The sequence below is a fragment of the Catonella morbi ATCC 51271 genome (genome assembly GCF_000160035.2).
In the GTDB taxonomy this organism is placed as follows: Bacteria; Bacillota; Clostridia; order Lachnospirales; family Lachnospiraceae; genus Catonella; species Catonella morbi.
Genome location: NZ_KI535368.1, coordinates 1 through 115,343 on the forward strand (window position 1 = coordinate 1; position 115,343 = coordinate 115,343).

Consider the following 115,343-nt stretch of genomic DNA (forward strand, 5'->3'; position numbering starts at 1 on the left):
AAGAATTAGCAGCCTGGGAGGTAGAGCGAAATATTTTTGCAGCAAAGGTCAATTGGCAATTTCGAACTGTTGATGCCAGAGTAAAATTGAATTCATTGTATCCTAAGTTCACAACAGCTTCCAGATAGGAAGTTGTTGTAATACTAAATATCAATGTGCCAGTACACTAGTTACTAATAGTGGGATGAATTTATATCTAGGGGCAGGATTTTCGGTTTATTCATATAATAGAGAGGGAGAGTCTTTGCCTCTGGGTGATTCAATTAATGAGCAATTGATTGAAATGTTTAGTTTGGATAAAAGTAGAAATTTAATACTTAGTAAGACTTGTCAGAAAATAAAAAAGGATAATGAAGATGGACTAAACAGAGTACTTAAGGATAAGTATACAGTAAATAAGTATAACCCAAATTATTGCTATATTACAGACCTGCCAATTAAAAATATAATAACGATTAATATTGATGACTTATTAGAAAAAGTGTATGCAGATAAATCGTCTAGAACATCTTTGAATGACACAAAAATATATGGTTCTATTGAGGTGAATGATGCTGTCAACTTATATAAATTACATGGTTCTGTAACATATCCAATTGAATATAAGATGTCATTTACGGAAAAAGAGTTAACTGACTTGTTTCTTCGTGAAAAAAACTATTTGAAACTGTTTCGTTTAAGATATCTTCCGCACCAACTATTTTTTGGGGTGTTAGTATGTCGGATAATAATACTCTTGACATAATTTGTAACAGTGAGGCCTTTGCAAAAGGAAAAACTCAAAAATGGATAGTGGTATACCCAAGCGAAGAAAATAAACAATATATCGAGGATTATGAAGAGCAAGGCTTCAATATAATTGAAGCTGATACGATGGATTTAATAGAATACTTGCATAAAATGCCTTTCACTAAAAAGAATATAAGTTCATCTAATTTGAAATATGAGGACCATTTCCCAAAGAATTATGTTTCAGAAAAATTAAAGAAATTTAGTGTAAGAAGACCAGTTGTAGATTTTTTTTCTGGTGCAGAGCCACAAATTTCGGATATACTATCAAACAATGTTTGTCGTATATCGTATTTTAATGAAGTTGTTAATCGGATAATCACTAATGATACGGTATTAATAACAGGTATTCCGGGATGTGGTAAGTCAACATTGTTGCTTCAACTCGCTTTCTCAGATGAAATAGATGGAAAAAAATTTTGGTTCAGTAATATTACAAAACAGGAAGCAGAAAGACTTAAGCAATTATTAATTAATGAAAAACAACAAGTTTTTGTTTTCATAGATAATTTATCCAACAATATGGATGCATTTAAACAGCTTAGGGATTCAACAAGTATTAATCTTGTCGTAGCAGAAAGAACGCTAAATTTTGATTACATAAAGCGCTCATTTAATATAGATTCGCATGAAATTATTGATATAAGCAATCTTTGTCAAGAAGATATACAACTTATTTGCAAATCTATGAATAGACCCAGCGTAGATGCATTAAAACTATCATCAAGCAATGAGAATGTATCACTACTTGAAATAGTATTTTATGCTGTGACAGATACGTTGATTGTTGATAGAATCAATGTATATATCAATGACTTGAGAATGTTTGAAGACGATAAATTAAACATAGATTTACTAGAATTGTTTACATTGATTAATTACACAAGTTATTGTGGTGTGCCTTGTTCAATGGATATGTTGATTTTTTATTTTGAAGAAGACATCAATGAATATAAGGATATTTTATATGCACTGGAAAAGATGACTAAAATTATTGTAGAAGCTGATAGTGAGAATGAGGATTTTGAGTGTCAAGACTATTTGGTTATGAGAAGTAAATTATTTGCAGAGAAATCGATTAAACTAATCGATAAAATAACGATGAAAAAGGTTTTGAATCAATTTTGGGATAATATTAATCCTCATATTATTTATAGATTTGATGTCATGAAGCGAAAAGCTTATGATACAGATATTACAACTAAAATCTTTAATGTAAAGGAGGGGCAGGAGTTTTATGAAAAAATCATTTCTATAGATAAAACTCCATTCGTTAAGCATCAATATGCAATTTTTTTACTAAGGAAAAAGAAATTTGACTTGGCATGGAATGAGATAGATTAAGCTTATACAGAGAGTAAAAAGAAAGTATTTACAATTGCAAACACACATGCTGTAATTCTTTTCGAAATGAATATTGAAGCGGAAGCTTCAAATGAAGAGGAAAGTAAAATACTTAAGGAAACAATGCAAAAATCATTTAAAACTCTTGAGTATTGCATAAATCAGGATGCAAGGATAAATTATCATACATTTGTTTATGCCAAGAACACTATACGTTATTATGAAAAATTTGATAGAGATAAATATTTGGATTCCTATGTGGAGAGCTCATTAGATCAATTAAAAGATATTTTAAGCCGAGATGAATGTATTCCTGCTAAAATGAGGCGAGAATTAATAGAATGTCAAAATAAATTACAAGCAATAAGATCTTAACTCTTGATAATACTTGACCACAAAACAAAATGCTAAATGGCTGATAGATATAACAGAGTTTGTCATTCCTGCAGAAAAGGCATATATCTCTATGATAGTATGTTATCTTGTTGAAAACATAGGGCGTGAGAGTAAAATCTTTCGCCCTATTTCGTTGAAAATAAAGAAAAAAGAAGATATAAACTGTTGTATTCGTGCGTACTAAATACTATAATGTAAGCGCAATTACAACAAAAGAGGGGAACACAATGAATTATGTAAAAAATAAAAGAAAAAATAAGTAAAACAGGTGGAGTTATTACAAACAAAGAACTTAAAAAGTATAACATTCCTACGATGTATTTAACGCGAATGGTGGAATCGGGCAGCTCATTCGTGTAGACAGAGGAATTTATATAAATTCAAATGGGGATTATGATGAATATTATTTTTTTTCACAATAGAAGTAAAGTCGCTATTTTTTCTTAATATATCCGCACTATATTTCCACGGTTTTACAGACATAATTCCATTGGAAATGGAAGCTACAGTATATAAAGGCTACAATACACATCGTATAAGCGGAAATGTGAGAATCCACTATGTAACAAAAGCAATTTATTATTTGGGTATTACAAAGTGTCAAACTATGTTTGGAAATATAGTAAAAGCCTACGATTTGGAAAGAACAATTTGTGATCTTATAAAAAGTAGAAGTGAAATAGAAGCCGAAGTGTTTTCCAAAACTATTAATAAATATGTTCGTTATGTCAATAAGAATCTTAATAAACTGTATGAGTATTCTAAGAAAATGAAAATATATGAAAAAGTAAAAGAAATATTGGAGGTTGTTTATGAATAAAGACAGGCTAAGAGCGATATGTCAAAAACTGCCAAAAGAAACCGGACTTAGTTTAATGTGATACAAACACACTATTTTCTTAATGTATTAGCAGACTTAAAACTAGAAAAAGACCTTAAAATACGATGGAGTAGCTATCAAAAAAGATTTCGTTATGCAGAAGAAATAAGTTTTGATGAAGCAGTAAATACAGTGATAGAAGTGGTGGAAAATATAAGATAACTACGTGCGTCGGGCATTGAAGCCCACAAACTATACAATTACATAAGAAACTTTATCAGCCTTCCCATCCTTGCCTTTCCCCTCCCATACCTGTATAATATCCATAAAAACAATACCTATGAGGTGATTAATGAAGAAACGAAAACTATTTTGTGAAATTTCTCCATTTACATATGAAATTTCCTTATGGAAAGAAAGAATCAAAAGAAGAATTAGGGATATTAAAAATTCAACTAAATTTGCAAGAGAAAAGCAGGTAGATAAACTCCCTGTCCTAATTTACGAGCATAAATCCTTAATGCGGAGAAGGCTTGGGAATGTAAGGCAGGATTTACAGGAAAATAAAGTTATAAATTTAAGTTTGGCGGCTCCGAAGGTTTCAGGTATTTTGATTAGACCCGGAGAAGTTTTTTCATTTTGGAAACCGGTTGGGAATTGTTCTGAGAAAAAAGGTTATAAAGCCGGACTGACAATTTCTCTTGGAAAAGTTTCAGAGGGAATTGGAGGGGGAATGTGCCAATTTACGAATTTACTGCACTGGATGATACTTCATACACCTCTTACTGTCACCGAGCACCATCATCATGATGGCTTTGATTTGTTTCCGGATTTTGGAAGACAGGTTCCTTTCGGAACCGGAACTTCTGTTTTTTATAATCATATAGATTACCGATTTAAAAATGATACAGACCAAACTTTTCAAGTTCTTGTTTATACAACGGAAGAATACCTCTGCGGTGAGATTCGTGCAGAGAAGGAATTATCTGTGAAATATCATGTTTATATAAAAGATGAAAAGTTTGTACGAGAGGGAGAAGATATTTATAGGGTTGGAAAGGTGTTTAGAAAATGTAATGATAAAAAAACAGGAAAACTTTTGTCTGAACAATTATTGAAGGAAAATCATGCTAAGGTTATGTATGAACTTCCGGAGGAAAAAATCGAAAGATAACTTCTTTAGTAGTAAATCTTTATGAAAATAATAATAATTCTCAAAATCTATTGACAAATGAAATGAAATCTATTATTATTTTAACCAGTTAGTAAAAGCTAACTAAAAATGATTCGGAGAGGTGCTATGAGTTTTGATATTGTAGACATAATAAAGGAGATGGATGCACAATCAGTTTCACTTCAGCTGGCTTTGCAGTGTGCTCCGGTTATTTCGGGAATTAAGATATCCAATCTTTTAACAATACCTGCAAAAAAACTCAGAGAATTATCCGGAATTTTAAAGAAAACCGGACTTTCTTTCAGGGTTGTATATCCCGGAAAAGAAAGGCTCGTAATTTTGGTTTATAGGGAAGATAAGCTTAGGGAATATTTGGAAAGAGATGAAATAAAAGCATTTATTCAGAAATGTAATTATAAAGTCTCCTGTATAAATCAGATATTTCCGCTGTTTGTAAGGCGTTATATGAGATATATGGAGCTGAAACAGGATTTTCCTCATGAACTGGGTCTGCTTCTTGGTTATCCGATAGAAGATGTGGAAGGATTTATTGTAAATAACGGTAAAAATTACTTACACAGCGGATATTGGAAGGTGTATAAAGATGCCGAAACCAAAATCAGGCTGTTCAAGAATTACGAGAAGGTGCAGACAGAGATAGTGCGGTTATTGTATGAAGGACTTGACATAATAAGCATTATCAACAATTACGGCAACATAGATCATTGTGAAGCGGATGAAACTGTTCAGGTGATTTGTGCATAAAAAACAGTGTGAATACACAGAAAGAGGATGTATTATGAGCAAAATAAGTGTAGTTTATTGGTCACAGACAGGAAATACTCAGGCAATGGCTGAGGCGGTTGCTGAGGGAATTAAGGGAGCAGGTGCCGAGGCAGAATTACTTGAGGTTGGAGCTGCTTCTGTAGATGCACTCAAAGCAGAAAAGGCATTTGCACTCGGATGTCCGGCTATGGGTTCTGAAGTTCTTGAAGAGAGTGAGATGGAGCCATTTGTAACTGAGCTTGAGGCACATGTATCAGGCAAGGTTATCGGACTTTTTGGTTCTTATGACTGGGGCGATGGTACCTGGATGAGTGACTGGGTAGAAAGAATGAAGGCAGCAGGCGCAACTGTAGTAGGTGACGAGGGTGTTATCTGCAATCTTGAGCCGGATGCTGAAGGCCTTGAGAAATGCAAAGAGCTTGGAAAGAAGCTTGCACAGGCGTAGAAGTTAAGTAAAACTTATATAAGTCAGAGAGGTGCATTATGAGTGTGGTAATAGTTGGCGGTCACGACCGTATGGTTTGTATGTATAAGAAAATTTGTAAGGAACATAAATGTAAGGCAAAGGTTTTTACACAGATGTCTGCCAATTTAAGTGGTCAGATAGGCTCACCGGATATATTGATACTATTTACGAACACTGTATCACATAAAATGGTGCGCACAGCCTTGGCAGAAGCTGAAAAATGTAAGGCTAATATAATCAGGAGTCACACAAGCAGCGGAACTGCATTAAATGAGATTCTTGATACGGTTATGCCGGCAATGGCATAGATTTAATCGGATAATTACAGATTTTAAGATAGTCATATTTTGAAGGACGGTAGCTTAGGTTGCCGTTCTTTTTTATTCCTTACATTATCAAATTGTAAGAATAATTTAATACATAAATCAGCTAAAAATGATATACTTGCGTATAGATGAAGAAAAAATAATATTTTCAAAAAATAGGAGTATATGTATGAAAGCAAAAGCAAAGATTCTTGTAGTTGATGATGATAAAGAGATAGCAGACCTTGTGGAAATTCACCTTGTAAGTGAAGGCTATGAGGTGAGAAAGGCAAATGATGCCGTTACCGGGCTTGCCATACTGAAATCGGAGGAAGATATTTCACTTGCCATATTGGATATAATGATGCCGGGGATGGATGGACTTTCTATGGTTAAAAAAATTCGTGAGACCAGCCATATACCTGTAATTATGCTTTCTGCCAAGTCAACTGACCTTGATAAAATAGTAGGGCTTGGCAATGGAGCGGATGACTATGTAACCAAGCCTTTCAATCCTCTTGAGCTTACAGCTAGAGTAAAGGCAAATCTCAGAAGGTTTACCGAGTTTAATTCAGGGCAGAAAGCCGGAGTTGATTCCGGGGATGAAATTATAGAAGCAGGTCCTCTTTATATAAACAAGAGTACCAGAGAGGTAAGGACTTATGATAAAGAAGCTAAACTTACCCCTATAGAGTATGATATACTTTGTCTGTTGGCAAGTAATCCGGGACGGGTATTTTCCACTGATGATATTTTTACCAGGGTATGGAATGAAAAAGCCTTTGAAGGAAATAACACAGTTATGGTACATATAAGAAGGCTTAGGGAAAAGATAGAAATGGATGCAAGAAATGCCAAAATAATAAAGACAGTTTGGGGAGTTGGATACAAGATTGAAAAATAAATTATTTCGAAGTGTCAAAATAGAAATCATAACTTATGTAATATTAAGTTTGATACTTTCTCTTATCACAACTATTGCCATAACATTTGGTATATTTGTGCTGAGAGATTTTATTAAAAGAGATGCTATAAAGCATAACGTATCGACTGAGGCCGGCAATATCAAGAGCGGAACAGGTTCAGCAGGTTCAAATTCTTCTACGGACAAAGAAAGTAATCAGGCTATAGGAGAAATTAAAAATCCGGTAAATGGGACTCCCGGAGGAAATTCCATATATCGTTATCAGGAAGAAACAAGGATTAAGCTTACAGAAAACCGCAGATTTGTAGGATTTATAATCTTGGAAGTAATAGCTTGCTTTATCTTCTTTTTTGCAATTTATTTTATCTTTTTTACTAAGAAGATAACTGATTATTTTGAACAGTTAGACAAGGGAATAGAAGAATTTTCCGGAGGGAATTTTGATATTAAATTTGAGATAAGAAATGAAGATGAACTTTCCAATATGGCTCGCAATCTGAACAGGACCACAGGTGAGATAAACCGTATTCTTGCTAAAGAAAGAAATGAGGAGAAGAGTCGTAAGGAATTCATTACCAGTATAGCTCATGACTTGCGTACCCCGTTAACTTCTGTAATCGGTTATCTTCAACTGGTTATGTCCAAGGCTGCTGAGAGCAGAAACAATGAGGAACTTCTGATTAAGAATGAAGAATATATAAGGGTGGCTTATGATAAGGCTATAAGACTTCAGGGGCTTATAGAGGATTTATTTTCATTTACCAAAACAGACTCTACCGAACTCAGGCTTCATCTTGAAGAGATAGACATAGTTAAGCTTATTGAGCAGTTAGCGGATGAGTGTTATCCGAGTCTTCAAGAGGCGGGACTCAGCCTTGAATTTAGAAAAGTCAGCCGAGGTTATGAAGATAGAGGCTGACGGAGAGCTTATGGCAAGAGCCTTGGCAAATCTTCTGACCAATGGTATAAAATACGGTAAGGATGGCAAGAAGCTTATAGTAGAGCTGTATCAGGAAAATGAAAAAAGTGATTTGCATATTCGTATAATCAATTATGGAAGGCTCATTCCTAAGAAGGATATAGAGCATATTTTTGATAAGTTTTACAGGGTTGAAGATTCCAGATCCGTTGAAACAGGAGGAACGGGGTTAGGACTTGCAATTACCAAAAATATAGTCAGCCTTCATGGCGGAGATATTAATGTGAAAAGCGACTTATACGGTACGGTCTTTGAAATAATTTTACCGGTAAAATAGGGAGGATTAGCATGAAGAATGGATTATTTTGGGCATTATCCCTATTTTTTCTTTTTGCAAATTTTGCTCATCCTGCAGAACTTCAGAGCTCTTATCATAAATCAGTTATTGCAAAAGCTACGCCTTTCAAAGAAACTTCATCACTTGGAGAGCTCGATATAGAGTATGGAATTAACGGATATATACGCATTTCCTCACTTGTAAGAGTAAGGGTTACATTAAAAAAAGCAAAGAAAGACTTTAAGGGCACTGTTCACCTTAGGTATTATTCGGTAGGAGAGGATCTGTCTTCCTACAGCAGTGAAATAAACATTAAAAAGGGAGAAGATACAACAGTTTATTTCTATCCTTTTTTAAATACGGTAGATCCCGGATTTACAATAGCTATTTTGGATAATAATGGCAAAGAAGTGGAGAGCTTCGAGGAAAATATAGGGGAAGAGAATGTAGACAGCAGTTCAGAATTGGTAGTTGCAAGTTTTCTTCCGAAAGATAAGATGTTTTCTCTCATCGGTGAAAAGGATTTTAAGGTTAAACGTATTTATTTAAGTGAAAATCAAACAGATGGTGACTATAGGAGCTTATCTTCCTTTGATTTGGTTATTCTTCCGGATAATTATAAAACTGAGTTAAAGTCTGAGACTGTTGAAATTTTGAAGGAAAGGGAGAGACAGGGGGGAGTAAACCTCCTTGAGAAAGATATAGAGAATTTTAACCTGAACAGGTTGTATCTGGGAAGGGAAGACAGAGCAGAGTGGACTTGGAAGACGGAAAGAATCCTGATTCCCGTATTAGAGAATCTTAATATAAAGACAGGAAGATATATAGTTATTATTTTTATTTATATAATAGTTGTAAGCCCGATTACTTATTTTCTTCTTGCAAGAAGAAAAAGAAAGTTAGAGTATTGGATTTTTGTTCCTGTATGGTCGGTTATTTTTACAGCTATAATTTATATGGTGAGTGCAGACAGCCGTATTGATGGAATGTACATGAATTATGTGTCGGTACTGGACCTCAGAAAAGACAGAGGAATCGAAGATGTGGCTTTATCAATAACAAGTTCTTCCAATACACCTTATAAACTTGAGATAAACAATGGATACAAGGTAGAAAGCCTGTATGGCAGTTTTTCAAAATTTGTGGGAAAAAATGATGAAAAGGTAAAATATAATATAGAAAGTAAAGACAACGGAGCAGACATAAATGTGATGGAGACCAGTGTCTTTGACACGCTTTTTATAAAGGCGAGAGGAGAGTCCGGAATAATCCTGGACAGTGCAGGAAAAATATACAGGGATGAGGCTGCAGTTAAGGGAGAATTTAACAATAAGCTTGGAGTGAACTTAAAAAAGGTTTTCGCCGTATATGATGATGAGATTATATATATCGGTGATGTGGCAAATGGTGAAAGTAAAATATTTGATTCAGATATAAACGGTGTATTTTTAAATGATCTTACTGCGAGTTTACAGGATTCTGTGTTTATGAATAAAATATTTAATTTTTCTTATGAAGGGGAGAATGCTAAAATTCAGACTTTACTTACAACAGTTTTAGATAAAACCTCAGTATCCGGTGGTAAGAAGCCGGCGTTTATTGCATTGGCAGACGGAAGGCTGAAAGGAGAGTTTACCTCTGATGTGAGCACTGTAAACGGTTATACCATACTTGTATTGCCGGCGGATAAAGGTACTGATTCTGATAATTTTGTAAATTCAATAGGGAAACTTCCTATGTCTATCGGAGAAAACAGCTATAGTTTTTCAAACAGTGCCTTATTAAATAAAAATTCTGTTGATATAAGTTATGAGACGGATAAAAACAGGAGAGTAAAAAGTCTTATGTTACTTTCTTTATTCAAGGAAGAGTTAAATCCGTGTAAGGTCTATATATTTAATCCCAAAAAGGGGGGTTATGATGTTGTTTTTAAACCGGATAAAGACTTTATCAAAAAATCCAGAGAGTATATAAACAGCGGGGGAAATATAGCTTTTGACAGAGGAGAAAATCAGGTGTTTTATATGAGTCCCGACTATGTGGAAAATGGGAAAATAATTCTGCGCTATGAGGTTGAACAGTCAGCTTATGATGAAATGTCAGCTTTTTCGATACCTAATATACCTAAGATATCAATGGAGTATGAATGATGATTGAGATAGAGAACTTGACCAAGAGCTTTGGAAAAACTAAGGCTTTAGATGGTTTTTCGCTCAAAATAGAAGATAATGAAATTTATGGTTTTGTAGGGCAAAACGGAGCAGGAAAAACTACAACAATGAGAATAATATCAGGGCTTATTCCTGCTGACTCAGGCAAAGTAATTATAAATGGGTTAGATGCGGGATGTGAAGTGGAGAAAGTCAGAAGTAAGATAGGCTATGTCCCGGATTTTTTCGGAGTGTATGACAATCTGAAAGTCATTGAGTATATAGAGTTCTTTGCTGCCGCGTATAATATGACGGGAAGAGAGGCAGAAAGAGAGTGTCTGAGGCTTTTAGAAGAGCTGGGGCTTAGTGACAAGACAGACTTTTTTGTAGATGATCTTTCAAGAGGACAGAAGCAAAGGCTGGGACTTGCACGCGCTCTGATACATAATCCGGATATTTTAGTCTTGGATGAGCCTACTTCAGGGATGGATCCGAAGGGAAGAGTTGAAACAAGAAATCTTCTTAAAAGGCTCAATGCACAAGGAAGAACCATATTAATAAGCTCTCATATTCTGCATGAGATTTCGGAACTTGTTACCGGTCTTGCGATTATTGAAAAGGGCAAGGTAGTTATGAGCGGAAGTATAGACAGTATAGAAAGAACTATGCACGTAGAAAATCCTATCATAATGAAGGTAAATAAAGGGGCGAATATTGCGGCTGAAGTTTTGAAAGAAGATGAGGCTGTGCTCAATCTTACAATAACCGAGGCTGATGAATTCTATATAAGTTACAGCGGCTCTGAGGAAGATGAGGGATATTTGCTAAAAAGAATGGTGGAAGCGGGAGTGCTGGTTTCTTCTTTTAGTAGGCGCGGACATGATTTGGAATCTGTATTTATTAAGATTATGGAGTAGAGATGAAGAAATATAAAACCAATGCTGTATATATAAAAGAACTGAAACAATCTGTGAGAAGTCTTAAATTCCCTGCTACTGTGGGACTTTATTGTTTTATTTTGGCAGTTATAGGGCTTTTCACTCTGGTTGCAATGTCTGCTTCAGGTTATACCCTGTATAATTCTTATACAATCAAGCAGGATTTTGTAATATTTTGTTCAATACTTTTTGGCTTGGAATTCAGTCTGGTAATCTTTGTGGTGCCTGCTATTACAGGAGGGGCAATTTCGAGTGAAAAAGACCATGGTACTCTTGATATACTTATTGCCACCTCACTCGGAACTCCGAGAATAATTATAGGAAAGCTTTTATCGGCAATAAGCAAGCTTATGCTGTATGTAATTTCAAGTCTTCCCATACTTGCTCTTGTCTTTACCATGGGAGGTGCAAGCCTTGCCACTCTTGTCAAATATATTTTACTTATAATATTAACAGCTATATATATAGGAAGTTTTGGAATTCTTATGTCGGTTATTTACAGAAAAACAAGTACTGCTACCGCAATTACTTATATATGGGTTATGTTTATAACACTGGGAACTATATTTATTACTCTCATAAGTAATATGTTGTCTTTGACAGATAACAGATTTTTAAACCCGATATTTTTGTTAAATCCCGTAGTTACTCTCTTTGCGCTGCTGGATGTTCAGATAGGACTGCCTGATGTAATAGGCAATTACATAGAGTTTCAAAATAATACCGATTTCCTGATGAAGAACTGGTTCAGTATCAGCCTTATAACTCAGGCAGTAATTACAATAATAAATATAAGCCTTGCAAACCATATATTAAATCCTTTTAGATGCGGAGCGAGGAAATAAGGCGTAAAAACCTTTTTGAAAGCTTCACTTCTTTAAGTCTGTTTTCATACTCGGTTTTGTTTAAGGTGTCTATATAATTAAGCTCATATTTTCTTTTAAATCCGCCGTCCATAAGGAGGCGGACAGCTTTATTATAAGCTATGGCCGCTGTTACCTCGTCTGTGTAGCGGCCGACTATTACTGAGCCTTTAATATGTATTTTAACCACATATGATGGCTTCGGAAATTGCTTTTCCAGTCTTACACCGGTGTAGCGGTTTATTATTTTAAGATTTTCATATCGAAAATCAAGATTGTCCCCATTTAAGAAAATATAATCTTTTCCGGCTACGGCAAAGCTTCTTATCCCGTAGCGGTGTAAAATATTAGCCTGCATACCGTAATCTGCCACGAAAAAATGCCTCCCTCTTCTTATAATTTTATGGTTGGAATAATAGAAAAGATCTTCTGCAGAAAACTTCATAACCTCTGTGGGAGACAGATAATACTCAAAAAATTTTCTTCTTAAATATATCGGGTTTTTAATATAAAGCCCATTATCACGAAAATTAATTATAGTTATCCATTTTTCGAAATTCAGGTTCATTGCAGCTTCATAATCATCAAGAGATTTCTGACTCTTATCCGAAACTAATTCCAAAGCCTCGCTATAGGCGGAATTGGCAGTCTCCATCTTCTCAAAGCTTCCCAGACTTATGTGCTTGGATCTATATGTAAAAGAAGCTACGAAGCGGTCTCTCCCTTTGGAATCAACTCTTTTATATACACCTTTTAATAAATGTTCCAATTTTATGCTCCCCTTTAGGTAAACTTTCAAAAACATAGTATCATGCTTTAAAATTGCTGTCAAAGGAAAACAAAAAAATCAACCTTAAAAATATACAAAATTATACAGTGGTAGCATTAAAAAATTGTACAGAATTCATGTAGACAAAATTTTTAGCCATATAATTGTTCACCGAAGCCCCCAAATATGCCATTATTGTTGACAAGACAGATTTTGGTGGTTATACTTACGAACATAGGTTATGTAATAATTTTGTAATATATTTGAAATATCTACATAAACTATTAAATGTAATATGAACTTAAAATTTTAGGAGAGTGTAATGAAGAAAGCATTTAGAGTATTCTTCTTAGGAGCCGCAACAGTCTGTCTATCCTTCAGTATGTTGCTGCCTGCCAACTTATACAGTGCAAAGGCAGACAGTCCGCAGACAGAGGCAACTTTGAAGATTTCTGAGGAAAAGAGTGAGGAAGTACCTTCTCAGGAGTTGCAATCTGAAGAAGAGAATAATAAGGCGGAAGAAGCAAAAAAGGCTGAAGAAGAAGCAAGGAAAATAGCTGAAGAAGAGGCTAAAAGAGAGGAAGCAAAGAAGGAAGCGGCTAAAAGAGCCGAAGAGGAAAAAAAGGCTGAAGAAGCTAAGAAAAAAGCCGAAGAGGCTAAGAAAAAAGCTGAGGAAGCCAAGAAAAAAGCCGAAGAGGCTAAGAAAAAAACCGAAGCTGATAAAAATGCATATAATATCAAAATGACTGATAAGGACAAGGAAAATCTCTACCGTCTTGTACAGTCCGAAGTTGGTTATATGGATGAGAAAAGTAAGCTTTTTGTGGCAAGTGTTGTACTTAACAGAGTTAAGAACAAGAGTTTCCCAAATACAGTAACAGGAGTGGTAATGGCCCACAATCCGAGAACGGGAGTTTACCAGTTCTCACCTGTTAAGCCGGGTGGAAGATTTTGGAAATGTCAGGCTACCAAGGAAACAAAGAAGGCTGTAGACAAGGTTCTGAAAAATGGTGATTATTCAAAGGGAGCAATTGCTTTTGTAGCAAAAAGATATACTACGGCGAGAGCATCTTCGTGGTTCGACAATACCCTTCATCATTTGTTCCATCATAACGGACAGGATTATTACAAATACAGATAAAAGTTCATATTTATTATTTTATGTAAAGAGCTTCCCCTCAAATTGAGGCGGAAGCTTTTCGTATTGTGCGGGAAGTTTATACGGAATTACAGGTGAATAAAAGTCAATAAAGATATTACTTAAGATTATCTTACAATAATTTAAAACAAGTGATAAGAAACATATTTTATGTTATACTGATATAGTGTATCTTTATATAAGAGAGAAATTTGTGAGGTAAAAAATGAAACTGAGAGGAAGAATAGGAGTATCATTTATGGTGGTAATGGTAATACCGCTGATTCTTATCAATGTATCATTTTTTATGATAATAAAGACGAGATTTTCTATGGATGGTGATAAGTCTGCCGGTGAAAAAACGGGGATGATAGCATCCATAGCTAACCCTATGAGTTATATAAGCAGAATAATAGCGGATGATTATAATGAACTTGAGCTATGCCTTAAGAATTCTCCGGATTGTCTGGATGATAAGGTGTATCTGGAAAAATTTTCAGAGAAAATAAGTAAAAAGTATTCATATATTTACATTACAAAGGATAATAAGCTGATTTACGGTAAAAATATGAAGCTTTATAATAAAATTGGCTATGAATTTCCGGCCTACACCTATGAAATCGGAGAAAGCAGGGGATACTTTGAGGATGACAGTTTTCAGGTAATAGTGAGGTATTTGGGAAGATCTGAGAAAGGAATGGAAGTTTTCTTTGTCACAGATATCTCAGAATTGGAAGCAGATTCTAAGTCAGTCTGGGGACAGCTTATGGCAAGCTTTGTGGTTATTATGTTGCTTACGGGACTTTTGCTTTCCTACTGGTTGTATACAAGTATAGCCAAACCTATAAACAGCCTGAGAAATTCTACAAAGCATATAATTGCGGGAGATTTGGACACAGAAGTAACCGGGCATAAGAAGGATGAAATAGGTGAGCTCTCAGCTGATTTTAATAATATGAGAAGGCATATCAAAGAGCTTTTGAAGGATAATCTTAAAAAAAAGCAGAATATGAAGGAAATGATAGTGAATATTTCACATGACTTAAAAACTCCGCTTACAGTAATTAAAGGTTATACAGAAGGGCTCAGAGAGGGAGTCGCCAATACCCCCGAAAAGCAGGATAAATATTTGAGCATAATTTATTCTAAGGCTGTAGAAATGAACAGTCTTATAGATGAACTTTCAACCTATGCCAAAATTGACATGGATGAGATATCATATAATTTTATTACATTAGACATAAATGAGTATCTGGAAGAAGGATTTGAAGAAATAAGGACTGATTTGGAAATAAATGACTTTGAAGTATATTTCCATCCTTATGAAGGAAAGCTGGAAGTAATAGCGGATGCGGACCAGCTCAAACGTGTTATCAATAATCTCGTTTCCAACTCTAAAAAATATGCGGCAAATGACAGAAAAGGAAGAATTGACATAAGAGTGAGTCCGAAATCTGATTTTGTAAAAATTGAGCTGGAGGACAACGGTATAGGTATTCCTAAGGACAGTCTCGCAAAAATTTTTGAAAGAATGTACAGGGGAGATGAATCAAGAAATTCAAAGATAGGAGGAAGCGGTCTCGGTCTTGCCATTGTAAAAAAAATAATTGAAGACCATAACGGCAGGGTTTGGGCAGAAAGCACAGAAGGTCAGGGCACTAAGATAATTATACTTTTAAGAAATGCAGAGTTTACAACTTCTAAAGAAATTTTGAATAAAAAGGAACAAAACAGAAGCAATAAGTTGTTCATGAGATTATAGGATGTAAAATTCCGTTTTATACCGGAGAGGAGAAAAATGAGTAAAATATTGATAATAGAAGATGAAGAAGCAATAGCGGAAATTGAGAAAGACTATCTGGAACTTTCGGATTTTGAAGTGGTTATAGAGGGAAACGGTGAAAAAGGTCTTGAAAAGGCACTTAAAGAAGACTTTGATTTAATTCTTTTAGATGTGATGCTTCCGGGAAAAGACGGTTTTGAAATATGCAAAGAAATAAGAAAAGAGAAAAAAATTCCTATTTTAATGGTGTCGGCTAAAAAAGATGATATAGATAAAATAAGGGGACTCGGACTCGGAGCAGATGACTATTTATCAAAACCCTTCAGTCCGAGTGAGCTTGTGGCAAGGGTTAAAGCCCACCTTGCAAGATATGAAAGGCTGGTTAATTCTTCAGATGAAAAAAACAGTTTCATTACTGTAAGAGGAATCAGAATAGACCGTACGGCAAGGAGAATTTTTGTAAATGATGAAGAAAAAAGCTTCACGACAAAGGAGTTTGACCTGCTTACATTTTTAGCGGATAATCCAAACCATGTATACTCTAAAGAAGAACTCTTCAGGGAGGTATGGGGAATGGAATCGGTAGGAGATATAGCTACAGTAACAGTACATATCAAGAAAATCAGAGAAAAAATAGAAGAGGACACAACAAATCCGCAGTATATTGAAACTATCTGGGGAGTTGGATACAGGTTTAAGCTATGATGACAGATATACCTATACTGTATGAAGATGAAGATATAATAGTCTGTGTAAAACCTGTGGGAATCCTCTCTCAGGGTGACAAAGACGGCAATAAAGACCTTGTAAGGGAACTAAAAAAGCATCTGGTAATATCTGCAAGAAAAAATAAGCAAAGTATCGGTAAAGAACCATATATAGCAGTAGTGCACCGTCTTGACAGAAATGTAAGGGGAATAATGGTTTATGCAAAGACAGGGAGGGCTGCAGCGGGACTTTCAAAACAAATTGCTGAAAACAAGCTCACCAAGAGATATATGGCAGTTGTAAGTTTTACCCCTGAGAGATGTACACCTGAGATAAATGTGGAAAAGAAGAGAATTGACTATATTGCGGCAGATAAAGTGAAAAATATTTCTACTATAGCAGAGAAAGAAAGTAAAGGGGCGGAAAGGGCAGAGCTTAATTATAAGGTGATAAAAACAGCAGGTAATAAGGCTTTGGTTCAGGTTGACCTTATAACAGGCAGACATCATCAGATAAGACTTCAGCTTTCGCAGATATTTAACGGAATAGTCGGTGATACAAAATATAACGATGATTATAAGCTTACAGATGGATGGAAAGATCCGGCACTTGAGGCGGTAGAACTGTCATTTGTCCATCCGGTAAGCGGTGAAAAACTAAGTTTTGCCATTCAGCCTAAAGGAAAAGAGTTTGGAGAGATTTAATGCAGAAAATTATTTATAAGCTGATAATTGCCATACTTTTATTTATATTATCGGCAGGATATTTTATAAGCAATATCAAGGAGACTTCATATACAGGCAAGATAGAGACTACCGAGATGTCTGATGCAAGTTTTCCCACTGTCAGTATGCTCAGGGGAGATAAAGAAATTAATCTGCTTCACGGCTATGGACAGGAAGTTGACAGTTTTGGCATAAGACAGGAAATCACTCCTTTGGAAAATAACAAAAGGATAGATTTTCTGATTAATGTTTATAACAACAGTATATCCAGAATAGAATATGAAGTTAAGGATAAAACAGATAATGTCATTATAGCAAGCGGAGAAGCAGATGCTCCGGCTACGGATGAAGCAGGTAAGAAAAGAGTTTCACTAAAGCTTGATACAGAACTGTCCCGTGGCAGTGAATTTGTTCTTAAACTAAGGCTAATCAATGAAGACGGAAGAAAGTTCATATTCTTTACTACTGTTAAATTTACCAAAGGCGATAAATTTACGGAGAACTATAATTTTGTAAAGAAATTTTTCGAAGCAACCCTAAGCAAGACTGATGAAAAGGCTATAAAACCTTATCTTGAGACTAATGGAAGTATGGATAACATGAGCTTTAACTATGTAAATATTCATTCTTCATATGATGTTGTAACCTGGGGGAAGATATCTTTGGAACATCTTACAACTCCGGTTATAACCGTAACCGAAAATTCGGAAAATACATCGGGAATAGTATATAAATACATAGCTAAGACAGCCGGAGAAGTTCCTAATTATTATTTTGTGAAGGAATATTACAGGGTGAACAGAGTTGAAAATGTGACTTATTTACTGGCATTTGAAAGACGGGTAGAAGAAATCTACAATCCCGAAAAAACATCGGTTTCCAAAAGTCAGTTAAAGCTTGGTATTACGGCTAATATAGGTAATGACTGTAAGCTTGATAAAGAGAATAAGTATATTGCATTTTCAAGAGAAAGAGACCTATGGTATTATGAAACCGAAGAAAATAAAATGAGAAGAATATTCTCGTTTTTAGGAGAGGATTTTTCGGATGAAAGAACTTATTATGATAACCATTCTATTAAGGTATTAAGAATAGAGGATACCGGAGACCTGTATTTTATTGTATACGGGTATATGAACCGTGGAGTGTATGAGGGTAAAACCGGTATTATACTCTATAAGTACTTAAGAGGGGATGACAGAATAGAAGAACAGGCATATATACCGGTAAATCTTCCGGCACAGTTTTTTAAGGGAAGTTTGTCTGATTTCAGTTTTGTAAGTTCAGAGAGCTTTTTCTATTTTTCTTTGTATGACAAGATATACTCCTATAGTCTTATAAAGAGAAAACTGTCTGTTATGTCGGATAATGTTTCGGGAGATTCTTATCTGGCACTTTCTGAGAACAACCATATAGTATGGCAGGAAACTCCGGATGTAACCAAGGTAAAGAAACTTATAGTTATGGATCTTGAGACCAGAAAAACAACGGAGATAGAAGCCGAGAAGAAGACCGTATTACGGTTGCTTGGTAAGATTTCAGGAAACTTCGTCTATGGAGAGGCTTATGAGAAAGATATAATAAACGGCAAGGACGGAAATATAATCATTCCTTACAAGAAGCTGATAATTTCTGATGTGAACGGAAAAATTCTGAAAAAATATGCTAAAAAGAATATTTATATCACAGGAATTAATGTAGTAAATGATATTATTGAGCTTGAAAGGGTGAAGAAACAGGGGGGCAGGTTAACAAGAATTAAGACTGACCATATACTTAATAATATTGCAAAGTCAAATAAGGAAGTTACGGTGGTCGACCGAAGAACAGATAAATATTTAACAGAATATTATCTTACTCTTCCTTACGGGCTAAAGCTTGAGAAATCGCCTGAAGTAAGCAGTTCTACCCTAAATACTGTGATAACCAGGGATTTAACCATTAGGCTGGGTGAAGACGGTAAGGAAAATAAATACAAATACTTTGCCAATGTATCGGGTGATTTTTCGGCCTCATCCTATAAAGCTGCGGATATGATAAAACTTGCGGACAAAGGTATGGGATATGTACTCGATATGACAGGAAATCTTGTATGGGAACGTGGCAGGATAAATACATCCGCAAAGGTGGAAGATGTGGATGTAGACTATATTTATGAAGAAGATGACAGTATACATTCTGCAATAAGGCTTTTCCTGACCTCTAAGGGAATATATATTTCCACTGAAGACTTGTATAAAAGTAATGATATAATAGATATACTCAAGTCTCAGCCGGAACTGACTCCTATCAATCTTTCGGGTGTGGACTTCGACGATATACTTTACTATATAGGCAGAGGAAATCCTGTAATTGCGATAAAGGATGATAATAAAGCTGTATTAATTGTGGCTTATACACCTCAGAATATTGAGGTTATGGATGTAAAGACCGGTAAAAAGAGCTTGATGGGTAAAAAAGAAGCAGAAAATATATTTAAGGAAGCGGGAAATATATTTATATCTGCTTTAGACTAGGAGGTTTTTTATGTATGATATAATTATCGTGGGTGCAGGTTATGCCGGTGCGGTTTCGGCTAGAAGGCTCGCAGAAAAAGGCAAGAGGGTTCTTGTAATAGAGGAAAGAACTCATATCGGAGGCAATGCCTATGATGAACTTGATGAACAGGGAGTGCTGATACATACCTATGGTCCGCATATTTTCCACACAAAGAATAAAACCGTCTACGATTTTCTGGGACGGTTTACTGAGTGGGTTCCCTATCATCACAAGGTAGTAGGAAATATATACGGTAAATTTATCCCGATTCCTTTCAATCTAAACAGCATAAGAATGGTATATGAAAAGGAAAAGGCTGAGAATCTTATAGAAAAACTGATAAAGGCATATGGAAGGGAGACTTCTATCCCGATTCTTAAACTTCGTGAAAATGATGATAAAGATATAAGGGAGCTTGCTGATTACGTGTATGAAAATGTCTTTGTTAAATACACCGGAAAGCAGTGGGGAGTGAAGCCTAATGAAATAGATGAGGTGGTTACGGCCAGAGTTCCTGTTATTTTGACTGAGAAAGACGGATATTTTACGGATGAATATCAGGCTATGCCGGGAAGCGGTTACACTAAGCTTTTTGAAAACATGCTTGCTCATCCCAATATTGACATAAGGCTCAGTACTTCCGCCAAAGACTGCCTTAAATTTGAAGATGGCAGGATATTATTTGAGTGTACAGAGTTTAACGGAGAGGTTATTTTCACGGGAATGACAGATGAACTCTTTGACCGCTGTTTCGGAGCTTTGCCTTACAGGTCATTAAGGTTTGAGTTCAGTTATCATAATACAGATTCTTATCAGCCTGAGGCAGTTGTAAACTATACGGTTAATGAGGACTTTACCAGAATAACCGAGTTTAAGAAGATGACGGGGCAAAAGGTGAAGGGTACGACTATAATGAAGGAGTATTCCCTTAACTTTGTGCCGGGTACAGGACTTTTACCTTATTACGCTATCTTAAATGATGAGAATAAAGCTTTGTATGAGAAATATGCAAAACTTGCGGCAGATTACAAGAATCTTCATCTGCTGGGAAGACTTGCGGAATATAAATACTACAATATGGATGCAATTACAGAGAAAGCCTTAGAGCTTTGTGAAAGGATGGTATAATGAAAGTTTTAAGTGTTGCAATACCTTGCTATAATTCAGCGGAATATATGAGCCATGCCATAGATACTCTTCTTACCGGTGGGGAAGACATAGAGATTATAGTGGTAGATGACGGTTCGACAAAGGATAATACCTTAGAAATAGCTAAGGATTATGAGAAAAAGTTTCCTACTATAGTTAAAGCCATACATCAGGAAAACGGAGGACATGGACAGGCGGTAAATACAGGGCTTGAGAATGCTACGGGAGTGTTTTTTAAGGTAGTGGATTCTGATGACTGGGTGGATACAGAGGCTCTTGCCAAGGTTATGGATTTGCTTCGCTCGGTAATAAGAGGAAATAAAGCTTTAGATATGCTTATTTGCAACTATGTATATGAGAAGGTCGGTGAAGAACCGAGTACGATGAGATATACGGGCTGTCTGCCGGAGAATAAGTTCTTTACCTGGTCGGATGTGGGTAAAATCAGAAACTCCCAGTATATACTTATGCATTCGGTATTTTACAGGACAAGCCTGCTTAAAGAGATAGGACTGAGGCTTCCTGAGCATACCTTCTATGTGGATAATATTTTTGTATATACACCTCTTCCTTATGTTAAAACCATGTATTATATGGATGTGGATTTTTACAGGTATTTCATAGGCAGAGAAGACCAGTCGGTAAATGAAAAGGTAATGATAAGCAGGATAGAACAGCAGATTAAAGTTACTAAAATCATGATAGATTCACATGACTTGTCAAAAATAAAAGAGCCAAGACTTAAAAGGTATATGACCAATTACCTTGCGATGATGATGACTATATGTACGGTTTTCCTTATTAAATCAGGTAAAGCGGAGAATCTCGAAAAGAAGAAGGAAATATGGAGATATCTTAAAAAAGAAAATCCTAAGATGAACCGAATGATTAAGCATACATTATTGGGAGCTATTATGGGTATGCCGGGTAAGGGCGGCAGAAAGATAATAATCTGGGGTTATGAAGTAGCAAGAAAAGTGTATAAGTTTAATTGATGAGGGAAAATGATGACAACCAGAGAAGAAGCCATAGCTTATGGGCTTACATTTTCGGATGCATATATGGAGATGCCTTTTAAGGATACAAACTGGCAGTTAATCAGAGTTAAAGAGAGTAAAAAAGCTTTTCTTTGGGTATATGAAAGAGAAGGTTATATAAATCTCAATGTAAAAGTCTCTCCTGAGTGGAGAGATTTCTGGAGAAAGGCGTTTAAGTCAGTTATAGCGGGATGGCATCAGAATAAAGAACATTGGAACACAATTATTTTAGACGGTTCTATTCCGGAAAAAGATATTAAGACTATGATAGCGGAGAGCTATGCCTTGATTACAGACTCTCCGACTAAGCGTATATATAAGGCTGTGAAGAAAATTCCCAAGGGAAAGGTAGCCACCTATGCGCAGATAGCAGAAATGGCAGGGGACAGAAAGATGGCAAGGGCAGTAGGCAATGCTCTTCACAAGAATCCCGATCCCGAGGCTATTCCCTGCTTCAGGGTAGTAAATTCCAAGGGGGAATGCTCAGGCTCTTTTGCCTTCGGAGGATTAGACGAACAGGCTAAAAGACTTAGGGAAGACGGGATTGAGGTAGTAAACAATAAGGTAAACTTGGAAAAATACGGGATGAAAAATTAGGTATTTAAGTCATATAACCGGGGAGTTTTTAATGAGATTTTTTCATATTTCAGATTTGCACATAGGTCTAAAACTTATGAATAAAGATTTAAGTGAAGATCAACGATATATTTTGAATGAAATAGTAAAAGAAGTGGGTTTAAAAAAGCCTGATGCAATAGTCATAGCAGGTGATATTTACAACAATGCGGTACCTTCGTCAGATGCAATAGAAATCTTTGATAAATTTATATCAAAGTTGGTTGCGGCAGCGCCTGCTATGTCTGTAATGGTGATAAGCGGCAATCATGACAGTGCCGTGCGTATCAACCAGTTCAGAGAGGTACTTTCAGGACATAACCTGCATCTGATAGGACTTCCGCCAAGAACAGCCGATGAATTTATTGAAAAAGCGGAATTTTGTGATGAATATGGGAAGGTAAATTTTTACCTTCTTCCTTTTGTGCGCCCGTCATTTGTAAGAAATGTATTCGGACTTGAGGAAAATGAAAACAATCTCTCTTATGATGAGGCTGTCCGCAGGTTGATTGACAGAGAAAATATAGATGAAAACGAGAGAAATGTATTGGTAAGCCATCAGTATTATGTGCCTGTCGGGAAAAATCCTGAAGAAGTAGACAGGATGGATTCGGAAATCATAACAGTCGGGAATATAGATATGGTTGAGGCTGAGGTATTGCAAAAGTTTGATTATGCGGCTTTAGGGCATATTCATAAGCCCCTTAAAGTGCTTGGAGACTGCCATAGATACTGCGGAACTCCGCTTGCCTGCTCGGTAAGCGAGGCAGGACAGACTAAGGGCATAGTTATGGTAGAGCTTCTTGAAAAAGGCAGAATAAATACTGAAATTATACCGCTTAAACCTCTGAGAGAAGTGAGGGTAGTAAAGGGAAGCCTTGATGAAGTCTTAGACAAGGCATCTGATGACTATGTAACTGTTATTTTGACAGATGAGGCGGCTGATACAGATACAGGTGACAGAATAAGAGATAAGTTCCCTAATTTACTTGAAATAAGGAAAGAAGTTGTAATTAGGAGAGAGTATGAGGCTTTAACTAAGATTTCGGATGAACTGAGTGAAATAGATAATTGCAGGATATTCTTAAATGAATTAAATGATAAAGAGGAGAGTCTCTTGACTGATATTATAAATGGGCTGAAGGGGGTGTAGCAGATGAGACCTAAGAAACTTGTTATGCAGGCCTTTGGCTCTTACGGCAAAAATACTGAGATTGATTTTACAAAGTCGAAACAGCATTTATTTCTGATTACAGGAGATACGGGAGCAGGGAAAACCACTATATTTGATGCCATTGTTTTTGCACTTTTCGGAGAAGCAAGCTCGGGATATAACAAAAAGTCGGGAGAAGAACTTCAAAGTCAGTTTGTGGATTATGGAAATGAACCCTTTGTAGAATTTACTTTTACGGAAAAAGTGGGAAGTACAGAAGAAGAATATAAGGTCAGGAGAATTCCCAAACATATAAGGCCTTACAAAAAGGGACGAGAGGGTTATACAGATGAAAAGGAGAAGGTTTCGCTTTTTTTCCCGGATAATACCGAATATTCACAGAACTTAAAAGAAACCAACTCTAAAATAGAAGAAATAATCAAACTTACCAAGAATCAGTTTATGCAGGTTTCAATGATAGCACAGGGTGAGTTTATGGAAGTGCTCAGAGGAAGTGATAAACAGGCTATATTCAGAAAGCTTTTCAATACTGAAATATATCAGAATATAATTAAGGAATTAAAGCTTAAAAGTGATGATAAAAAGACCTTGCTTAAGGAATTTACCTCTCAGTGTAAACTGCTTATAAGCGGAATCAGAGTGCCTGAAGCTATGAGGGAAGGTTATAATTTCTTTGATACTAAAAAGGAGACAGATATAACAGATATTGAAAAAGCAAGGCTTAGTCTTTTTAATCTTTGTAAAGAGTTGAACAAAATAATAAAAACTAAAGAGACAGAAGATAAGGAACTTTTTGCAAAGAGAGATAAAAAAACAAGGGAACTGGCTGAAGGAGAACAGCTTTTAGGGCTATTTGCGGAGCTTGAGAAGGCTGAGCTTGAAGTTAAGGAACTTGAATCAAAAAAAGAAGAGATAGTAAAACTCACAAAACTGGCTAAAGATATAGAGGCTGCGTATGAAATTAATAACTGTCATACCGGCTTTGTTGAAGCGGATAAAAGTTTTTTGGAAGCTGCAACTGAATTAAAGTTAAAAAAATCAAAATTACCGGAACTTACTCTTAATTACGAAGATTTGTGTAAAAAGGAAGAAGTTGCGAAGATGGGATATTCTACGGCAGTAGAAGAGTTTAACAGGATATCCGAAAAAGTCAGAAAGAATCTGGAAAGCTTTAATAATATTGAGGCCAGAAAAAAAGATAAAACAGGAAAAGAGGCGGAAAGAGAAAAGGCTGCAAAGGAGAGAGAAGAGGCTAAGCTAAGACTTGAGAATTTTGAAAGCCTTGAACAGTCATGGAATGAGGCTGTAAAAGAACTTTCTGTCTTTGAAAAAATGTATTCTGTGGCAGAAAATAAAGTGCACAGTTGTGAAAAGGCTGACAACGAGCTTAAGGCTTTAACAGAAGCTGTCAGGGAATTAGCACTGGAGAAAAATAAGCTGAAAAAGTATCAAAATGCTTATGAAGTTGAATTTAACAGGTTTAAGTCAGCAGAAGATGAACTTATTTCCAAACGAAGGCTTTTTTATGATTTGAGGGCAGGGATAATAGCAAGAGATTTACTGAAAGAGGGAGAGCCTTGTCCGGTGTGCGGCTCTGTTTCCCATCCTTCTCCCTGTAAGCTTACAGAGGGAGAAGATGAGATAACCAAGGAAGAAGTGGATAAACTTGAAGAAAGGGTATCGGGACTTAAAGATAAAGTAAATACCGGACTTTCTAAACTTGAAGGCTGTAAGATAAAGATAACAGAGAGAGAAGGATACTTAACAGCAGATAAGAAAAAACTGATAAGACTTATAAATGAAGAACTTTTTGCGTTTGAATGCGAAACTTCAGGTGAGGATAACACTGATTTAGAAAAATTAGGGGCTGGAATTAAACTATTCTCGGATAAACATCAAAAAGAGCTTAGTGAACTGGATATTAAAATAAAAGAGATAAAATCCATAGAAGAAAAGCTCTCTACAGCGGGAGAGAAGAAAAACCTTCTAAGGCAGGCTGAGGAGGCAGCAAGAGAAAAAGAGGCGGAGACAGCCAAAGAGCTTTCCGGCATAGATTCGGTTATAAAAGAGCTTGAAGCAGGACTTGAATATAATACCAAGGAAGAAGCTCTTGAGGCAGAGGCTGTTAAAGAGAGAGAAAAAATAAAAACGGAGACCGTATACAAAGAGTTTGAAAATAAGGCTAAAGAGGCAAAGAGTCTTAAAGAACGTACGGAAACCCTTATAGTAAAGCTTGAAGCTGACCTTCCTTTGCTTGAAAAGACCGTGGAGACTAAGAGGCTTGAATATGCCAATACTATGGAAAATAAGAATCTATCTGAAAATGAATGGCAAGACATTGTAAAAGAGCATAAAAAAATTGAAAAAGATGAATTTCAGAGTATAATCAATACATACGCAGGTAATAAAACAGCCTCTGAGAATATGGTCATAAAAATGAAGGAAGCCACCAAAGATAAGGTAAAACCGGATGTATCGGAATTACAAAAAGAATTTGAGTCGGTGGAAGAGGCTTATAAGAACTTACATACAGAGCTTGAAGAAATGAGGGCTGAATACAAAACAGATGAAGATATTCTTAAAAAACTGGATTCGGCACTTGCAGAAAGAGGGGCTGCGTCAGAGGAATACGGCATTATAAATAATCTCTATGCTAAGCTTTCAGGTAATGTGAGCGGTGCAAGAATGGACATAGAAACCTTTGTGCAGAGAAAGTATCTTGAAAAAATATTGGTTTCTGCGAATAAAAGGTTTGCCAATATGTCAGCAGGTCAGTTCGAACTTAGAACCTATGGACTTGAAAAGGCCGGTGAAGGAAAGAACAGGGGACTTGACCTTATGGTATACTCTGCACTTAACGGAAAATGCAGGGATGTGCGAACTCTTTCGGGCGGAGAGTCCTTTATGGCTGCTCTATCTCTGGCACTTGGAATGGCAGACCGGATTCAGGAAAGAAGCGGTGCGGTCAATCTTGAAATGATGTTTGTGGATGAAGGCTTTGGAACTCTGGATGACAATTCCAGAAATCAGGCTGTAAAGATACTTAAAAATATGGCCGGCGGTTCAAAGCTTATCGGAATCATTTCACATGTAAGTGAATTAAAACAGGAAATAGAAGAACAGCTTATTGTCACCAAAGATGAAAATGGAAGCAGGGCAAGATGGCAGTTAAGTTAAGGAGGTATTATGGGGAAATATTTGATGGCACTTGACCAGGGAACCACAAGTTCAAGAAGTATAATATTTGATAAAAACGGTAATATAGTTTCTATGGCACAGAAGGAGTTTACGCAGATTTATCCCGAACCCGGATGGGTAGAGCATAACCCGATAGAAATCTGGTCCTCTCAGTTTGCAACAGCTATAGAAGCTATGGTTAATGTGGGGGCAACCTATGAAGATATTGGGGCAATAGGCATAACCAACCAAAGGGAGACAACTGTAGTCTGGGACAAAGAAACAGGAGAACCCGTCTGCAATGCCATTGTATGGCAGTGCAGACGTACTGCTCATCTTATAGACAGAATAGTTAAAGAAGGAAATGGATATTATATCAGAGAAGCTACCGGGCTGGTGCCGGATGCATATTTTTCCGCAAGTAAGGTTGCTTGGATACTGGATAACATAAGAGGGGCAAGACAAAAAGCGGAGGAAGGCAAGCTGCTTTTTGGAACCATAGACACCTGGCTTATCTGGAATCTTTCCGGCAAGAAAGTACATGTAACCGACTATAGCAATGCTTCAAGGACAATGCTTTATAATATACATAAGCTGGAATGGGATAAGCAGATTCTTAAAATATTTGACATTCCTGAGAGCATGCTTCCTGAAGTAAAGCCAAGCTCCTGTATATATGGGGAAACCAATCATGCGCTATTTGGAGGGGGTATACCTATAGCAGGGGCGGCAGGAGACCAGCAGGCCGCACTTTTTGGACAATGCTGTTTTGATAAGGGAGATGTCAAGAATACTTTCGGTACCGGAAGTTTCATACTTATGAATACGGGAAACGAAGCCATACATTCAAAAGCAGGGCTTTTGACTACCATAGCCGCAAGTACAAGCGATGTACCTGAGTATGCACTTGAAGGAAGTGTGTTTGTGGCAGGAGCTTCCGTACAGTGGCTGAGGGATGGATTAAGGATGATAAAAACTTCGGCACAATCCGAAGAATATGCAGAAGCCGTAGAAGATACTGAAGGAGTTTATGTTGTACCTGCTTTTACAGGTATGGGTGCTCCGTACTGGAATCAATATGCCAGAGGTTCTATATTTGGACTTACCAGAGGAATAACAAAAGAACATCTTATAAGAGCTACTCTGGAGTCAATAGCATATCAGTCCTGCGATGTATTTAGGGCAATGGAGGAGGATGCCGGAGTAAAAATCAAGGGGCTTAAAGTAGATGGAGGAGCTTCTGCCAATAACTTTCTTATGCAGTTTCAGGCTGATATAATGGATACTTTTGTAAGAAGACCGCATTGTGTAGAAACTACTGCACTTGGTGCAGCTTATCTTGCGGGCTTGGCTACAGGTTATTATGAAAGCAAGGATGAAATAAGGAAAAACTGGCAGTTAGGAAGGCTTTTTGAACCTGATATGGAAGGTGAAAAAAGGGAGAAGAAGCTTAAAGGCTGGAAAAGGGCTGTGAAATGTACTCTTGACTGGGCTAATGAAGAGTAGTAAAATAATAGTTTATGAAATATTAACAGATTAAGGAAATAAAATATATGAAAAGAGCGGGTGTGCTTTCTGTAATCTCCGGATTTTCGGGAGTAGGAAAGGGAACTATAGTTAAGAAGTTAGTTGAGAAGGAAGGCTATGCTTTGTCTGTATCGGCTACTTCCAGAGCTCCGAGACAGGGAGAAGTACATGGAAGAGAATATTTCTTTTTGACAAGAGAAGAATTCCATAGTATGATAGAGAATAATGGTCTTATAGAATGGGCTGAGTATGTCAGCAATTTCTATGGTACTCCGAGAGAATATGTAGAAGAAAGACTTGCCGGGGGGGAAGATGTTATCCTTGAGATAGAGCCGCAGGGTGCACTTAAGGTTAAAGCGCAGTATCCCGAAGCGGTACTGATTTTTATCGTACCTCCCAATGTAAAAGAGCTTGAAAACAGACTCATAGGCAGAGGGACAGAAGAAACTGAGATCATAAAGAAAAGGCTTAAGAGGGCGGCAGAGGAGACAGCGTTTATTGAAAACTATGAGTACATTGTGATAAATGATGACCTTGAGGATGCCGTAAGTGATATTCACCATATTATTCAGGCGGCTTCTCACAAGAGAGAAAGACTCGGAGAATTTGTAGATATTCTGACCGATGACCTGAAGAAGAGCTTTTAGTTAAGTACCTGAGAGTAATGTTAGTAAAAATAGAAAGGAATAATAATCATTATGATGTTACATCCATCTTATTCAGACCTTATGGAAGTTGCCAACAAAGATGTGGAAGAGGGCGAGAACAAATTAGTAAACAGCCGTTATTCCATAGTACTTGCCACAGCAAGGAGAGCAAGACAGATAATATCGGGCTCAGAGCCTTATGTCGCAGCCGATGAAAAGAGCAAGCCTCTTTCGGTAGCTGTAGATGAGCTTTATCATGAGAAAGTTAAGATTGTTGGCGGAGAAGAAGCGGAAGAAGAGAAATAAGTATTGCCCAAATTAATTGGGTTAACCGGAAGAGGGCTGTTGCAGAAGGAATTATCCGAAATGCGACTGCCCTTTGTGTTTGTTAAGACATTGTAAGCCTGCTTTGGGGTATTTACAGGGAATGGGGTGGTTAAGTGTATGCCGAGGTTGTAATCGGAATTTCTGTAGATAAATTGGATAAGACCTTTTGTTACAGGGTGCCTGAGCATTTGGGTGATGCAGAGAATCTCATAGGTGCTGAGGTTATAGTGCCTTTTGGGATGGGAAACAGGGAAACAAAGGCCTATGTAGTGGAAATAAAAGAAGATACTGAGGTGGATAAGCATCTCATTAAAGATATTTTAATGAAATCCGAAAATTCGGTTAATATAGAAACTAAACTTATAGAGCTGGCTTGTTGGTTAAAAAATAATTACGGCGGAAGTATGAACGAGGCTCTGCGCTCTGTACTTCAGGCACCTAAGAAGGTTAATCATATAAAGGCAAGAACAGTATCGCTTTTAACGGACAGAGATGAAGCGGCAGAAAAGCTGAAAGAGTTTGAAAGAAAAAAATACTCCTTAAAGACTAAAATTTTAGCGAAGGCTATAGAAGGTGAATTTAGTTATGAAAACTTTATAAAAAATGAAAAGTCTGCCGCCTCTGCTTTTAAATCTCTGGTTAAGGATGGGATAATAGAGATAAAAGAGGAGCTGTTATATAGAAAACCTGTAAAAATAAGTGATAAGAATACCGGTAAGGCAGAGCTTGGTGAGGAGCAGAAAAGAGCGGTTGATAAGGTAGTAAATGATTATAAATCGGGTATTATGGGCAGGTATCTTCTGTTTGGAATAACAGGAAGCGGCAAGACGGAAGTATATATGGAAATAATGGAGGAAGTTATCCGGTCGGGCAGACAGGTAATCTTCCTGATTCCTGAGATTGCTCTCAGTTTTCAAATGGTGGAAAGACTTTCTGCAAGATTTGGAGAGAGAATATCTGTAATGAATTCCAAAATGTCACAGGGAGAGCGCTATGATCAGTATTTAAGAGCTAAAAACGGGGATATAGATATTATAGTAGGGCCAAGATCTGCCCTATTTACACCGTTTTCGAACCTTGGGCTTATAATAGTGGATGAGGAGCATGAAGGAAGCTACAAAAGTTCCAAGACTCCCAGATATCATGCGAGGGAAACAGCCCTATACAGAGCGGGAAAAGAAAATGCGGCAGTCATACTTGGTTCTGCAACACCCAGCCTTGAAGCGGTAAAGCTTGCATCGGATAAAAAAATAGAAGTGCTTATGCTTACTGAACGTCCGGCAGGAGCCTTGCTTCCCGAGATAGAAGTGGTTGATCTCAGAGAAGAACTGAGGGCGGGCAACAAATCTATTATAAGTAAAAAACTTTCAGAGCTTATCAAGGACAGGCTTGCAAAAAAAGAGCAGACAATATTATTTATCAACAGAAGAGGCTATGCAGGCTTTGTTTCCTGCAGAAGTTGCGGAGAGGCTGTCAAATGCCCTCATTGTGATGTGAGTCTTACCTTTCACAGACCTGACAGATTAATCTGCCATTATTGCGGTTATGAAGAGAAGATGCCGGATAAGTGCCCTAAATGCGAGTCTCCGTATATAAGTACCTTTGGGCTTGGTACTGAAAAAGTTGAAGAAATAGTAAAAAATGACTTTCCCGTAGCGAGAGTTCTTAGGATGGATGGGGATACAACTACAGGAAAATATGGACATGAGGCTATTATTGAGAAATTTAAGAAGGGAGAGGCGGATATCCTCATCGGCACACAGATGATAGTTAAGGGGCATGACTTTGAAAAGGTGACATTGGTAGGGATTCTTGCCGCAGATTTATCGCTGTTTTTGGGAGATTTCAGGGCGGCAGAGACTACTTATGAGCTTCTTGTACAGGCAGCAGGAAGAGCGGGGAGAGGAAGATACAGAGGAGAAGTGGTTATCCAGACCTATAAGCCCGAGCATTATGCAATTCAGTCGGCAGCCACAGGTAATTACAAGGAATTTTATACCAAAGAAATACATTACAGAAAGCTTGGCGAATATCCGCCGGAGAAGCATCTGTTAGGAATTATCCTCTATTCGGTAAAACCTGAAGAGGTAACAAGGGCGGGAGAAGTACTTGCAGGCTATTTAAAAGGTGAAAAATCGGAAGAAGTAACTGTAAACGGTCCTGTTTGGGCGGCTATACCCAAGATAAGGGATATATACAGAAAGATAATTTACCTGAAATCAAGCGTCAGAAATGAGTTGGTCAGGGCTAAAAACCAGGTTGAAATATACACAAAAGAAAATCCTCATTTTAATAAAGTAAGTGTACAGTTTGATTTTGAGCCACAGGGAAATCCATAAACTTTACAGAAGATAGGATATAATGGTATAATAGTAAGAATAATTTTATATAAAAGTGTGTGCAAACACACACTTTACGCGCGAGCGGTGCCGTTAGGCAAAAGAAAGTTGAAACTAAAGCAATAAATTACAAGATATAATGGAGGAGTAATGGCGCTTAGAAACATAAGAATTGTCGGAGATGAAATCCTTAACAAAAGAGCAAGAGAGATAAAAGAAAATTCCGATAAGATACAGACTTTAATAGATGATATGCTTGAGACTATGTATGATGCTGACGGAGTAGGACTTGCGGCACCACAGGTAGGTGTACTTAAAAGACTTTTTGTAATTGACTGCTCGGAAGACAGAAATGAGCCCTTTGTTTTCATCAACCCTGAAATTCTTGAAACAAGCGGGGAGCAGACAGGAAGCGAAGGCTGTCTCAGTGTGCCGGGCAAAGCAGGTATAGTTACCAGACCTGAATATGTGAAAATGAAAGCGCTTAACAGAGAGTTTGAAGAGTACATCATAGAAGGAGAAGGGCTTTTTGCAAGAGCAATGGTACATGAAAACGAGCATTTAGACGGACATATATATACAGAAAAAGTTATAGGAAATGTGTATAATGCGGGAGATGCCGAGGCTGAAAGAGAAGCGGAGATAGCAGCAGGACTTCCTGTGGAAGAGGAGAATTAATGAAAGTAATTTTTATGGGAACACCTGATTTTGCGGCAGCTTCCCTTGAAGCACTTATAGACTCGGAGCATGAAATACTTGCTGTAGTGACCCAGCCGGATAAGCCTAAAGGAAGGAAAGGAGAGCTTACGCCTCCGACGGTTAAGACTATTGCTGTAGAAAAGGGTATAAAAGTCTATCAGCCCGTAAAGGTAAGAGAACCCGAATTTGTAGAAATTATCAGAGATTATAAGCCGGATGTAATTGTTGTAATTGCCTTTGGACAGATTATACCGGAGAGCATACTTGAAATTCCGAAATATGGCTGCGTAAATATACATGGATCCTTACTTCCCAAGTACAGGGGGGCTGCTCCTATTCAGTGGGCGGTGCTTGACGGCGAGAAAGAAAGCGGAGTTACTTCCATGCTTATGGACAAAGGAATTGATACCGGAGACATCCTTCTAAAAAAATCAATTAAGTTAGCGGAGGATGAGACTTCGGGCAGTCTTTTTGATAAATTGATGGCATTAGGGGCAGAAACACTTTTAGAAACACTTGAAGGTCTTGAAAAAGGCAGTATAACACCTGAAAAACAGGGTGACAGCCCTACCGATTATGCCAAAATGCTTACAAAGGATATGGGGCTTATAGACTTTACAAGGACAGCAGCAGAACTTGACTGCTTTGTAAGAGGAATGAACCCTTGGCCAAGTGCATATACTACTCTGGGCGGTAAGACCTTAAAAATATGGAGAGCAAAGCCGGTGGCTGAAAAGGGAAAGGCAGGAAGCGTGCTGAGGGTTGGTAAAGACAGCTTTGTTGTGGGTTGCGGAGAAAATGCTCTGGAAATCTTTGAAGTTCAACTTGAGGGTAAGAAGAGAATGCCTGCCGGAGATTTTCTTAAAGGAACTCATATTGAGGCGGGTAAGGAGTTTGGAGGCGGATTTGGCGGTAAATGAAAGAGAAATAGTGCTTGATATGTTTCTGTCGTTAAAAGACGGTAAGCCTGGTCATATAGTACTTAAGGACACTCTTGATAACTATCTTTACCTTGATAAAGCTTCAAGAGGCTTTATAACAAGGCTTTATGAGGGAAGTATTGAAAAAATGATTTACCTTGACTTTGTGATAAACAGTTTTTCAAAAACTCCCGTAAAAAAGCTGAAGCCGATTATAAAAATACTTATGGAAACTGCAGTCTATCAGATATTTTTTATGGACAGGGTTCCGGACAGTGCAGCTATAAATGAGGCGGTAAAACTGGCTAAAAAGCGTGGACTTGCAGGACTTTCGGGCTTTGTAAACGGAGTACTGAGAAATATAGCAAGGAATAGAGAAAACATCGCTCTTCCTGATAAAGATAAGGAATATATCAGATACCTTGAAGTAAAATACTCTATGCCAAAGGAAGTTACAGAGCATTTTATAAAAGAATACGGCAATGTGCAGGCTGAAGAAATTTTAGAAGCTTTTGAAAAAAAGCAGCCCATTGTTGCAAGGGTTAATGGGACAAGGCTTACAAGAGAAGAACTTGTAAAGAAACTGACTGAGGAAGATGTGAAGGTAAGTACGGATACGGTATTTCCCGAAAGCCTTAAAATATTGGAGCTTGACAGCCTGAACTTTTTGGAAAGCTTTGAAAACGGAGACTTTGTTATCCAGGATGAGAGTTCACAGTTCATTGGGAAAATAGCAGAACTTCCGCAAAATGCAAAGGTACTTGACATCTGTGCCGCGCCGGGAGGCAAGACCTTACTTATGGCAGAAAAGCCTGAAGCAGAGAGGATTACAGCCTGTGATATTTCTGAAAAAAAGACCGGTTTGATAGAAGAAAATATAAACAGGATGGGTATTAAAAAGGTAATTACAATGGTAAATGATGCCACTGTATTTAATAAGAAATTTGAGGAAGATTTTGACCTGGTAATTTGTGACCTGCCTTGCTCGGGACTCGGTGTTATTGGCAGAAAGCGTGATATAAAATACAATATTACCGGGAATAAAATAAAAGAACTTGCGAAGCTTCAGCGTGAAATCTTAGAAAATGCCGGGAAATATGTAAAAAAAGGCGGATATCTTATATTCTCCACCTGTACAATGAGTAAACTTGAAAATGAAGAAAATTTTAAGTTCATTTCAGAATTTTCCGGCTTTTCACCTGTGGATTTTTCGGATAAAATAAAGGATAGTGTAGTAAGATACAAAGCAGGCGGCAGACTTATATCGGAAGCGGAAAAAGGCTATATAAGACTGCTTCCGGGAGAGCTTGGTACAGATGGATTTTTTATTTCAGAATTTATGAGGGAAGAATAGTTTGACAGAGGTAAGAAATGATATTGTAAGCCTGAATTTTGATGAGCTGGCAAGTCTTATAAAAGAGCTTGGTGAACCGGCATTCAGGACAAAACAGATTTATGAGTGGATACATAAGAAGCTGGTTAAAGGCTATGATGAGATGACAAATGTCCCGTTGGCACTTAGGAATAAACTGAGTGAAAGATTACCCTTTCCCGAACTTACGGAAGTGGCAAGGAAGGATTCGGCTTCCGGTGATACCTCTAAATTTGTGTTTAAGCTCTATGATGGTTATGTTATAGAAAGTGTGCTTATGAAATACAGGTATGGCAATTCTGTCTGTATTTCATCCCAGGTAGGCTGCAGGATGGGATGTACCTTCTGCGCATCAACTCTTTTAGGGCTGTCAAGGCAGCTTGCTCCTTCTGAAATGCTCTCTCAAATCTATACAATTCAGAGAGAAACAGGCGAAAGAGTGAGTAATGTAGTTGTAATGGGCACAGGTGAGCCGCTGGATAATTTTGATAATCTTATCAAGTTTATAGAGCTTTTAACTGATGAAAAAGGATTAAACATAAGTCAGAGAAACATAACTGTTTCTACCTGCGGATTGACTGAAAATATAAAAAGATTGGCAGACAAAAAATTTGCAATCACACTTGCAATTTCCCTTCATGCACCTACGGATGAGGACAGAAAAAGAATAATGCCGATAGCTAATAAGTATACAATATCCGAGATTATGGAGGCTACGGACTATTATTTTGATAAGACCGGAAGAAGAATTTCATACGAATACAGCCTGATAGACGGGGAAAATGATACACCGGAAAATGCAGAAAAACTGGCGGTCTTATTAAAAGGAAAGAACTGTCATGTCAATTTAATTCCGGTTAATCCTATTAAAGAAAGAACCTATAGGAGTTCAACACCTAAGGGAGTAATCAGGTTTAAAAAAATACTTGAAAATAGAGGAATAAATGTTACTATTAGAGAAGAGATGGGGCAGGATATAGATGCAGCCTGCGGACAACTTCGTAAAGAGTATATGGAAAATACTGAGTGAGAGGCGGTTTATGAATAGACACAGTTTACAGTGTTATATATGTATAGAAGGGAGATTGCACAGATGAAATCATTTTCTGAAACCAGAGCAGGAAAAAACAGAAGTGTAAATCAGGATTGTTTTCTATGTGAAGAAGAGGCAGTGGGAGAGCTTCCCAATCTGTTCATTGTGGCAGATGGACTGGGAGGCCACAATGGGGGGGATTTTGCCTCAAAATTTTGCGTAGAAAATGTGAAGGATTATATTCTTAATAATAGGGGAGGTTCAATAATTTCTACCATAAGGTCAGCAATAAAAGCTGCTAATGAAGGAATTAGGGAGAAAACCAAGACAAATGAAGAACTGAAAGGCTGTGGCACTACAGTTGTATTGGCAACGATTAAGGATGGTATTTTATATATTGCCAATGTCGGTGATTCAAGGCTCTATGTGGTTCAAAAGGGAAGATTGACTCAGATTACAGAGGACCATTCTGTGGTTGAAGAGATGGTTAAGAGCGGAATAATTAAAAAAGAAGAAGCGAGGTTTAATCCGCATAAGAATAAGGTTACAAGGGCTTTGGGTGCGGAACCGGATGTTGAAGCAGATTTTTTTGAGGTTCAGCTTGAAAAGGGAGACAGAGTTTTCCTTTGCTCAGACGGAGTTTCCAATATGATGGACGAAAGAAATATAGAAGAAATAGCCGCAGCTGACAAAGAATTGTCAGAAATTTGTAGTATACTTATAGAAACTGCTGTGCGTAATGGCGGAAAAGATGATGCAACAGTAGTAATGATAGAGGTGTAATATGTTAAATAAAGGCAAATTGATAGGTGGGCGTTATGAAATAATCAGTTTAGTAGGCTCAGGCGGAATGGCTGATGTTTATAACGCAGTGGATAACAGACTTAGCAGACAGGTAGCAATAAAGGTTCTTAAAGAAGAATACAGCTCCGACAAGAATTTTGTTATGAAGTTCAGAGCTGAGGCTCAGTCCGCGGCGGGACTTTCTCATCCTAATATAGTTAATGTATATGATGTAGGAGAAGATGAAGGCCTGCATTATATAGTCATGGAACTTGTTGAAGGCATAACTCTTAAGAAATTTATTGAGAGAAAAGGCAAACTGGAACTTAAAGAAGCTGTAGGGATAGCGATTCAGATAGCCCAGGGTATGGAAGCTGCCCATGCAAACCATATCATTCACAGGGATATTAAGCCGCAGAATATCATTATTTCCAAAGAAGGCAAGGTAAAAGTAACTGACTTTGGTATAGCCAAGGCAGCAACTTCCAATACTATTGCAGCCGGTCAGGCGGTCGGCTCTGTTCACTATATTTCTCCGGAACAGGCAAGAGGAGGATATTCGGATGAGAAGAGCGATATATATTCTTTGGGTGTTACCCTTTATGAAATGATATCGGGTAAGATGCCGTTTGCTGCGGATAATACGGTTTCGGTTGCACTTTTACATATAAATGAGGAAGCCGTACCGCTTAGAGAACTTGATCCTGAGATACCTGCAAGCATTGAAAAAATAGTTCAGAAATGTATGCAGAAGAAGCCTGAACGCAGATACCTTACCGCAACTGAGCTTATAGCGGATTTAAGGAAGGCAGTTTCCGAACCGGAAGGAGACTATGTAGATTTTAATCAGGCAGTTGTTACGGATTCTCCTACAATTAATATTTCGGGAGAGGAGTTGGAGACTATTAAAAAAGGAAGATACAATACTGACAGAAATAACAGAACGAATGAGAAGGTAAGAAAGCGTGAACCGCGTGAGGTAAGGGAAGTTCCGGAGGATGAAGAAGAATCTATGGATCCTAAGATGGAAAAACTTATTCTTTTCGGAGGAATTGCAGCTATTGTTATACTTGCAATAGTAGTAATCGTGCTTTTGATGAAGGGATTTAATCTGTTTAGCAATGGCGGGGATAGTTCGTCTTCCGGCAAAACAGCTTCAAGTCATACAGCATCCTCTTCCTCAATAGCTTCTGAAACGTCTTCAAAGACTGACAAGGTAAAAGTTCCTGAAGTTAAGGGACATACTCTCACGGAAGCCATGGCTATTCTCGCTGATGCAGGAATTACTAACTATAAATCCAAGTATGAGAGTTCAAAAGATGTTGAAAAAGAAAAGGTTATGGATGTAACACCTGCTGAGGGTACTGAGATTAAAAAAGATGATAAGGTTCTTATCATTGTAAGTAAGGGTGATGACAGTCAGACTGTACCTGATGTAAAAAATATATCAAAGGAAACCGCAACCTCAACTCTTGAAGACATGAAATTTGTTGTAAATACACAGGAAAAACCAAGCGAAACAGTTGAGAAGGGAAAAGTAATCGATACTATCCCGACAGCAGGTACTGAGGTTAAAGAGGGAGATACTGTAACTATTGTAGTAAGTAGCGGCCCTGAAAATAAGAAAGAACTTGTTCCGAATGTGCTTGGAAAGTCTGAGGCAGATGCTACTACAATACTTAACAATTCAGGTTTTAAGGTGTCTATAGCTTATAAGGAAGATGACAGCGCAGAAAAAGGTAATGTAATAAGCCAGAGTATTGCGGGAGGCAATGAGGCAGATAGGGGAACTACGATAGTTTTAAGCATAAGTAAAGGACCTAAGCCTGTTACCTACACATATTCTGCTTCACTTACAATAGATGAAAGTCCTTTTGCAGAGGCCGGAGAAAGCGGCGATATAGTAGTTAAGATGGATCAGGATGGCAAGACTAAGACTGTATATTCAGGAACTGTAAGTGATGAAGACTTCCCGCTTCAGATTGATGATATTACCAGTTCAAGTGAAAGCGAAGCGGTATGCTATCTCTTAGTAAACGGTGAAGTTTATGACGGTAAAGTATGGCGTATCACAAACTGGAGTAAGGCTGAAAACTAATGGAAGGCAGAATAATTAAAGCTATTGCGGGTTTCTATTATGTCCATAACGGTGAAGATGTTTATGAGTGCAGAGCCAGAGGAGTTTTCAGAAATAAGGGAATTAAGCCTCTGGTTGGAGATATTGCAGAAGTTGAAATACTGGACGGTGAGAATAAGAAGGGTAATCTGACAGAAATAAAAGAAAGAAATTCTTTTCTCATCCGTCCTGCTGTTGCCAATCCGGATCAGGCTCTTATAATATTTGCCGGCGCAAAACCCGAGCCAAACCTTAACTTGCTTGATAAATTTTTAACCATGATGGAAATTAAGAATATTCCGGTGGCTATTGCGATAAGCAAAAGTGATTTAACTGATGAAGATAAGATTAAGGAGCTTACTTCAGTTTATTCTAAATATTACAAGGTGATTGAAATAAGCGTGAAAGAAGAAAAAGGACTTGATGAACTTAAAGATTTCCTAAAGGGGAAGTTTACAGTACTTGCAGGTCCTTCAGGTGTAGGCAAATCTACGCTTACAAACTACCTTGCACCTGAAGCCGACATGGAGACAGGTGAAATAAGCAGGAAGATAGAAAGAGGTAAACAGACAACCAGACATGCCGAGCTTTTTTACATAGGACAAGGCGGTTATATCTGTGATACACCGGGATTTGGAAGTTTGGAGCTCTTTGATGTGGACAAAATAGAACTGAAGGACTATTTTCCTGAGTTTGCGGAATACACGGAAGACTGTAAGTTTAACGGATGTATACATATAGGAGAAAGGGACTGCGGTGTGAAGAAAGCCCTGGCAGAAGGAAAAATTTCCGAAAGCAGATATAGGAATTACCGATTGATTTATGAGGAATTAGCAAACAGGAGGGAGTATTAAAATGGAATACATACTTTCGCCATCAATACTTGCGGCTGATTTTGGAAAGCTGGCCGAGCAGATTAAAATTACAGAGGAAAATGGTGCGAAATATCTTCATTTAGATGTAATGGATGGCGCCTTTGTACCAAGCATATCCTTCGGAATGCCCGTAATTAAGAGTCTTAGGAAGTACAGCGGACAGGTGTTTGACGTGCATCTTATGATAGAAAGTCCTGAAAGATATCTTGAGGATTTTAAGGCTGCAGGCGCAGATATAATCACGGTTCATGCTGAGGCTACAAAGCATTTGCACAGGACAGTAACAAGGATTAAAGAATTGGGGCTTAAAGCAGGAGTTTCTCTTAATCCGGCTACTCCTCTTTCAGCTATAGAACTTGTGCTTTCGGAAGTGGATATGGTGCTTATTATGAGTGTCAATCCCGGCTTTGGCGGACAGAAGTTCATACCGTTTACTTTGGATAAGATTAGAAAATTAAGAGAAATGTCTCCCGATATTGATATAGAGGTAGACGGAGGCGTAAATAAGGATAACGTGGCTGAGCTTGTAAAGGCAGGTGCCAATGTATTGGTTGCCGGAACGGCTGTTTTCGGCGGGGACATAGCAGAAAACACAAAGCTTATGATTGAGAGGATGCATGAAGAAGGTACTTATAATAACAGGGGGCAGAACTGATACGGACTTTGTGGCAGAGGCTTATAAAGAATATTCGCCGGATGTGGTTATAGTGGCGGACAGAGGGGTGATGGCTGCTAAGGAGCTAGATATCATACCTGATTATATAGTCGGAGACTTTGACAGTGGTGACACTACAGTAGTAGAATATTTTAAATCTCAATTTGAAGTCTATGGAAAGCCAATGGTCAGAACTTTTAATCCCGAAAAGGATGAGACTGACACGGAGCTTGCAATTTCTCTTGCACTGACCTTGAATCCAAAGGAAATTGTTCTGCTTGGTGCCACCGGAACCAGGCTTGACCATACCATGGCAAATATAGAGCTTTTGTACAGGATAACAGAAAGCGGAGTAAGAGCAAGAATTATAGATGAATATAATGTTATAAGTATTCATGATAAAGAAATCACTTTGAAACGTGATAAAGCGTTCGGCGAATATTTTTCTTTAATACCGTTTACTGACAATGTAAAGGGGCTGAATATAAGAGGAGCTAAATACGAAGTTGAAAACTATATTTTAAGTTCGGGCAGCAGTCTGGGAGTAAGTAATGAATTTATGAAGAACACTGTAAAAATAAGCTTTGACAGCGGAATTCTCATACTGTTCCAGACAAGTGATGAACGGCTTGACTTAAGGGGAAAATGTAACTAATGGGGGTGTTATGAAGAAAGACTTGCAGGATATGGTGCACGAGCTGACTTATTATATTGAACTTATAATAGCGGTTATTATGTGTTGTGTCATAGCCATTATGACCTTTAAGCTCCTTACTGTAGCTATTCCTAACTATATAGCAGACGGGGAGATAGAAATCGAAGGCTTCTTGGAAAAGGTAATGATGCTTGCTATCGGACTTGAGTTTGTAAAGATGCTTTGTAAGCATACTCCAAGTACTGTAATAGATGTTCTCTTGTTTGCCATAGCAAGGCAGATGATTGTGGAGCATACTACGACCCTTGAAAATCTGATTGGTATCGTGGCCCTTGCGGGCTTGTTTGCCACAAGAAAGTATTTACTCTGCCATTTTGATGAAATTGAAAAACGGGTGTACAGAGGTAGCCAGAAAACTGCCATTACCAACAGAATGGCAAGGATAAAAATACCTATTGAGGACGGAGAAACTCTTGCAGAGGTAGTTAAAACTACATTGAACAGAGAAGAAAGAACCGTAGCTATAGGTGCCTGTGTGTGGTACAGGGATTTTGCGCTCAGAATAGACAGTATGCATGGAGATAAAATAACCAGAGTAGAGGTAATTAAGTCAGTTTAAGGGTAAAGAAAATGAATATTTTAGATAATTTAAATCCTGAACAAAAAAAAGCAGTGGTGCATGAAAATGGGCCACTGCTCATTTTGGCCGGGGCAGGCTCAGGTAAAACCAGGGTTCTTACCAGGCGTATAGCTTATCTGATTAAGGAATATGGGGTAAGTCCCTGGAATATATTGGCACTTACCTTCACCAACAAGGCAGCAAGAGAAATGAGGGAAAGAGTAGACGAGCTCATAGAAGAAGGTGCAGAAAATATATGGGTTTCAACCTTTCACTCAGCCTGTGTAAAGATGCTTAGAAGATTTATAGACAAGATTGGTTATGACAGGAGTTTTAATATCTACGATACGGACGATACCAAGGCTGTGGTTAAGCAGGTATTGAAAGCTCTCAACATAGACAATAAGGAATTTCCTGAAAAAACCTGTTTGAATGTCATCTCAAATGCTAAAAATGATTTTATAGATGCTGAAGAATTTGCCGTAAATTCAAAGTTTGGTGTGGATAATAACGTCTATGCCAGAGTGTACTCAGAATATGAAAAGCGAATGAAAAATAATAATGCACTTGATTTTGATGATATTTTAGTTAAGACTGTAGAGCTTTTTCAGACAGATAAAGATACTTTGGAATATTATCAGAGGAGATTTCGCTATATTCTTGTGGATGAGTATCAGGATACCAATATAGTTCAGTTTAAGCTTCTGAAACTTCTTGCAAATTATGTAAACGAAGACGGAGAAATAGAGAACAACCTCTGTGTGGTAGGAGATGATGACCAGTCTATATATAAGTTTAGAGGGGCAGATATAAGAAATATTCTTAATTTTGAGAAAATATATCCGAACGCACTTGTAATAAAACTTGAAGAAAATTACCGTTCTACAGGTAATATACTGGAAGCCGCCAATGGTGTTATAAGCAATAACAAAGAGCGTAAGGATAAAAGGCTTTGGACAAGCAAGGAAGGCGGGGCATCTATTTCCTATAAGACCTATGATACAGGTGAGAGGGAGGCAAACGGTGTAGCAAACACTGTCCTGCGTACTGTGAATGAAGGAAAAGCAAAGTATTCGGATATTGCAGTTTTATACCGTACCAATGCCCAGTCCCGTGCAATAGAAGAAAAATTTATTTACAGCAATATTCCGTACAAGTTATATGGGGGTACAAACTTCTACAGCAGAAAAGAAATAAAAGATATACTTGCTTACCTGAAAACTATTAACAACCCTAAAGATGACACTCAGGTCAGACGAATATTAAATGTTCCTAAAAGGGGAATCGGAAGTGCTACAGAGGATAAAATTGCAGATTATGCCTTAGAAAAGGAAATTTCGTTTTTTGAAGCCTGTATGAGGGTACAGTCCATACCGGGACTAAGCAGGGCGGTGGCTAAGGTTGAGAAGTTTGTGGCTTTTATTGGAGCTAAGATAAGAGAATTTAAGGATACCGTCTGTATGAAGGCTGAGGTGGAAGCTCTGATAGAGGAGATAGGCTATATAGAAGAGCTGAAGCTTGAAGGGACTGATGAGGCACAGGGCAGAATTGAAAATATCGAAGAGCTTATAAATAAAGTTGCTATATTTGAGCTGGGAAATCAGGATGCAGGTGATATAAAACTGGGTAATTTTTTAGCTGATGTTTCACTTGCAACGGATGCTGACAATAAGGACAGTGAAAATAAAGATGCCGATAAGGTAACACTTATGACACTTCACTCAGCTAAAGGACTTGAGTTTAAGATAGTTTTTATAGTCGGTATGGAAGAAGGGCTTTTCCCAAGCAGAATGTGTCTTTTTGCAATGGATGAAAGCGAATTGGAGGAAGAAAGAAGGCTTTGCTATGTAGGTATTACAAGGGCAATGGAGAAGCTTTATCTCTCCAATGCCGCATCCAGAATGTTAAGAGGAGATGTACAGTGGAATGCACCGTCAAGATTCATAGGTGAAATTCCGGAACATTTACTTTCTGTAGGCGGAAGTATAGACAATATCAGACAAAAAAGAAACGAGAACTTATATGCCGGAGATAGAAATGCTTTTTCAAAATCCGCCGGCTACCAAACCGGAGGTGCTTCGTCAGACAAAAGAAATATTTTTTCGGGAAACCCTTATATAAGTAAGGGATTTGGCGGCGGAATCGGAGTTTCTGACAGTGTTAATATCGGTGACAGGGTGAGGCATGCAAAGTTTGGTGCAGGGGAAGTAATAGATTTGGTCAGGGAAAATGATGCGGTATCAATTAAATTTGACAATGAAACCTTCGGAATCAGGAAAATGAAATTAGGTATGGCAGGACTTAAAAAAATTAACTGATAATAGTATTATTTTAAAAAATATGATATACTGATTATATCAAATTTGAAAAGGAGAAGAACTATGGATAAGAAAATTGAGGAATTATTAAACACAGCAAAAATTAACGCATTACTACATCCTACAAAGAACGAAGATGCCAAAAAGGATAATCCTTATATTGTAGTTCTCGTCATAGTGGGCGCGATTGCCCTTATTGCAGCTATTGCATATGCGGTATATTACTTTTTTGTTCCGGATAAGCTTGTAGACTTTGAAGATGATTTCGATGATGTTTATGGGGATGAGATTTTCAACGAGCCTGAAGCTGAAGTAGTTGCAGAGTCCGAAGAGGCGGATGAATTATAACGAATGAATAAAAATGATAAGAAGGAATTTGTTGAGGAAGTAGCAAACAGGATCAGATCTTTGGATTATATCAAGATAGAGGATATACCGGGGATTGAGCTGTATATGGATCAGGTTATTAAATTCATGGATGACCATTTTGCATCCCTTAAAAGATACGAGGGAGATAAGATGCTTACTAAAACCATGATTAATAATTATACCAAAAACAAGCTGCTTCCTTCACCTGAAAAGAAGAAGTACGGCAAAGATCATATGCTGCTTCTGATTTTCATATACTATTTTAAAAATGTATTGTCAATAAAGGATATTAATAGCATTCTGACTCCGCTTACAGAAAATTTTTTTGCAGACAGTGATAAAGATTTTTCCCTAAGTGATATTTATGATGAAGTTTTTGAGGTTTGCAAGAGCGCAACAGCTGATATCTCAAGATCGGTTTTGAAGGCATTTGACAGGGCAAAGAACAGTTTTGAAGGTGAAGATGATGAGAAAAAGAAAAAATATCTCAATAATTTTGCCTTCATAGCTTCTCTTTGTTTTGATGTACATGTTAAGAAAACTATAGTTGAAAATATGATAGACAATGGATTATTGGACTTTAAGGATGATACAGGTAAGGAGAGTAGAAAAAAATAGGAAATGAGTAAAGCCGCTAAAATCTGTATTAAGTTATTCCTCATAATAATTATGGTTTTAATTATAGGGATTGCAGGTCTGCTTGCATTTCTTACAATAACCGAATATAAACCCGGAAATATAGAAAAATTACCTATCAACGGGCAGGTTAGTGATGAAGCAGACTTTTCTAAAGATATTAAGTTTATCAGTTGGAATGTAGGATATTGCGGACTGGGAAAGAGTGCAGACTTTTTTATGGATGGCGGGAAAAAAGTTGTAAGTCAGACAAAGTCCGAGGTGGATGAAAATATTGATAAAATAACTGATAAATTAAGACAGCTTGATGCCGATGTAATTTTGTTACAGGAGGTTGACAGAAAGTCTTACCGCAGCTATGACATGGATGAGGAAAAGCTGATTGGCGATAAATTTTCAGATATGATTTCTTCTTTTGCAATTAACCTTAAGGCCTTATTTATACCATATCCGATTCCGCCTATAAGGAATGTGGAAGCGGGGATAATGTCTCTCAGTAAATTAAAGGCAGAAAGTGCGGAAAGAGTAAGCCTGCCGGTTCCATTTAAATGGCCGGAAAGAACCTGCAATTTAAAAAGATGTCTTCTTGTTGAGAAACTTCCTATAAGTGGCAGTGATAAAAAATTGGTTGTTATCAACCTTCATTTAGAAGCCTATGACTCAGGCGAAGGAAAGGTAGCACAGACTAAGGCCTTACTTGATATTATGGAAAAAGAGTATAAAGAAGGAAATTATGTAGTTGCGGGCGGAGATTTTAACCAAAGTTTTTCAAGTGCAGACCTGTCTGAATTCGAGGTAGGCAATAAAGGATTGTGGAAGCCGGGAAGAATTGAAGCGAAAGATTTTGAAGAGAATTTTAATCTTTATATGGATGCTTCTGTTCCGACCTGCCGTTCTTTAGACAGAGCCTATGATAAGGCAGATAATAAGTTTCAATACTATGTTATAGACGGTTTTATAACATCTAAAAATGTAGAAGTAATATCACAGAAGACAATAGGACTTGACTTTGAGAATTCAGATCATAATCCTATAGAGATGGTAATAAGATTAAAATAAAAAACACCACAGAGAATCCATAATAAAAGATTTTCTGTGGTTTTTTAGTAGGATTATGGTGTCAAAAGCATTTGGCACTTGCATCCTATTTAACGATATCTCCATAGCACTCAGGGCGTCTGTCCCTCATAAGTCCCCATTCAAGTCTTGCAGCATTTATTTCATCTAAATCAAAACTGTGTGTAAGTACTGTTTCTTCGGTTCTTCCCGCGGTTTCTGATAAATCACCTGTCATATCAGTGATAAAGGATGAGCCGTAGAAGGTAAGTGAGGAAGATTGATTATTATTTTCTTCACAAGGAATAACCTCCTCTGTACCTATCCTGTTTGCGGCAACTACAGGTATGATATTTGCTGCGGAATGTCCCTGCATGGTTCTGCGCCAATGCCCCATACTATCTGTGTTAAGTACAGGCTCCGAGCCTATAGCTGTAGGGTATAGCAGTACCTCGGCTCCGTTTATGGCAAGACTTCTGGCAGTTTCAGGGAACCATTGATCCCAACAGATACCTACACCTACCTTACCTACACTTGTATCCCAGACCTTTAATCCTGTATTTCCGGGAGTAAAGTAGAATTTTTCCTGATAAAAATGGTCATCCGGGATATGAGTTTTTCTATAGATTCCGAGAAATTTTCCACTGTCAAGGACTGCTACAGTATTATAAAGTACATTTCCATCTTTTTCATAAAAGCTTATTGGGAGTACTGTTTCAGTTTTTTTGCTTAGTTCAAGAAAATGCTTTACAGCATCATTTTCCATTACAGGTTTTGCAAAAGCATAGTAGTCATATCTGCGTTCCTGACAAAAATACTGTCTCTCAAAGAGCTCAGGAAGTAAAATCAGCTTTGCGCCTTTATTTACAGCCTGAAGCACAAGGGCTTCCGCTTTCTCTATACTTTCTTTCGGTTTTGTAGAGCAGCTCATCTGAACTGCGGCAACTGTTAAATTTCTCATTATTTATCCTTTCTGTTCTTTGCGAGAGGAACCTGACCGGTGATACAGTGGATATTGCCACCGCCTACAAGTATGCTTCTTGATTTAACAGGCACAACTTCTCTTTCGGGAAACAGCTTCTTAAGTATTTTTACTGCAACCTCGTCATTTTCATCACCGAATGCAGGTACAAGAACGCTGCCGTTTGTAATGTAAAAGTTTACGTAGCTTGCGGCAAGTCTTTCGCCTATACTTCTTTCTGCTTCCCCTTCCTCAAATTCATAGCCGTCAAGGTCTTCTTTTGTAACTAATATAGGTCTTTTAGGTATTGGCAGCTTATGTATGATGAATTTACGTCCCTTGGCATCGGTTTCATTTTCAAGAAGTTTCAAATCTGCAAGACTCATTTCATATTGTGGATCTGCTTCGTCATCTGTCCAGGCAAGTACAACTTCACCGGGCTTTACAAAAGCACAAACATTATCCACATGTTCATTGGTTTCATCATTATAGATTCCGAAAGGCAGCCAGATTACCTTTTTAGCACCAAGGTAGGTGAGCAGAGTTTCTTCTATTTCGGTTTTTGACAGCTTTGGATTCCTGCCCTTGCTTAAAAGACAGGACTCTGTAACAAGTATGGTTCCCTCTCCGTCTGAATGGATAGAGCCGCCTTCTAAAACGAAGCCTGTGCTATGCAAATCATAATAATTATAATTATATTTATTACAAAATGCGGAAGCCAAAGCATCATCTTTATCATAATCAGAAAACAGACCATCCACATCGCCACCCCAGGCATTGAACACCCAGTCTATACCTCTTACTTCGTTGTCATTTACCACAAAGGTAGGGGTGGTATCTCTTGCCCAGGCATCATCTGTTTCTAAGGTAATGAGCTCTATATTACCTTTCGGAGCAAAGTCATTTTTATCAAAATATTTAGACGGTTCGTCCTTGTGGGCTTCATCACAGATAAGATAAAGTTTTTCGTATTTAATTATATTGTTAATTATCTCCGCAAAAGCAGATTTAGCCTCTTTTGCATCATAAGGGAAGCTTCCCGTCCTCGTAGGCCAAACCATAACAGTTCCTAAGTGGGGTTCATATTCAGCAGGCATATGGAAACCGTCAGAGGAAGGAGTAGTTTGAAGTATCATATATTCTCCTTAAAATATAATTTTTTATAATTTTGGGATTATTGTAACATTTACAGCTGATTATTGCCACCCCAAACAATAAAAATTAAGATAAAAAATGCCATCTCTTTTTAGAATTTGTGAAAATTTTCAAAAAGTTCAGCTATATATAGATGTATGAAGGTTAAATTATTGTGATTTTTTAAAATAAATCCAGACAAAATTTGCGTGTAATACTTGAATATTATGGCTTTTAAGTGTATATTTATAAATAATATCCGAAAACCGGGGGACACAAGATGGGATTTGAAAAGTTTGAAAACCGAATCTGGCTATCTTCTCCTACAATGCATGGTGAAGAACAGACTTTTGTGAAAGAGGCCTTTGACACTAATTGGGTTTCAACTATAGGTAAAAACCTGGATGAACTTGAAAGCGGAGTCTGTAAATATCTTGGCGGCGGCCTGCACTCTGTAGGACTTGCATCGGGAACCGTAGCTCTTCATTTGGCTTATAAACTCGCAGGAGTTAAAACCGGTGACAGGGTATTTTGTTCCGACCTTACCTTTGGTGCAACAGTAAATCCGGTTTCGTATGAAAATGGGGAACAGGTATTTATTGACAGCGAGTATGAAAGCTGGAATATGAGTCCTGTAGCTCTTCGCAAAGCATTTATTAAGTATCCGGATACAAAATGTGTGGTAGTGGCAAACCTTTACGGAGTTCCGGCAAAACTTGATGAGATAAGGGCTATCTGTGATGAATATGGAGCCATACTTATAGAAGACGCAGCTGAGTCATTAGGAGCATCATATAAAGGCAGAAAGACCGGTACTTTTGGACATTATAATGTAATCAGCTTTAACGGTAATAAGATAATAACTACATCAGGCGGAGGAATGCTTATTTCGAAAGATGAAGAAGCCATCAATAAGGCAAAATTCTGGTCTACTCAGGCGAGAGAGCCTTACCCGTGGTATCAGCATGAAGAACTTGGCTATAATTACAGGCTGTCCAATATTCTTGCAGGTATAGGTAGGGGGCAGTTGCTTCATCTGGATGAGCATAAAGAGAAGAAAAAGGAAATTTATGAGCGTTATAAAGAAGGACTTAAGGAGCTTCCGGTAAAAATGAATCCTATACCTGAGGGAGCTGATCCTAATTATTGGTTATCCTGCATTCTCATAGATAAAGAAGCTATGGCACCGCAGGACAGAAGCAGGTTCAAGCCGGATTATTCAGGAAATAAGGTGGGAGGCACCAATGCCTTTGCTGTCAGAGAAGAGGGCTTTTATGATGAGGCTTTAAGCCCGGTAGAAATCAGTAAAAGAGAAAAGTATAAAAATATAGATTTTGGTGATAAAACTTACGTCAGTGAGAAGGGAAAAACCTCTCCTGATGAGATAAGGGAGGTGCTTGCAAAGTATAACGTAGAAAGCCGCCCAATATGGAAGCCGATGCATTTACAGCCTTATTTTAAGAATAAGGATTTTATTACCGAAAAAGGAAGTATAAGGGAAATTGGAGACAATTTTGTGGATGCCGGCTCAGATATTTTTGACAGGGGACTTTGCCTGCCAAGTGATATAAAGATGATTAAGGAAGAACAGGACATTGTAATAGAGCTGATAAAGAGCTGTTTTAACTGAGAAAATAAGGCCAAGTTGGTATTTGCTTGTTGCCATAGTTACGAATTATTTACTTTACAGGATGTAAAATAAATAAATTGTAATTAATAAGTAAGATTAATATTGACTTTATAAGAATTAATGATAAGCTAAAACTAGAAAGACCTACTCGGATCTAATTCTTTAAAATTAACTTAATCTAAAATACCTATTAAAATGAGTATTTCTGAGTGATGTAAATAAGAGTAACTTGGAAACCTGAGATTAAGTAAAAGAGGTGATAATTATAATTAGCTACGATGGATTTTGGAAGGTTTTAAAGGAGAGAGGGATTTCGCAGTATAAACTTATAATGCAGCATGGGGTTAGTAACTCACAGCTTAACCATATAAGAAAAGGCGGACATATAACCACGGCAACAATCAATAAATTGTGTAAGCTGCTTGAGTGTGAAATTGGAGATATTGTAGCTTATATTCCCGATAATGATGAAGATAAGCGGGATGATACAGATGAAGGGATGCAATAAAAGCATCCCTTGTCTGTTTTTAAATATTATATTTCAGGAGTAATCTGCGTTCAGTAAAAATCAAGCTATTGAAATCTGATATTCAAAGAGTTATACTGTAAGTATTTAAAATACACATAAATCTACTAATTATAATGAAATGTAATAAAGGAAAAGGATGTAAGATGACAGAAGAAATTTGTTATATATGCAGAAGAACTGAAAGTAAGGCAGGTAAAATGCTTCATTTACCGCCTAATATAACTATTTGTAACGATTGTATGCAAAAAACGCTTAATGCCTTTAATACCTCTCCCATGTCGGACTATCTTAATATGAGCGGCTTTACTCCCGATATGTTTAACGGTGTTTACGGTACGGATAATGCCGTGATTAAGAAAAATGAAGACGGACAGACAGAAGAAGCTGCTGCATTAAAGACTTCTGATGAGCAGGAAAATGAAGAAGAAAAAGTAGATGATAAGAAAGAAAGCGGAAGACAGAATCCTCCTATGTTCAGTTTCGGCTTTCTTCCTGAAATGTTTCAGGGACAGAGCAATATAAAAAAGAAAACCAAAAAGAAAAAGCCTAAGGCAGAACTTGATTTGAATAATATTCCCGCACCACATATTATTAAGGAAAAGCTTGATGAATATGTTATAGGACAGGAGCTTGCAAAAAAACAGATATCTGTTGCGGTTTATAATCATTATAAGAGAATTTCGGCAGAAAAAACCAAAAAGGAAGAAGATATAGAGATAGAAAAGTCAAATATGCTCATGATCGGACCAACCGGAAGCGGAAAGACATATCTGGTGAAAAACCTTGCAAGACTTTTACAGGTGCCTATAGCAATTACTGACGCAACCACGCTTACAGAGGCGGGGTATATAGGTGATGACGTAGAAAGCGTACTCAGCAAGCTGTTAGCTGACGCAGATAATGATGTAGAGGCCGCAGAGCATGGCATAGTTTTTATAGATGAGATAGACAAGATTGCAAAGAAAAAAAATACTCATAGCAGGGATGTGAGCGGGGAGGCTGTTCAACAGGGGCTTCTTAAGCTTCTTGAAGGCTCGGAGGTAGAGATACCTGTTGGTGCGACCAGTAAGAATGCAATGGTTCCGATGACTACCATTAATACAAGAAATATACTTTTTATTTGCGGCGGAGCCTTCCCCGATCTTAGTGATATAGTAAAGAGAAGGCTGAATAAGCAGGCTGCCATAGGATTTAAATCTGACCTTAAAGATAAGTATGATGATGAGAAAAACATTCTCAGCAAGGTAACTACTGAGGATTTGAGACAGTATGGAATGATACCTGAATTTTTAGGAAGATTACCTATAGTATGTGCAGTTGATGAACTTGATAAGGATATGCTTATAAAAGTGCTTTCAGAGCCTAAGAATGCAATATTGAAGCAGTATGAGAAACTTTTGGAGTTTGATGAAGTCAAGCTTGAATTTTCTGAAGACGCTAAGGAAATTATTGCTGAGAGGGCACTTGAGAGGAAGACGGGGGCGAGAGCACTGAGAGCAATAATCGAGGAGTTTATGCTTGATATTATGTATGAAATTCCTAAGGATAATAATATCGGAAAGGTTATTATAACCAGAGATTACATAGAGGGTAAGGGCAGTCCGGTCATAGAGGTCAGAGTGTAAGACTAAGCTTCACAAATGATGGAAATAATCGCTTTCTAATATTGATTTCTGACAAAATGTAACCGATTTGTAACCAAAATAACTTATAATAATTTCCAAGAACATGGGAGGTATTTATGGGTGTTACCAGTGCCAGAAAGATATATATTTCGGAAGCATTTAGGACTAGTATAATAGCAGTTGATTCGTATAGTAGCATAGATTTCTGTGGTAAGCTGTATAATCCGTTTTATAAGCAATGCGTTCAGATAAAAAGTTTTCAGCAGCTTATAAAAGAGCTGGATACTCTTATGGACGAAATAGGATGCCCTATGAGCAGTATGGAAAAAAGAACCTTTACCAAAAATTCAAATGGGACAGAAAGGCCTATGTTACTCGCTGATGGTTCAGAGGCAGCAAAAGGTAAATTAGCCACCTTTGCCATTAGAATTCAATATAGAAATAATGCAAGTTGGCAAGGTAGAATAAAATGGATTGAAGGAGATGCGGAAGAATGCTTCAGAAGTGTTCTCGAACTCTTTTGGTTGATTGACAGTGCCATGAAGACAGAAGAAAGTGAGGAGACTGAAAATTAATTCATGGCTATAATTAATATCTTGCAAATAATAAACAGATATGATATAATTATATAGTTGTTTATATTAACAGATTGGCAAAATCCAATCGACTAAGTGAGGAAGGTGAATAATTATGAGAGAAGGAATCCATCCGGAATACCATGAGTGCAAAGTTGTATGTAACTGCGGTAATGAGTTTACTACAGGTTCAACGAAAGAGTCTATCCATGTTGAAGTATGCTCAAAGTGCCATCCGTTCTATACAGGACAGCAGAGAGCTGCATCTGCTCGTGGTGCCATTGATAAGTTCAATCGTAGATACGGAATTAAGCAGGACTGATACAAAGTACAAGATCGAGACTGTCGCAATAAGACGAAGGCGTCAACATAACAGGCTGTTATGGAAAGACGGAATCACTGATGCGATGGTCTTATTTTTTTAGGAGGAAGTATGAAAGGTTCCGGGATGGGCGGACAGGCTGTTTTAGAGGGCGTAATGATGAGAAACGGGGGAAAATATGCCGTAGCAGTCCGCAAACCTGATAATGATATAGATGTTGTAATCGGAAATTATGAAAGTATCTCAGAAAAAAATAATTTTTTCAAACTTCCTTTTATCAGAGGGATTGTAAGATTTTTTGAGGAAGTTTATCTGGGACTTAAGCATTTTTCTGCAGCGGGGGAATATTATAACAAGGATGAAGAATCGAATAAAACCGGTGATGATGGCAGAAATTTACAGCTACTGATTGTAATTGCGGTTATTTCGCTTGCGATAGGAATTTTCATAGCCTTACCTTATGTACTTTCAATAGGTATAGGCAAACTTGTAACTTCCGACCTTATGCTTACGATTATTGAGGGTGCTGTAAGACTTGTATTCCTCATTTTATTTGCAATAGGTATTTCTTTACTGCCGGATGTAAAAAGGCTGTATATGTATATAGGTGCAGAACACAAGGTAATGAATTGTGTGGATAAAGGACTTCCCGTTACAGTCTCTAATGTAAGAAAGATGGGCAGAAAAAATTATAACTGCGGAACGGTTTTTGTAATCAATGTAATTATCATCAGTATAGTACTTTTTATGTTTATCAGAGTAGATAATATTTTGCTTCGTGTTTTATTTAGGCTGCTTTTATTCCCGGTTGTTGCGGGACTTACTTATGAAGTAATGAAACTTGCATCCGGGGGGGAGAATTCTTTAGCTGTAATATTTAACTTACCGGGCATATTGGTTCATGGTTTAACAACTGATGAGCCTGCTGACGAAATGATAGAAGTTGCGGTGGAGTCAGCTTTGGCAGTTTGCGGAAATGATAAGCTGATTATAAAAGCTGAAAAAGAAGAGCAGGATGAAACAGAGAATATAGCTGATAAGAAGGTAGAGAAATTAAAGTCCGGTATTAAAAGGGTTAGTAAGGAAAGACTCGCTAGAACAGGTAAGGATATAAAAATTGAAAAGAGTAAAGAACAAAATCCTGTTCCGGTTGTAGACGAGAATAAAGAAATTACTCGGATACCGCCTAAAAAAGCACAGCCTAAACAGATGGTTGAAGATGATGATGATGAAATACTTAATGCCCTTAATCATTTCTTCAACAGTAAAAAAGAAGAAGAAGGTAAGCTTAAAAGAGGCAAGAGAAAATAAATGGACAAGGAAAAATTCAGCTATAAAGGGCTTTTAGACTTTGGGAAAGAAAAGTTAAGACAGTCCGGAGTAAAAGAAGCCGAACTTGATGCCCGGTATATATTGGAAAAGGTGTCAGGGCTTAACAGGGCGGAATACTTTCTGCATTCGGATGATAAAATTGATAATGACAAGACAGAGGAATTCTTGAGGCTTATAGAAAGAAGGAGCGAAAGAATCCCTCTTTCTTATGTAATCGGGACAAGAGATTTTATGGGACTTACCTTCAAGGTAAATGAAAATGTTCTGATACCGGAACAGGAAACGGAACTTCTTGCAGAAGAGGTTATAAAGCACTGTAAGGGGAAAACTGTACTTGATATGTGTACGGGCTCAGGCTGTATAGCCATATCTGTCAGCCTTTTGGGAGAGCCGAGTGAAGTGACGGCTTCCGATATTTCAGATAAGGCTTTAGAGGTGGCAAAAGAAAATGCAGAATTCTTAAATGCTTCTACTGTTAAATTTATAAAGGGAGATTTATTTGAAAATATAACGGGAAGCTTTGATATTATAGTCTCCAACCCTCCATATATAGAAACCCGTGTAATAGAAGAACTTGAACCGGAAGTCAGGGATTATATCCCCAGGCTTGCTTTAGACGGTGATGAGGATGGCTTAAAATTTTATAAAAATATTACGAAAAAAGCCATAAAGTATTTAAATAAAAATGCTAGAATTTTCTATGAAATAGGGTATAATCAAAGTGAAGCCGTAACAGATATTTTACTTGAAAATGGCTTTGAAGAAATTAAGATAATTAAAGATTATTCAGGCTTAGACAGGATAGTTACGGCAAAGTTTGAGGCAAGATAATAGGAGGACGCCATGAAATATAGGGTTGAAAGAGATTCTATGGGGGAGGTAAATGTTCCTGAAAAAGCTCTTTGGGGTGCACAGACAGAACGTTCCCATATAAATTTTAATATAGGAACCGAAACTATGCCGTTACCTGTAATCAAATCTTTTGCAGTACTTAAGAAGGCTGCTGCTGAAGTTAATTTTGAACTGGGTAAATTACCTGCAGAAAAATATGAACTTATTAAGAAGGCCTGTGATGAAATATATAAGGGAAAACATGATAAAGAATTTCCTTTGAAAGTATGGCAGACCGGCTCCGGTACACAGAGCAATATGAACATAAATGAGGTTATTGCGGCAAGAGGAAATATGTTAGCCGGAAAAAGGCTATTACATCCGAATGATGATGTAAATATGTCGCAGAGCTCCAATGATACTTTTCCCACAGCAATGCATATATCGGCAGTAACAGAGATTAAAAAGATTCTGTTGCCTAATATTGAAAAACTGATAACTACTTTTGAATATCTTGAAAAAGAAAATGATGACATAGTAAAAAGCGGAAGAACACATCTCCAGGACGCTACACCTATCAAGTTTTCACAGGAAATAAGCGGATGGAGATTTATGCTGATAAACAGCCTTGAACAGATTAAGGCTTCTATGAAAAGCATATATAAACTGGCATTAGGCGGGACTGCCGTAGGTACCGGGATTAACGCACCTAAAAACTTTGATAAACTGGTAGCCAAAAAGATAGCCGATATCACAGATGAGCCCTTTGTTACATCGGAAAATAAATTTCATGCCCTTACTTCAAAAGATGCACTTGTTGCCTGTCATGGAGCCATAAAAGGACTTGCGGCCAATATGATGAAGATAGCCAATGATGTAAGGTGGCTGGCTTCAGGCCCCAGACTCGGACTTTCTGAAATTTATATACCGGAGAATGAACCGGGCAGCTCTATTATGCCGGGTAAGGTAAATCCTACTCAGTGTGAAGCGGTTACCATGGTGGCGGTTCAGGTTATGGGAAATGATGTGGCGGTGGGAATGGCCGCTTCTCAAGGAAACTTTGAATTGAATGTATTTATGCCGGTACTCATCTATAACTTTTTACAGTCGGTGAGGCTTCTTGGCGATGCGATTAACTCGTTTAACAATAATTGTGCGGTAGGCATACGTCCTAACCGCGAAAAGATGCACGATAATCTGCATAATTCACTTATGTTAGTTACCTGTATCTCTCCATATATAGGCTATGATAATGCGGCAGCTGTTGCCAAAAAAGCTTACAATGAGGGTATAAGCCTTAAAAAAGCCTGTCTGGAACTTGGATTTATGGATGAAGACAGCTTTGATGAAGTATTTAAACCAGAAGAACTGGTTTAGAAAGATAGAGAATGGGTATAAGTAGTTAGTGAAAAAGGAGAAAAATATCATGGATTACGGAAAGGTTTCGCTGGAAAAACATGCAGAGTGGAGGGGTAAAATAGAAATAAAAGTAAGGGCTGAAGTAGACAGTTCGGAAGCTCTCAGTCTTGCTTATACACCGGGAGTTGCCACACCTTGCCTTGAAATACAAAAAGATGTGAATAAGTCCTTTGATTTAACAAGAAGATGGAATACAGTTGCAGTAGTTACAGACGGCACAGCAGTTCTGGGACTTGGAGACATAGGTCCGGAAGCCGGTATGCCGGTTATGGAAGGGAAATGTGCATTATTTAAAGCCTTTGGTGATGTAGATGCCATTCCTCTTTGTGTGAGAAGTAAAGATACGGATGAGATAGTAAGGACAATAGAGTTGCTTGCCGGTTCTTTTGGCGGAGTGAACCTGGAGGATATTTCCGCACCGCGTTGTTTTGAAATCGAAGAAAAGCTTAAGAAGTGTACAGATATTCCTATTTTCCATGATGACCAGCATGGAACAGCGGTAGTAACCCTTGCAGGGGTTATCAATGCGCTTAAAGTTGTCGATAAAAATATAGAAGATGTAAAAATAGTAACATCGGGTGCAGGTGCGGCAGGTATAGCAATTATTAAGCTGCTTATGGCGATGGGGCTTAAAAATGTAATAATGACAGACAGAAAAGGAGCTATTTATAAGGGAAGAGAAGGACTCAATCCTATTAAGGAAGAAATGGCTGCCATTACCAACTTTAATATGGAAAAGGGTAGTCTTGCCGATGTAATTAAGGGAGCGGATATTTTCATAGGAGTTTCCGCGCCGGGTACACTTACAAAAGAAATGGTAAGAAGTATGGCAAAAGATGCCATTATATTTGCCTGTGCCAACCCTACTCCTGAAATTTTCCCTGATGAGGCGAAGGAAGCAGGAGCAAGAGTTGTATCAACAGGCCGTTCTGATTTTCCGAATCAGGTAAACAATGTACTCTGCTTCCCGGGAATATTCAGAGGAGCACTTGATGTAAGAGCAAGTGAGATAAATGATAAAATGAAGATAGCGGCCGCAAAAGCAATAGCAGGACTTGTATCGGATGAAGAACTTAACGAAGAATACATACTTCCAAAGGCCTTTGATATGAGGGTTAGGGATGCGGTTGCAAAGGCTACCGCAGAAGCGGCAAAAAAATCAGGAGTAAGCAGAATATAACAGCTTTTACAGATAATAAGGATTAAATCCGGATGATTTCGAATAATCCGGTAAATGCTATAATTTAACAATTAGGAAGGGAAATTAATGTTTGAAAGTATTGAGACCTTAGCAGGGAGATATAAGGAAGTAACAGATGAACTGGCTTCGGGAATGGCAGCAGCCGATCCGAATAAATTCAGAAACCTGATGAAGGAGCAGTCGGATTTACAGCCGATAGTTGAGAAATACAAGGCATATAAAGCAAATAATGAGCAGATTGAAGACTGCCTGAGAATGATATCTGAAGAAAGCGATCCTGAGCTTAAAGAGCTTGCAAGGGAGGAGCTTGCAGAGGCAAAGGCGGCTGTACCCGAGTTTGAGAAAGAGCTGAAGGTGCTTCTGCTTCCAAAAGATAAAAATGATGACAAGAATGTAATTGTGGAAATTCGTGCAGGTACGGGCGGAGATGAGGCTGCAATCTTTGCATCTGAACTTTATCGCATGTATTGTAAATATGCTGAAAATAACCGTTGGAAGCCTGAAATTTTAAGTTTCAATGAAAATGGTTTGGGCGGATTTAAGGAAGTCACCTTCCTTATAAATGGCAAGGGAGCCTTCTCTAAGCTGAAGTATGAAAGCGGAACACATAGAGTACAGCGTGTACCGGTAACTGAATCAAACGGAAAGCTTCAGACCTCTGCGGCTACGGTGGCAATTTTACCGGAGGCTGAGGAAGTGGATGTAAACATAGATCCGAATGACATCAAATTTGATGTGTTCAGGGCTTCCGGAAACGGTGGACAGTGTGTCAATACTACTGATTCTGCGGTTCGTCTTACCCATATCCCTACAGGAATAGTAATTTCCTGCCAGGATGAAAAATCACAGCTTAAGAATAAAGATAAGGCTATGAAGGTGCTTCGTTCGAGATTATATGAACTTGAATGTGAAAAGGCTCATGCTGAAGAAGCTGCTAACAGAAAGAGCCAGGTAGGAAGCGGAGACCGTTCAGAGAAAATCCGTACTTATAATTTCCCGCAGGGAAGAGTTACCGATCATAGAATTAAGTTTACCACTCATAATATAGACGGAGTTATGGGAGGTGATCTTACCGAGATTATTGAAAATCTTATAGTTGCAGACCAGACAGAAAAGCTTGCGGCTATGGGAGAAGTGTAAAATAATAAGTAGGGTATATGTTGGAAGTAAAATAATTTTATTTCATGATACCTATATAAAAACAGGCTGATAATTAAAGGAGAGTTTCCCTTTCATTATCAGCCGTTTTGAATTTCAGACTACTGTGGAAGTTCAGTGAAAGTAAAATTATTTTCTTTAACATCAAAGCCTAAGCCGTACTTTTTACGAGGTTCAACTTCGACTTCGAGTTTAACAGGTCCAAAGATTTCATTAACTGTTTTATGTAAAATTCCCGGTCTTGAGGTGGTAGCCGAAGCTTCTACTGTATGTGTACCTGCGGTTACGGCATAGGCAAGACTTAAACCTTCATTAAACCAGTCAGCATGTCTGACACCGTCAATAGTGTGTATCTTAAGTTCCACAGTCTTTATACCTGACTGAGTAGTTCCGCAATATATAAGTGCAGCATCGGGATTTTGCTCTATCAATGTTTTCTTTCTGTTTTTTGCATATTTTGAATAAAATGTAAATAATAACAGATAAAATAATAAAAGCCCTGCTACAAAATAGCTCCAGGTAGGAAGCCCTTTTAACATAGTTACTAACTCGTTCATTTTGTTTCTCCTCTTTCAGTTTTATTTTTTAGTTTCAAGTTTAACAGCTTTTTGATTATCTCCGGTAAGCTTTAAGTCTTCTAAAAGTTCCGTATACTTGGTATAGCCTAAAAATGAGCAGTCATAATACTCGGTTTTTGTTCCGTCATTTACAGTAAGATTAAAATCATCATGATTAACTATTTTTGATGAGAAGCCACACTCATCAATGTTATAAGTGTTGGATGATTTCTTTGTAATGAAAGTAACCGTATTGCCGTCTACTATTATCTTCATTTTCATTTGTGAAAGAAATGAGAACAACATAAATAAGAAAACCAAAGCCGCAATACTGATAGAAATTGTAGCATTTCCCGATGACACTATCCAGGCGATGACAAGAACCGCTGCTACACCAAAGAGATAAATCACTGCATTGTAAATAAGTGCGAATGGCCTGCTTTTGTAAATCTTCATTATTGTAATTCCTCCCTGTTCAATGAAAATAGTTTACCATAAATGAGCTTTTCATACAATAGCTCCGGTTTAGTTAATAATTTTTTAATTATTTTTATTATTTTTTTGTTACAGTTCAGGTAAGTAGTTATTCTGACATGAAAAAGCGATTGGATTCTGCCCAATCGCTTTTTACCTTTTGTTATATATAATTCGTTGTTCAACTAAAAATACAGTTTTTCGCTTAATTCTATAACTTTACCTCCTTTTATTTTTATCACAAAATATCTGTTCTCTAAAAGGTCATTATCCTTTTTAGTCGCATCTACAAATTCACTCCAGCTGTTAAATACATATTTTCTGTCTTCATTCTTGGTATAAACTTGACTGACATCACAAATATGGACCTTTGCATCACTCGCAACCTCTAAATTTCCTTTTACTCCGAGCTCTTCCATATAAAAACCCGAAGGCATCTTACTCTCCGGTATCTTAAGCCTCTCAATCTCTTTTTTATCCTCTTCTTCAAAGCCGTTTAGAAGAATAACCTCTTCATAAGACAGGTTTGATGATGTCACTTTTTTCAAATTAATTGTTTTCGTTTCTTCCTTTTCGTCATTGTTTTTGTTATCCGCATTTACCGAACTTCCTGAGCTTACGGTATTTGCTGTGTTCTCTGGATTTTCTTTGTCTCCTTTATTATTAAAAAGAACGAAGTAAGCAGAGACTGCCACTATAACAACAACTGTAACTAAAGAAATTACATATATTTTTTTATCTTTTTTTATCATAGCTATTTATGTTTATAGAATTTTGCGCTTATACTGCCACCAGACCTGTAAACTGTATCTTTACTTTGATGTGCCCCATGCTGAGTATATTTAATCGTTGAACCATCTCCATATGTTACCAAAGCAACATGAGACACTTTTGTCCAATACATTATACAACCTGCATTCACTTTAGATTCATTTTTTACAAGAGAAAAATAGCCTTTTTTAGTCATATAAGGTACAACACCACCATTTTTATTGTAACCGGTTCTAAACCAGTTCTTTCCAGCCCAACCGCCCCAGTGTTTTGAACCGTACCAATCTCCTGGTTCATCCTTAGGAATTCCGCCTGCTCTCAAGGCTTTTGAGACAAAATTTGCACAATCTGTCCCTGATACCTCTTTAGACGGATACTCTTGATCTGCAAATGCATTTTTGCGAGCCCAGTCTCTGGCAGCTATTCTATCATAAGAGACATCAATCTTATTAGGTGATGCTGATTTGTATTTATCAAGTAAAAGTTCTCTTGCTGAATTCATCAATGATTCATAGCCTTCTTCAAATAATGCAGATTCATCTTCAATCTGATTTAATTCATCAGCAGGAATAAGTTCGGTTTCTTCACCATCAACTCTGTAATAACAATCTTCCAATGAATAATTACGCTTCAAGCTTCTGTAATTTGAGTCAGCTACCTTATATGCATATGTGAATGTTGTCCTGTCAGGTACCAAATAGCACTCGCTCTCCACATCTTTAATCTCTTCATAAATCTCTTTTTCTAACGAAGACCTTAAATAATAATTATCCTCATATGCTTTTAAAGCCTCTGCTTCCCCTTTGAAGTATGGGCTATCCTTAGGATGTCTTGTCAATGTCATATCAACAAGAACATCAATTCCTATATAATCTACATCATCCTTTGTAAAATTAAATGTTTTAAATTCGAAGTTCTCAAATTCATATAATTCCCCGTAATCATTGTAGATTTGTTGTAATATAGGCTCAAACATTTCCTGCCTTGGAGCTGCAAATCCGGTATTGTCTATGCTCTCTGCAAATACCGGGCCGGCACAATCCATTGATAGCACTACTGCTACTATTAATATCAATGAAGTTAATTTCTTATTCATAACAACACCTCCGTTTCATAATGTTGAAAGTACTTACACTTATCAGCATTAAAATAAACACTGATATCACTGTTTTAGTCTCCGTTCCTATACCTCTGAGGATTCATAATTTTCATAATAATCATCTCCTTTGTTTCTTTCTTTTATCCTAATATTCAATTCTATTACTATCTTTTTTTTTTGAGTATAGCATTTTTTACTAAGAAAAGCAATCAACAGTTATTGTTGATTTGTTGATTTTGCGATAAAGTTTGTTATTTTTTGTGTTCAGATAAGGAGTTATTCTAATATGAAATTATTGCAGATATTTATTTTCATCGTTTTATTGTTTCAACCACACTTAGAATCCAGCAGTACATTTCAATTCCTGCCTTTATTTCTCAGGCATTTCATCGACTACTTTAGGAAGCCTCAGTTCATTGAAAATTCAAGAAAATTTGACAAAAATAAGCCATTTCTGACAGACAATAAAATTGACTAAAATTAATACAAAATAAGGGATGTATTTTAGAATAGGTTATGCGATTAACCTATTGTAAATTAAAGAAAGCAGAGGTATTATTTTTATAAGAAGAATTATAGGAGATAAGAAATTGGGCAGAATAAGAATAAAGGATATAGCTGAGGAATTAGGGCTTAGTACAGCGACTGTTTCAAATGTTATACATGGTAAAACTTCCAAGGTTTCCCGGGAGACTGTAAAAAGAGTTCAGGAGCTGATTGAAAAAAGAGGGTATATACCCAGTATGGCGGGAATTTTACTTGCAAGAAATAATTCAAGAATAATAGGAGTTGTTATTAACCGGCATACGAAGTATGAAGGAAGTTTACTTTCAGATAATTTTATAAGCAGTTCTCTGAATGAGCTGTCAGTGCAGATAGAGAAAGCCGGGTATTTTATGATGATTAAAACATCCGATTCATATGAAGAAATAGTCAAGTTTGCGTCTATGTGGAATATGGAGGGGCTGATAATTATAGGTTTTTGTGAAAGTGATTATAAAAATCTCAGAGAGAGTATGCACATTCCTTTTGTAGTATATGACGGATACTTTGAAAGTTATGATAATATATGTAATTTGATAATTGATAATTTTGGCGGTGGATTTAAAATGGGTGAATATCTTTACAAAATGGGTCATAGAAAGATTGTATGTCTTTCAGATAACTATATTTGCATGGATAAGGAAAGAATAGATGGTCTTATGGCAGGATTAAAGAATGGAAGTGCTAAGCTTGTTAAAATACCGCTTCACAGGACGGAAAGACTGAGATTTTATGAGGAGAATTTTAAAGAAATTATGGAAAAATATACAGCAGCCTTTGCAGTATCAGATGAATATGCTATAGAATTTATGCATTTTTTACAGAAAAAGCAGATTAATATACCGGAAGATTTTTCGATAGCAGGATTTGACGGCGGTATACTGGGAGAAAAAGTTTATCCTGAGCTTACTTCAATAAAGCAGGATATGCGGGAAAGAGCAGAAATGGCAATAGAAGCATTGACTGCGCTGAAAGAAGGCAGAGAAGTTAAAAATGAGCAGAAACTTATGGTAGAGTTAATAGAGAGGGATAGTGTGAAGCGGATAGAATAATATTGACAAAACTTATACCACAGAACAGGATGGACAGGATTTCGTAGGAGATAATGTATGAATTCAGAAAAAAGAAAATTATATAGCAATATATTAAAGATAGCTTTGCCGGTGACCTTACAGGCACTTTTACAGGCTTCGTTCAGCGTGGTGGATCAGCTTATGATAGGGCATCTGGGAGGACAAAGTATAGCTGCCATAGGTCTGGCGGGGAAATTTATTTCTATATATACAGTGCTTTTGGGAGCGATAACAACAGCTGCAGGTATAATGCTTTCCCAATATCTTGGTCAGAAAAATGAAGAAAATGTAAGTAAAAGTTTTTATATGAATCTTCTTTACTGCATAGCGATAGGGTTCATATTTACTTTTATATGTATTATTACCGGAAAAGAGATAATGTATCTTTATAATAAGGATAATCTTACAATCGCCAATGCAACGAATTATTTAAAAATATTTGCTTTTTCTCTCATTCCTATGGCACTTATGGGTATGGCTTCAGTAATGTTAAGATGTATGGAAGAGACAGTCTATCCGCTCGTAGCAGGTATTGTCTCTGTAGTATTAAATACAGGACTGAATTATTTACTTATATCAGGACATATGGGATTTCCTGCTCTGGGAGTATCCGGGGCAGCTGCTGCGAGTGTAATATCACAGTGTATAGGTTTATTGCTCATACTGTTATATTTCATAAAAGGGCTTAAAAAGCATAAAATAAGGCTAAAAATCAATTTTGGATTTGATGCTAAAATGAGAAAACTTTATTTTAGCATAGTGGCACCGATTCTTATCTGTGAATTTTTATGGAGTCTCGGTGAAAATGTATATGGAGGAGTCTATGGAAATATGGGAACTGAGCCTCTTGCTGCAATGACAATTACATTTTCGATTCAGGGACTGATGATAGGTGCTTTAAGCGGACTTGCACAGGCAGCCGGCATAATTATAGGAAGACTTCTTGGAAACGAAGAATATGATGTGGCATACAGTCGTTCAAAAACTATTATGAAAATGGGATTATTAGGTTCGTTATTATTGTCGGTATTGCTTATTTTGTTAGGGCATTCATACACAGAACTTTACAATGTAAGTGAAGAAACGAAAACATCTGCATATATGATATTGTTTGCATTTGCAATAATTTCACCTGTAAAGGTGCAGAATATGATATTGGGCGGAGGTATAATAAGGAGCGGAGGTAAGACAAAGTATATAATGTGGGTAGATATTATAGGTACATGGATTTTCGGAGTTCCTCTTGCATTTATCTCAGCCTTTATACTTAAACTATCAATTCCCTACGTATATTTTATATTATCTCTGGAAGAAATTGTAAGACTAATTATAACTCTTATATTATTTAACAGTAAGAAATGGATGCAAAAAATAGAGTAGTAATATGCTCCCTTCTAAGTGGAAAGTGAACTTTATTATTTCACTTGTCTACCCGGAAGGGAGCATATTAATAGACACAACTTGGTTGCTGTTTTCTGAATTATTTTAAATAACGCAGAAAAGCTGAATTTATAATTAATACATTGACAAATATCAATCGAAATGTTATTATGCGTGGTGTGTTTATTTAAAAATATGTCATATAAATGGACTAAAATGAAAAAACTTGTGATGTATATATATTTGGCATATTTTAACATTATGAAAGGGGTAAATATGAAAAAAAATAATTTCAAAAATAGTGTTTTGGCAGCAGTATTGGCTATGGCTGTAGTTTTAAGCCTGTTTGCAAATGGTGCTGTCAATGTTTCTGCGTATTATACCGATTTAAGAGAGTATGAGGTTCAGAATCTGATAAATGTGGCAGGACACGAAGTACAGGTTAATACCGCCGCTGAGGCATCAAGATTTAATGAAGAATTTGCGAATAAGATAGAGAAAGTTAAAAAGCAGGTCTATACAGAGAAAGGTTCTGCTAACAGTAATTTAGAAATAATCCGTTCAAATCTGAAGGATCCTGTAACAGGTGAAACAATCAAAGAAGAAGTAAGGGATACCGAAAGACCTTTTGAAAAAGGTGAATATGTTTTTGATGACGGAGGTGTCTGGGAAAACGTATCTTCAGGTGATATGGGAAATTCTTATGAACCGCCGATTACAAAGATGTTCGCTTTAAAGAACAAAAAGACAGCTGAGATAATTAATGCATTTTGTGTAGATTTAGGAACTTATATTAAAAATAATGCAGAATACTTGCAGGGATATCTTGAGAGTCCGCTCTATGGAAAGATTCAGGAAAATGCCGATAAAATAAGAACTGTAGTTGCAACAGATGATAACTTTCTTTATGATAAATTACTTGAGAAGTATGGTTCAGACAATGATATAACCGGTGAATCTAACAGAAAGTGGATTGTAGTAAGAGCAAAACAGTTGCTGATTTGGAAATATATCCATCAGGGAGAAAGATTTACCAATAATGCCGGTTTCCATATGATAAAGTTTTTAGACCCTTCCAGTTCGTCTTCACATAATAAAGATTTTAAGCTGGGAAGCAGCGTGAAGAATTCAGAGGCTGTAAGTTTTCTTATGGATGAACTTGAAAAACGTCCTATTATACCTGCAATTGAAGAAACCGATAAGCCGGTTTTGAGTATAAGCAATCTTATAAATGATATTGAAGCCGGAACCAACTATGTTAGTTTCGATTATAAAGTAACAGGAAATGCAGATTCTCAAGTACTTGTATATTATATAGGAGATGATAAATACAGTAAGGAAGGGCTTGAAGCTATAGGGGCTCAGTTTGAGACAGCAGGCAATCACGTAAATATAATGATTCCCGGCAGCGTGACTAACGGCAAAAAATTTGCGGTTAAACTCTCGGCAGAAAAATATGTAGAGAAGCATAATATGCTTATTTCCAAAAGCGGAAGAAAATTCTCGCAGTCACTTGTATCAGCCAAACCGTTGAAAAGTAAAGTTGCTTATGAGATTAAGGAAACAGTCGGAACCCTCATAAGAGAAGAAAAGTTTGATTTAACATTAATGAAAGTTGACAGTGCTAAACTTAATGGCGGAAATGTAAATGAAGGTCTTGAGGGTGCGGTATTTACATTAAAGAATTATGATGCAAGTATTGTTGCAGCAAATAAGAAAACCGGAGCAGACGGCAAGGTTAAATTTGATGGTTTAAAAGAGGGAGCATACCTGCTTACTGAAGTAGAAGCGCCTAAAAACTATCATAAACTTACAAACGAGATTAAGATAATAGTAGAATTTGATGGTACAGTCAGAGCACTTGTAAACGGTACTATGTACTCAAGCAATCATCAGCTGCTTCCGATACCTAATAATATGCTTGATAAACCGCTTCCGGGCGGTAATAAACCTACCGGAAAGCTTGAAACTACAGTAAGTGTTGAAGGCAAAACAGGTGAAGAGGGGAAGGCTTTACTTCTTCAGGCAGATAATATATCAGAAGTAAAGAAAGTAAAGGATACTATAAAATATTCAGGACTTGCCGGCGGTAAAGTATATACCGTAAAAGGAAGCTTAAACAGAATAGAAAATGACAGAGTTGTAGAATCGGTAGCGGAAGGAACAATAACTCAGACTGCTGATGCATCAGGAACGGGCGAATGGATTATGGAATTTGAGATAGAAGGAAAACTTGCCTATGATGCTAAGTATGTAGTATATGAAGAAGCTGTTTCTAAAGATTTACTGGTAGACAGCGATGATGACGGAATATCTGATAAAGTACATACGGTAGAACATAAAGATCCTAAGGATACTGCTCAGACTGTTCTGACTAAGAAACCGAGCGGTTTTGTAAGAATAATTACGAAAGACAAAGATACAGAGAAAAATACCGGCGGCTCTAAGTTTGAAATATATAAAAAAGGCGGAGATGGCAAGCCGGGTGAGTTTGTAAAAGAAATAAATATTCCTGAAGGAGGAAACAAAATTGAACTTCCGGTAGGAGAATATATAGTTGTAGAAAAAACTGCTCCTAACGGTTATAAAATTACAGAAAATGAAGCTGACAGAAAGCATTCGGTTAAGCTGGAAAAGAATCATACTAATGATGCTCCTTATGAGATCATAGTACGTCATAAGAAGATACCGTATGTTCCGGTGTTCCCGACACCAACGACTCCGACAACACCGACGACACCAACAACACCGACGACTCCGACAACACCGACAAATCCTCAAAAACCTACTGAAAATGAAACCCCGAATTCGAACAAGTCTAATGAACCGGGTAAAATTGTGAAGGTGGATGAAGATAATACGCCTCAAGGTAAATATAAAAAGAGAAAAGATAAAAAAGAATCTGCGGTAAATAATAAAGCTGCTGAGCAGGATAAATCTAAAAAGATAAAACAAAAAAACAAGATAAAATCTGTTGTAGCTGACAATAAAGCTGCAAAGCAGAGTGAGGCTAAAAAAGGAAAACAAAAGAATAACAAAGAATACATTATAGCTGACGATGCTACCCCACAAGGCGCAAAAGCAGCCGTTCATACTAAAAAGAAGCTTCCAAAAACAGGCGGAAGCAATGAAACAGTATATTTTTTGGGTGGTGCAATGCTTATTCTTTTAGCGATTGGTATGGTAGTTAAAAGAAAGGAAAACGGTATTCGCTAATTCCCGAGTTTTCAAAAAGATGAATCAAATTATAATCTAATAAAAGATCGCATTATACAAAAGTATCTTATTGTATAATGCGGTTTTTTTGTTTAATAGGAAATTTCTTCGAAATTTCCTATTAAACAAAAATCTCTCCGAGGAATGCTCAGCTCGCGGAAGGGAAGTTTGTCTTGCGGCACCGCTCGTGCGCGAAGTGTGTGCGGGCACACACTATTTATTGGGATGTAAGTATCGAAAGTATAAAAACTCTTAGAAGTTTTATAAGAATTTTACATGGGAAGTATAAGAAAAAAATTATAAAAAAATATGAGAATGGGTTGCAAATTTGATTTTAGCTTGGTATAATTGCGAATGGATTGCAAAATCTAAAAAATTAACTATATGACTTGATGAAAGGAAAACGATGATGAATAAGAAAAGACTGTTATTTATGCTTTGCGGTATGCTTATGATTCCTTCTGCACCACTTAATGTGATGGCTATGGAGAAGGAAGATATAAAGATAGAAGCGGTTCAGACAGTGGACGTACTAAACACGGCACTTGTAAATAATAATTCAGGTGAAAATGAAGGAGAACTGACAGGAATTGTTGCTGTAAAAGAAAAATCCTCCTCAAAAGTCAAAAAGAAAAAGAAGAATAAAAAGAAAAATAATAAGAAAAATAACAGGAAGAAAATCTCAGGAAAGAAAAAGGGGAAAAAGCAGAAAGATAAGAAGGCTGATAAAGTTAAGAAAAATAAGAAAGATAAAAAGAATAAAAAAGATAAAAAGAAAGATATGGACAAGAAAAAAGATATAGATATCAAGGAAGAAGATGTCAACAAACTTCCAGAAACCGACAAATACAAACCCGGACTTAAAGAAGATGAAAAAGATAACCAAAATAATAATCAAAATAACGGAGGGGGTGAAATTATTCCTCCGGGTGGAGGACAGACAGAAACTTTATCAAAAGACTACGCGGTTCTTTGTGATTATACCGATAAAAAAGGAAATCTCAGATTTCAAGCCGGAAAGAATGTGATTTTACCTGAAAAAGGATATATAGGACTTAAAGCAAACGGAGAGAATACCGGTAAAGAGACAGAGATAAACTGGAGCGGAAGTTCCCTTCAAAATATAAAGAATGGTGTTAAGGGAAGCTATACTCTGACTGCCGTTCCAAAGGAAAACATAATAATTGGCGGAAAAGATTACGGAATGGTCAAATTCGTTGTAAACATAATAGTGGAGTAAGTGAGGGTATAGTAAAATGACTAAAAAGGATAAAAAAAGATTATTGTCTTTGATTATGGCTGTAACTCTTTGCATTTCAGGCATAAACTATAGGGAAGATGCAAAGGCGGCAAATACAGCTTTGCCTGAAAACAATATTTCAGAAAACAAGGCGAAAACAAAGAATGAAGCTTCTGATTTAGCTAAAGAGGAAGACAAGAAAGTAAGAGTAATTGTACAGCTTGAAAAAGACTCTATAATAGATGAAGCTAATGAAAGAAACGTAGATTATTCAGCTCTCAGTGATGGGTTCATAGAAGAGAAGAAAAGGGAACTTAAGTCAGAGCAGGATGAGGTAGTATCAAAAATAGAAAAGAGTAAAATTGATGCAGATACCTCAGATATAAGAAACTATGATACTGTCTTAAACGGTATAGCCCTAAGCGTAAAGGCAAAAGATATTGATAAGCTGGAGGATATAAAGGGTGTAAAATCCGTTTATGTGTCAGAAGAATTTGAAAGACCTTTACTCAGTTCGTCAAGTGAGATGACAGGTTCAGGTTATGCCAATGATTCGGGATACAAGGGAGAAGGTACGGTTGTAGCGGTTATAGACTCGGGTATAGACTATAACCATAAAGCTTTCAGACTGGACAATGAAGCTCGTGCAAAGCTTTCAGAAACTGATGTGAACAGGCTGATTGCTGAAAAAGGATTAGACGGAAGATATTATACTTCTAAGATACCTTATGGCTATAATTATTATGACTTTAATACCAATCTTTATGACAGTTACGGTGTAATGCATGGCATGCATGTATCGGGAATAGTGGGAGCAAATGATAATGAAAAAGATATTTACGGAGTAGCTCCCAATGCTCAGATACTTGCGCTTAAGGTATTTTCGGATGATTTACAGTATCCGACCACATTTACAGATATATGGCTTAAAGCACTTGATGATGCGGTGAGCTTAGGAGCAGATGCGGTAAATATGAGTCTCGGCTCATCTGCGGGATTTTCGGTAGAAGGAGAAAAATATCCTGAAACAGAAATGTTTGAGAAGGCAAGGAAGGCAGGAATAGTAGTAGCCGTAGCAGCCGGAAATGACGGCACTATAACTGATGGCAATACCTATGGGGTAAAGCCTCTTGAAGGAAATTATGATACCGCCCTCATAGCCAACCCTGCTCTTGATGAGGATTCATTTGCGGTAGCTTCGATGGATAATCTGACAAAATATTCACGCTCAATAGGCTGGAAAGATAAGCGTGAGGGTGAAATAAGAGAGCAGGCGGATGTTACACCCGGAAGTAATGCTCCTGCTGATAAGATTACCGGAAAATGGATAGAAGTACCGGCAGGTAAAGAGGATGATCCTTTAATTAAGGCTAACCTTAAGGGGAATTTTGCCGTAATGGAACTTATTTCAGATGCAGCCGAGAAAAAGGCTTTTGTCGCAAGGCTTAAAAAGATAGTGGCATTGGAGCCTTCAGCAATAGTATTTTACAATCCGGTTTCAGATTCTGAAAGAATAGGCGGGAGAATAAGCCTTGGTGAGGATGCAGGAAATATTACCATAGTTAGGATTAAACGCAGTACCTACTTAAAGATAAACAGAGCCAATCTTTCATCAATGAGATTTACGGCTGACATTTTTATGGAAGAAACACCTTACAACAATCCTACGGCAGGGAAACTTTCATACTTCTCCTCTTGGGGACCTACTCCTGACCTTAGAATAAAGCCTGAAATAACTGCGCCTGGCGGTGGCATATACTCTACCGCGGAGGATAACAAGTACCAGAATATGTCCGGAACTTCTATGGCTTCACCACAGGTAGCTGGCGCAAGTGCAGTAATAAAGCAGTATATAAGAGAAAAAGATATCAAAGTGGAAAATACCGCTGATTTTACAAAGCTTTTACTTATGAATACAGCAAAACCTGTACTTTATAAAGAAGACACACCGTATTTTGTAAGACAGCAGGGTAGTGGAGCTCTTGACCTTAAAAATGCCCTTAACACTGCTGTTGTAGTAAAGGCAGAGGGTACGAATGATGATAAGGCAGACGGAAAGCTTGAAATAAAAGAAATAGGTGAAAAGAAATTTAAGGCAAAACTTACCTTAGAAAACTTCGGCAATGAAGCCAAGACTTATAAGGTGCATACAAAGGCAGTATATGAGCCTATTTCTAATGGATATAGGTCTGAAACACCTGAGAGAGTTGATTTTAATCAGAGTTTTGAAGGGAGAGAAGTTACTGTAGCGGGACAGTCAAAAGAAACTTTAGAACTTGACTTTGATTACTCTGGCGCGGATGAAATTAAAATAAATAACTTTATAGAGGGATTTATAGAGCTTGACGAAGTGGCTAAAGCGGGAACTTCTGTAAGGGATATTTCAGAGGATGATGAAGACTTTACACCGGAGGAAGCCGATGGTGTTGCCGCAGGTAAAAGCACTCTCACTGTTCCATTTTTAGGTTTTTACGGTGATTGGGAGAGTGAAAAGGCTATAGATGCCTTTCAGGTAAAGGAAGTGGGTGGAGAAAAAAGAGATGTTCAGTTTTATGTAAACAAAGAGGCTGAATCTACCTCATCAATGTTTATGACAAGTGCTACCCTGAGACTTCCTGTAGTAGACAATACTCTTTATTTTTCACCTTCAAGTACCTACCATAGGGATGTGGCAGTAAGACTTGCTCCTCTCAGAAATATGGAAGAAATTGAGTATTCCGTTTTGGATGAAAATACAGGTAAAGTGCTTCGTACCATAGGTAAATCTCTTAAAGTAAGGAAGCTTAACAGTCTTAGAAGAAACAGAAGCTTCAATATAATGCCTGATTCCTGGTGGGATGGAAGGATAGACGGAAAGCTTGCGTCAGAAGATGTAAATTATGTATATCAGATAAAGGCTAAGCTAAACAGTAAAACTTCGGGCGGTGGAAATACAGAGCAGATTTATAAATATAAGCTAAAGGTAGACAATACTGCACCTGAACTTAGCGATAAGATAGAGTTGACCCCTGTAGCAGGAAAGAATAGGATTAAAAGGTTAAAATTTAAGGTAAAGGATACCGGCAGCGGAATTGAGCAGGTTTATCTTAATTCATTAAAATTTGTGGGTGAAGATAATAAGAATAATTCGAACGTTCCTTCTTTGCCTCCGGGAGTGGATCTCACCCCTCCTGGTAAAAAGAAGCCTTTAGCTGTAGGCAATGAATCCTTTACCGACAATAAGAATAAGCCTAAGATAAATGGGCTGACTGAGGACGACTTAAAGCTTGGCAAGCCTAAATTTGGCAAATATCTGCTCTTAAACTTTGTGGATACAGATACAAAGGATGGTAAGACTCTTCCTAAAATAATAGACGGGAAACTTACTGTAACAGAGGATATGATTCCTGCTGATTCTACAGAAAGTGCCCAGATATTTGTAAACAGGAACGGAAACCGCAATAAGGAGATTGAAATAGACAGCTGTTATCTGGCTGATTCTTCACATATTTACATTACTGTTAAAGATTATCTGAGTAATCAGAGAAGCACAGCAGTAAAAACGGGAGAAAATGAAAACTATAATTCCGTAAGCTTTTTGAATTTTTACAATTCAATGAAGGACAGAGGGGTGAAAGCATATGCTGACGGAAACCTTATGTCGGATTATAAGTATGATACACTTAAGAAAAAGGTTGACTTAAAGCTTGTTATGCCTGATGATTCTTACCACATAAGTATGCTTTACATAAAAGAAGGTCATTCTGTTAAGTACCTGATAAGAGACAGCAGGGTTCAGGCAGGGATGAGAAAGGAATTTAAATATTCTTACGATAAGACTGAGAGGGCTGTAAGCTTTACCATAGATCCTCTAAAGAGCGGTAAGGAAATAGTAACAGGTTTTGCCAAGGGAGCTATGCCTGAAGATGTGGAAGAGAAGGATATAAAAGTAAATCTTTCTAAGGCAGGGCTTGATAATTTTAAGGAAATAAAACTTGATAATAAAGACGTCACACTTGGAGCTGACAAGACGATACCGACAAAGAGCGGTTATGTAAAACTTGACCTTAGATTTAAGCCGGGAGTACAGGCTGTGGTTAAGGGAGTTACTCTTCATAAAAAGAGTGGGGGCAATATAGTTCTTCCTCTTAAAGGGGCTATGGATCTTGACACAGGAGCCGAGGGTTATAGCTTTAAAAAAGGATTTTCAGTTCAGATACATTATACTTTAACGGAAGATACCGATATTGAAATAGTTTATGAGGGAAGTGAAGCAGACAGGCTTGGCAGGCCGTTTGGCAATGACCTGTTTGAAGACGGGTATAACGGCAAGAATAATACCAAGACAAAATATCCTGTAGTTTTCCTTGAAAGTCCCGCACTTATGGCTGTCATTCCTTCAAATAATGACAGAACTGTAAAAATAGAAGGTTTTATAGGAAATGTTAAGGCTGATGACAAAGTAAAGCAGATAGAAGTAAAACTTGTTAATAAAAACGGTAAGACCTTGGGAAAAACTATAACCTTGACCGGTGATGAAATTACTGCAAAGCAGATGAAATATGCCTACGGTGGGGCTTCGCCTTACACAGGACTTGGTTATCATTTTTCGGTTACACTTCCTGTACATGAGTTCTGCGTGAATATAAGAGTTGAGGCTGTGACTGAGAAGGGAGAAAAGGCAAGCATAGTAAGAAGAGCCTTCTATGATTTGACCGATCCGGTAATAAGTTATGAAGTAGTAGGAAGAGAGCTTGATTCGGAGTCTGTCACAATAAAGATACATTCCTCCGATGATTCTTTAAGACTTAAGCTTTATAACGGAGATTCTCTGATTGACATAGTGGATAAAACCAACAAAACCATGGCAGAGGGTGGAGTCACTCTTGATAAGGAGATAACCATTCCTCTTAAAATAGGACAGAATAAGATAAATATAAGGGCTGTGGATTTGGCGAATTTTAAGGCAGAGAAGGAAATAAATATTTACAGAACAAAGTAGGCTGTAATTTGAGAACTTTTATTACTATATATAAGTTCTTTATCAATAATGAAAGAAAAAGAACGGTGTGTCCAAAACGGATATGCCGTTTCTTTGTATGATGTACAAAATATAAGCATTTTTAAAGCTAGCAAATACTTTAGATTATAGTATAATTTGATGTGGGTGTCAAAAGTATTTCACTCAACGATTTTTAATTGAATTTGGTAAATTTTAGTACTCTGACAACTGAATAAATCTATGTTTAACTGCCTGTTTGTGGTATAATAAGTATATCAAAAATACTTATTTAATGAGGTGTTACAATGTCATTTGTGTTAAACGGCTGCCAGCAGATTTCCCTTTTTGACTCCCTTGGTTTCCTGTCCGAGCGCAAGCAGAGAATACTGGATAAATCATGGGCGAAAACATTTTCTAAGCATATATTCACTAAGATAGATGAGATGATATTTGCACCGCTTTACAGTGATAAAAGGAATTCACGCCCCAATGCCCCTGTTAATGTTATTGTGGGTGCCCTCATAATAAAAGAGCTTAACGGCCTTAGTGATGACAAATCATTGAGGAATGCGAGTTTGATTTCAGATACCAGTATGCACTCCATACCACAAGCTTTAAGAATCAGCCACTCAGTGACCGCACATTCAGCAGGTTCAGGGAGAGGAACGCCGCATACGAGCTCACCACCGGCAGAGATCTTATCCACGAATGTATCAGTGCTCTGTCTGAAGAGATAAGAAGATACATGGACATTGAACCTACACTAAAAAGGATGGACAGCATGATGATAGGTTCAAACATCCGCCAGATGGGACGGGTTGAACTACTGTACACCTGCCTCTCAAACCTTGTGCATGAAGTGTCAAAGGATGGAAACGATGCCCTGCTTGACGGACTTAATGATTATAATAATCCGGACAACAGAAACCGCGTAATATATCATGACAGGTCTACAGCACAAAGCGAAAAGCTGCAAAAGATAATAGATGATGCTGTTTCATTCCTCCCAAAATGCAAAGAAGGGTATGAACACACCGATGACTATCAGCTGCTTTTGAGGGCAATAAATGAGCAGACAAAAACATTATCCTTTTAATAACAGACCTTCTTGACCGCAAACCTAAAGAGATTCTCGGAAAGTTCAAACTTGATGAAACAGGATTTGCTATAAACAGCTGTCCTGCGGGGAATAGTCCTAAAAGCGGTTCTTACATTAAACAGACAGATTCAATAAGGGTTTCTTTCCACCGGAATCAATGTGAGGGCTGCCCATACAGAGAGCAGTGCAGTCCGGAGCTGAAGAAGCGGACGGCCTGTATGCTTATTCCGTTAAAATCAAGAAGACGTGTTCTTCAGTCGGCTGATATGTCTGATGAAGATAAAAGAATGTTTATTACCCGTATAAGGAATGGCATTGAAACTGTTCCATCAGTCATCAGAAACAAATATCTGGTGGATAAGATGCCTGTAAGAGGAAAGCTAAAGACAAAGCTGTTCTTTGGCTTTAAAATTGTTGCCCTAAATATCAGTAAACTGATACGTTTTATAAGAGGGGAGCTAAAATGTAGAACCTTTAGTACTACTTAAGGGATAAAAACCCTTAAATTTCTGAGCTTAATTCCAAAACATAGCTTTATTCAGTTGCCAAAGAACAAATGAACCTTTATGAACAGTCAAAAATCATTTTAAAATTGACTTTTGACACCCACATCATGGTATAATAAAATAAATCAATTCAAAAAAGAAAGAGCGGAGGTAAAACATGAAAGAAAGCGAAGTTATCCTAAAGCGGCAGTCAACTAGATTATTTTTTAAAAATGGTGATACAGATTTTTTCTTTAATTGGTTACTAGGAATTGGCGAAGTGTTTGGTTTTTCACATGGGGAGCTTTATTACCTCGCACAACGGCTAGGGAAATCTCCAAAACCAAGTACTTGGAAAAAGGTATTTCTATCTCATGCAGACTACCTTGCACAAAAGCTAAGTAATCCAGATTTAAGCAAACAAAGTAAAGCCCAATATTACCTAGCACAAACCTATTCTATTCGTTCGGCTATCCAATTTATTAATCCCTTTTCCGAGGAGTATCTTCCCACTGTTCAACGGATGGAAGAATCTTTTAAGAAAGCAACTTATTCATTAAAAGCACCTATTGAGGAGTTAACTATTCACTATCAAGAATCCTACTTACCCGGTTATTACCTCCATAGTGGTGATGATTGTCCAACACTAATTATGATTGGTGGTGGGGATACGTATCGGGAAGATCTGTTTTATTTTGCAGGATACCCTGGATGGAAACGAGGCTATAATGTTTTAATGATTGATCTCCCAGGTCAAGGCTCTAATCCAAGTAGAGAACTCACTTTTGGTGTGAATGCTGCTACTCCAATTTCACTATGTATTGATTGGTTAGAAAACAAGAATCCTAAATTGAATCATTTAGCTATTTATGGTGTTAGCGGAGGTGGCTATTTCACTGCACAAGCTGTTGAACAGGATACAAGAATTCAGGCATGGATTGCTAGCACCCCAATTTATGATGTTGCCGAACTATTTAAAAAAGAGTTTGGATCCAGTTTAAAAACTCCTAGTTGGTTAATGAATGCTATTTTAAAACTGGTTGGAAATTTAAATGAGTTTGCCGATTTAAATCTTCAAAAATATGCGTGGCAATTTGGAACTACTGATTTTAAAAAAGCTATTGATGAGGTTTTTAAGGGGGCAAAGGTTGTAAATTATCACAAAGTTCAGTGTCCCTGTTTATTTATCATGGGAGAAGGAGAGGGTGCAGAATTACAACGTCAAGCAAAGGTAGTTTACGAAGCCGTTAAATCCAAAAATTCCCATACTAGACTTCAGATATTTGAAGCTGAAAGTGGAGCGGATGCCCATTGCCAAGTCAACAATTTGAGACTTGTCCATAATGTAGTTTTTGACTGGTTAAACACTATATTTGAATAAAGTAATAAAGTAAATATACTCGTGGTGCCAGTTAATCTCAAAATACAATAAAGAGCCCCAAAGGACTATACTGTAAGTGCCTAAACAAACAGGAGGTTAGTCCAAATCATTAGACAAGCAATGAATACTCGAATTTCTCTAGATACCATTGTTATCATAGACAATTTTCCCTTACCACTTTGTTAACCTATCCGTAATTATAGAGCTTGGATTTTTGATGGATGGGCAAACATTGGTTATAATGTTTCCAAATGCTTATGGTTCTATGGTGTCAAAGTACATATGCTGGTCACTTTGTCAGGCTATATTCTGAACTATGTTGTGACACCTGCCTCATAATTTGTCTAAACTAAAAAAATTGATGAAGTAGATGAAAACTGTTTAGAAAAATTGATTCAAGTGTCAGTGAGTGCACAGTGCTACAGAAATACTTTGTAAAAGGAATAATGGTGGGTGCGGTTAAGGGCTGATGGAATAGAATGGAGAGAAGAATGAGCTACGAATATGAAGAGCTTGATAAAAGACTGGTAAGCATAGTGCCGTCTAAGAGACAGGTGGAGTATCAGGAAAGAGAATTTTACGGATTTATTCATTTCACAGTCAATACTTATACTAATCGTGAGTGGGGACTTGGTGATGAGTCGCCTGAGATTTTTAATCCTTATAACTTAGATGCGGAAAGCTGGGGGAAGACTGCGGTATGTGCGGGTATGAGAGGACTCATCCTTACCTGCAAACACCATGACGGTTTCTGCCTCTGGCCTTCTAAGTATACAGAGCACAGTATCAAAAATTCTCCTTATAAAGACGGTAAAGGAGACATAGTGAAAGAATTATCAGAGGCCTGCAAAAAGCATGGGCTTAAATTCGGAGTTTATCTTTCACCTTGGGACAGAAACAGTGCTGTTTATGGTTCAGGTAAGGAATATGATGATTATTATATAAATCAGATGACAGAGCTTTTGACAAACTACGGGGATATTTACACCTTCTGGATGGATGGAGCCTGTGGAGAAGGTCCTAATGGAAAGAAACAGGTGTATGACTGGGAGAGGTATTATGCCAAGGTAAGGGAATTACAGCCTGAAGCGGTGCTTTCTATAAGCGGACCGGATGTACGCTGGTGCGGTAATGAAGCCGGAATAGTCAGAAAAAGTGAATGGAGTGTAGTCTCAAAGGCTATGACTTCGCCTGCATTAACTGCTGAATTAAGCCAGCAGGAAGACAGTGAAGAATTTAGAAAAAGAGCTATAGATCCTACCAAGGAGGAGCTTGGAAGCAGGGAAGTTTTAAAAGACGAACCTGAACTTGCCTGGTTCCCTGCTGAAACAGACCTTTCCATACGTCCGGGCTGGTTCTATCACCCTGAAGAAGATGATAAGGTAAGGAGCCTTGAAAATCTAAAGGATATTTATTTAAAATCGGTAGGCGGCAATACAGCTTTACTGCTTAATATATGTCCGATGAAAGACGGATGTCTGCATGAAAATGATGTTAAAAGGCTTGCTGAATTAGGTGACTTTATCAGAGAAAGTTTCAAAGAGAATCTGGCTGATAAGGCCGATATTACCTCTCTGCCTGAAAAAGGAGACAGAGGAGAGGATATAACCGGTATAAGAACTGACAGCTATGAAACTTACTTTAAGCCTGAGGACGGGCATAGGGAACTGAGTATAAATTTTACATGGAAAGAAGGAGTGAAGGCAGCCTATCTTGTATTAAAGGAGAATATCTTATTAAGCCAAAGAGTAGAAAAATTCAAGGTTTATGAGGATGTGAAAGGAGAAGGTCTGGTAGAGGTATATGACGGAACTGTAATAGGCTATAAGAGGATAGTTAAACTTAGCGGAAAGGAAATAACAGGTTTAAAGATAGATATAACAGATGCAAGAGTAGCACCTGCTATTTCATTTGTAGGAGTCTATTAGAATGTAAATCCAAGATTATTTACCACATATGTCATAATCTGTTCATTGTTATTATATGATACAAGTGTCAAAAGTATTGGATGCCCGCATCCTTATATAGCCCAAATAGGTATTCTAGGTTTGTAATAATTCAACATAATTTGTATTATACTGTAACAAAGCGAGGAATTTTCTGAAATATTCCTCGCTTTTTGCTTGACTAAATGTAGATAAGAGAGTAAACTGATTGAGTTAGTGACAACTAATCAAATTTATATCTTTAGGGGAAGTTTATGAAGATAAAAGCTATAAAAATAAATCCGTTTCTGGTTTTATTTTTCAATATTTTGATACCGACCCTGTTTATGTTTATGCCGGCATATCCGCTTAATTATGTACTTATGGTATTTGCATCACTGGTACTCCTTCTAAGCGGAAAGATTAAAAGAGCATTGATTTTTATCGTAATATATGGTTTGTTCTTCGGTGCATCTACATTCTTTATGAATGTATTTCAAGTAGGGGGTATTGTCATTTTCTTAAGTATAATGATGCAGTTTCTGCCCTGCCTTATGATGGCGACAATTCTTTTTAAGGATTATACTACTGCGGAGCTTTTATCTACCCTGGAAAAGCTTCCGCTTCCAAGAAACCTTGTGGTAGCAGTTATAATCACTCTGCGTTATGTACCTACATTTAAGAGGGAGTTCGGTTATATAAAGGAGTCTATGCGGCTTAGAGGAATAGCATTTACCTGGAAAAAGCCTATAGAAAGTTTCAGATATTTCATAGTTCCACAGTTATTCAGGTGTACTGCCCTGGCGGAAGAAGTAACCTCAGCCGGACTTGTAAAGGGAATAGATGCAAATATTAAAAGAACTTCTTATTATGAGCAGAAATTTAGAAAAAGTGATACATTTTTAGCTTTATTATTGATAATTGGGATTATGTGGGCAGGATTATGGAAGATATGATAAGGGCTGAAAAGCTGACGTTTAATTATGAACAGTCCGATGATGGGATAAAGGATATAGATTTTTCCGTTAAAGACAGTGAGGTTATCTTACTTGCGGGAGACAGCGGCAGTGGCAAGTCTACTCTTTTAAAATGTCTTAACGGACTTATACCTGAAACCGTAGAAGGCAGTCTTGAGGGAAATCTTTATTTTGAAGATAAAAAATATTCTGAGCTTAGGATGTTTGAGCTTAATGAAAAAATAGGCTCGGTGTTTCAAAATCCGAGAAGCCAGTTTTTTACTACTAATTCTACTGCAGAACTGGTATTTCCTATGGAGAACTATGGCTATACGAAAAAATTGATGGATGAAAGGCTTGAGGCTTTGACTGAGAAATTCGGGCTTAATTCTCTGTTGAACAGAAATATTTTTGAAATATCAAGCGGAGAAAGACAGCTTCTGGCCCTTGCATCCGCTATGGCACTTAACCAAAAGGTCGTAATTTTTGATGAGCCGTCTGCAAACCTTGATTACGGCAATGCTATGAAGCTTGGTAAAATAATATCAGGGATGAAAAAATCGGGTATTACGGTAATTGTGGCAGATCACAGATTTTATTATTTGAAAGGGCTTATAGACAGGGTATTTCTTATAGAAGACGGAAGACTGAGCCAATTTGACAGCGAGGAAGAGTTTAAGAAAAGTAAGTATGATACAAGAAGCTTTGACCTCTTTGCTTTAGACCTGCCTGTACCTGAAAAAAGTATAAATACAGAAGAGATTGCAGGCCTAAAAAATGTAAGTTATAAAAACATTTTAACGGATATAAGTCTTGAACTGAAAAAAGGCGAAGTAAGTGTGCTGGTGGGAAATAACGGAGTGGGTAAGACAACATTGGCAAAGCTTTTATGTAAGACTGTAAAGCCTGACAATGGTGAGGTTAGTGTTGATGAGCTTCCGTTTTATATAATGCAGGATCCTGATTTTCAGCTATTCGGAACCTCTGTATACAATGAGCTTGCTCTTGTAAATGACAATGAAGAGGCTATAGCTGAAACACTCAAATACTTAGGTTTGTATGATTATAAGGATAAACATCCTTTTGATTTAAGCGGAGGACAGAAACAAAGGCTTCAGATAGGAATGGCCATGCTTTGTGATAAGCCGCTTATAATCTTTGATGAGCCTACCAGCGGGCTTGATATAGTTTCTATGAAGAAGGTGGCTAAGGAAACAGTAAGGCTGAAAGAAAATGCTGCGGTGTTGGTCATTTCCCATGATTATGAATTTATAAGAAATGTGGCTAACAGAATAATATATCTTAAAAACGGTAAGGTACATGAGGATTTTGAACTTACGGACAACGCCTTGTGTAAATTAAATAATATTTTTAACAATATGGAGGAAGAAAAAGATGAAGAACGGTTTTAAAATGAAAGATGTGGTGACAATTGCCTTGCTGACTGCACTTTATATGGTGTTTTATATGATAACGATGGCTATAATCACTCCTCTCGGACCTTTCGGTCACGCAATAAGTCCGGGAATGTGTGCCGTACTTACCGGTTCGGTTCTGATTTTTATATCAAGAAAAGTAGGTAAGATGTGGCAGTTCACCTTTATGACGGCCATTCTTATGGCGTTATTCTGGATTTTGGGAGGAGGATATATTCCTTGGGTAGCAAGTTCCATGGTGATGGCTGTAGTTGCAGACCTTATAGCTTCAAGAGACGGGAAAACAGTTAAGATATGGAAACTTGCCCTTGCTTCGGGTATTATGCATGTAGGCCAGGCCTGGGGTGCTATAATTCCATCCTGGTTTTTCTTGGAGCAGTATAAGGCTGCCTGGGTAGGCAGGGCAGGAATGACAGAAGAAAGCATGAATGCACAGATACAATATACTCAGGGGCTTATGGGAGTGCTTTCTACCTGTATAACTTTTGTTCTGGCTTTTGCGGGAGTTTATTTAGGTTACGTAATACTTAAGAAACATCTTAAAGAGGAAAAGTAAAAGAAAACTGTATTATTAAATATTTAAAAAATAAAGGAACCGTTACACTAAGATTTAGTACCCGGTTTCTTTTTTATTAGTAGCAGTCGGATTCTTCCGGTAGTCCTTTAACACATAATTTATTTACAAATAATTGTATAGATGCTATTATAATAGTTAATTTAGGCTTATGCTATATATAATAGAAAAAGCTAAATAATGTATTGGAGTTTATAAATGTACAGAAGAGAAGATGATGCAATAATCCTATATAACCTAATTACACTGATATATCTGCCGCTTTGGTTTATATCATTCAGTATAAATAACTGTGAGATGTTATTGAAACCATATTCTTATTTGCGTGAACATCATTACACAGATGAAAATCTAATTGCTAAAATAGCAGTATTTATTGTTATTTATTTGGTTGAAGATATATTAGGATTTAAACTAAAATTTCATAAGTATATTGTAATAACAAGTAATCTGGTGGCTTTTTATCTGCTTGGCAGACTTGCGGGGAATTTTTATCTTGAAGAAAACAAAATGCCTGTTACATATTGGTTTATTTTGATTGTTTTAACAATAACCGCATTTATTTGCATATTTATAGAATTAAATGAAAAACTTAAGGATTATCTTTTATCGCTCGGAAATATGAGATGGATTTGCCCGATGTTTGCAGGTTATAAGTATCAGAAAGTTTGTAAAAAATATTGGAGAGGTATTTTTCGACTGGCGGTAGTTGCATATTTATTTAGCGTTATATATCCTATTGCAAGGGTGGCTGCGAAATAAAAAACTGAAGTTTTACCGGCATTCGGAGATTGAAAGGAAGAGTGCTGTCCCTTTAATGAGACAGCTCCTTTCTTGTTTAATAGGAAATTTTGAAGAAATTTCCTATTAAACAAGAATCTCTCCGAGGGGTGCTGGACTCGCGGTAGGGAAGTTTGCCTTGCGGCACCGCTCGCGCGCGAAGTGTGTACAAGCACACACTTTTTTATTTATCAAGGAAGCGCATACGTTCCTTTTCTCTTTCTTTTTTCTGTTGAACAACAGGTTTTGGTTTTTCGTAAGCATTATCGAGACTGTTTATCATCTTAGCTTTACATTCAGCGCAAAATCGCCCTGTTCTAATCATCTTACCGCAATTATCACACTCTATGCCGATTCCGGATTGCTGGGAGAAAGAAAGACGTTCTTCTCTTATCCATTTTTTTATCTGGGGTATAGAAACCTTACATTCTTTTGCAACAGTATTTATATTGGCACCCGGATTTTCGCGAATAAAATTTTTAGTTACCATAAATTTTTGCTCTAATTTTTTCATACAATTAGGACAAAGCCTTGGACCGGACTCATAATTAAACAGGTTTCCGCAAGCTTTACAGTTGGTTACTTCCATCTAAAATCATTCCTTTCTATATATTAAACATACTAAATCTTAGTACTGTATAATACAGAATAAGCTTGAACTTAGCTATAAACTGTAACTAATATTATAACAAAATTATACCGATAAGCCAATACCCTACTTATTCCAAATAATTTGGGCTTAAGTTGCCCTGACAGATGCGACGCAGAGTACATAGACTTTTTCGGTTCCTGCTTCCTTTAGTACGGCAGAACAGGCATCTGCAGTGCTTCCCGTAGTATAGATATCATCAATCAACAGAATATTTTTTAGTTGGATTTCATAAAACTTTGAATTGTGATTAATTCTGAAAGCTTCTCTGAGATTTTTTCGTCTGGAAACCGGATCAAGATTTTTTTGAGCAAGAGTATTTTTTGAACGTATCAAATAATCGGTAACAATAGGTAAATCCAGCTTTTTTGCCAAAATTTCAGCAATTAATTCTGCCTGATTGTAGCCGCGATTTTTCAGTCTTTCGGGATGTATGGGCACAGGTACTACAGCGCTTATATTTAGTTTGGGCAGGGCAGTATGAAAATGTTCATATAGTTTATCTGCATAGTATTCTGCAAACTCACGTCTTCCTCTATATTTAAAATTAGAAAGAGAAGTTTTAACTGTGTTGTTATACGGCCAGAGAGAAAAAGCCTTGTCAAAGCTGAAATTGTAGCTCATACAGGTATCGCAATATTCAGAAGAACTTGAAATGATTTGCCGTCCGCATTTATAGCAAAGAGGCTCCTGCAAAGGGATTAAGATATTTTTACAGGAGCCGCAGACTAATTTTCCTTTTGGGATGACAATATCATCACAGACAGGACATCTTTTGGGATAAATAAAATCGAGCAGCCTTATTAACATTGTTACCCCCAAAGAGAATTTGGATAAACACCGGTCTCTGCAAGTTTTTGAAGAGAGTTCTTCACCTGTTCTCTGTCCTCTTTGAAAGTGACACCAAACCAATTTGCATTTGTTTTTACCACTTCAACATCTATAACTTCATCTTTCAACATTTCATTAATAGCTATAGGAAGAAGAAATTCTGATTTTAACGGATCATTATCGCTAAGCTTATTCAGAAATGTTATAAACTTATCCTCAAGCATTGGAAAAATTGCGGGAGTAAAGCCCATCATATTCATTGATACGGTATTCTGCAATGAGAGAATGCGTTTGTTCCCGTGGGAATCAGTTCCTGTGACGATATTATTTTCACATTTTATTCCAAAAGTTTCTTCTATAGAAAGGAGGTTTCCGTTATCATCACATTTGCATATACCTCTGGTTACGCTTCCGTTATCGCTCAAAGTGTTTTCAAGAGTATATCCTGCTAAACAAAATTTCGGTTTTTTTAAGTTGAGGATAGAATTGGAAAGAAAAATCTGAGATTTTATATAAGGATCTCTTCCATAGAAATCATCCGCATTTATTACAAGGAAAGGTTCATCGATATATTCCTTTACAGAAAGTATAGCCTGCCCTGTTCCCCAAGGTTTGGTGCGTCCATCCGGCACCTTATATCCATCCGGAATATCATTTAATGATTGGAATACTATATGTACAGGAATATTAGTGACTTCCATCAACCTGTTACCTATAATATTCATAAAATCATCATATATGTCTTCTCTTAAAATAATAACAATTTTATCAAACCCTGCCTTAATTGCATCAAAGATAGAATAGTCCATTATAATTTCGCCATCCGGTCCGAATGATTCAAGTTGTTTGATTCCGCCATATCTGCTACCCATACCGGCAGCCATTATAACCAAAGAAGTAATATTCATACAGTAATCCCCCATATTTTGCTGGGACTGCTAAACTTAGTTTCTCACAATCCCGTATCGGTGGGTACCGAATATTTTTGCTACCCACACTGCTATTTTATCATAATAGATAATTACAGTCAAAAGAAATAAAAACACTACAAACGTAGAATAAATATTTATCTTAATTTTACTATTAGTGTAGAATAAAATGGCTTAAATGTTACAATTATTAAAAAAAGCTTAAGATAAGTATATTTACCCAAAAGAAGGCTTTATTAAGCGTATATTGACAGATTGTGACTAATCTGTGAAAAGAGTAATTGTTACAAAAATATTTAAAAATCAGTCAATATTTTATCTTCAAACGGTTGACAAGAAAAAAATATTGTGCTATTATTCCATTTGTGAAGTTAACAAATTTGTAATAATTGATTTAAGATGTAAGGATCGTTTTAAGGAGGTTGCGTAATGCGTCGTAAAGATTTTTTCCGCAGATGTGGGGTTGGAGCTGTAGTTATTGTGGCATCAGCGTCTATACTTTCTAATAATAATGGAGTTCAGGCTTCAAGTAATGCCAAAGTAAGCGGACTTGCGGGCATCTCACTTTTTGTAGATAATGCATATGTGCAGGGTGAAAACAGAGTTGTTAAAACTGAACTTAATCCGGTTGTCCCTGTTATTGATGTTCTCAGTTCTTTTGATACAAACTCAGTAAGCACATTCAGTCTTGATTCTTCGGAATTAGCCGGAGTACCTGAAGAAGGTGCTGAAAATGTTAAGGCAGATGATAGTCAGGCAGCAGAAGCTTCTGATGATGAAGAGGGAAGCGAAGGCAATAAGACTGCTGATGAAATGGAATCAACAGAAGAAGAAGTAAAATCAAAATATGAAAATATCGGTATTTCAATCGCAGACCCTTATGTTAATATAAGGAAGAAACCGGGTGAAGGGAACGAGATTATCGGTAAGCTTTACAAAGGAAGTAAATGCGATATTCTTAAGACCAAGGGTGATTGGGTTAAGATTGAATCAGGTAACGCCAAGGGCTATATTAAGGCGGAATATTTAGCAAGAGGCTTTGATGCGGAAAAGCTTATAGATGAGTATGGTACAAAAGTAGCTGAGGTTAAAGTAGAAACTCTTAATGTAAGATTTGAAGATAATACCGAATCAAGAATAGCAACTCAGATCCCGATGGGTGAAAAGCTTTTGGTTTTAAAGAAGAAAGGTGACTGGTATGAGGTTGCCATAAATGATGGTGATGAAGACAGGTTTACCGGTTGGGTTTCAAAAGATTTTGTAAAAGTTAAGATTCAGTGGAAGCATGCTATAACAATTAAAGAAGAAAAAGCTGAAGAAGAGAGGAAGGCAGCAGCTGAGGCAGCACTTGCGGCACAGCAGCAGGCACTTGCAGCTGAGCAGGCTGAACAGGCAAGACAGCAGCAGATTCAGCAACAGCAGGCCGCTCAGAGACAGACACAGCCTCAGACACAGACAAACAATACACAGAAGGTAGTTAAGCAGCAGCCTAAGGTAGAACAGAGGGTACAGACTACTGCAACCGGAAGTGCAAAAGGACAGAATATTGCGAACTTTGCGCTTAACTTCGTAGGTAATCCTTATGTTTGGGGCGGAACAAGCTTAACCAGAGGATGCGATTGTTCAGGTTTTGCGATGTCAGTATATGCAAACTTTGGTATCGGTCTTAACAGAACCTCAAGAGCACAGGCTTCAAACGGTTATGCAGTTGGAATGAATGAACTTCAGGCCGGAGATTTAATCTTCTATGCAGCTAACGGAAGAGGCATATCTCATGTGGCTATATATATTGGTGGTGGAAAGGTTGTACATGCAAGTACACCTCGTACAGGTATTATAGTATCATCTGTATACCATCAGTCACCATATTGTGCAAGAAGAATAGTTAAATAAATAATAATTAAGTTAATATCAGAAGCAGTTATATCGATGGTTTATATTGGTATGGCTGCTTCTTTTTGTTTACAGAAACTGTGAAGTTTACCTTTAAGCAGTTTTGCAGGTAAGTGTATATAAATTAAACGGCTATTATATTAAAATGTACTTATATATCTGTGGATAAGTCTGTTTTGAGGCTTAATTTTCAGAATTTTCTGAATTGAAGAAAGTACATAAATAACTTGACAATGTATTTTTTGTGCAAAACTAACAAAAATATAGGAAGCATTTATACAAAATGGAAAACGGACTTTAGAATACAGTAGAAATTAGTATTACTTATCCACAAAGATGGAGCATAAATAAGGCTAAATTAAGGTTATTCACAGACTTATCAACATTATCCACAATAAAGTGGTGGTATAAGACACTGTCAAGGATGAAAATCTGTTTTGGATGTATTGATAAAAATGGTTGGTATGTACTAAAAACATAAATTCAGACTTGACAGGCTAAAGTAAAGAAAACTTACGTGTTATAAGTATAATTTTCAGATAAATAAACAGAATGACAATAAATATAATTGATTTTTATAGGATATTATTGTATAATAGCCTTAGTACTAAACCCATACTGAATGGGAGATAATCTAGAGCTGTGGCTGAAGGCTTACAGCGGAAAAGAGGTATTGTATGAAGTATATTATCAATGGCAGAGGTACTAATGTTACAGATGGACTTAGGAATGCGATTGAAGAAAAACTTGGAAAACTTGAGCATTACTTTACACCTGATACAGAGGTTCACGTAACACTCAAGGTAGAAAAGGACAGACAGAAAGTGGAGGTGACGGTACCGGTTAAGGGACATATAATAAGGGCAGAGCAGGTTAGTGATGATATGTATGTTTCTATTGACCTCATTGAAGATATTATTGAAAGGCAGTTAAGGAGATATAAAACTAAGATAGTTGATTCTAAACAGAGTGCAAGTAACTTCACATCGGCATTTATGCAGGATGATGATTATGAAGATGAGGATGTAAAGGTTATAAGGACAAAGAGATTTGCGGTTAAGCCTATGGATCCTGAAGAAGCCTGCGTACAGATGGAACTGCTAAACCATAGTTTCTATGTTTTTAGAAATGCTGAAACAGATGAAGTAAATGTAGTGTATAAGAGAAAAAACGGGGACTATGGCCTTATAGAACCTGAATTTTAATAAAATAATGTGAACAAAATGTAAAAAATGCCCTTCGGGCGATTTTTTATTGAAAGATATTTAAAGTAATGGTAGAATGGAGAGCATGAGTAAATGTATCAATGATTACTCGTTATATCTATCCCCAGTTGTTATTGGGCAAAAAGTTGAGTAAAAGAGGAAGAATATGAGTTTTATTGAAAAGATTTTTGGAAGCCATAGTGAGAGAGAAGTAAAGAAGCTTAAGTTTGCAGTTGATAAAATAGAAGAATTAAGTCCTGCAATGGAAGCCCTCAGTGATGAAGAATTAAAAGCTAAGACAGCTGAATTTAAAGAGAGGCTGGCTAAGGGTGAGACCCTTGATGACCTTCTTATTGAAGCCTATGCAGTAGTGCGTGAGGCTGCCTGGAGAACTTTAGAGCAGAAACCGTACAGAGTTCAGATTATGGGTGGTATTATATTACACCAGGGAAGAATTGCGGAGATGCGTACAGGTGAAGGTAAGACCCTCGTATCAACCATGCCTGTTTACCTTAATGCACTTGAAGGAAAAGGTGTACACGTAGTTACTGTCAATGACTATCTTGCAAAGCGTGACAGTGAGTGGATGGGACAGATACATACCTTCCTCGGACTTACGGTTGGCTGCATATTAAATGATATGGAGCCGGAAGAAAGAAGAGAAGCATATAATTGCGATATAACCTATGCTACTAATAATGAGCTTGGTTTTGATTACCTCAGAGATAATATGGTAATCTATAAGAACCAGCTTGTACAGCGTGACCTTCATTATGCGGTAATCGATGAGGTTGACTCTGTACTTATTGATGAAGCCAGAACTCCTCTTATTATCTCAGGTCAGAGCGGCAAGTCTACTAAACTTTATGAGCTTTGCGATATCTTGGCGAGACAGCTTAAAAAGGGCGAGGCTAATAAAGAGCTTAGCAAGATAGATGCCATTATGGGTGAAGATGTAGTAGAGACAGGTGATTTCGTTGTAAATGAAAAAGATAAGAATGTAAGTCTTACTCTTGAAGGTGTGGCTAAAGTAGAAAAGTTCTTTAATATAGAGAACCTTGCTGATGCAGAGAATCTTGAAATACAGCATAATATTATACTTGCACTTCGTGCGCATAATCTTATGTTCAGAGACCAGGATTATATAGTAAAAGATGATGAAGTGCTTATTGTAGATGAGTTTACAGGCCGAGTAATGCCGGGTAGAAGATATTCAGACGGTCTCCACCAGGCTATAGAAGCTAAGGAAAAGGTTAAGGTAAACAGAGAGAGCCGTACTCTCGCAACAATTACCTTCCAGAACTTCTTTAATAAATATAAGAAGAAATCAGGAATGACAGGTACAGCTCTTACAGAGGAAAAAGAGTTCAGAGATATTTACGGAATGGACGTTATCAGCATACCTACAAACCGTCCGATACAGAGAATTGACCATGAAGACGCTGTATACAAGACCAGAAAAGAGAAGCTTCATGCGATTGTAGATAATATTGCTGAGGCTTATGAAAAAGGACAGCCGGTACTTGTGGGTACTATTTCCATAGAGAAGTCTGAAGAACTTTCTGAAATGCTTAAGAAGAAACATATTCCTCACAAGGTACTGAATGCTAAGTTCCATGAGCTTGAGGCGGAGATAGTTGCTGAGGCAGGTCAGGCAGGAACAATTACCATTGCTACCAACATGGCAGGTCGTGGCACCGATATTAAGCTTGGTGAAGGTGTGCTTGAACTTGGCGGACTTAGAATTATAGGTACAGAACGTCATGAGTCAAGACGTATAGACAATCAGCTCCGTGGTCGTGCCGGCAGACAGGGGGATGTGGGTGAGTCCAAGTTCTATCTTTCCCTTGAGGACGACCTTATGAGACTTTTCGGCTCAGAGAAACTTAAGGCCATGTTTGATTCTATGGGACTTCCTGAGGGTGAAGAACTTAATCATAAGATGCTGACAGGTGCTATTGAAAGAGCGCAGAAGAAGATAGAGAGCAACAACTTTAGTATTCGTAAGAATCTGCTTGACTATGATAAGGTTAATAATGAGCAGAGAGAAATTATCTATGCAGAGAGAAGAAGGGTGCTTGACGGAGACAGTATGAGAGAGGTTATTTACAGAATGATAACCGAAACTGTTGAAAATAAGGTTAATATGTGCATAGGTGATGATTCGGTAGCTGAAGAATGGGATATTGATGAGTTAAACCGTCTTCTTCTTCCTATCTTCCCGTTTGAGGAGATTAAGCTTACTGAGGATGAACGCAAGCACATGAGAAAGAATGAACTTGTTCAGAAACTCAAAGAACAGGCTGTTAAGCTTTATGAGGAGAAAGAAGCTGAATTCCCTGAGGCAGAACAGATAAGAGAGATTGAACGTGTAATCCTTCTTAAGGTTATAGATACTAAGTGGATGTCACATATTGATGATATGGATCAGCTCCGCCAGGGTATCGGACTTGCTGCTCTTGGTCAGAAGGATCCTCTTGTAGAATATAAGTTTGCCGGTTATGATATGTTTGAGGATATGACTTCCGCAATCAGTGAAGATACAGTGCGTGCTCTTATGCATATCAGGATTGAGGAGCATATTGAGAGAGAAGAAGTTGTAAAGGTAACCGGTACAAACAAGGATGAATCTGTGAAGAAGGGACCTGTCAGAAGGACTGAAAAGAAGATAGGGCCTAATGATCCTTGTCCTTGCGGAAGCGGAAGAAAGTATAAACATTGTTGCGGAAGGACTAATTAATTTTTGTTTAAATAAGATACTATTTAATTTATGCCCCAACTTATAAAGTGTTACCATCTTGAGCATTTGTAAGTTGGGGCTATTTTCCTTGCATTTCTGCGTAATTAGTGATAAAATAAGTAGTTGTAGTAGGTTGTAAAGCCTATTATTAAATGAATATCTTTTGAATGGAGTTGTAGATATAATGAAAAAAATTGAAGACTATATCAGAACAATACCTAATTTCCCTGAAGAAGGAGTTATGTTCAGGGATATAAGCACTGTACTTTCAGACAAAGATGGGCTTAGAATGGCAGTTGATCAGATGGCGGCATCTTTGGGAGACGAGGAATTTGATACTGTAGTAGGGCCTGAATCAAGAGGTTTTATTTTTGGTGTGCCTATTGCATATAATATGCATAAAGCCTTTGTACCTGTTAGGAAGAAGGGTAAGCTGCCGGGAGAGACTGTTTCAATAGAATATGACCTTGAGTACGGTTCTGCAGAACTTGAGGTTCATAAGGATGCTATAAAGCCGGGAGACAGGGTTGCTATAGTTGATGACCTTATTGCAACAGGAGGAACTACAGAGGCTATCTGCAAGCTTATCGAGAAACTTGGCGGGAAAGTTGTTAAGATAGTTTTTCTTATTGAGCTGGAAGGACTTAAAGGAAGGGACAAGCTTAAAGACTATAACCTTGTTTCTATAGTTAAGTATCCTGAGAATTAAAATATTTAATATTGGGCGTTAGTCGGGTTATGCTCAATCTATCCCAAATTATTCGCAAAATATCGAGAAAACGCATAGTAAAGCAGTAAGTATTTGACTATGCATTTAACAGATGTTTGGTAATAACCATCCATAGTCGCAGACCGAAAACCGGTTTATCCTGCTTTCTTACATAAAATTAAGAGGACTATGAAATCTGGTGTGAATAATTTGGGTTTATTTATATGATACAAGTGTCAAAAGTATAAAATCCGATAAATTAGGTTTTTTATCTTTTGCTATCCTAATCTTTATATATGGGGGAAACATGGGTGCTTTTTTTGAAATTATAAAAGCTGTTATTTTTGGAATAGTTGAAGGAGTGACGGAATGGCTTCCGATTAGTTCCACGGGGCACATGATAGTTTTGCAAAACTATATACCGCTTGATGTATCGCCGGGATTTTGGAAAATATTTGAGGTTGTTATTCAGCTTGGAGCAATTATGGCTGTGGTACTTTTGTTTTGGAAGAAATTATGGCCGATGAAAACTGTTAAGGGCAGAAACTTTTTGAAACTGGGAACTGTAAGGCTTTGGATAAAGATTATAATTGCCTGCCTTCCCGCAGCAATAGTCGGTATTGCTCTTGATGATTTTATTGATGAACATTTTTACAATCCGAAAATGGTGGCGGCTGCTCTTATATTTGTCGGAATTATGTTTATCTATATAGAAAGTAAGTTAAAGCTTGCTAACAAAGCTGCTGTTACAAAACTTTCCGAAATTACATATAAAGAGGCATTTTATATCGGTATATTTCAACTTATGGCGGCAATTTTTCCGGGAACTTCAAGGTCCGGAGCCACTATAATAGGTGGTCTTATGTTAGGGCTTTCAAGGAAGGTAGCTGCTGAGTTTACGTTTTTTCTGGCAATCCCTGTTATGTTTGGAGCCAGTCTTCTAAAAATTGTAAAGTATCTTATTGCGGGAGGAGTTGCATTTACAGGGCTTGAGGTAGCTATACTTATAATCGGTACTGTCACAGCTTTTGTGGTTTCCGTATTTGTAATAGGCGGTTTGATGAGCTACATAAGAAAGAAAGATTTTACGCCGTTTGGCTGGTATAGGATAGTTGTGGGTGCAGTCATCATAATAGGCTCGATTGTCAGTAAAACTTGATTTTTAACTGTAATGGAAATATAATAATACAAATTGAAATTTATAAGAATCCAAGTATAAATCAGAGTAAAAAATCATAATTGTAGCAGAAAGGATGGCTCAGAGGCTTTAGGTAAGGTATATGGCAGATAATGAAAATATGGTTGTAAAACAAGCAGATGATGTAAGAAGTCAGATTAATGATTATATATCATCAAATGAGAGTATAAAGAAAAAGGTAATGGCTTCTGAAAGGGAGCTTGATTCGTTTGCGGAATTTACTCCTAAAGAAGTATTATTTGATAAATTAATAAAAACCATATATAAATACCATCCATCAACAGACATAAGTCTTATAAAGAAAGCCTATGAGCTTGCAGATAATTGCCACAAAGGGCAGCTGCGTAAATCAGGAGAACCTTATATTTGCCATCCGCTCTGTGTTGCTATAATTTTGGCTGAGCTTGAATTAGATAAGGAAACTATAATTGCGGGAATTTTACATGATATTATAGAAGATACAGCCTGCAGCCCGGAGGAGCTTAAAGCTGAATTTGGAGAAGAAGTATTACTACTGGTAGACGGAGTTACCAAGCTGACGCAGTTACAATATTCTAGGGATAAGGTAGATGTACAGGCGGAAAACCTGCGCAAGATGTTTCTTGCTATGGCAAAGGATATAAGAGTTATTCTTATAAAGCTTGCGGACAGACTTCATAACATGCGTACAATGGAATACCAGTCTCCCGCAAAGCAAATAGAAAAGTCAAGAGAGACTATGGATATTTATTCTCCTATAGCACAGCGTCTAGGTATAAGTAAAATAAAGGTTGAGCTGGATGATTTATCATTAAAATACATACATCCTGAGGTTTATAAGGATTTAGATGAAAAAATCAGGGAAAAAGCTCTTGAAAAAGGTGAATTCATAAAGTCTATTGAAAGAGAAGTTGCAAGACATATAAAGGATGCTGGAATTGAAGCAACTATAGGCGGAAGAGTTAAGCATTATTTCAGCATTTACAAAAAAATGGTTAATCAAAACAAAACCTTTGACCAGATATATGATGTATTTGCAATCAGAATAATAGTGGACAATCTGAAGGACTGTTATGCCTCATTAGGTGTGATTCATGAGATGTATGTGCCGATTCCGGGCAGGTTTAAGGACTATATTGCCATGCCTAAGGCAAATATGTACCAGTCATTACATACAACGGTAATCGGGCCTAAGGGACAGCCTTTTGAAATACAGATTCGTACTTATGATATGCATAGGACTGCTGAGTATGGTATTGCAGCACATTGGAAATACAAGGAAGGCAGCGACGGCAAGAATAATAAGGCCAGTGAAGAAGCTAAGTATAACTGGCTCAGACAAATCCTTGAGTGGCAGAAGGACATGTCTGATAATAAGGAATTCTTAAGTGTTATTAAGGATGACTTAAATTTGTTTTCTGACAGTGTATACTGCTTTACACCAACAGGAGATGTAAAGAATCTCCCTGTCGGTTCTACACCGATAGACTTTGCTTACAGCATACATTCGGCAGTAGGCAACAAGATGGTTGGTGCCAGGGCAAACGGTAAACTTGTGACCATAGATTATGTGATTCAAAACGGTGACAGAATAGAGATAATAACCAGTCAGAATTCAAGAGGCCCAAGTCTTGACTGGCTTAAGCTGGTTAAGAGTACACAGGCCCGTTCTAAGATAAATCAGTGGTTTAAGACTGAGCTTAAGGAAGACAATATTATTCGCGGTAAAGAACTTATGCTCAATTACTGTAAGTCACATGCCCTAGTTATGAGTGATTTGCTAAAGCCTGAATTTATGCAGATATGTATGCAAAAATACGGCTTTAAGGATTGGGAGTCTATCTGTGCTGCTGTTGGGCGCGGAGGTCTTAAAGAAGGTCAGATAATAAATAAACTTGTAGAAGAAAAGAAAAAGAAAGAAATATCTGAACTTACAGATGAGGATATTCTGGATAAATATGAAGATCAGTCTGTAACACCTGTAAAGACAACCCGCTCTAAAGGCGGAATAGTGGTAAAGGGTATACATGATGTTGCGGTACATTTTTCAAAATGCTGTTCTCCGGTTCCGGGCGATGAGATAGTGGGCTTTGTTACCAGAGGAAGGGGAATATCAGTGCACAGAACGGATTGTATCAACGTGATGAATCTTCCGGAAGAGGACAGAAAGAGGCTTATTGAAGCTGAATGGTCGCCGGAAGCTACTTCCCAGACCGACAAACTTTATACAACAGAGATTAAAATATATGCAAATAACAGAAGCGGGCTACTGATAGAAGTGTCCAGAGTATTCACTGAGTCGGGTATAGATATAGCTTCGGTTTCGGCAAGGACAAATAAGCAGGGAATTGCCACCATCAATCTGATGTTTGAGATAAAGGGCAGAAACCAGCTTACAAGCCTTGCCTCTAAGCTGAGGAGCTTGGATGGAGTAATAGACATAGAGAGGACGGCAGGCTGATGAAGATAGAAGTTGAAAAGTTAGTGTTGGGGGCTGTAAGTACCAATGTTTACCTGGTTTTTTATAACGGAAACTGCCTTATTGTAGATCCTTCGGATGAGGCAGAAAGAATTATTTCCCATATAAATGAAAAACAGGTAAAACCCCTTGCCATACTTATAACTCATGGACATTTTGACCATATTATGGCAGCTCCCGTACTTGCTGAAAAGTATGGAATTAAGATATATGCGGGAGAGGCAGACAGACAGCTTTTAGAGGATTCCAAGCTAAACCTGGGACAGAGATTCTTAGGTGAAGACTTTACCATGGAAGCGGATGAATATTTAAAAGACGGAGATGAACTTGAGTTTGAAGGCTTTAGGTTAAAAGTTCTGTATACACCGGGGCATACTGTCGGCAGTATCAGTTTTTACTCGGATGACCTTGAAGATAATGAGGCTTTTAAGAAGGTTATCTTTTCCGGTGATTCTTTATTTGCAGGCAGTATAGGAAGGGTGGACCTTCCTACCGGAAATGAAGCAACTATGCGAAAAACTTTGGAAGAGGTCTTTAAGAAAATGTCGCCCGAAACAGTTGTATTTCCGGGACATGGGGCGGCTACTACCATTGAAAGGGAGTTAGCCCATAATCCATATCTCAGGTAAGGGTAATAAAGAATAATAGAGAATAAAGTTTAGAAAGAAGTTCAGATGATAGAAATCAGACTTGAAGATGCATCCTTTGAGCAGGACATAAGACCGCTTGTCAGAGCATTTTTCGGAAGAGAAGAGATGAAGGTTCTGATATATGATTTTGAAGAACCTGATAAGGCGGAAGTTCCTCCCTCAGACTACATATTGGCAGTTCATAACAGTGAAATGACCATAGATATGTGGTTTAAGGATGATGTAAAGAGAACTGTAAGAAAAAAATATGAATATAAAGAATTGGAAGAAGACAGAAGGCTGTATAAGAATGAACTAAAAAAGGTACTTTATAATATATTAAAAGAATATACCGGTAATGAACTTCCCTGGGGTACTCTGACAGGTATACGTCCTACCAAGATAGCCTGTGATTACATTGAAGCAGGGAAAAACGAAGAAGAAGTAAGGAATTTTTACCATGAGCAGTATCTTTGCGGTGAGGAAAAGACGGAGCTGTCCATTGAGATAGCAAAGAAGGAAAACGAACTTTTACAGAAACTGGATTATAAAAACGGATATAGTATATACATAGGTATACCGTTTTGTCCGACTACCTGTCTTTATTGTTCATTTACTTCATATCCGATTGGAGGATATAAGAAAAAGGTGGGAGAATATTTACAGGCATTGTTTAAGGAAATTGACTTTGCTTCTACTATTTTACCACATAAAAAACTCACAACTGTATATATAGGCGGAGGTACTCCGACTTCAATTTCAGCCGAAGAGTTAGAGCTGTTACTCGACTATATAAATATGAAGCTTCCTATGGCTTCGGTGAAGGAATTTACAGTTGAGGCGGGCAGACCTGACAGCATTACCAGGGATAAGCTTAAGGTAATGAAACGCTTAGGAGTAAAGCGTATGTCTATAAACCCTCAGACTATGTCGGATAAAACCCTGAAATTCATAGGGAGAATGCACGATTCTGAATCGGTAAGAAGGGCTTTTACCATGGCGAGGGAAGAAGGTATGGAAGACATAAATATGGATCTCATAGTGGGGCTTCCCGGGGAGACGGTGAAAGATACTGAGTATACCTTATCTGAGATTAAGAAGCTGGATCCTGATGACCTCACGGTTCACGCTCTGGCTATAAAGAGGGCGGCGGCACTTAAGCTGAAACTTAATGAGTTGACGGATATGATTCCCACGGATACAGCCTTGCAGCAACAACTTACTTATGAATTTGCAAGGGATAACGGATATGAACCGTATTATTTGTACAGACAGAAAAACATAGCAGATAATCTGGAAAATGTCGGTTATGCCAGACCGGGAAAAGAAGGGCTTTACAATATACTTATAATGGAAGAAAAGCATCCGATTATCGGCCTTGGAGCAGGTTCGTCCTGTAAGTTTGTATTCAGGGAGGGAAACAGAATAGAGCGTACCGAAAATGTAAAGTTTGTTATGGACTATATTGAACGGATTGATGAAATGATTGAGCGTAAAACAAAATTTTTAGAAGAATTTGGAGAGATGTTATAATGATAAAAGCCGACATCAGCCCAAGCTGTAAGATGTCACATGAAATTATTTTAGAAATTGACCTGGATGATTTATTAAAGCATGGCATGGTTGTGAGCAATTTGGCTGAAATGGTGGCTAAAGAGCTCGGAATGCCGGATGATTTTCTGACTTTGATAGCTCAGGCAGGACTTTTACATGATATTGGCAAACTGCGTATTGCTAATTATCTGTATGGTAGGCAGAACGGAGAGCTGAAGGTAGAAGAAATTAAATATGTAAGGATGCACTCCGTACTCAGCTATGGTATACTTAAGAAACAGGGATATGAGCATACTATTTTAGATGCGGTACTCTATCATCATGAAAACTATGATGGTTCAGGCTATCCAAACAATCTTAAGGGAGAAAACATACCGATTGGAGCGAGAATCCTTAGAATTTGTGATGTATTCGGTGCTTTGGTTGCCCATAGGCCTTACAGAGAGGCATTTTCACCGGACAAAGCCATAAGGCTTATGATAAAGGAAATTAAAAACTTTGATATGCAGTGTTTTCTGGCACTTCAAAGAGTGGTAAACAGTGCCGATTTTGCAAAGTTGGCAGAAATAATTGAGGATAATAAGAAAAGCAGTAAAAATGTTTATCAAAAAGCAGCAATGAATTTAGATTTGTGGTAAGGAGCATTATGATAACTAACAGACCAAAAGGAACTCAGGACTGGTTCGGAGAAAATATGTGGAAGCGTACAAAGATTGAGGCTATAGCAAGAGAACTTTGCAGCGCTTACAATATTGGAGAAATTATTACTCCGGCCTTTGAACATACAGTACTTTTTAATAGAAGTGTTGGTGACACTACCGATGTAGTGCAGAAGGAAATGTATACTTTTAAGGACAAGGGTGACAGAGAAATCAGTCTTAAGCCTGAAGGTACGGCAGGAACAATAAGGGCATATCTTGAAAATAACCTATATGCTCTGCCTCAGCCTATCAAGATGTTTTATTTTACTCAGGCTTTCAGGTATGAAAGACCTCAGAGCGGACGACTCAGACAGCATCACCAGTTTGGAGTGGAATTTGTAGGTTCACCAAGTCCTATGGTAGAAGTTGAGCTTATTACTCTTGTAAGTGAATTTATAAAGAGAATAGGGCTTAAGGATGTGAAACTTCATATTAACAGCATAGGCTATGGAGAATGCAGAAAGAAATATAATGATGCGCTTTTAGGCTATCTTAAGGGCTATGAAGCCGAGCTTTGCGAGGATTGCAAGGTAAGAATGCAGAAAAATCCTTTAAGGGTTATAGACTGTAAGGTGCCAAGCTGCAAAGCCATAGTTGAGAAAGCCCCAAGAACCTTAGACTTTCTTGATGAAGAGTGCAAAAATCATTTTGATACCTTGCAGAAAATGCTTACAGAGTTAAATATTCCGTTTGAAATAGACACAGGTATAGTTAGAGGACTTGATTATTATACCAAGACAGTATTTGAATTTGTGGATAAAGATGGCTTTACCCTCTGTGGAGGCGGAAGATATGACGGGCTTATAAACGAAATAGACGGCAAGCAGAATATACCGGCAGTAGGCTTTGGTATGGGAATTGAGCGTATACTTTATTTCCTTGAAAAAGAGGGAGTAAGCCTTGGAGAAATGCCTCATCCTAGGCTTTATGTAGGAATTATGGGGGATGAAGTTAAGGCAAAAGCCTTTGAAATTGTTACGAAGCTCAGAAATAAAGGTGTGATAGTTGAAACCGATTACCTTGACCGTTCGGTAAAGGCGCAGATGAAGTATGCGAATAAACTCGGAGTTGACTACACTGTAATTATCGGACAAAATGAAGCGGAGAGCGGTTTGGTTAAACTTAAAAATATGGAAACCGGAGATGAGACAGAAGTAAAATTTGAAGAACTGGAAGTAAAATTAGCAGGTGGATAAGGAGATAAGAATTGATGGGCAGAGATGGAAATGTAATGGTGTGGGATTCTGAGAGACAGCTTTTCAACGAACTTACACCGACTGAAATCTTATCAAATTTATTATCTGAAAACAGCATCGAATGTCAGCTTTTTATGGCATGGCTGCCTCAGGTAAAGAGTGTTTTTCTTTACAGACGTAAAAGAATGGAAATAGTATTTATAGACGGAATGACATATAATATTCCCAATATGCCTTTTTTATATGACAAATTATTTTCAATGAGGCATGGAGCATAAGAAATTTTATAGATTAAGAGGATGGTATTATGGCAGAATCAATGAAGGGTATGCATAGAACCCACAGATGCACGGAACTTAACAAGGAAGATATTGGCAAGACAGTTACGGTTATGGGATGGGTTGCCAAGTATAGGAACAAAGGTGGTCTTATTTTTATTGACCTCAGAGACCGTTCCGGTATTTTACAGCTTGTATATGAGGAGCAGGATTGCGGCAGTGAAGTTTTTGAAAAAGCCGCTAAGCTTCGTAATGAGTATGTAATCGCCGCAACCGGTGTAGTTACCGAGAGAGCTGCAGTCAATGAGAACATTCCTACCGGACATATTGAAATAAGGGTTAAGGAAACTAGGATACTTTCAGAGTCTGAAACCACTCCTTTTGAAATTGTAAATGACCTTAAAACAAAGGAAGAATTAAGACTTAAATACAGATATCTTGACCTTAGAAGACCTGATATGCAGGAAAAGCTTATGCTTAAGAGCAAGGTACTCCGCCTTATGCGTGATTTTATGGCAGACGAAGGCTTTGTTGAGGTAGAGACACCTATTATGTGTAATTCCACCCCTGAGGGAGCAAGAGATTACCTTGTGCCAAGCCGTGTAAATCAGGGCTGTTTTTATGCACTTCCACAGTCTCCTCAGGTACTTAAGCAGCTTCTTATGCTTTCGGGCTTTGACAGGTATTTCCAGATTGCAAGATGCTTTAGAGATGAGGACTTAAGGGCGGACAGACAGCCGGAGTTTACACAGGCGGATATGGAGCTTTCTTTTGTGGATGTGGATGATGTGCTTGAAGTAAATGAGCGACTTATCAAACACATAATGAAGGAAACAAAGGGAATAGATATAGAACTTCCTCTTCCAAGGATGAGATGGCAGGATGCTATGAATGACTATGGCTCAGATAAGCCCGATACAAGATTTGAAATGAAACTTGTGGATGTGTCTGAGGTAGTTAAGGGCTGTGGCTTTGGAGTATTTACATCAGCTCTTGAAATGAAGAACGGAAGCGTAAGAGGTATAAATGTCAAGGGGCAGGCAGGTATGCCTCGTAAGAAGATAGATGCACTTGTTGATAAGGCTAAGGGTTTTGGTGCAAAAGGACTTGCTTATCTTGCTGTGAATGAAGACGGCACATACAAGTCTTCCTTCTCAAAGTTTATGACAGAGGAGGAGCTTGATAAACTTGTACAGACTATGAAAGGTGAAAAGGGAGATTTGCTCCTCTTTGCGGCAGACAAGACTGCACTTGTATGGAATGTACTCGGAGCATTAAGACTTGACATTGGTGAAGAACTTGGACTTATAGACAAGTCTAAATTTAACTTCCTTTGGATAGTGGAATTCCCATTGCTTGGCTGGAATGAAGATGAAAATAGATTCCAGGCTGAACATCACCCATTTACAGCCCCTATGGAAGAGGACTGGGAAAACGCAGATAAAGATCCGGGCAGCATAAGGGCTAAGGCTTATGATATAGTATTAAACGGCTATGAACTTGGCGGCGGTTCTGTGAGAATTTATCAGAATGATGTGCAGGAGAAAATGTTTGAACTCCTTGGTTTTACTAAGGAAGAAGCACATAGTAAATTCGGTTTCCTGCTTGATGCCTTTAAGTACGGAGTTCCACCTCATGCAGGACTTGCTTACGGTGTAGACAGATTTGTAATGCTCCTTGCTGGTGCTGAGAATATTAGAGAGGTAATTGCCTTCCCTAAGAATAAGGATGCAATGGACTTAATGCTTGGCTCACCTAATACAGTTGATACAAAGCAGCTTGATGAACTTGGGATTATGATTAAAAAGACAGAAGAATAAGTCTGTGAATAAGCCAAAGGCATGCGTAAAGTATGCAGCGTAACCTTATGATTGATTCCTGCATTAGTTAAAATTCTTTCAAGGCTTCTCTGTAAAACTGCTATTTTATGCAGAGAGCCTTTTTAAATCCACAAAACTGATATTTTTAAATTAGAGAAATTAGAGTTTAAAAGTATTAAGTTAAAAAATACCGGTTTTGTGGATGATAGTTGGTATATCATTAAATATGTTACAGAGCCAGAATTTTTTTCTCAGGCAGGCCGGTAATTTCTGCAATCAGGCTAAAAGGCAAACTTTTTTTCTTCATATCCTTTGCTATTCTGATTTTTTCTTCATTAGCACCTTCTTTTTTACCTCGTTTCTCGCCTCGCTTTTCGCCACGCTTTTCACTTTCTTCTTTTTCTTCTCTGATAATCTTTTCTAACATTTCATTCATTTCTTTTCTTCCTCCTTCGCTTATTTTAAACCTAGCCTTAATTTCGCTTGTAACAGGGAAATCTTCCGTATTATAAGCATCGTCTTTTATGAACAGCTCCATGAGCTTTGAAACTCTAGAATCATCCTTTTTAACTGTGGTTACATATATCTCAGTAAGCCCGTCATCAATGATTTCACCGGTTTCACGAACCACTTTATCTACATGGTAGACAGGAAACCCACAGTTAAATATGTCAAATTTAGATATGAATATAATGCAGACATCGGGTACAGCTTCAAACTTAGTGCCGGGATTAGTTATATTTGTAGTCAGGATAGATCCGTTGTAGCGCACCCTTTTTAGATGGTCATCATCATTTCCTTTTTGGACTTCAATATTGATGTGCCTTCCGTCTCCGGATATGCACTTGGCATCAAGCACTACAGAACGTCCCTGCAGGTTTGTGCCTTCCCACTGTGCTCCGGATTCTGTTACTATTAGGTTGTCATCATCTAAGATTACTCTTAGGATCTCTTCGCAAAACTCCTTATGTTCAGCCATTTTTCTGAACATCACATCGTCTATAGGATTTAAAAGTCTTGAAAGTTCTCTGATTTTTCTTTTTGGCATTATAGTCCTTTCTTTCTGAAGAATCTGCTACAATACCATTAAGGACATTATAGCAGACATTTGAAAAATATAAAATAGAATTCTTGCTTTAGAAGTAACAAGATAGTGATATTATAATATATTTTGAATTTTCAGACAATGACAAAGTGTACAAAGTTTGGAAGCTTTAATGTACAGAATAGACAAAATTAAAACATTTATCAAACTTAGTCAAACTGAAAAGAAAGAAATTTGATTGTTGTAATTTATAGTGGATTTTGTATAATGTATGTATAGGAAATTCTTTAGTATATGAAAGTTTTAACGGAGGAGGATATTATGAAGGTAGAAATCAGTAATTTCGGAAAAGCAAAAGACGGCTCAGATGTGAAACTTTATACTATCAGCAATGAAAATGGAATGAAGGTTACATTGTTAAATCTGGGAGCTATTGTAAAAGATATAATTGTACCTGATAAAAACGGAAAATTTATTGATGTCAATCTCGGATATGATAATGTAGACGGATACTATGATAATGAGGAAGCCCTGGGAAGCTTTGTAGGTAGGAATGCGAACAGAATAGGGGGAGCTAAAGTTACTATAGCCGGAATTACCTATGAGCTTGAAAAAAACGATGGAGAAAATAACCTTCACAGCGGCTCAGATCGTTCTCACTATATGCTATTTGATGCAGATGTTTTTGAAGATGAATTTGCAACAAGAGTAAGATTTATGCATACTTTTAAGGATATGGAGCAGGGTTTTCCGGGAAAGGCTGAACTTAGCGTAACCTATACACTTACAGAAGATAACGAACTTATTCTTGAATATAGGGGTGTTTCGGATAAGGACACTGTAATAAATCCGACAAATCACAGCTATTTTAACCTGGACGGAGAGGGAGATATCCTTAAACATAAACTCTGTATAAATGCTGATAAATTTACTGCTATAGCAGACAACATGATACCTACAGGTGAATTGGTAAATGTTGAGGGAACTCCTATGGATTTTAGAAAGATGAAGGACATAGGTGAGGGCATAGACTCAGACTATCATTATATAAAGATAGCAAAGGGCTATGATCATAACTATGTGTTAAACAGTGTAGAAGGTGACATAGTGAAGGCAGCTGAATTATTTTCGGATAAGACAGGAATTTCAATGGAAGTAATGACGGATTTGCCGGGAATGCAGATATATACCGCTAATTTTCTTGAAAATAAAAAAGGTAAGTCAGGAGTTATTTATGGAAAAAGGTCAGGAATATGCTTTGAACCCCAATATTTTCCAAATGCCTGCAATGAGAAAAGTTTTAAATCAAGTATAATAGGTGCGGGCGAAGAGTATAGAAGTACAACAGTATTCAAGTTTAATGTTAAGGAATGATGAAAAACCGGTAGGCGATAAGCCTACCAGTTTTGCGTTACGGAGAAGAAGTTATTTGTTTTAAGCCTTTTGATATCTTCTTTATCAATCACAAGTTTCTTAAGTACAGGATCATTTTCTTTAAGCGGTCTGGTACTGAAGAGCATTTTAAAGGAAAGAGGAGTGACAGGGCGGAAGGATACGCCTGTAAACTGTCCCATTTTAGTTTCGGTTGGGGTGAAATTCTCCAGTATATGTATAGTAATTTTTTCTATTGGTGTAGCCTTATGTTTCATATAGATATTAGTAATTATATGATGAAACTCTATGTTCCCTTCATAGGCGTTTTCACAGAAGATATAATCATCCACATTTTTGACGTTCATGTAAATTTCAGCCTTATAACAATTAGGCGTAAACTCTTCTTTTTCAAGGATTTTAAGGACAGAAGTATTCAAAGAATTATTTCTGCCGTCCCAAAAGTAAAGATAGAGTTTTTTGCTGCTAAAAAAGACAGGAATAATAGAATCTGACTGTGGAGGAGCAGTTTTTTCGGATTTTTCTTTTATAGCCTCAATAAAATATTCCAGAGGAACCTGAAGTACTTTGGCAATTTCAACCAAGGTAGCAACATCTATGCTAATTTCCCCTTTTTCGTACTTTGCAAGGGTAGTATTGCTTTTGTTTATCAATTTAGCTAATTCCATCTGTGTAAGATGTCTGTTTGTTCTACATTTTTTAATGGAATTGCCAAGAACACTTTCTATATTGTTCATATTTACCTCTGATTCACTAATAATCAAATAATTTATTGTTAAAAACCATGTATAAATCAAAACTGTTTTATGGCAGGTAAAAGCGGTAAAAATTTTATTTTAAGTAAAATTTAACGAAAATTAATAAAAAAATTCTATTTAGAATAAAACCAGTACTATTTTACAATATAACTTAAAAAATGTAAACTAAGTATATATTGATGTGGGTGTCAAAAGTATTTGACACCCAATGATACAGGATTGCTTCGGCTTCACCTCTCCGGGTCCTTGCAAAAATATTCGTAATCCGCTCATTTTTTTACAAAAAATGGCTACTTACTCATATTTTTTGCGTGTCAAAAGATAATAAATTCTCTTGCAAGCAAGCTTGCATCGAATTTTTATACTTTTGACACTTGTATCATATATTAAAAGAAGTACAAAATGTAACTATTCATCACAAGGGAGAGAAGCAGCGCATCTCCGGTACTTCCACACGAGTGTGACACTAAGTGCCTGCGAGCTGATGGAAGGCAGAATAGTTACTACAGAACAGTAAAACAAAATACAGGATGGGAGGAATTAAACACATGAAAAAACCGGTTATTGGAATATCTGGCAGTCTGATAATTGATACTTCAGGTAATTTCGCAGGTTATAAGAGATCCTATGTAAATAATGATTATATTCTCTCTATAATTAAGAATGGCGGAGTACCATTTATCATTCCGTTCAATGAGAATGAAGAGGTTATTAAGGCTCAGATAGAAATGGTAGACGGACTTCTGATTTCGGGAGGACAGGATGTTACCCCTAAGAATTATGGAGAAGAGCCCCTGCCTAAACTCGGTGATACTTTCCCTGAGAGAGATGATTTTGAATATGGTCTTCTTAAAGCGGCTCTTGAGGCGAAGAAGCCTGTGCTTGGAATCTGCAGGGGAGTACAGATTATCAATACCTATTTTAAGGGAAGCCTATATCAGGACTTAAGTTATATGGGAATAGATGTGCTTAAGCATAATCAGGTAAATAACCCTGCCAGGGTGACACATTCAGTTACGGTTGATAAGAATTCTAAATTGTTTGAAATATTTGGTGAGGAGAAATTTATGGTAAATTCTTTCCACCATCAGGCAATAAAAGAGGTTGGTAATGGTCTTGTTAAGACAGCTGCAGCACCGGATGGTATTATAGAGGCTGTTGAAAAGACAGATTATCCGTTTTTGGTAGGTGTTCAGTGGCATCCTGAGATGCTACATGAGTCAGTAGAAATGATGAATAAATTATTTACAAGATTTGTAAGGGAGGCTTCTAATGAATAAGAAAATGAAATTCTGGTCTATAGTATTTCTGACCATCAACTCAATCATAGGTACGGGTATTTTCCTGTCTCCGGGTGGTGTTACCAAACAGGCAGGCAGTATGGCGCCATTTATTTATCTCTGTGCAGCTGTATTTGCGGCAGTGCTTGCAGTCACTTTTGCAGCAGCAAGTAAGTATGTAGTTAAAAACGGGGCGGCATATTCCTATGCAAAGGCAGCATTTGGAGCCAATACAGGTATGTTCATCGGTGTAACCAGATATGTATCTGCAAGTATTGCCTGGGGGGTTATGGCTACAGGTGTAGTAAAGAACGCTCTTTCAATACTTGGAATGGACTCTAAAAATCTTGTAAATGTAACTATAGGATTTTTGGTACTCATGCTCATTTTATTTATAATAAATGTTAAGGGTACTGCTTTCTTAACTCTTATAAGTGACCTTTCCACAGCCGGCAAGGTAGCAGCTCTTGCGATTACCATAGTTGCAGGTATTGTGATTATAATTATGACAGGTGAAAATCATATTACAGATGTAGATATGCTTAAGAACGCCGAAGGCGGTTCTTTAATACCTACAATGGATGCTACTATGTTTGTAACTGCTGTAATTTCAGCTTTCTATGCATTTACCGGTTTTGAAAGTGTAGCTTCAGGTGCAAGTGATATGGAAAATCCTGAAAAGAACCTTCCAAGAGCGATTCCTCTTGCTATTGGTATAATTGCAGTTATTTACTTTGGTATAGTACTTGTCGCAATGATGATAAATCCTGTTGCCCTTGTACAGTCAGATGAGGTTGTTATCCTTGCAGCAGTTTTTGGAAATAAAATAATCAGAGGAATCATTATTATAGGTGCTTTGATTTCTATGTTTGGTATCAATGTAGCTTCATCCTTCCACGCTCCAAGAGTATGTGAAGCTATGGCTAAAGATGGTATCCTTCCTGCTTTTCTTGGAAAACGTAACAGCAAAGATATTCCTATGAATGCATTTATTCTTACTGCTGCACTTGCAATAGTAGTGCCTATGTCATTTATGTATGATATGCAGGGTATAATGATAATCAGTTCAATTGCAAGATTTGCACAGTTTATCATAGTTCCTCTCGGCGTAATTGTATTCTTTATGGGCAAACAGAAAGAGGAAATCATTGATGCTAAGAAAAATGTTATTACAGATGTGGTTTTACCAATAATTTCAGTGGCTCTTACAGTTCTTCTCCTTTACAAATTTAACTGGAAGGGACAGTTCTCAGTTACAGGTGAGGATGGAGTAGCGCATCTTAACTGGTATGCTATTACAGCTATGATAATAGGTTATGTAATTCTTCCTATTGTAGCGTATTTTCATTTGAACTCTAAAAAGAAATAAAATAAACGAAATGTTTTCCCATAGTCATAGTCTTAAAATTGATTTTGTTAATTACATTATTAAATTTAAGGGGTTTGTGGCTATGGGATGAATAATTTTAGATTGAAGAGGTGATAATTTTGAAAGGAATAAATACAAAGATGCTACATGGCTATCCTGTAATAGATGGCTATACAGGTGCCGCTTCCATACCTAAGTATCAGACTTCAACATTTGACCAGAAGAGTTGTTATGTGGATGGTAAAAAATACAGCTATTCAAGATTTGGTAATCCTACAGTAATGGCGCTTGAAAGTGCGGTAGCTAAGCTTGAGGGAGCAAAACATGGACTTGTGTTTTCATCAGGAATGGCGGCCATCAGTAATGCACTTATGCTTGCGGGAGCAGGCGGTCATGTGATTTTTCCGAGTGAAGTTTATGGAGGTACTTTCCAGTTTGCCACGGAGGTTATGCCAAGACTATCAATGGAAGTTTCACTTCTTGATTATGATGATTTAGAACTTGTAGAGAGCAGTATTAAAGAAAATACGAAGATACTCTACATTGAAACTCCATCCAATCCTCTTCTGAAGGTCTCCGATATAAGAAAACTTGTGGAGATAGCAAAGAGACATAATTTGATAACAATAGCCGACAATACTTTTATGACCCCGTTTTATCAGCGCCCGCTTGAATTGGGAGTGGACATTGTTGTAGAAAGTATGACAAAGTTCATAAACGGTCACAGTGATGTTGTGGCAGGCATGATAGCCACCAACAGCGATGAGTATGTAGGTTGTCTTGGGTTTTTCCAGAAAAACTTCGGTGCTATAATGGGAGTTGAGGATGCCTGGTTGATACTTCGTGGAATGAAGACTATGGGACTGCGTATGGAAAAGTCTGTATCTAATGCAGCGGCTATTGCAGAGTTTTTAGCTAAGCAGGAGAAGATTAAAACTGTTTATTATCCGGGCATACCTACCTGTAGATATTATAAAATACACACTAGTCAGGCAAGTTCGGGTGGAGCTGTACTTTCATTTAAGTTCCGCAAGAAAGAGGATATGGATAAATTCATAGAGAGAATAAAGATACCTATATTCGCAGTAAGTCTTGGTGGAGTAGAGTCCATTATTTCTCACCCTGCAACTATGTCTCATAAGTGTATGTCCAAGGAGGACAGATTAAAATACGGAGTTACTGATGAAATCCTAAGACTTTCTTGTGGCATAGAGGATATTGAGGACTTGATTGAAGATTTGAGCCAGGCATTGGCTGATTAAGATATTAGGTTTACTAAAATTTATTTTAGTAATAAGAGAAATTCCCGCATTTTCTTTTGGGAGAAAATGCGGGAATTTCTATATAACATTATAATATAGTCACAATTCTCTACAACTGTAGACAGAAACTATTTCCAACAATGGGTAAGTTCGTGCATAAATGTTTTAAGCTGTGGATACATACGCTCATAAATAACTTGATATTTTTGGTATTTCTCTGCCCAATACATCAGAAACAATTTGCATCCAGACATCATTCTTAACCCCACCACCTACAATATAGATTTGTTCTATTTTTACATTCTCATGTTCTTCCATCATTTTAATTTGTTGATGAACAGAATAGGCTATACCTTCTAAAGCACTACGGTAAAGATGGGCTCTGGTATGTGCAAGAGTAAGCCCTAGAATACAGCCACTGGCAAAAGGATCGTTAATTGGGGTGCGTTCCCCTGCAAAATAAGGTAAAGTAATCAAACCGTCACTACCAATAGGGACGGCTTCAACCCCTTTCATCATAGTTTGATAGGCATCTTCACCGCCGGAATTTTCCTGTTCCAATGCATCCGGAACAAGTGATCACGATACCACTTTGTTAGAGAGCCTGCTGTATTTGTGCCGGCAGATATATCGCATAAATTAGGAACAATGAAATTTTCTCTCCAAAGTCTGTCATCATCCACCAATTCCTTTGTTCCCAAAATCATATATATAGAAGAACCGAATTGAATCATCATTTTGCCGGCAGAAACAACACCTACACTGATAGCTTCCGTGCCGGAGTCATCTGTGCCGGTAATTACGGGTGTACCGACTGCCAGTCCGGTTTCTAAAGCAGCTTTTTCGGTCACATGTCCGGCAATATCATTGGCTTCCAATATTTCCGCCAGTTGTTCAGGGCGGCAGATAGGAGCACAAAGTTCAGGATTTGGCCTGCCATACCATTTTTTGATTTGTATTTCGCCATACATTTCTGTAAGTTGTTTTATTTCTTCTACAGCTCTGGAATCAATTCCATATAAAATAGCCTGCCTCAGGGGATTACAGTTTTCATCTACAGGGAGACAGTCCGCTCCCAAAGCACTTATACCGACGGCAAGAATATCATTTGGATTTACGGTACTTTTTTCAATCAATGCTTTGCTGATAATACAAAAATCTCCCCACCAATCCTTTTCGGCATCATGTTCATAATACCCGGGACGTGGGTTAGTCATAATGTGTTCTGTTGAATGAGTTGCGATAATTTCACAATTTTGATCTATAATTACACCCTTACTGGAATTGGTACCGGTATCAATTCCCATAAAATAATGCTGTATACTCATAGAGATAACCTCCTGTACTATTTTTGGTAAACGATTTTTCCATTTACCATAGTCATAGAAACTTTAACATTGCGTATATCATCAAATGTAAGTGTAAAAACATTTTTATCCAATACAGTAATATCAGCCAATTTTCCGACTTCTAGTGTACCTAACAGGTTTTCCTGCCCTAAATTGTATTGGCCACCATATGTCCAAGCAGTCAGCAACTCTGCTGTAGTAATAGTATTTTCTTTGTTAAAAGTTTCTCCCCCTTCCGGGAAAAAACCTCCTACAGAATGATAAATAGATTCCGGAATATTATCAAAAAGCAGAGGCAGGTCAGTAGCACAGGACAAAGTGATGCCATTATCTATCATTTTTCGGCGATTCCAATAGTTTTTTCCACGATTCATTCCGATTTTTTCTTCAATCATAGCAATTTTATCCTGACGGTTGGTAATGGACATTATTTGTGGATAGATTTCACCGATAATATTCAATTCTCCCATTTTTGCTAAGTCAAGTACGTCACTACATTCCAAATCGGTAATAGCATGGCGATGTTTTAAAGTTCCGTCTTGATTTTTTTGACATTTATTAAAGATGGCAATGCTTTTAGCAATAGCTGCATCACCTTGTGCATGTAGGGAAAAACGGAAGCCATGTTTATCTGCGTTAAGTACATCCTCTTCCAGAGTTGTCCAGGGAATTTCCTTTTGACAGCAGGTGGGAGCACATAAATAAGGAGTTTTCATATCGCCTTCTAATTGGCTGATAGAGCCATCTGTCATTTGATTGAAGCCGGAGAAACGGACAAAATCAGATTGAAATTTTTCACGCATTTGGGAACCATAATCCAGATTCATAGGAAAAGCAACTGGTTGGCTCATAAAGTGAACTCTGGCTGTTAACGCTTGTTCATTTTCCAAATCTTTGATAATGTCTGTAAAACCGGAAAAATCGTCAAAGCCCATTTCTTTGATAGATGTAATTCCTTTACTATTTAACATTTTCAAGTAATTTAGAAATTCTGATCGAGAATTCTCTTTTTGATTAAGCAGATATGACAGCAATTTTGGATAGCCTTCGGAATAGCATTTATCGGGAGTGAAATTAAATTTTTCTTGTGCAGCATGATTCATATAGCAGCTTTCTCCATCAGCTGTAAATAAGATAATTGCTGTATCAGGAAATTTTTCACTTAAATAGGTCATGCTCAATCCTTTTAAATTAGGGGAAAGCCCTTTGCCCAAAAAGCAGTCTTGATCGGTATGAAGAATATTTGTAATTTCATGGATAACTTCACCTTCCGTTTTACAATTTTTGAGGTCTATGCCTGAAATACTAAGCAAATATCCGGTGAAAAAACAGTGGGTATCAACAAAACCGGGTAAAATTAGTTGATTTTTAAGATCTAAGACAAAGGTGTTTTCGCCATAATAGAGTTCAGGATGTTCATTTTCTACGGCAATGATTTTGTCATCTTTTATAGCAATAAAGCCATTAATAGGTTCTTTGGACATTCCGGTAAAAATATAGTTGGAAAGAAGTAAGATGTCAGCTTTTATCATACACGCCTCCTTAATAAATAAGATACTTTAATGTATATACCACTTTTATTGATGGTATCATATTTGGAATAACTATTCAAGAATAAAATGACAAAATACTAATTTATGTTGAAAATAACATAATAATAAGTAGGTAAATACAATTATATTACAATATTTAATTTAATTATTATTAAAATATTGACAATATATACAAAAAATGGTATCTTAAAATTGGTATATAAAATATATAAACTTATATAAATAAAAAAACAAAGTAGGAAATCATTATGAAAGAAAATAATGAAAGGAGGTCAATATAATGAAGTTAGGTTTATTTACATCAGGCTATCAAAGGAATCCTCTGGAACATTGTTTTGAGGATGCCAAGAGATTTGGTTATGATTTCATAGAATTGTGGGGAGGACGTCCACATGCCTATGCCTATGATTTAAAGGCAGGAGAAATCAAGCAGATACTGTCATTGATAGAAAAATACGAAATTCCGGTTCTCGGATATACACCGGAACACAATGCCTACCCATATAATTTTATGATTGGCAGTGAATTGCAAAGGCAAGATGCGGTTAATTATTTGAAGTGCTGCCTGGATATGGCAAAAGAGTTAGGAAGTGACTATATGCTGATATCCCCTTCTCATGCAGGATATTTAACTTCGCACCAAGAGATTTGGGACAGAATGTTAAAAACCGTTCGAGAATTGGCTGAGCATGCGGAAAAAACAGGTGTGAAGCTTGTGGTAGAGACATTGACTCCATTTGAAAGCAATGCATTTAAAAGTGCCAATGATGCAGTGGAATTGTTTGAAAAAGTGAATTCACCTTATGTGGTGGGAATGTGTGATTTGGTGCCACCTTTTGTTCAACATGAAAGTATTTTGGCATATTTTGATAAACTGAAAGATAAAATGTATCATCTTCATCTAATTGATGGTGATTACGGTACAGATACCCATTTGGTTCCTGGAGAAGGAACTATTCCGTTAAGAGAATTGCTCAAGGAATTAAAGGAAATGGACTATCGGGGAACAGCTACCTTGGAGCTTGTGACTAATTATATTAATGAACCAAGACTCTATTCCAGACGTGCTGTTGACAATGTCAGAAGTATGATGAAAGAAGCGGGCTTTTAGTATATAATTCATATTTACAAAAATAGAACAGCCTCTCTTGAACAAATATTTAATTGAAAGAATTGTTACATAATTAACATTAAGTGAAAAAATTAAGGAGAAAAGCGTATGTCAAACAAAAATCAAGAAGTTGGTACTAATGAATTAAAAAGAAAATTAGGGCTTGGTGCAGTTATTGCTTTAGGTGTGGGAACAACGGTCGGTTCGGGAATCTTCTCTTCATTGGGGGAAGTGGCCGGAGCAGCAGGTAGTAGTATGCTTTTGGTATTAGCTTTCCTCATTGGTGGTTTGGTGCAAATCCCGGCAAACTTTTGTTATGCGGAATTAGCCAGTGCTTTTCCGGAAGATGGCGGACAATATGTATATTTTAAAGAAGCGGGTTCCAGACCTCTTGCCTTTCTGTGCGGATGGATTAGTTTCTGGGCGACTGATCCACCATCAATTTCGATTATGGCACTTGCGATTGCAAATTATTTAGGCTTTTTTGTACCAACGGAAGGAATTGTGTTACGCATGGTAGCGGTAGTTTTGGTGTTGATTTTTATGGTAGTTCATCTTCGTTCTGTAGAAAGTGGTGGCAGGTTTCAAACGGTTATTACCGCTTTGAAAATCATTCCTTTTGTATTAATTATTGGTATGGGTATCTTTTTTATCAAAGGAGAACTATTTTTATCTGCAACACCAATGGCAGGGGCAGCAGCAACAGGATTTACAGCCTTGCTGGCCGGTATTTCCGCTACTACATGGTCCTTTGATGGAATGGGTGCTCCTTGTTATATGTCAGGTGAAATAAGAGAACCTGAAAAAAATATGCCAAAAGGTCTTATATTGACAGCAATTATTGTTTTGACACTTTATGTAGGATTAACAGTGGCAGCTTCAGGCTTGTTAAGTGTAGAAGAATTGGCAGCATCTGAAGCTCCGATTGCTCTTATGGCATCCAAAATTCCGGTTATCGGTAGTTATGCAGGTACAGTAGTAGCAATCATGGCAATTATTGTAGTTGTAGGTTCTTTATCCAGTTGTATTATGTTCCAGCCTAGAATCGAATATGCAATGGCAAAAGATGGTCTTTTCTTTAAGTCTTTTGCTAAAGTACATCCAAAGTATGAAACGCCATATTTTTCTATTATTGTGCAATGTGCAGTAGCGATTATTTTGATTTTTGCAACTTCATTATCAGATTTACTGGGATACTTTACTTTAGTAGCATTATTGAAGAATTTCCTGACTTTCGGAACTATTATTGTGCTAAGAAATAAACCAAATTATAAGCCTACTTATAGAATGCCGGCGAGATTTTTGATGATAGGAATTGCTATGTTTATGACAGGTACTCTGATTTGGTCAACCTTTGTATGGGCACCAATTCCTGGAATTATATGTGCTATTGTAGCAGTAGTAACAGGTCTTCCTGTTTATTATTTCTGGGAAAAGAAAAATAAAGAGGCTAAACAGTAGTGGTAATACTGCATCCTCGGTCTAATGTTGACATTTATCAGATGATGTCCTAAGATTATTTTAGCGCAAAGTATGCAATAAAATGATGAATTGGAGAATATCTGCCTTGAACGAGAAGAGTATGAAACCACGAGAGGAAGCTATAGAAAAAATTGAAAATTATATTGTAAAAAATGCATTGCAGGCAGAAGATAGACTTCCTTCTGAAAGAACGATGTGTGAGCTTTGGAATTGTAACCGTTCTACTCTCAGAAAAGCGATAAAACAACTGATTTTAGAGGGAAGAATCTATAATAAAAATGGCTCAGGTACTTATGTAGCACAGACAAAGCTGATGAGAAATTTACAGGATGCCAGAGGTTTCCAACAAGCAGCAGAACTTGCTGGAAGACAGGTGTCTACAAAGGTTTTGGAAGTTAGATTGACAGAAGTGACCAAGAGTTTGGGAAAGATAATGAAATTACCTTTAGGACATAAGCTATGGCTATTAAAAAGAGTAAGATATTTGGACAATATACCGGTAGTTATATCTACAGTATATTTGAATGCGGAATTTTTTCCGAATTTAAATCAATATGATTTTTCACAGAATTCATTGTACTATATTTTGGAAAAAGAATACGGTATTTGTACTAAAAGTGGTGTCTCCAAGCTAAGTATTTCTACTTGCGATGAGTGGGAAGCAACTGTGTTAGAAACAGAAGTTGGAAAACCGGTGATTTATCAAACCGGAATTAGTTTGGATGAAAATGAAAGAATTATTGAGAGTTTCAAGGAAATTATTATATCGGAAAAGGTTTGCTTCGCAAGTGAATTGACACGAAAATAACAGAATAAAAGGTGCGGAGGTAGAATATGAAACTGGCTGCAGTTGGAGATAACTGTATGGATGTATATAAATTGAAGGATAAGGCATATCCCGGTGGAAATCCGGTTAATGTGGCGGTTTATTTTGTCAGGCTTGGAGGAAAGGCATCCTATACAGGGGTAGTAGGTACGGATTCTTATGGTAAGTTGATGAAAGACAGCATTGCTGCAAAGGGAGTGGATACATCTCATGTACGTTTTGTGGAAGGGAATACGGCAATTACTTATGTAGAACTGGTCAATGGTGACAGAGTCTTTGGAGACTATGATGAAGGTGTATTAGCAGATTTTCAGTTGACAGAAGAGGAAATTGATTTTCTGTGCAGTCATGATTTAGTGGTAACAGGTCTTTGGGGTAATGTTCACAGTGATTTGAAGAAAATGAAGCAAAAAGGGGTGAGAATTGCTTTTGATGCAGCTACTCGTCCGGAGGATGAAGCAGCGCAGG

General features: G+C 37.3%; 102 protein-coding genes and 1 pseudogene (1 of these 103 running past the window's edge). 88 read left to right on the top strand and 15 right to left on the bottom strand.

Annotated elements, in window-relative coordinates; translation table 11 throughout:
- Window positions 1–244: 244 nt before the first annotated feature.
- The 15 genes from GCWU000282_RS17045 to GCWU000282_RS07175 all read left to right on the top strand — a co-directional run bounded on the left by GCWU000282_RS17045 (window position 245) and on the right by GCWU000282_RS07175 (window position 12,194).
- The gene (locus GCWU000282_RS17045; RefSeq protein WP_242828938.1) at window positions 245–745 is read left to right on the top strand and encodes an SIR2 family protein; all 501 of its coding nucleotides are present in this window, start codon (window positions 245–247) and stop codon (window positions 743–745) included.
- Complete coding sequence (locus GCWU000282_RS17050) at window positions 718–2,133, top strand: P-loop NTPase (RefSeq protein ID WP_023354379.1); 1,416 nt, start codon at window positions 718–720, stop codon at window positions 2,131–2,133. Before GCWU000282_RS17045 ends, GCWU000282_RS17050 begins: the two co-directional genes overlap by 28 nt.
- 66 nt (window positions 2,134–2,199) lie before the next feature.
- The gene (locus GCWU000282_RS17055) at window positions 2,200–2,508 is read left to right on the top strand and encodes a hypothetical protein (protein ID WP_023354380.1); all 309 of its coding nucleotides are present in this window, start codon (window positions 2,200–2,202) and stop codon (window positions 2,506–2,508) included.
- Window positions 2,509–2,805: 297 nt separating this feature from the next.
- The gene (locus tag GCWU000282_RS17520; protein ID WP_334291342.1) at window positions 2,806–2,889 is read left to right on the top strand and encodes a hypothetical protein; all 84 of its coding nucleotides are present in this window, start codon (window positions 2,806–2,808) and stop codon (window positions 2,887–2,889) included.
- 130 nt (window positions 2,890–3,019) lie between these two features.
- A complete protein-coding gene (locus GCWU000282_RS17060; protein WP_242828939.1) occupies window positions 3,020–3,349 on the top strand; it encodes a type IV toxin-antitoxin system AbiEi family antitoxin domain-containing protein in 330 nt (109 codons plus the stop codon).
- A 352-nt stretch (window positions 3,350–3,701) separates the two neighbouring features.
- Complete coding sequence (locus tag GCWU000282_RS07135) at window positions 3,702–4,523, top strand: VanW family protein (RefSeq protein ID WP_023354384.1); 822 nt, start codon at window positions 3,702–3,704, stop codon at window positions 4,521–4,523.
- Between the two features lie 126 nt (window positions 4,524–4,649).
- A complete protein-coding gene (locus GCWU000282_RS07140) occupies window positions 4,650–5,288 on the top strand; it encodes a DUF3793 family protein (RefSeq protein ID WP_051384155.1) in 639 nt (212 codons plus the stop codon).
- 34 nt (window positions 5,289–5,322) lie between these two features.
- A complete protein-coding gene (locus GCWU000282_RS07145) occupies window positions 5,323–5,754 on the top strand; it encodes a flavodoxin (protein WP_035039962.1) in 432 nt (143 codons plus the stop codon).
- Window positions 5,755–5,792: 38 nt separating this feature from the next.
- The gene (locus tag GCWU000282_RS07150) at window positions 5,793–6,083 is read left to right on the top strand and encodes a DUF2325 domain-containing protein (RefSeq protein ID WP_023354387.1); all 291 of its coding nucleotides are present in this window, start codon (window positions 5,793–5,795) and stop codon (window positions 6,081–6,083) included.
- Between the two features lie 187 nt (window positions 6,084–6,270).
- Window positions 6,271–6,984, top strand: coding sequence for a response regulator transcription factor (locus GCWU000282_RS07155; protein WP_035039964.1), 714 nt, complete (start codon window positions 6,271–6,273; stop codon window positions 6,982–6,984).
- Complete coding sequence (locus GCWU000282_RS07160) at window positions 6,974–7,924, top strand: sensor histidine kinase (protein ID WP_023354389.1); 951 nt, start codon at window positions 6,974–6,976, stop codon at window positions 7,922–7,924. Before GCWU000282_RS07155 ends, GCWU000282_RS07160 begins: the two co-directional genes overlap by 11 nt.
- A complete protein-coding gene (locus tag GCWU000282_RS15880) occupies window positions 7,881–8,261 on the top strand; it encodes a sensor histidine kinase (RefSeq protein ID WP_051384156.1) in 381 nt (126 codons plus the stop codon). Before GCWU000282_RS07160 ends, GCWU000282_RS15880 begins: the two co-directional genes overlap by 44 nt.
- Window positions 8,262–8,272: 11 nt before the next feature.
- Entirely contained in the window at window positions 8,273–10,411 is a 2,139-nt protein-coding gene (locus GCWU000282_RS07165; protein WP_023354391.1) for a hypothetical protein, read from the top strand.
- Entirely contained in the window at window positions 10,408–11,328 is a 921-nt protein-coding gene (locus GCWU000282_RS07170) for an ABC transporter ATP-binding protein (protein ID WP_023354392.1), read from the top strand. The genes GCWU000282_RS07165 and GCWU000282_RS07170 overlap by 4 nt, the downstream gene beginning before the upstream one ends.
- 2 nt (window positions 11,329–11,330) lie before the next feature.
- On the top strand, window positions 11,331–12,194 hold the full coding sequence (locus tag GCWU000282_RS07175) for an ABC transporter permease (protein WP_023354393.1): 864 nt from the start codon (window positions 11,331–11,333) through the stop codon (window positions 12,192–12,194).
- Here the strand turns inward: GCWU000282_RS07175 and GCWU000282_RS07180 are convergent.
- Window positions 12,172–12,981, bottom strand: a complete 810-nt coding sequence (locus GCWU000282_RS07180) for a hypothetical protein (RefSeq protein ID WP_035039970.1) — start codon at window positions 12,979–12,981, stop codon at window positions 12,172–12,174. The two genes, GCWU000282_RS07175 and GCWU000282_RS07180, sit on opposite strands and share 23 nt — an antisense overlap.
- 322 nt (window positions 12,982–13,303) lie before the next feature.
- Here GCWU000282_RS07180 and GCWU000282_RS07185 point away from each other — a divergent pair, with 322 nt between their 5' ends.
- From GCWU000282_RS07185 to GCWU000282_RS07320, 28 genes are all read left to right on the top strand, one after another.
- Window positions 13,304–14,122 (top strand): cell wall hydrolase, encoded by an 819-nt coding sequence (locus tag GCWU000282_RS07185; RefSeq protein WP_023354395.1) that lies wholly within the window; start codon window positions 13,304–13,306, stop codon window positions 14,120–14,122.
- A gap of 223 nt (window positions 14,123–14,345) precedes the next feature.
- A complete protein-coding gene (locus tag GCWU000282_RS07190; RefSeq protein WP_023354396.1) occupies window positions 14,346–15,881 on the top strand; it encodes a sensor histidine kinase in 1,536 nt (511 codons plus the stop codon).
- Window positions 15,882–15,917: 36 nt separating this feature from the next.
- Window positions 15,918–16,607, top strand: a complete 690-nt coding sequence (locus tag GCWU000282_RS07195; protein WP_023354397.1) for a response regulator transcription factor — start codon at window positions 15,918–15,920, stop codon at window positions 16,605–16,607.
- A complete protein-coding gene (locus GCWU000282_RS07200; protein WP_023354398.1) occupies window positions 16,604–17,314 on the top strand; it encodes an RluA family pseudouridine synthase in 711 nt (236 codons plus the stop codon). Before GCWU000282_RS07195 ends, GCWU000282_RS07200 begins: the two co-directional genes overlap by 4 nt.
- Entirely contained in the window at window positions 17,314–19,851 is a 2,538-nt protein-coding gene (locus tag GCWU000282_RS07205) for a hypothetical protein (protein WP_023354399.1), read from the top strand. The genes GCWU000282_RS07200 and GCWU000282_RS07205 overlap by 1 nt, the downstream gene beginning before the upstream one ends.
- Window positions 19,852–19,861: 10 nt before the next feature.
- On the top strand, window positions 19,862–21,001 hold the full coding sequence (gene glf / locus GCWU000282_RS07210) for a UDP-galactopyranose mutase (protein ID WP_023354400.1): 1,140 nt from the start codon (window positions 19,862–19,864) through the stop codon (window positions 20,999–21,001).
- Entirely contained in the window at window positions 21,001–22,017 is a 1,017-nt protein-coding gene (locus GCWU000282_RS07215) for a glycosyltransferase family 2 protein (protein WP_023354401.1), read from the top strand. Before glf ends, GCWU000282_RS07215 begins: the two co-directional genes overlap by 1 nt.
- Before the next feature lie 12 nt (window positions 22,018–22,029).
- Entirely contained in the window at window positions 22,030–22,656 is a 627-nt protein-coding gene (locus GCWU000282_RS07220; protein WP_035039974.1) for a methylated-DNA--[protein]-cysteine S-methyltransferase, read from the top strand.
- Window positions 22,657–22,687: 31 nt separating this feature from the next.
- The gene (locus tag GCWU000282_RS07225; protein WP_023354403.1) at window positions 22,688–23,827 is read left to right on the top strand and encodes an exonuclease SbcCD subunit D; all 1,140 of its coding nucleotides are present in this window, start codon (window positions 22,688–22,690) and stop codon (window positions 23,825–23,827) included.
- Between the two features lie 3 nt (window positions 23,828–23,830).
- Window positions 23,831–27,025, top strand: coding sequence for an AAA family ATPase (locus GCWU000282_RS07230; RefSeq protein ID WP_023354404.1), 3,195 nt, complete (start codon window positions 23,831–23,833; stop codon window positions 27,023–27,025).
- Between the two features lie 9 nt (window positions 27,026–27,034).
- Window positions 27,035–28,531, top strand: coding sequence for a glycerol kinase GlpK (gene glpK / locus GCWU000282_RS07235; protein WP_023354405.1), 1,497 nt, complete (start codon window positions 27,035–27,037; stop codon window positions 28,529–28,531).
- 47 nt (window positions 28,532–28,578) lie between these two features.
- Entirely contained in the window at window positions 28,579–29,199 is a 621-nt protein-coding gene (gene gmk / locus GCWU000282_RS07240; protein WP_023354406.1) for a guanylate kinase, read from the top strand.
- Window positions 29,200–29,253: 54 nt separating this feature from the next.
- Window positions 29,254–29,505, top strand: a complete 252-nt coding sequence (rpoZ, locus tag GCWU000282_RS07245) for a DNA-directed RNA polymerase subunit omega (protein WP_035040267.1) — start codon at window positions 29,254–29,256, stop codon at window positions 29,503–29,505.
- A 134-nt stretch (window positions 29,506–29,639) separates the two neighbouring features.
- Window positions 29,640–31,865 carry a replication restart helicase PriA gene (gene priA, locus GCWU000282_RS07250; protein ID WP_023354408.1) on the top strand — a complete coding sequence of 742 codons (2,226 nt, stop codon included), beginning with the start codon at window positions 29,640–29,642 and terminating at the stop codon, window positions 31,863–31,865.
- 150 nt (window positions 31,866–32,015) lie between these two features.
- Window positions 32,016–32,543: a peptide deformylase gene (gene def / locus GCWU000282_RS07255; RefSeq protein WP_023354409.1), complete on the top strand. Its 528-nt coding sequence runs from the start codon at window positions 32,016–32,018 to the stop codon at window positions 32,541–32,543.
- Window positions 32,543–33,484: a methionyl-tRNA formyltransferase gene (gene fmt, locus GCWU000282_RS07260; protein WP_023354410.1), complete on the top strand. Its 942-nt coding sequence runs from the start codon at window positions 32,543–32,545 to the stop codon at window positions 33,482–33,484. The genes def and fmt overlap by 1 nt, the downstream gene beginning before the upstream one ends.
- The gene (gene rsmB / locus GCWU000282_RS07265; protein WP_023354411.1) at window positions 33,471–34,838 is read left to right on the top strand and encodes a 16S rRNA (cytosine(967)-C(5))-methyltransferase RsmB; all 1,368 of its coding nucleotides are present in this window, start codon (window positions 33,471–33,473) and stop codon (window positions 34,836–34,838) included. Before fmt ends, rsmB begins: the two co-directional genes overlap by 14 nt.
- A gap of 1 nt (window position 34,839) precedes the next feature.
- Window positions 34,840–35,886 (top strand): 23S rRNA (adenine(2503)-C(2))-methyltransferase RlmN, encoded by a 1,047-nt coding sequence (gene rlmN, locus GCWU000282_RS07270; protein ID WP_023354412.1) that lies wholly within the window; start codon window positions 34,840–34,842, stop codon window positions 35,884–35,886.
- 63 nt (window positions 35,887–35,949) lie between these two features.
- The gene (locus tag GCWU000282_RS07275) at window positions 35,950–36,672 is read left to right on the top strand and encodes a Stp1/IreP family PP2C-type Ser/Thr phosphatase (protein WP_035039978.1); all 723 of its coding nucleotides are present in this window, start codon (window positions 35,950–35,952) and stop codon (window positions 36,670–36,672) included.
- Window position 36,673: 1 nt separating this feature from the next.
- Window positions 36,674–38,770, top strand: a complete 2,097-nt coding sequence (gene pknB, locus GCWU000282_RS07280) for a Stk1 family PASTA domain-containing Ser/Thr kinase (RefSeq protein WP_023354414.1) — start codon at window positions 36,674–36,676, stop codon at window positions 38,768–38,770.
- Window positions 38,770–39,642 carry a ribosome small subunit-dependent GTPase A gene (gene rsgA / locus GCWU000282_RS07285; protein WP_023354415.1) on the top strand — a complete coding sequence of 291 codons (873 nt, stop codon included), beginning with the start codon at window positions 38,770–38,772 and terminating at the stop codon, window positions 39,640–39,642. Before pknB ends, rsgA begins: the two co-directional genes overlap by 1 nt.
- A 1-nt stretch (window position 39,643) precedes the next feature.
- Window positions 39,644–40,318, top strand: a complete 675-nt coding sequence (rpe, locus tag GCWU000282_RS07290; protein WP_023354416.1) for a ribulose-phosphate 3-epimerase — start codon at window positions 39,644–39,646, stop codon at window positions 40,316–40,318.
- Complete coding sequence (locus GCWU000282_RS07295; RefSeq protein WP_023354417.1) at window positions 40,281–40,973, top strand: thiamine diphosphokinase; 693 nt, start codon at window positions 40,281–40,283, stop codon at window positions 40,971–40,973. Before rpe ends, GCWU000282_RS07295 begins: the two co-directional genes overlap by 38 nt.
- A gap of 10 nt (window positions 40,974–40,983) precedes the next feature.
- The gene (locus tag GCWU000282_RS07300) at window positions 40,984–41,592 is read left to right on the top strand and encodes a hypothetical protein (protein WP_023354418.1); all 609 of its coding nucleotides are present in this window, start codon (window positions 40,984–40,986) and stop codon (window positions 41,590–41,592) included.
- 11 nt (window positions 41,593–41,603) lie between these two features.
- Window positions 41,604–43,910 (top strand): ATP-dependent helicase, encoded by a 2,307-nt coding sequence (locus GCWU000282_RS07305; protein WP_023354419.1) that lies wholly within the window; start codon window positions 41,604–41,606, stop codon window positions 43,908–43,910.
- Between the two features lie 63 nt (window positions 43,911–43,973).
- Window positions 43,974–44,258, top strand: coding sequence for a hypothetical protein (locus tag GCWU000282_RS07310; RefSeq protein ID WP_023354420.1), 285 nt, complete (start codon window positions 43,974–43,976; stop codon window positions 44,256–44,258).
- 3 nt (window positions 44,259–44,261) lie between these two features.
- On the top strand, window positions 44,262–44,897 hold the full coding sequence (locus tag GCWU000282_RS07315; protein WP_023354421.1) for a DUF1836 domain-containing protein: 636 nt from the start codon (window positions 44,262–44,264) through the stop codon (window positions 44,895–44,897).
- A gap of 3 nt (window positions 44,898–44,900) precedes the next feature.
- Window positions 44,901–45,974 carry an endonuclease/exonuclease/phosphatase family protein gene (locus GCWU000282_RS07320; RefSeq protein WP_023354422.1) on the top strand — a complete coding sequence of 358 codons (1,074 nt, stop codon included), beginning with the start codon at window positions 44,901–44,903 and terminating at the stop codon, window positions 45,972–45,974.
- An 85-nt stretch (window positions 45,975–46,059) separates the two neighbouring features.
- On the opposite strand, the gene aguB is transcribed toward GCWU000282_RS07320, so the two are convergent.
- Window positions 46,060–46,932: an N-carbamoylputrescine amidase gene (gene aguB, locus GCWU000282_RS07325; protein ID WP_023354423.1), complete on the bottom strand. Its 873-nt coding sequence runs from the start codon at window positions 46,930–46,932 to the stop codon at window positions 46,060–46,062.
- Window positions 46,932–48,068, bottom strand: coding sequence for an agmatine deiminase (gene aguA / locus GCWU000282_RS07330; RefSeq protein ID WP_023354424.1), 1,137 nt, complete (start codon window positions 48,066–48,068; stop codon window positions 46,932–46,934). The genes aguB and aguA overlap by 1 nt, the downstream gene beginning before the upstream one ends.
- A 278-nt stretch (window positions 48,069–48,346) precedes the next feature.
- Here aguA and GCWU000282_RS07335 point away from each other — a divergent pair, with 278 nt between their 5' ends.
- The 10 genes from GCWU000282_RS07335 (at window position 48,347) to prfA (ending at window position 58,670) form a co-directional block, all read left to right on the top strand.
- Window positions 48,347–49,696, top strand: a complete 1,350-nt coding sequence (locus GCWU000282_RS07335) for a DegT/DnrJ/EryC1/StrS family aminotransferase (RefSeq protein ID WP_023354425.1) — start codon at window positions 48,347–48,349, stop codon at window positions 49,694–49,696.
- A 256-nt stretch (window positions 49,697–49,952) separates the two neighbouring features.
- Window positions 49,953–50,204 carry a helix-turn-helix domain-containing protein gene (locus GCWU000282_RS16280; protein WP_023354426.1) on the top strand — a complete coding sequence of 84 codons (252 nt, stop codon included), beginning with the start codon at window positions 49,953–49,955 and terminating at the stop codon, window positions 50,202–50,204.
- Between the two features lie 164 nt (window positions 50,205–50,368).
- Window positions 50,369–51,850 carry an ATP-dependent Clp protease ATP-binding subunit ClpX gene (gene clpX / locus GCWU000282_RS07345; protein WP_242828940.1) on the top strand — a complete coding sequence of 494 codons (1,482 nt, stop codon included), beginning with the start codon at window positions 50,369–50,371 and terminating at the stop codon, window positions 51,848–51,850.
- Between the two features lie 116 nt (window positions 51,851–51,966).
- Entirely contained in the window at window positions 51,967–52,425 is a 459-nt protein-coding gene (locus tag GCWU000282_RS07350) for a hypothetical protein (protein ID WP_023354428.1), read from the top strand.
- A 115-nt stretch (window positions 52,426–52,540) separates the two neighbouring features.
- Complete coding sequence (gene rpmE / locus GCWU000282_RS07355; RefSeq protein ID WP_023354429.1) at window positions 52,541–52,747, top strand: 50S ribosomal protein L31; 207 nt, start codon at window positions 52,541–52,543, stop codon at window positions 52,745–52,747.
- Window positions 52,748–52,858: 111 nt separating this feature from the next.
- Window positions 52,859–54,058: a DUF1385 domain-containing protein gene (locus GCWU000282_RS07360; RefSeq protein WP_023354430.1), complete on the top strand. Its 1,200-nt coding sequence runs from the start codon at window positions 52,859–52,861 to the stop codon at window positions 54,056–54,058.
- Complete coding sequence (prmC, locus tag GCWU000282_RS07365) at window positions 54,059–54,910, top strand: peptide chain release factor N(5)-glutamine methyltransferase (RefSeq protein WP_023354431.1); 852 nt, start codon at window positions 54,059–54,061, stop codon at window positions 54,908–54,910.
- Window positions 54,911–54,922: 12 nt separating this feature from the next.
- Window positions 54,923–56,287 (top strand): class II fumarate hydratase, encoded by a 1,365-nt coding sequence (gene fumC, locus GCWU000282_RS07370; protein WP_023354432.1) that lies wholly within the window; start codon window positions 54,923–54,925, stop codon window positions 56,285–56,287.
- A gap of 49 nt (window positions 56,288–56,336) precedes the next feature.
- Entirely contained in the window at window positions 56,337–57,509 is a 1,173-nt protein-coding gene (locus GCWU000282_RS07375) for an NAD(P)-dependent malic enzyme (protein ID WP_035039985.1), read from the top strand.
- Window positions 57,510–57,596: 87 nt separating this feature from the next.
- Window positions 57,597–58,670, top strand: coding sequence for a peptide chain release factor 1 (gene prfA / locus GCWU000282_RS07380; RefSeq protein WP_023354434.1), 1,074 nt, complete (start codon window positions 57,597–57,599; stop codon window positions 58,668–58,670).
- 119 nt (window positions 58,671–58,789) lie between these two features.
- On the opposite strand, the gene GCWU000282_RS07385 is transcribed toward prfA, so the two are convergent.
- The 4 genes from GCWU000282_RS07385 to GCWU000282_RS07400 all read right to left on the bottom strand — a co-directional run bounded on the left by GCWU000282_RS07385 (window position 58,790) and on the right by GCWU000282_RS07400 (window position 61,586).
- The gene (locus GCWU000282_RS07385; protein WP_023354435.1) at window positions 58,790–59,245 is read right to left on the bottom strand and encodes a hypothetical protein; all 456 of its coding nucleotides are present in this window, start codon (window positions 59,243–59,245) and stop codon (window positions 58,790–58,792) included.
- A 21-nt stretch (window positions 59,246–59,266) separates the two neighbouring features.
- Window positions 59,267–59,701, bottom strand: a complete 435-nt coding sequence (locus GCWU000282_RS07390) for a hypothetical protein (RefSeq protein WP_023354436.1) — start codon at window positions 59,699–59,701, stop codon at window positions 59,267–59,269.
- A gap of 203 nt (window positions 59,702–59,904) precedes the next feature.
- Window positions 59,905–60,471, bottom strand: coding sequence for a hypothetical protein (locus GCWU000282_RS07395; RefSeq protein ID WP_023354438.1), 567 nt, complete (start codon window positions 60,469–60,471; stop codon window positions 59,905–59,907).
- Between the two features lie 2 nt (window positions 60,472–60,473).
- A complete protein-coding gene (locus tag GCWU000282_RS07400; protein ID WP_023354439.1) occupies window positions 60,474–61,586 on the bottom strand; it encodes an amidase domain-containing protein in 1,113 nt (370 codons plus the stop codon).
- Window positions 61,587–62,179: 593 nt separating this feature from the next.
- Between GCWU000282_RS07400 and GCWU000282_RS07410 the strand changes: the two genes are divergently transcribed.
- The 15 genes and pseudogenes from GCWU000282_RS07410 (at window position 62,180) to GCWU000282_RS07470 (ending at window position 82,640) form a co-directional block, all read left to right on the top strand.
- Window positions 62,180–63,184 carry a LacI family DNA-binding transcriptional regulator gene (locus tag GCWU000282_RS07410; protein WP_023354441.1) on the top strand — a complete coding sequence of 335 codons (1,005 nt, stop codon included), beginning with the start codon at window positions 62,180–62,182 and terminating at the stop codon, window positions 63,182–63,184.
- A 57-nt stretch (window positions 63,185–63,241) separates the two neighbouring features.
- Window positions 63,242–64,585 (top strand): MATE family efflux transporter, encoded by a 1,344-nt coding sequence (locus tag GCWU000282_RS07415; RefSeq protein ID WP_023354442.1) that lies wholly within the window; start codon window positions 63,242–63,244, stop codon window positions 64,583–64,585.
- Between the two features lie 276 nt (window positions 64,586–64,861).
- Window positions 64,862–67,801, top strand: coding sequence for a SpaA isopeptide-forming pilin-related protein (locus tag GCWU000282_RS07420; RefSeq protein ID WP_035039992.1), 2,940 nt, complete (start codon window positions 64,862–64,864; stop codon window positions 67,799–67,801).
- Window positions 67,802–68,207: 406 nt separating this feature from the next.
- Entirely contained in the window at window positions 68,208–69,041 is an 834-nt protein-coding gene (locus tag GCWU000282_RS16625) for a hypothetical protein (protein WP_023354445.1), read from the top strand.
- 16 nt (window positions 69,042–69,057) lie between these two features.
- Window positions 69,058–74,022, top strand: coding sequence for a S8 family serine peptidase (locus tag GCWU000282_RS17260; RefSeq protein WP_023354446.1), 4,965 nt, complete (start codon window positions 69,058–69,060; stop codon window positions 74,020–74,022).
- A 305-nt stretch (window positions 74,023–74,327) separates the two neighbouring features.
- Complete coding sequence (locus GCWU000282_RS07435; RefSeq protein ID WP_023354448.1) at window positions 74,328–74,759, top strand: hypothetical protein; 432 nt, start codon at window positions 74,328–74,330, stop codon at window positions 74,757–74,759.
- A gap of 44 nt (window positions 74,760–74,803) precedes the next feature.
- Complete coding sequence (locus GCWU000282_RS16815) at window positions 74,804–75,118, top strand: hypothetical protein (RefSeq protein ID WP_169730265.1); 315 nt, start codon at window positions 74,804–74,806, stop codon at window positions 75,116–75,118.
- 71 nt (window positions 75,119–75,189) lie between these two features.
- Complete coding sequence (locus tag GCWU000282_RS16295; protein ID WP_278246414.1) at window positions 75,190–75,609, top strand: transposase; 420 nt, start codon at window positions 75,190–75,192, stop codon at window positions 75,607–75,609.
- A 175-nt stretch (window positions 75,610–75,784) separates the two neighbouring features.
- Window positions 75,785–76,987 (top strand): alpha/beta hydrolase family protein, encoded by a 1,203-nt coding sequence (locus tag GCWU000282_RS07445; RefSeq protein ID WP_023354451.1) that lies wholly within the window; start codon window positions 75,785–75,787, stop codon window positions 76,985–76,987.
- Between the two features lie 96 nt (window positions 76,988–77,083).
- Window positions 77,084–77,323 (top strand): annotated as a pseudogene (locus GCWU000282_RS16300) (transposase); the annotation flags it as partial.
- Window positions 77,324–77,478: 155 nt separating this feature from the next.
- Window positions 77,479–78,915 carry an alpha-L-fucosidase gene (locus GCWU000282_RS07450; RefSeq protein WP_035039994.1) on the top strand — a complete coding sequence of 479 codons (1,437 nt, stop codon included), beginning with the start codon at window positions 77,479–77,481 and terminating at the stop codon, window positions 78,913–78,915.
- A gap of 272 nt (window positions 78,916–79,187) precedes the next feature.
- Entirely contained in the window at window positions 79,188–79,868 is a 681-nt protein-coding gene (locus GCWU000282_RS07455) for an energy-coupling factor transporter transmembrane component T (protein WP_023354453.1), read from the top strand.
- On the top strand, window positions 79,856–81,280 hold the full coding sequence (locus GCWU000282_RS07460) for an ABC transporter ATP-binding protein (protein ID WP_023354454.1): 1,425 nt from the start codon (window positions 79,856–79,858) through the stop codon (window positions 81,278–81,280). Before GCWU000282_RS07455 ends, GCWU000282_RS07460 begins: the two co-directional genes overlap by 13 nt.
- Window positions 81,264–81,860 (top strand): MptD family putative ECF transporter S component, encoded by a 597-nt coding sequence (locus tag GCWU000282_RS07465; RefSeq protein ID WP_023354455.1) that lies wholly within the window; start codon window positions 81,264–81,266, stop codon window positions 81,858–81,860. The genes GCWU000282_RS07460 and GCWU000282_RS07465 overlap by 17 nt, the downstream gene beginning before the upstream one ends.
- Before the next feature lie 216 nt (window positions 81,861–82,076).
- The gene (locus tag GCWU000282_RS07470; protein WP_023354456.1) at window positions 82,077–82,640 is read left to right on the top strand and encodes a hypothetical protein; all 564 of its coding nucleotides are present in this window, start codon (window positions 82,077–82,079) and stop codon (window positions 82,638–82,640) included.
- 202 nt (window positions 82,641–82,842) lie between these two features.
- On the opposite strand, the gene GCWU000282_RS07475 is transcribed toward GCWU000282_RS07470, so the two are convergent.
- The 3 genes from GCWU000282_RS07475 to GCWU000282_RS07485 form a co-directional block, all read right to left on the bottom strand.
- On the bottom strand, window positions 82,843–83,247 hold the full coding sequence (locus tag GCWU000282_RS07475) for a flagellar protein (protein ID WP_035039996.1): 405 nt from the start codon (window positions 83,245–83,247) through the stop codon (window positions 82,843–82,845).
- A 150-nt stretch (window positions 83,248–83,397) separates the two neighbouring features.
- A complete protein-coding gene (locus GCWU000282_RS07480) occupies window positions 83,398–84,117 on the bottom strand; it encodes a ComF family protein (RefSeq protein WP_035039998.1) in 720 nt (239 codons plus the stop codon).
- A 2-nt stretch (window positions 84,118–84,119) separates the two neighbouring features.
- Window positions 84,120–85,046 carry a nucleotidyltransferase family protein gene (locus GCWU000282_RS07485; protein ID WP_035040000.1) on the bottom strand — a complete coding sequence of 309 codons (927 nt, stop codon included), beginning with the start codon at window positions 85,044–85,046 and terminating at the stop codon, window positions 84,120–84,122.
- 450 nt (window positions 85,047–85,496) lie between these two features.
- Here GCWU000282_RS07485 and GCWU000282_RS07490 point away from each other — a divergent pair, with 450 nt between their 5' ends.
- The 12 genes from GCWU000282_RS07490 to aspS all read left to right on the top strand — a co-directional run bounded on the left by GCWU000282_RS07490 (window position 85,497) and on the right by aspS (window position 101,448).
- A complete protein-coding gene (locus GCWU000282_RS07490; RefSeq protein ID WP_023354460.1) occupies window positions 85,497–86,960 on the top strand; it encodes a C40 family peptidase in 1,464 nt (487 codons plus the stop codon).
- 677 nt (window positions 86,961–87,637) lie between these two features.
- Window positions 87,638–88,165 carry a ribosome hibernation-promoting factor, HPF/YfiA family gene (hpf, locus tag GCWU000282_RS07495; RefSeq protein ID WP_023354461.1) on the top strand — a complete coding sequence of 176 codons (528 nt, stop codon included), beginning with the start codon at window positions 87,638–87,640 and terminating at the stop codon, window positions 88,163–88,165.
- A 166-nt stretch (window positions 88,166–88,331) separates the two neighbouring features.
- A complete protein-coding gene (secA, locus tag GCWU000282_RS07500; protein WP_023354462.1) occupies window positions 88,332–90,905 on the top strand; it encodes a preprotein translocase subunit SecA in 2,574 nt (857 codons plus the stop codon).
- A 184-nt stretch (window positions 90,906–91,089) separates the two neighbouring features.
- The gene (locus GCWU000282_RS07505) at window positions 91,090–91,614 is read left to right on the top strand and encodes an adenine phosphoribosyltransferase (protein ID WP_023354463.1); all 525 of its coding nucleotides are present in this window, start codon (window positions 91,090–91,092) and stop codon (window positions 91,612–91,614) included.
- A 307-nt stretch (window positions 91,615–91,921) separates the two neighbouring features.
- Window positions 91,922–92,773, top strand: coding sequence for an undecaprenyl-diphosphate phosphatase (locus tag GCWU000282_RS07510; RefSeq protein WP_023354464.1), 852 nt, complete (start codon window positions 91,922–91,924; stop codon window positions 92,771–92,773).
- A gap of 220 nt (window positions 92,774–92,993) precedes the next feature.
- Window positions 92,994–95,252 (top strand): RelA/SpoT family protein, encoded by a 2,259-nt coding sequence (locus tag GCWU000282_RS07515; RefSeq protein ID WP_242828949.1) that lies wholly within the window; start codon window positions 92,994–92,996, stop codon window positions 95,250–95,252.
- Window positions 95,252–95,899, top strand: a complete 648-nt coding sequence (locus GCWU000282_RS07520; RefSeq protein ID WP_023354466.1) for an MBL fold metallo-hydrolase — start codon at window positions 95,252–95,254, stop codon at window positions 95,897–95,899. Before GCWU000282_RS07515 ends, GCWU000282_RS07520 begins: the two co-directional genes overlap by 1 nt.
- 45 nt (window positions 95,900–95,944) lie before the next feature.
- Window positions 95,945–97,432: a coproporphyrinogen dehydrogenase HemZ gene (gene hemZ, locus GCWU000282_RS07525; protein WP_023354467.1), complete on the top strand. Its 1,488-nt coding sequence runs from the start codon at window positions 95,945–95,947 to the stop codon at window positions 97,430–97,432.
- The gene (locus GCWU000282_RS07530; protein WP_023354468.1) at window positions 97,432–98,091 is read left to right on the top strand and encodes an HD-GYP domain-containing protein; all 660 of its coding nucleotides are present in this window, start codon (window positions 97,432–97,434) and stop codon (window positions 98,089–98,091) included. The genes hemZ and GCWU000282_RS07530 overlap by 1 nt, the downstream gene beginning before the upstream one ends.
- A gap of 8 nt (window positions 98,092–98,099) precedes the next feature.
- The gene (gene hisS / locus GCWU000282_RS07535) at window positions 98,100–99,350 is read left to right on the top strand and encodes a histidine--tRNA ligase (RefSeq protein WP_023354469.1); all 1,251 of its coding nucleotides are present in this window, start codon (window positions 98,100–98,102) and stop codon (window positions 99,348–99,350) included.
- A 14-nt stretch (window positions 99,351–99,364) separates the two neighbouring features.
- Entirely contained in the window at window positions 99,365–99,628 is a 264-nt protein-coding gene (locus GCWU000282_RS07540; protein WP_023354470.1) for a hypothetical protein, read from the top strand.
- A 29-nt stretch (window positions 99,629–99,657) separates the two neighbouring features.
- The gene (aspS, locus tag GCWU000282_RS07545; protein WP_023354471.1) at window positions 99,658–101,448 is read left to right on the top strand and encodes an aspartate--tRNA ligase; all 1,791 of its coding nucleotides are present in this window, start codon (window positions 99,658–99,660) and stop codon (window positions 101,446–101,448) included.
- A 229-nt stretch (window positions 101,449–101,677) separates the two neighbouring features.
- On the opposite strand, the gene GCWU000282_RS07550 is transcribed toward aspS, so the two are convergent.
- Window positions 101,678–102,496 carry an Rpn family recombination-promoting nuclease/putative transposase gene (locus GCWU000282_RS07550; protein ID WP_023354472.1) on the bottom strand — a complete coding sequence of 273 codons (819 nt, stop codon included), beginning with the start codon at window positions 102,494–102,496 and terminating at the stop codon, window positions 101,678–101,680.
- Window positions 102,497–102,814: 318 nt separating this feature from the next.
- Between GCWU000282_RS07550 and GCWU000282_RS07555 the strand changes: the two genes are divergently transcribed.
- Window positions 102,815–103,867 (top strand): aldose epimerase family protein, encoded by a 1,053-nt coding sequence (locus GCWU000282_RS07555; RefSeq protein WP_035040004.1) that lies wholly within the window; start codon window positions 102,815–102,817, stop codon window positions 103,865–103,867.
- Window positions 103,868–103,890: 23 nt separating this feature from the next.
- Here GCWU000282_RS07555 and GCWU000282_RS07560 read toward each other — a convergent pair whose 3' ends face one another.
- A complete protein-coding gene (locus GCWU000282_RS07560) occupies window positions 103,891–104,622 on the bottom strand; it encodes a helix-turn-helix domain-containing protein (RefSeq protein ID WP_023354474.1) in 732 nt (243 codons plus the stop codon).
- A gap of 569 nt (window positions 104,623–105,191) precedes the next feature.
- Between GCWU000282_RS07560 and GCWU000282_RS07565 the strand changes: the two genes are divergently transcribed.
- From GCWU000282_RS07565 to GCWU000282_RS07575, 3 genes are all read left to right on the top strand, one after another.
- Window positions 105,192–105,923, top strand: coding sequence for a gamma-glutamyl-gamma-aminobutyrate hydrolase family protein (locus GCWU000282_RS07565; RefSeq protein ID WP_035040006.1), 732 nt, complete (start codon window positions 105,192–105,194; stop codon window positions 105,921–105,923).
- A complete protein-coding gene (locus GCWU000282_RS07570; protein ID WP_023354477.1) occupies window positions 105,916–107,292 on the top strand; it encodes an APC family permease in 1,377 nt (458 codons plus the stop codon). Before GCWU000282_RS07565 ends, GCWU000282_RS07570 begins: the two co-directional genes overlap by 8 nt.
- Window positions 107,293–107,411: 119 nt before the next feature.
- Window positions 107,412–108,554 carry a trans-sulfuration enzyme family protein gene (locus tag GCWU000282_RS07575; protein ID WP_242828941.1) on the top strand — a complete coding sequence of 381 codons (1,143 nt, stop codon included), beginning with the start codon at window positions 107,412–107,414 and terminating at the stop codon, window positions 108,552–108,554.
- 186 nt (window positions 108,555–108,740) lie between these two features.
- On the opposite strand, the gene GCWU000282_RS17080 is transcribed toward GCWU000282_RS07575, so the two are convergent.
- From GCWU000282_RS17080 to GCWU000282_RS07585, 3 genes are read right to left on the bottom strand one after another with little or no spacing between them, the layout of a single operon-like run.
- Entirely contained in the window at window positions 108,741–109,073 is a 333-nt protein-coding gene (locus GCWU000282_RS17080; protein WP_023354479.1) for an FGGY-family carbohydrate kinase, read from the bottom strand.
- Window positions 109,070–109,882, bottom strand: a complete 813-nt coding sequence (locus tag GCWU000282_RS07580; RefSeq protein WP_023354480.1) for an FGGY family carbohydrate kinase — start codon at window positions 109,880–109,882, stop codon at window positions 109,070–109,072. The genes GCWU000282_RS17080 and GCWU000282_RS07580 overlap by 4 nt, the downstream gene beginning before the upstream one ends.
- A 17-nt stretch (window positions 109,883–109,899) precedes the next feature.
- Window positions 109,900–111,435 (bottom strand): amidohydrolase, encoded by a 1,536-nt coding sequence (locus GCWU000282_RS07585; protein WP_023354481.1) that lies wholly within the window; start codon window positions 111,433–111,435, stop codon window positions 109,900–109,902.
- A gap of 301 nt (window positions 111,436–111,736) precedes the next feature.
- On the opposite strand from GCWU000282_RS07585, the gene frlC reads away from it, so the two are divergent.
- The 4 genes from frlC to frlD all read left to right on the top strand — a co-directional run.
- Window positions 111,737–112,567, top strand: a complete 831-nt coding sequence (gene frlC, locus GCWU000282_RS07590; RefSeq protein ID WP_023354482.1) for a fructoselysine 3-epimerase — start codon at window positions 111,737–111,739, stop codon at window positions 112,565–112,567.
- 108 nt (window positions 112,568–112,675) lie between these two features.
- On the top strand, window positions 112,676–114,028 hold the full coding sequence (locus GCWU000282_RS07595; RefSeq protein WP_023354483.1) for an amino acid permease: 1,353 nt from the start codon (window positions 112,676–112,678) through the stop codon (window positions 114,026–114,028).
- 106 nt (window positions 114,029–114,134) lie between these two features.
- Complete coding sequence (locus tag GCWU000282_RS07600; RefSeq protein WP_242828942.1) at window positions 114,135–114,857, top strand: GntR family transcriptional regulator; 723 nt, start codon at window positions 114,135–114,137, stop codon at window positions 114,855–114,857.
- A gap of 26 nt (window positions 114,858–114,883) precedes the next feature.
- Window positions 114,884–115,343, top strand: partial view of a fructoselysine 6-kinase gene (gene frlD, locus GCWU000282_RS07605; protein WP_023354485.1) — the 5' portion only. 326 nt of this gene lie beyond the right edge of the window; the window shows 460 of its 786 coding nt (coding positions 1–460); its start codon is at window positions 114,884–114,886; its stop codon lies off the right edge, out of view.

Excerpts from the sequence above, each read along its gene's own strand:
- GCWU000282_RS07550 (WP_023354472.1), bottom strand. The coding sequence starts at position 102,496 with ATGCCAAAAAGAAAAATCAGAGAACTTTCAAGACTTTTAAATCCTATA.
- GCWU000282_RS07465 (WP_023354455.1), top strand. The coding sequence starts at position 81,264 with ATGAAGAACGGTTTTAAAATGAAAGATGTGGTGACAATTGCCTTGCTG.
- GCWU000282_RS07400 (WP_023354439.1), bottom strand. The coding sequence starts at position 61,586 with ATGAATAAGAAATTAACTTCATTGATATTAATAGTAGCAGTAGTGCTA.
- GCWU000282_RS07450 (WP_035039994.1), top strand. The coding sequence starts at position 77,479 with ATGAGCTACGAATATGAAGAGCTTGATAAAAGACTGGTAAGCATAGTG.
- GCWU000282_RS07390 (WP_023354436.1), bottom strand. The coding sequence starts at position 59,701 with ATGAAGATTTACAAAAGCAGGCCATTCGCACTTATTTACAATGCAGTG.
- GCWU000282_RS07530 (WP_023354468.1), top strand. The coding sequence starts at position 97,432 with ATGATAAAAGCCGACATCAGCCCAAGCTGTAAGATGTCACATGAAATT.
- GCWU000282_RS07485 (WP_035040000.1), bottom strand. The coding sequence starts at position 85,046 with ATGAATATTACTTCTTTGGTTATAATGGCTGCCGGTATGGGTAGCAGA.
- gmk (WP_023354406.1), top strand. The coding sequence starts at position 28,579 with ATGAAAAGAGCGGGTGTGCTTTCTGTAATCTCCGGATTTTCGGGAGTA.
- GCWU000282_RS07200 (WP_023354398.1), top strand. The coding sequence starts at position 16,604 with ATGATGACAGATATACCTATACTGTATGAAGATGAAGATATAATAGTC.
- GCWU000282_RS07560 (WP_023354474.1), bottom strand. The coding sequence starts at position 104,622 with ATGAACAATATAGAAAGTGTTCTTGGCAATTCCATTAAAAAATGTAGA.
- GCWU000282_RS07565 (WP_035040006.1), top strand. The coding sequence starts at position 105,192 with ATGAAAAAACCGGTTATTGGAATATCTGGCAGTCTGATAATTGATACT.
- GCWU000282_RS07520 (WP_023354466.1), top strand. The coding sequence starts at position 95,252 with ATGAAGATAGAAGTTGAAAAGTTAGTGTTGGGGGCTGTAAGTACCAAT.
- GCWU000282_RS07170 (WP_023354392.1), top strand. The coding sequence starts at position 10,408 with ATGATGATTGAGATAGAGAACTTGACCAAGAGCTTTGGAAAAACTAAG.
- GCWU000282_RS07570 (WP_023354477.1), top strand. The coding sequence starts at position 105,916 with ATGAATAAGAAAATGAAATTCTGGTCTATAGTATTTCTGACCATCAAC.
- GCWU000282_RS17080 (WP_023354479.1), bottom strand. The coding sequence starts at position 109,073 with ATGATGAAAGGGGTTGAAGCCGTCCCTATTGGTAGTGACGGTTTGATT.
- rpmE (WP_023354429.1), top strand. The coding sequence starts at position 52,541 with ATGAGAGAAGGAATCCATCCGGAATACCATGAGTGCAAAGTTGTATGT.
- rsgA (WP_023354415.1), top strand. The coding sequence starts at position 38,770 with ATGGAAGGCAGAATAATTAAAGCTATTGCGGGTTTCTATTATGTCCAT.
- GCWU000282_RS07595 (WP_023354483.1), top strand. The coding sequence starts at position 112,676 with ATGTCAAACAAAAATCAAGAAGTTGGTACTAATGAATTAAAAAGAAAA.
- rpoZ (WP_035040267.1), top strand. The coding sequence starts at position 29,254 with ATGTTACATCCATCTTATTCAGACCTTATGGAAGTTGCCAACAAAGAT.
- GCWU000282_RS07510 (WP_023354464.1), top strand. The coding sequence starts at position 91,922 with ATGGGTGCTTTTTTTGAAATTATAAAAGCTGTTATTTTTGGAATAGTT.
- glf (WP_023354400.1), top strand. The coding sequence starts at position 19,862 with ATGTATGATATAATTATCGTGGGTGCAGGTTATGCCGGTGCGGTTTCG.
- aguB (WP_023354423.1), bottom strand. The coding sequence starts at position 46,932 with ATGAGAAATTTAACAGTTGCCGCAGTTCAGATGAGCTGCTCTACAAAA.
- fmt (WP_023354410.1), top strand. The coding sequence starts at position 32,543 with ATGAAAGTAATTTTTATGGGAACACCTGATTTTGCGGCAGCTTCCCTT.
- GCWU000282_RS07350 (WP_023354428.1), top strand. The coding sequence starts at position 51,967 with ATGGGTGTTACCAGTGCCAGAAAGATATATATTTCGGAAGCATTTAGG.
- GCWU000282_RS07165 (WP_023354391.1), top strand. The coding sequence starts at position 8,273 with ATGAAGAATGGATTATTTTGGGCATTATCCCTATTTTTTCTTTTTGCA.
- GCWU000282_RS07135 (WP_023354384.1), top strand. The coding sequence starts at position 3,702 with ATGAAGAAACGAAAACTATTTTGTGAAATTTCTCCATTTACATATGAA.
- GCWU000282_RS07315 (WP_023354421.1), top strand. The coding sequence starts at position 44,262 with ATGAATAAAAATGATAAGAAGGAATTTGTTGAGGAAGTAGCAAACAGG.
- frlC (WP_023354482.1), top strand. The coding sequence starts at position 111,737 with ATGAAGTTAGGTTTATTTACATCAGGCTATCAAAGGAATCCTCTGGAA.
- GCWU000282_RS07305 (WP_023354419.1), top strand. The coding sequence starts at position 41,604 with ATGAATATTTTAGATAATTTAAATCCTGAACAAAAAAAAGCAGTGGTG.
- GCWU000282_RS07460 (WP_023354454.1), top strand. The coding sequence starts at position 79,856 with ATGGAAGATATGATAAGGGCTGAAAAGCTGACGTTTAATTATGAACAG.
- GCWU000282_RS07375 (WP_035039985.1), top strand. The coding sequence starts at position 56,337 with ATGGATTACGGAAAGGTTTCGCTGGAAAAACATGCAGAGTGGAGGGGT.
- secA (WP_023354462.1), top strand. The coding sequence starts at position 88,332 with ATGAGTTTTATTGAAAAGATTTTTGGAAGCCATAGTGAGAGAGAAGTA.
- aguA (WP_023354424.1), bottom strand. The coding sequence starts at position 48,068 with ATGATACTTCAAACTACTCCTTCCTCTGACGGTTTCCATATGCCTGCT.
- GCWU000282_RS07225 (WP_023354403.1), top strand. The coding sequence starts at position 22,688 with ATGAGATTTTTTCATATTTCAGATTTGCACATAGGTCTAAAACTTATG.
- GCWU000282_RS07395 (WP_023354438.1), bottom strand. The coding sequence starts at position 60,471 with ATGATAAAAAAAGATAAAAAAATATATGTAATTTCTTTAGTTACAGTT.
- GCWU000282_RS07415 (WP_023354442.1), top strand. The coding sequence starts at position 63,242 with ATGAATTCAGAAAAAAGAAAATTATATAGCAATATATTAAAGATAGCT.
- GCWU000282_RS16815 (WP_169730265.1), top strand. The coding sequence starts at position 74,804 with ATGATGATAGGTTCAAACATCCGCCAGATGGGACGGGTTGAACTACTG.
- rpe (WP_023354416.1), top strand. The coding sequence starts at position 39,644 with ATGGAATACATACTTTCGCCATCAATACTTGCGGCTGATTTTGGAAAG.
- GCWU000282_RS07445 (WP_023354451.1), top strand. The coding sequence starts at position 75,785 with ATGAAAGAAAGCGAAGTTATCCTAAAGCGGCAGTCAACTAGATTATTT.
- GCWU000282_RS07295 (WP_023354417.1), top strand. The coding sequence starts at position 40,281 with ATGAAGAAGGTACTTATAATAACAGGGGGCAGAACTGATACGGACTTT.
- GCWU000282_RS07275 (WP_035039978.1), top strand. The coding sequence starts at position 35,950 with ATGAAATCATTTTCTGAAACCAGAGCAGGAAAAAACAGAAGTGTAAAT.
- GCWU000282_RS07335 (WP_023354425.1), top strand. The coding sequence starts at position 48,347 with ATGGGATTTGAAAAGTTTGAAAACCGAATCTGGCTATCTTCTCCTACA.
- GCWU000282_RS07470 (WP_023354456.1), top strand. The coding sequence starts at position 82,077 with ATGTACAGAAGAGAAGATGATGCAATAATCCTATATAACCTAATTACA.
- GCWU000282_RS07155 (WP_035039964.1), top strand. The coding sequence starts at position 6,271 with ATGAAAGCAAAAGCAAAGATTCTTGTAGTTGATGATGATAAAGAGATA.
- GCWU000282_RS07145 (WP_035039962.1), top strand. The coding sequence starts at position 5,323 with ATGAGCAAAATAAGTGTAGTTTATTGGTCACAGACAGGAAATACTCAG.
- GCWU000282_RS07490 (WP_023354460.1), top strand. The coding sequence starts at position 85,497 with ATGCGTCGTAAAGATTTTTTCCGCAGATGTGGGGTTGGAGCTGTAGTT.
- GCWU000282_RS07310 (WP_023354420.1), top strand. The coding sequence starts at position 43,974 with ATGGATAAGAAAATTGAGGAATTATTAAACACAGCAAAAATTAACGCA.
- GCWU000282_RS07320 (WP_023354422.1), top strand. The coding sequence starts at position 44,901 with ATGAGTAAAGCCGCTAAAATCTGTATTAAGTTATTCCTCATAATAATT.
- GCWU000282_RS07475 (WP_035039996.1), bottom strand. The coding sequence starts at position 83,247 with ATGGAAGTAACCAACTGTAAAGCTTGCGGAAACCTGTTTAATTATGAG.
- GCWU000282_RS07580 (WP_023354480.1), bottom strand. The coding sequence starts at position 109,882 with ATGAGTATACAGCATTATTTTATGGGAATTGATACCGGTACCAATTCC.
- GCWU000282_RS07185 (WP_023354395.1), top strand. The coding sequence starts at position 13,304 with ATGAAGAAAGCATTTAGAGTATTCTTCTTAGGAGCCGCAACAGTCTGT.
- clpX (WP_242828940.1), top strand. The coding sequence starts at position 50,369 with ATGACAGAAGAAATTTGTTATATATGCAGAAGAACTGAAAGTAAGGCA.
- GCWU000282_RS07540 (WP_023354470.1), top strand. The coding sequence starts at position 99,365 with ATGGGCAGAGATGGAAATGTAATGGTGTGGGATTCTGAGAGACAGCTT.
- GCWU000282_RS07555 (WP_035040004.1), top strand. The coding sequence starts at position 102,815 with ATGAAGGTAGAAATCAGTAATTTCGGAAAAGCAAAAGACGGCTCAGAT.
- GCWU000282_RS07175 (WP_023354393.1), top strand. The coding sequence starts at position 11,331 with ATGAAGAAATATAAAACCAATGCTGTATATATAAAAGAACTGAAACAA.
- aspS (WP_023354471.1), top strand. The coding sequence starts at position 99,658 with ATGGCAGAATCAATGAAGGGTATGCATAGAACCCACAGATGCACGGAA.
- hpf (WP_023354461.1), top strand. The coding sequence starts at position 87,638 with ATGAAGTATATTATCAATGGCAGAGGTACTAATGTTACAGATGGACTT.
- glpK (WP_023354405.1), top strand. The coding sequence starts at position 27,035 with ATGGGGAAATATTTGATGGCACTTGACCAGGGAACCACAAGTTCAAGA.
- GCWU000282_RS17055 (WP_023354380.1), top strand. The coding sequence starts at position 2,200 with ATGAATATTGAAGCGGAAGCTTCAAATGAAGAGGAAAGTAAAATACTT.
- GCWU000282_RS07190 (WP_023354396.1), top strand. The coding sequence starts at position 14,346 with ATGAAACTGAGAGGAAGAATAGGAGTATCATTTATGGTGGTAATGGTA.
- hisS (WP_023354469.1), top strand. The coding sequence starts at position 98,100 with ATGATAACTAACAGACCAAAAGGAACTCAGGACTGGTTCGGAGAAAAT.
- GCWU000282_RS07360 (WP_023354430.1), top strand. The coding sequence starts at position 52,859 with ATGAAAGGTTCCGGGATGGGCGGACAGGCTGTTTTAGAGGGCGTAATG.
- prmC (WP_023354431.1), top strand. The coding sequence starts at position 54,059 with ATGGACAAGGAAAAATTCAGCTATAAAGGGCTTTTAGACTTTGGGAAA.
- GCWU000282_RS07205 (WP_023354399.1), top strand. The coding sequence starts at position 17,314 with ATGCAGAAAATTATTTATAAGCTGATAATTGCCATACTTTTATTTATA.
- GCWU000282_RS07480 (WP_035039998.1), bottom strand. The coding sequence starts at position 84,117 with ATGTTAATAAGGCTGCTCGATTTTATTTATCCCAAAAGATGTCCTGTC.
- GCWU000282_RS07150 (WP_023354387.1), top strand. The coding sequence starts at position 5,793 with ATGAGTGTGGTAATAGTTGGCGGTCACGACCGTATGGTTTGTATGTAT.
- GCWU000282_RS07385 (WP_023354435.1), bottom strand. The coding sequence starts at position 59,245 with ATGAACGAGTTAGTAACTATGTTAAAAGGGCTTCCTACCTGGAGCTAT.
- GCWU000282_RS07220 (WP_035039974.1), top strand. The coding sequence starts at position 22,030 with ATGACAACCAGAGAAGAAGCCATAGCTTATGGGCTTACATTTTCGGAT.
- GCWU000282_RS07515 (WP_242828949.1), top strand. The coding sequence starts at position 92,994 with ATGGCTTCTGAAAGGGAGCTTGATTCGTTTGCGGAATTTACTCCTAAA.
- hemZ (WP_023354467.1), top strand. The coding sequence starts at position 95,945 with ATGATAGAAATCAGACTTGAAGATGCATCCTTTGAGCAGGACATAAGA.
- GCWU000282_RS07140 (WP_051384155.1), top strand. The coding sequence starts at position 4,650 with ATGAGTTTTGATATTGTAGACATAATAAAGGAGATGGATGCACAATCA.
- GCWU000282_RS07455 (WP_023354453.1), top strand. The coding sequence starts at position 79,188 with ATGAAGATAAAAGCTATAAAAATAAATCCGTTTCTGGTTTTATTTTTC.
- GCWU000282_RS07585 (WP_023354481.1), bottom strand. The coding sequence starts at position 111,435 with ATGATAAAAGCTGACATCTTACTTCTTTCCAACTATATTTTTACCGGA.
- GCWU000282_RS07420 (WP_035039992.1), top strand. The coding sequence starts at position 64,862 with ATGAAAAAAAATAATTTCAAAAATAGTGTTTTGGCAGCAGTATTGGCT.
- GCWU000282_RS17260 (WP_023354446.1), top strand. The coding sequence starts at position 69,058 with ATGACTAAAAAGGATAAAAAAAGATTATTGTCTTTGATTATGGCTGTA.
- GCWU000282_RS07195 (WP_023354397.1), top strand. The coding sequence starts at position 15,918 with ATGAGTAAAATATTGATAATAGAAGATGAAGAAGCAATAGCGGAAATT.
- fumC (WP_023354432.1), top strand. The coding sequence starts at position 54,923 with ATGAAATATAGGGTTGAAAGAGATTCTATGGGGGAGGTAAATGTTCCT.
- def (WP_023354409.1), top strand. The coding sequence starts at position 32,016 with ATGGCGCTTAGAAACATAAGAATTGTCGGAGATGAAATCCTTAACAAA.
- GCWU000282_RS17050 (WP_023354379.1), top strand. The coding sequence starts at position 718 with ATGTCGGATAATAATACTCTTGACATAATTTGTAACAGTGAGGCCTTT.
- pknB (WP_023354414.1), top strand. The coding sequence starts at position 36,674 with ATGTTAAATAAAGGCAAATTGATAGGTGGGCGTTATGAAATAATCAGT.
- GCWU000282_RS07505 (WP_023354463.1), top strand. The coding sequence starts at position 91,090 with ATGAAAAAAATTGAAGACTATATCAGAACAATACCTAATTTCCCTGAA.
- GCWU000282_RS07435 (WP_023354448.1), top strand. The coding sequence starts at position 74,328 with ATGTCATTTGTGTTAAACGGCTGCCAGCAGATTTCCCTTTTTGACTCC.
- prfA (WP_023354434.1), top strand. The coding sequence starts at position 57,597 with ATGTTTGAAAGTATTGAGACCTTAGCAGGGAGATATAAGGAAGTAACA.
- GCWU000282_RS07230 (WP_023354404.1), top strand. The coding sequence starts at position 23,831 with ATGAGACCTAAGAAACTTGTTATGCAGGCCTTTGGCTCTTACGGCAAA.
- GCWU000282_RS07300 (WP_023354418.1), top strand. The coding sequence starts at position 40,984 with ATGAAGAAAGACTTGCAGGATATGGTGCACGAGCTGACTTATTATATT.
- GCWU000282_RS07215 (WP_023354401.1), top strand. The coding sequence starts at position 21,001 with ATGAAAGTTTTAAGTGTTGCAATACCTTGCTATAATTCAGCGGAATAT.
- GCWU000282_RS16625 (WP_023354445.1), top strand. The coding sequence starts at position 68,208 with ATGATGAATAAGAAAAGACTGTTATTTATGCTTTGCGGTATGCTTATG.